The organism is Sedimentimonas flavescens (assembly GCF_019264375.1).
Lineage (GTDB): Bacteria > Pseudomonadota > Alphaproteobacteria > Rhodobacterales > Rhodobacteraceae > Rhodobacter > Rhodobacter flavescens.
In genome coordinates this window covers 165,465-275,782 of sequence record NZ_JAHVAI010000002.1, presented here as the reverse complement: position 1 = coordinate 275,782, position 110,318 = coordinate 165,465, and the positions used below count along the sequence as shown (strand labels likewise).

The window sequence follows — 110,318 nt, the reverse complement described above, 5'->3', positions numbered from 1 at the left end:
CACGAGGATCTCGGGGCTGGCGCCGACGATCTGGAAGCCGCCGAAGTTGAGGTAGAACATGAAGGGCGAGGGGTTGGTGCGCCGCAGGCTGCGGTAAAGCGCGAAGGGCGGCAGCGGGAAATCCGCCGACCAGCGCTGCGCCGGAACGACCTGGAAAATGTCGCCCGCGCGGATGTAATCCTTGGCCTTCTCGACCGCGGCCTTGTAGCCCTCGGGGGTGAAGTTCGAGCGCAGCGGGCCGACTTTGGCGATCTCGCCCATCTCGCGGGTCTGGGCAGGATTGCGGTCGAGGTCGCGCAGCGCATCCATCACGCGCTCGGCGGCCTGGGCATAGGCCGCGCGTGCCGACAGCCCCGAATCCTGGAACGCGGGCGCGCAGAGCATCACGTCGCTCTTCACGCCATCCAGCACGGCCACGACCGAGGGGCGCAGCAGCACCGCATCGGGCACGCCGATCGGGTCGGGGTTGATGTTGGGCAGATGCTCAACCAGGCGGATCGTGTCATAGCCAAGATAACCAAAGAGCCCCGCAGCTGCGGCGGGCAGATCCTCGGGCATGTCGATGCGGCTTTCGGCGATCAGGGCGCGAAGGCTTTCGAACGGGTGGCCCGGAAGCTCTTCGTAGCGATCCTCAAAACGCGCCTGTCGATTGATCCGCGCCGTCTCGCCACGGCATTCCCAGATCACGTCGGGCTTCATGCCGATGATCGAGTAGCGACCGCGAACCTCGCCGCCGGTCACCGATTCAAGCATGAACGAGTTGCGCTGCGCATCGGCCAGCTTGAGCATCAGCGACACGGGCGTATCGAGATCGGCCGCGAGACGCGCATAGACCAACTGGTTCTTGCCAGCCTTCCAGCCCGCCTCGAAGGCTTCGAACGTGGGGGAGAGGGCGACCAACTGAGCCTCCTTACTGCATCTGGGCTTGCACCGCGTTAATCGCGGTGCTGTCGATCGTCATGCCTGCTTCGGCCTGAGCGGCGCGGGCGTAGAAGTCCAGCAGGTCATTCGCCACCGACTGCGCAAGGCGCACCTCAAGCAGTTCGCGGATCTGCGCGACCTCTTCGGCGGCGCTGTCGGCAGCATGCACGCCCTCGACCTTCACCACAACGACCTTGCCGCCACCCTCGACGATCGCAGCCTTGCCGGGCGCGGTGTCGAAGGCGGTGTCCACGAGCGTCGCGGGGACGTTCTCGATGAAGCTCGAACGCTGGAGTGCGCCCACGGTGTTCACCAGCACACCCTGCGAGCCGAGCGTGGCACCGCCCTCGACCGCAGCCTTGATGGTCTCGGCACGGGCGCGCTTGAGTTTCGCCGTCTCGGCCGCGCGCCAGCTGTCGATGACCCGATCGCGCACCTCTTCGAAGGGGAACAGCGCGGCCGGGGTGATACCGTCAAGGCGCAGAGCGAACACGCCGCCATCGTCAAGCGAACCCAGTTCCGGGAAATCCTCGGCGGTCACGGTTGCGGCGGCATCGCGGAAGGCTTCGTAGCCCGCGAGGCCCTCATCGGTATCGGGTGCCAGCGAGATATGGCCGAGTTCCATATCGGTCTCATCGGCCATCTGCTCAAGCGTGGCGCCACCGGCCAGACGATCCTCAAGATCGGCACTGGCTTCGTCGATCAGGCGACGGGCGCGGTCCATGCGGGCCTCGGCCGACAGTTCCTCGCGCGCTTCCTCGAATGTCGTGTTCTGCTCTGCGATGATCGCGTTCATCGAGAAGAGCGCCGGGCCAAGGTCGGTGTCGATCGGGCCGACGACGCCGGGGGTTTCCAGCGCAAATACGGCCTCGCCCGCCGGGCCAAGGTCTTCCTGAGCGGGCTCGCCCAGATCGATATCGTCAAGCGTCAGGCCGCGCTCGGCGGCGAGATCGGCAAAGCTGACCTCGCCCGCGTCAAGGCGCGCCTTGGCGGCCGCGGCCTCTTCGGTCGTCGGGTAAACCAGCTTTTCGACCATGCGTTTTTCGGGCTGCACATAGTCGTCCTTGCGCGCCTCATAGGCAGCTTGCAGGGCGGCCTCGTCGAGCGTCACCTTCTCGGCCATCATCTCGGGCGAGAGCCAAACGTAGCTGATCTCGCGCAGCTCGGGGCGGGTGAAATCGGCTGCATGGTCCTGATGCCAGGCCCTGAGCGTCTCTTCGGTCGGCTCGGGGACGGTTTCGGTCAGATCGGCCCCGGTGACCTCCGCATAAGAGATCGTGCGCTCTTCGGTCAGGTAGGTCGCGTAGGCATCGACCACACCGGCCGGCGCCTTCACGCCCGCAGCCACTGCCGCCTGCATGATCGAGCGCGCTGCATCGGCGCGCAGTCGCTCTTCAAACTGCACCTCGGTATACCCCTCTTGGCGCAGCGCGAGGCGGTAGGTCTCGCGGTCGAACTTTCCGTCGAGGCCCTGGAAGGCGCGCGCCTGGGTGATCTGGCGGTGAATCTCGGCGTCGCCCACCGACAGGCCGATCTTGCGCGCGGCCTCACTGACGGCGGCCTGACCAAACATCCGGCCCTGCACCTGACGGTCGAGGCCCATTTGCTTGGCCTCGGCAATGGTGAAGGGGCGGCCGATCTGGGCGGTGGCGGCGTTCATCTCGTCACGCAGCGCGCGGGCGTAATCGTTGACGGGGATCTCGGTTTCGCCGACCGAACCGATCGCGGTCGTGCGCCCGCCGAAGTTGGTCATGCCGAAGCCGCCAAGGCCCAGTATCAGCATCGCCAGCAGCACCCAGACAACCACGCTCTTGCCATGGCTACGCAGCTTGTTCGACATGGGGCGTCCTCCCGCTCATTTCCGGTCGTTTTGGGGTGTTTAGGGCTTTGCGGTAAGGGCCGCAAGGCTCAGGGCGTCGCTTGGGCCAGCCGTTCCATCAATTGCGCGATCCCGGCGGCATCCACATTGGCAAAAGCGATGCGCAACTGGCGCTGTCCGGCGGGGTCGTCAGAGGGCATGAACATGGTGCCGGGCAGCAGCAACACGCCCGCCTCTTTCACCAGCCGCTGCGCGAATTCGGGCGAAGGCTGGGGCGAGGGATGTTCGACATAGGCGAAGTAGGCCCCGCAGCCAAGCGTGCGCCAGCCGGGCAGGGTGGCCAGCCCCTCGGTCATCGCCTTGCGCCGGGCAAGGATCTCGGCGCGCTCGCCCGCGACCCACTGGCGCAGGTTGCGCATCCCCCAGAGCGCCGCGATCTGGCCAAGTTGGTTGGGGCAGATCGCGACCGTGTCGAGGAACTTCTCGACTTCGGCCAGCCGGCTTTCCGAGGCGACGATGGCGCCAACGCGGTGGCCGGTCAGCCGGTAGGCCTTCGAGAAGCTGTAGAGATGGATCAGCCGCTCGTCCCAGTCCGGGTCGGCAAACAGGTCATGCGGTGCGCCGCTGCGGGCGTCAAAATCGCGGTAGGTTTCATCAAGGATCAGCGCAAGGCCGCGCGCCTGCGCCAGCTCGTAGAAGGCGCGCACAAGGGTGGCCGGATATTCGACCCCGCCCGGATTGTTTGGCGTCACCAGAACAATCGCGCGCGTGCGTGGCGTGATCAGCGCCGCCGCATGTTCGGGATCGGGCAGCAGATCGGGGCCGGTCGCCAGCGGCACGGCCTTCACCGAGCTCATATCAAGCCACATTTTATGGTTGAAATACCAAGGCGTTGGCAGAAGGACTTCATCACCCGGACCCGCCAGCGTCGCCATCACGGCGCAGAAGGCCTGGTTGCAGCCCTGGGTGATTGCCACCTGACGGCGGTGGATCGTGCCGCCGTAAGCCTCCGACCACTGATGCGCCAATTCCAGCCGCAGATCGTCGAGACCAAGAACCGGCCCGTAAAGATGCGCGGCGGGGTTGGTCAGCGCGGCCTCGGCAATCGCGCGGCGCAGCGGTTCGGGCGGCGGGTCGACCGGCGCGGCCTGGCTCACGTTGATCAGCGGGCGCTCGGGCGAGAAAACCACCCCGTCGAGCCAGCGCCGTGCCTCCATCACCGGAGGCGGGAAGGTCGCGGCCAGCGCGGGGTTGAGCGGGAAGAGGGTCATGATGCGGCTCCGAGGGGACTCGGGGCCGAGCCTAGGGTCAGCGCCCGCCGAAGGAAAGCCCCCGGCGCACACGCCATTCGTGTGAGGTCAGGGCGAGCATTAGCAGAACCACGCCCGAAGACCGCTTTGGTCCGTTGGTTTGTCTTGAACAGCCAGTGCTGGAAGGCGCCGATATGGGCGCCTATCAGGAATCCGTGCCGCGATAGGGCTGGACGTATTGCAGAGCCATGTCCCAGGGGAAGAAGATCCAGGTGTCCTGGCTGACCTCGATGATGAAGGTATCCACCTGCTCGCGGCCCTTGGGCTTGGCGTAGACCGTGGCGAAATGCGCCTTGGGATAGAGGCGGCGCACCAGTTCCAGCGTGCGCCCCGAGTCGACGAGGTCATCGACGATCAGGATGCCCTCACCATCGCCCATGAGATCCGCTTGCGGGGATTTGATCACCGCAGGCTCGCGCTGCGTCTGGTGGCTGTAGCTTTTCACCGAGATCGTATCGACCACTCGGATGTCCAACTCGCGCGCGACGATGGCGGCCGGCACCAGCCCGCCGCGGGTGATGCCCACGACTGCTTTCCACGCGCCCGCATCCGGCCCCTTGCCGTCAAGCCGCCACGCCAGCGCCCGCGCGTCGCGGTGCAATTGGTCCCAGCTTACGTGAAAACCCTTCTCATGCGGCAGACGGTCATTCATGGCAGGCTCCTACGTCAGCGCGAGCTTCACCCCGAGGGCCGCCAGAAGGCCCCCGAAGATCCGGTCGATCGTGGTTTTCAGGTTCAGATAGCCGCGCCGCGTCCGCTCAAGCGAGAAGATCCGCGCGACGATCACGTTCCAGCCCGCGTCATTCACGAAAATGATCAGCAGGATCAGGGCATAGGCCCAGATCGGCGCATGCGGCGGCACGAAGGTCAGGAAGATCGTGCCGAAAAAGACCGCGGGCTTGGGGTTGGCCAGTTGCGTCGCGATCCCCTGCCACACAAGGCCAAGGTTCGAACGGGTGGAAACCACCTCGGACATGCGATCGTCCAGCGGCTCGGGGGCGTGGCGCCACATCTTGTAGGCCAGATAGATCAGATAGGCCGCCCCTGCGAACTTCAGCGCGGTCAGCAGGGCCGGGGCCACGCGGAACAGGATCGCAAGGCCGAACAGCGCCGCGAAGGCCCAGATGCAGGCGCCAAGGCCGATGCCCACCGCCAGCCATGAGCCGCGCGCAAAGCCTTCGCGCAGGCCGGTCCGGGCCGCCAGCAGAACCGCCGGCCCGGGCGAGATCGCCGCCGCGAGATGCACGAAATAGATCGCAACAAAAGCGGCCAGCGTCATGGTTCAGTCCTTACGGCCCGTGACAACGTCGATATCGGGCGCGTCCACCGCCTTCATGCCGACGACATGGTAGCCCGCGTCCACATGCAGGTTCTCGCCCGTGGTGCCCGAACCCAGATCCGACAGCAGATAGAGCGCGGCCTTGCCAACCTCTTCCTGCGTCACGTTGCGGCGCAGGGGCGAGTTCAGCTCGTTCCACTTCATGATGTAGCGGAAATCGCCGATGCCCGAGGCGGCCAGCGTCTTGATCGGACCGGCCGAGATCGCGTTGCAGCGGATGCCGACCTTGCCGAGATCTTCGGCGATATACTTGACCGAGGCCTCCAGCGCCGCCTTGGCCACGCCCATCACGTTATAATGCGGCATGACCTGCTCGGCGCCGTAATAGGTCAGCGTCAGCAGCGAGCCGCCATTAGGCATCAGCGCCGAAGCGCGAGCGCAGACAGCGGTGAAGGAATAGACCGAAATGTCCATCGTCATGCCGAAATTGGCGCGCGAGGTGTCGACATAGCGGCCGCGCAGCTCGTTCTTGTCCGAGAAGCCGATCGCGTGGACGACGAAGTCGATCGTGCCCCAGGTTTCCTTCAGCCCCTCGAACAGAGCGTCCATGCTGGCCTCGTCGGCCACGTCGCATTCAAAGAGCAGGGGCGTGCCGAGCGAGGCGGCCAGCGGCTCCACCCGTTTTTTCAGCGCATCGCCCTGGTAGGAGAAAGCCAGCTCGGCGCCCGCATCGGCGCAGGCCTTGGCGATACCCCAGGCGATGGATTTATCGTTGGCAAGGCCCATGATAAGGCCGCGCTTGCCCGCCATCAGGTTGTTCGACATCTCGGGTTTCCCTCGCTTCCCTCTGGTAAGTGCGCCAGCATTAGGCGAAAGCTTGAGACGCATCAAGGCCGACAAGGCCGAGAGCCACTATCATGAGTACGTTACGGAAGCGGGGGCGTCATGAGCGACAGATCGGGAATTTTCGCGGGGGAAGACCCGTTTGCCATCGCGCAGGCTTGGCTGAGTGAGGCCGAGAAGAGCGAGATCAACGACCCCAATGCGATCGCTCTGGCCAGTGTCGACGCCGATGGTTTGCCCAATGTGCGCATGGTCTTGCTGAAAGAGATTGAGGCGCAGAGCGCGCCCTCGGGCGGGGCCTTCGTCTTCTATACGAACTACGGCTCGGCCAAAGGTGTCGAGATCGAGCAGGCGGGCAAGGCCGCTTTCGTGATGCATTGGAAAAGCCTGCGCCGCCAGATCCGGGTGCGCGGCCTGACCTCGCGCGAGGAGGGGCCGCAGGCGGACGCCTATTATGCGTCGCGCTCGCTCAAGTCGCGGCTCGGGGCCTGGGCGTCGGATCAAAGCCAGCCGCTGGCCTCGCGCACGGCCCTGATGGCCGAGGTCGCCAAGGTCACCGCAACGCATGGCCCGAACCCCAAGCGCCCGCCGTTCTGGGGGGGAATTCGCATCACCCCGCTTGAGATCGAGTTCTGGGCTGACGGCGCATTTCGTCTGCATGACAGGTTCCGCTGGCGCCGCCCGGACTCGAATTCTGCATGGGAAATCCTGCGGTTGAACCCCTGAATTTCACGCTTCGTGAAATGACGGCCGAGAACAATTCTAAGTTTTTTCGCTTGAATCCGGCGTGTGTCGTGTGAGAGTGGGCAGACCTGACCTGTCCAGACACATAACAAGGCGCAAAGCCGGAAGCGGATCACTGGAATGAACGAACAGCACTTCGAAACCAAGGAAGTCACCGGCAAGGTGAAATGGTTCGACCCTGTCAAAGGATTTGGCTTCATTCTGGACTCCGGCGGGGGGCCGGACATCCTGCTTCATGCCAATGTGCTGCGGAACTTCGGCCAGGGCTCGGTCGCCGACAACGCGGGGATTCGGGTGCTGGTGCAGGCGACTCCGCGCGGGGCGCAGGCCGTTGAGGTGCTGGAGATCGAACCCCCAGAGAGCGAAGAGAAACCCGCACCGATCGAGGATCTGGGCGAGACCGACCCCGCCGAGATCGCGGCGCTTCCGCTGGAACCCGCACGCGTCAAATGGTTCGATAAGGTAAAGGGATTCGGGTTTGCGAACGTCTTTGGGCGCCCCGAAGATGTATTTGTGCATATCGAGGTCCTCCGCCGCTCGGGCTTTTCCGATCTGGCTCCGGGCGAGGCGATCTGTCTGCGCGTGATCGAGGGCAAGCGTGGCCGCATGGCGGCCCAGGTGGTGTCGTGGGAAGCCGCATTGCGTCAGGGGCGCTAGGAGCGCTTATCTATCTGGCCTCGGTTGGCGGGGCACTCGCCGCGCCTTGCCGCGAGGATGTCGCCCTGTTGCGTCTGCCCGACGGGCGCGAGGCGCGCTTCTCGATCGAGATCGCCGATGATGCGGAAGAGCGCGCGCAGGGCCTGATGGGCCGCTCGAAGATGGCGGCCGGGGCAGGGATGCTCTTCGTCTATGAGGCTGAGCACGAGGTCGCCTTCTGGATGCGCAATACGCTCATTCCCCTGGACATGATCTTTATCGATGCGTCGGGGCGGGTGGTCTCGGTGCATGCCAATGCCAAGCCGCATGACGAGACACCGATTCCCTCGAAACACCCCGTCCTGATGGTGCTTGAGATCAATGGCGGGCTGGCCGCCCGGATCGGCATCGTGCCGGGGGCCGAGCTGGCCCATCCCGCGCTGGATCAGACGCGTGCTTCGTGGCGCTGCGACTAGCCTCTTTTCCTCGGGCGCATGTGCGGTTAGGAAGGGCGCGTCGGGGCGTAGCGCAGTCTGGTAGCGCGACGGTTTTGGGTACCGTAGGTCGGAGGTTCGAATCCTCTCGCCCCGACCATTTCCACTGAAAATGCGCAAATTTTGGTCAATCGGGCACCGCCCGAGCACGATGCGTGATTTCAGGGCCACAATTTTCGCTCTATCCACAAGATATTGTGTGCTGTGGATGAAGTTTATCCAGATTGTCATTTCTGCGCCGCAAAAGCGCGTGAAACAAGGGAATCCGCAGACTTGCTGCGGCGCGGCATCTTTCTGACCCCTGTGGATGAATCAAAATCGCCTTTTGGGGGCTCTTGCGCGGGAACCCGTCAACTGAAAAATCGCCTTCGAGGGAAGGAAAGATTTGTTGACCGCCCCGGCGTGCTACGTCAGTTTGTGTGAGCGGGTCGTGAAGCCACCAGATATAGTGGCGGCGGCGGGCGGGACAGAATCCTCACTTTCAGGTCGATCGGGTGCGGTCGGGCCAACTCTCTTGCGTCGGCAGAGGGGCGGGGAAGTCTTGGCTGCGGCACGGGCAGCACGGATTTTAAAAGTGTATGGGACAGGGCAGATGAAGATCGAACGCAAGTTCACGGCAGCAGAAACCGGCGCCTACGGCGAGATCGCTTTCACGACGACCGCATCGGAGATTCGTAACCCCGACGGCAAGATCGTGTTCCGAAACGAGCATGTCGAGGTTCCCGAGGGCTGGTCGCAGGTTGCCTCGGACGTTCTGGCCCAGAAATACTTCCGCAAGGCGGGTGTCCCGGCGGCGCTGAAGAAGGTCAAGGAAAAGGGCATGCCCGAATTCCTGTGGCGCTCGGTTCCCGACACCGCCGCGCTGGAAAAGCTGCCCGAGGATCAGCGCATCGTGGGAGAGACCTCGGCCAAGCAGGTTTTCGACCGTCTCGCTGGCGCCTGGACCTACTGGGGCTGGAAGGGCGGCTATTTCTCGACCGAGGAAGACGCCCGCGCCTATTACGACGAGATGCGCTACATGCTGGCCGAGCAGATGGCCGCGCCGAACAGCCCGCAGTGGTTCAACACCGGCTTGCACTGGGCCTATGGCATCGACGGCCCGTCGCAGGGGCATTTCTACGTCGATCACGAGACCGGCAAGCTGACCAAATCGGCCTCGGCCTATGAGCATCCGCAGCCCCATGCCTGCTTCATCCAGTCAGTCAAGGACGATCTGGTGGGCGAGGGCGGCATCATGGACCTCTGGGTCCGCGAGGCGCGCCTGTTCAAATACGGCTCGGGCACCGGTACCAACTTCTCCAGCCTGCGCGGCGAGGGCGAGAAGCTGTCGGGCGGCGGCAAGTCGTCGGGCCTGATGGGTTTCCTCAAGATCGGCGACCGCGCGGCGGGCGCGATCAAGTCGGGCGGTACCACGCGCCGCGCGGCCAAGATGGTGATCTGCGACATGGATCACCCCGATATCGAGCAGTTCATCAACTGGAAGGTCATCGAAGAGCAGAAGGTCGCCTCGCTGGTGGCCGGCTCGAAGATGCACGAGCGCGAGTTGAACAAGATCTTCGAGGCGATCGGTCTGTGGGATGGGGCAGTGGCCGACGCCTATGATCCGGCCAAGAACGAGGCGCTGAAGGCGGCGATCAAGTCGGCCAAGCGCATGTTGATCCCGGAGACCTATATCAACCGCGTGCTGCAGTACGCGCGGCAGGGCTATGCCTCGATCGAATTCCCGACCTATGACACCGACTGGGACTCGGAGGCCTATATCTCGGTCTCGGGCCAGAACTCGAACAACTCGGTGCGCGTGACCAATGCCTTCCTGAAGGCGGTCAAGGATGATGCCGATTGGGAATTGGTGCGCCGCACCGATGGCAAGGTCGCCAAGACCGTGAAGGCGCGCGAACTGTGGGATCAGGTTGGCCACGCCGCTTGGGCCTGCGCCGATCCGGGCATTCAGTTCCACGACACCGTCAACGAATGGCATACCTGCCCCGAGGATGGCGAGATCCGCGGCTCGAACCCGTGCTCGGAATATATGTTCCTGGACGATACGGCCTGCAACCTGGCCTCAATGAACCTGCTGACCTTCTACAAGGACGCCGTTTTCGACGCCGAGGCCTATGTGCATGCCACGCGCCTGTGGACCGTCACGCTGGAAATCTCGGTCCTGATGGCGCAGTTCCCGAGCCAGGAGATCGCGCAGCGGTCCTATGACTTCCGCACGCTTGGCTTGGGCTACGCCAACATCGGCGGGCTGCTGATGAACATGGGCTTTGGCTACGACTCGGACGAGGGCAGGGCGCTGTGCGGCGCGCTGACCGCGCTGATGACCGGCGTAAGCTACGCGACCTCGGCCGAGATGGCAGCTGAACTGGGCGCCTTCCCGGGCTATGCCAAGAACGCCCAGCATATGCTGCGTGTGATCCGCAACCACCGCGCCGCCGCCTATAGCAAGGACGCGGGCTACGAGGCGCTTGAGGTTCAGCCGGTCCCGCTCGATGCCGCAAGCTGCCCCGATCAGTCGCTGGTCGCGCTGGCCCGCAACGCCTGGGACGAGGCGCTGGTGCTGGGCGAGAAATGGGGCTTCCGCAACGCGCAGGTCTCGGTCATCGCGCCGACCGGCACCATCGGCCTTGTGATGGATTGCGACACCACCGGGATCGAGCCCGATTTCGCGCTGGTCAAGTTCAAGAAGCTCGCCGGTGGCGGCTACTTCAAGATCATCAACCGCTCGGTTCCGGCGGCGCTGGAAAAACTCGGCTACAGCTCGTCGCAGATCGAAGAGATCATCGCCTATGCGGTCGGCCATGGCACGCTTGGCAATTGCGCGGGCATCAACCACACAGCGCTGATCGGCCACGGTTTCGGCGCGCGTGAGATCGAGAAGGTTGAAGCCGCACTGCCTTCGGCCTTCGACATCCGCTTCGTGTTCAACCAGTGGACGCTCGGCGAAGACTTCTGCACCAAGACCCTCGGCATCCCCGCCGAGAAGTTGAACGACCCGACCTTTGACCTGCTGCGTCACCTGGGCTTCACCCGCGCACAGATCGAAGCCGCGAATGACCATGTCTGCGGGACGATGACGCTGGAAGGCGCGCCCTTCCTGCGCACCGAGCATTATGCCGTCTTCGACTGCGCCAATGCCTGCGGCAAGAAGGGCAAGCGGTACCTCTCGGTCGAAAGCCACATCCGCATGATGGCCGCCGCGCAGTCGTTCATCTCGGGCGCGATCTCGAAGACGATCAACATGCCGAACTCGGCCTCGATCGAGGATGTAAAGGCCGCCTACGAGCTGAGCTGGTCGCTTGGCATCAAGGCCAACGCGCTTTACCGCGACGGCTCGAAACTGTCGCAGCCGCTGGCCTCCGCGCTGGTCGAGGATGATGACGAGGCCGAGGAAATCCTCGCCAGCGGTTCGCAGCAAGAAAAAGCCGTGACTCTGGCCGAGAAGATCATCGAGAAGGTCGTCGTCAAGGAGATCGTCCGCTCGCACCGCGAAAAGCTGCCCGAGCGCCGCAAGGGCTACACGCAAAAGGCCGTGGTCGGTGGCCACAAGGTCTACCTGCGCACCGGCGAGTATCAGGACGGCCAGCTTGGCGAGATATTCATCGACATGCACAAGGAAGGCGCTGGCTTCCGCGCGATGATGAACAACTTCGCCATCGCCGTTTCGGTTGGCCTGCAATACGGCGTGCCGCTGGAAGAGTTCGTGGACGCCTTCACCTTCACCAAGTTCGAACCCGCGGGCATGGTGCAGGGCAACGACTCGATCAAGAACGCGACCTCGATCCTCGATTATGTGTTCCGCGAACTGGCCGTGTCCTATCTCGACCGCACCGATCTTGCGCATATCAAGCCGCAGGGCACGTCTTTCGACGATCTGGGCGGTGGTGTCGGCGAAGGCAAGCGCAACGTCGAGCCGGTGAGCGAGACGGCGGCCTCGAAGTCGCTTGAGGTGCTGCGTCAGATTTCCTCGACGGGCTATCTGCGCAAGCGCCTGCCGCAGGAACTCATCGTGCTGCAAGGCGGGGGCGCGGGTGCGACGGCCTTCGCGGGTGCGACCGATCCTGTGACCGCGCTGAACACGCTGGTGCCGGAAACCGCGATGGCGGTAGGCGCCTCGGCCTCGACGGCGATTTCCTCGGGCGTGGTCAGCATGGACGCGCGCACCAAAGCCAAGATGCAGGGCTATGAGGGCGACCCCTGCGGCGAGTGCGGCAACTACACGCTCGTGCGCAACGGCACCTGCATGAAATGCAACACCTGCGGGGCGACCAGCGGTTGCTCCTAAGGGGTAGGGGTTCCGGTTCGGCCGGGGCCCCGACGAAACGGCGGGGGGGATGCCCCGATGGAAAGACGGCGCATCGCAAATCTCGATGGGCCTGTGAATAGAAGGAAGTGCTCGGTGGAGCTGATCGTCGGAAACAAGCGGATTGTCCCCATGGCCACGCGGCGTATCGCGGGCGGGATCGAGGCGGAGCTGGCAGGCGAGGCGCTGACCTCGGTGCTGGATGCCACCTTCGGCGGCGGCGTCTCGATCGAGGTTCTGGGCGGCGATCTGGACCGCTGCCCGATGGACGTGGCCGATATCCGCATGCATGGCGCGGCGACCACCGTGACCTTCCTCAGCGCCGCGCAGGCGCTGCGAATGAACTGAGTTCCGGGGCGGGTGCGCTCGCCCCAGACGTCGAGAAGGCCCAGGCGAAACCAAGATACACCTCGGGCGGTGAACCAAAGAGCCTGATCGACGAAACTGGCCCCCCTCCGCAGAGAGGGGGGCCGATTTATTTGCGGATCAGGCCGAGAGCCAGCCTTCCAGCTTGGCCGGGTCGGGCAACCCGCCCGCATGGACCAACTTGCCGTCGATGCTGATGCCGGGGGTGGACATGACACCCGCGCGGGCAATGGCGGCCATGTCGGAGACCTTCTCGACGCTGACCTCGATACCCAGTTTCGCGGCGGCGGCGCGGACCATATCTTCGGTGGTGGCGCAGCGTTTGCAGCCGGGGCCGAACACTTTGATGTCCTTCATTTTTCCCTCCTTAAAACAGGGCATTGAACAGGAAGCCGACCGCGAGGATGCCGCTGGCGACAATGCCGACGAACACCGCGATCAGGCGCAATTTGAGAACCTGCTTGAGGATGATCATCTCGGGCAGGCTGAGCGCGATGACCGACATCATGAAGGCCAGAACCGTGCCAAGCGCCGCGCCCTTGCCGAGCAGGGCCTCGACGATGGGGATGACGCCCGCGGCGTTCGTATACATCGGCACACCCATCAGCACGGCCGCGGGCACCGACCACCAGGCACCGCTGCCCATCACGCGGGCCATCAGTTCTTCGGGGACATAGCCGTGGATCAGCGCACCGATCCCGATCCCGAGAATGATCCAGAGCCAGACCTTGCCGAAGATCTCGCGCACCGAATCCAGCCCGCTCCGGTAGCGGTCGGGCAGGGTGAGGGCCTCATCCTCGACCGGATCGGTCGCGCCGGCGTGGATGTCGCGTACCCAGTCCTGCAACCAGCCCTCAAGGTGCAGCCGCCCGATCACCCAGCCCGCGACGATGGCAATCGCCAGCCCGAAGCCGAGGTAGATCAGCGCCACATTCCAGCCGACCAATCCGATCAGCAGGATTAGCGCGACCTCGTTCACCATAGGCGCGGCGATCAGGAAGGAAAATGTCACCCCAAGCGGAATACCGGCCGAGACAAACCCGATGAACAGAGGCACGGCCGAGCACGAGCAGAACGGCGTCAGCACCCCAAGGCCCGCCGCCGTCACATTGGCCAGCCCCTCGCGCTTGCCCGCAAGCGCGGCGCGGGTTTTCTCGGGGCTGAAGAAGCTGCGCACGACGCCCATGGCAAAGACAATCAGCGCCAGCAGCATCATCACCTTGGGCACGTCGTAGAAGAAGAAGGCCAGCGCCTCGCCCAGGTGGCTGTGGCGCTCGACAGGCAAGCGCGCGACGAGCGCCTCGGACAGGGCGGGAAGCTGGCGATAGATGGCCCACCACAGGACGGCTGCGACGAAAACGGCTGCGCTCCAGCCCCAGGCGGGCAGGGGTTTTCGGGGGGTGTCGTGGGAAAGAACGCTCATGCCGCACTCCTTTCCGATTGCGCTGCCGCGAGAATGGCGGAAAGCGCGTTGTGCAACTCGGGCGGCAGGTCCGGGTTGATCTGGTAGCGCACCCATTGCGCGTCACGCCGGTCGGTGATCAGCCCGGCCTGCTTGAGCACCTGCATATGGCGCGAGACCCGGCTTTGCGTGGCGCCAAGGCGCTCCATCAACTCGCAGGCGCAATGCTCGCCGTGATCCCAGAGGATTTGCAGCGCCGCGAGGCGCGTGGGCTCGGCCAAGGCTGTCAGAAACTGGATCATCGCGGCCTCCTTTCCCTCATGCGTATATGCGCATAAGCGAAAAAACGAGATGACGAGGCGTCGCACCGCGTTGAAAAGCAAAACCCGCCGGAAGAGGCGGAGCGCGGGCGTTTAGCGGCGCCCGGTGCCGGACTGGCGCTCGTGGCCGAGGCTGTCCTCAAGCTTGCCACGCGCATTCTGCACCATCACGCCAAGCATCTCATCCTCGCCGGGGGTATCGATGCTTTGGGCGAGGTTTTCCTCATGATACTGGCTCAGGACCGAGTCATCCTCGGACGCCAAAGGGGTGTTGTGCCCCGCCATCGCCGCGCTGCCCAATAGAAGCGCGCCAAGCGTGAGCGGGCCGAGAAGTGAAGCGCTGCCTGATTTCATTGCTATTCCTTTGCTCGAACGACCCAACCTGATCCGGGTCTTGGGGCAAAGATTGGCGAAGGCGTCGCGTCGCGGAATGCGGCAAATCGCGCGCGGCCTGCTTACTTGCGCCCGCGCAGCGCCTGAAGGTAGGTCGCGCAGCCGGTCAGGGCCGCGTAGTCATCTTCGATGACCTGCACCGGGAATTCAGCCATCAGCACCGAGAAGCGGCCCTTGGCCCGGAATGCCTCGGCAAAGCCGAACTGCTCGAGCCAGGGGGTGAAGGCGCGGGCAACGCCGCCGCACAGGTATAGCCCGCCGAAGGGCAGGTGGATCAGCGCCAGATCGCCCACGGCCATGCCCAACATCCGCACGAAGAGCCGTCCGGTGGCCTGCGCAAGCGGGTCGCCCGCCTGCATCGCCGCCATGATCTGCGCGGCGGGAATGTCGGCGCGGGCCCCGGCCTCAGAGGTGACGAAAGCGTGGACACGTTCGAACCCACGGCCCGACAGAACGTCTTCGACGGCGGCAAAGCCATGCGCGCTATGCACGAATTCCATCAGCGCCATGTCGCGGGCATCCTGAACGGGCAGGGCTGCGTGGCCGCATTCGGAGGCGGCGACGATGCGCCCGCCCGGAGCCTCATGCACGGGGGCCGCGTTGAACCCGGTGCCAACCCCGACCACAAGGCGGCTTGCGCCTGCCTCGGCCGGGGCGCCCTCGATCAGGGTGCGCGTGGCGCCTTCGGGCAGGTGGCCCAGTGCATGGCCCTGTGCCTGAAGGTCGTTGAGGATCGCGACCGTCTCGGCGCCCGTCACGCGCGCGACCTCATCAGCCTCGATCACCCAGGACAGGTTCGTCATCTCGGCGCTGTCGCCCGCGGCCGAGACCGGCCCGGCAACGGCGATACAGGCCCCGGCAAGGTCGCGCACGCCTTCCTTGGCCATGTATTCGCTCAGGATCGGGTAGAACGAGGCGCGTCCGGCATTGGCGAAGCGCGCGATGGTCTGCGGCAGCAGGCGACCACCCTCGGCCAGCGCGACGCGCGTGTTGGTCCCGCCGATATCGGCCAGAAGCGTGTAGCGATCAGGGGTCATATCGGTCATGCGCGGGGTTCCAGTGCCTTCATCCAAGCGTGATAGGACGCCTTGGGGGTGCGCTGCAAGGTTTCGAAGTCCACATGGACGAGGCCGAAGCGTTTTTCGTAGCCAAGCGCCCATTCGTAATTGTCCATCAGCGACCAGGCGATGTAGCCCTTCAGCGGCACGCCATCGGCGATGGCGCGCCGGCAGGCCGCCAGGTGGCTTTGGAAATAGCCAAGGCGCATCTGGTCGTTGATGCTCCCGTCGCTGAGCGGGTCGGGTGAGGCCAACCCATTCTCGGTGACGTAAAGCGGCAGCGTTCCGGTGTAATCGCGCGCCAGCATGGTCAGGAAGTGATGCAGGCCGTCGGGGTAGATCTCCCATCCCATGGCGGTCTTGGGCAGAGGGCCGGGAACCTCTTGCAGCGCGGGCCAGGGGGTATCGGCGGCGGCGATGCGCTTGCAGGTGTAGTAGTTGATCCCGAACCAGTCGAGCGGCGCGCCGATCACGCCGAAATCATCTTGCCAGCCCTTCGGCATGTGTGGGCCAAGGCCCTCAAGGACCGCGTCGGGGTAGCAGCCCTTGAAAAGGCCCGAGGCGAAGCACTGGTTGTAGATCGCGTCGTAGCGTCTGGCGGCGATCTGTGCTGCCTTTGGACCATCAGCCGGATGCGCGAATTCGAAGTTGCACACCGCGCCCAGGTTCGACATGCCGAGGCCACGCATCACCTCGATCGCGCGGCCATGCGCCAGCAGGACGTGGTGCATGGCACGGGCGGTTGCCCGGATGTCGCGCAGGCCGGGGGCGTGGTGCCCCTCGAAATGGCTTAACCACGAGACGCACCAGGGCTCGTTGATCGGGGCGGCGGACCAGATCCGGTCTCCAAGGCGACGGCAGACAACCTCGGTGAAATCGGCCAGCCAGCCCGCGATGTCGCGATTGCGCCAGCCGCCCAGATCGGCCAGCGCGGCGGGCAGCTCCCAGTGATAGAGCGTCAGCGCGGGCTTCAACCCGCGCGCCAGCATCCCGTCCACGAGTCGGTCGTAGAAATCCAGCCCCTCGGCATTCACCGCGCCGCGCCCCTCGGGCATGATCCGCGCCCAGGAGGTCGAGAAGCGGTAGATGTCAAAGCCAGCTCCGGCGATCAGGTCCAGATCCTCGGGCCAGCGGTGGTAATGGTCGCAGGCGCGCGCGCTGTTCTCAGCGCGCACCACATTGCCGGGGGTCGCGGCGAAGCTATCCCAATGCGTTGGCCCCGCGCCGCCGAAGGAATGCCCCTCGATCTGATAGGACGATGTCGCTACGCCGAACAGGAAATCGGGTGGGAACTCGGCGCGTCCGGGCAGCATCGTCAGCCCTGCCGCCTGACGGGGCCGGTCGATTGCCCGACCACCAGCACCGCCTCCAGCAGTTCCGAGCGCGGGCTGGCGTCGCCCTGCGCAATCTGGTCCAGCAACATGCGCGCGCAGCGCCGCCCCGCCTCGCGCACCGAGGAGCGGGTGCAGGTGAAGATCGGCTCATCCGTGCCATTGCGCAGATAGCCCAGTTCGTCGTCATGGGTCAGGATCGAGATGTCGCGGCCCATGCGCAGCCCGGCCTCCTCGATGCCGCGCCGCGCGCCCATGGCCGACAGCAGAGAGGCGGTCAGGAAGGCGGTCGGCGGATCGGGCAGCCGCAGCATGTCTCGGGCGGTGTCATGGCCCTGTGCCTCGGTCATCTCGCCCGAGACGATCAGCTGCGGGTCCAGCGGAACATCGCGCGCCGCCAGCGCATCGGAATAGCCCCGCAACCGGCGCAATGCAAAATCCATCGTGTCGATGCCGTTGATCAGGGCAATGCGCCGATGGCCAAGATCCAGAAGGAAATCGGTCGCGCGCTGAAAGGCGCGGGCGTTGTTCACGTCCACCCATGAATAGGGCGCTTCCACCCCCGAGCAACGCCCGTGCACCACATAGGGCAGGCCGATATCGTTCAGCAGCGCGACGCGCTTGTCGCTCTCTTTCGGGCCGTGGACAATGATCCCGTCCACGTTCCCCTTGGAACGTAACTCGCGATAAGCGCGTTCCTCGTCATCGTCGGGAACGATGGTCAGCACCATGTCATACCCCGAGCGCGAATAGACCTCGCCCGCGCCTGAAATGAAATCAGCAAACACAGGGTTCACGATCTCATGCTGGGTCGAGATCGGGATGACATGGCCGATCGCCATGGCGCGCCCGGTCGCCAGCCGCTTGGCCTGCGTATTGGGGCGATAGTTATGGGTTTGTGCGGCCTCTGCCACGCGTTTGCGGGTCGCCTCGTTGACCTCTGGGTAGCCGTTGAGTGCACGGCTGACTGTCGTCGGGGAGAGGCCCAAATGGCCCGCCAGTTGCTTGAGGTTCATCGTGCACAGCTCCGTCGCGCCGCAGGAAAAAAGTTCAAAGCGGTTTGGAATTTACCGAGATTACTTGTGTGCACGTTTGACGTCAATCGGTCCATGTTAACGATAACAAATTTCTGCAGGTGAAAACCTTCCATATGTTTTATTGCACATTTGCGGCGCGCAGTTTGATTGACTTTCTTGAGCGTTTGGCCGACTGTCACGCATCCAAACCGCTTTGACAATGAGTCGGGGCAACGCGACTCTGGCGGCGGTTTCAAGGAACATTGCCGAGTCTGGGAGGGCTTAACGGTGAAATCACTTTATCTTTCCGCAGCGGTTCTGGCGCTGGCGGCCGGTGCGGCGGCTGCGCAGGATCTCAAATACGCGCCGGGCGAGGATGCGCGTTTCAACTGGGCGTCCTATGAGGCGCTGAAGTCGATGGACCTGAAGGGTCAGAAGCTGACCGTTCTGGGGCCCTGGCTCTCGGCGGACAAGGATCTGGTCGAAAGCGTGATCGCCTATTTCGAGGCCGCGACCGGGGTCGAGGTGGATTATGCCGGGTCGGACAGTTTCGAGCAGCAGATCGTGATCGACGCCGAGGCGGGCTCGCCCCCCGATGTGGCCGTGTTCCCGCAACCGGGGCTGGCGGCCGATCTGGCCAAGAAGGGGCATCTCAAGCCGCTGGCGGATGGCATCGAGCAATGGATCAAGGATAATTACGCCGCAGGCGACAGTTGGGCGGCTTACGGCAATTACACCGGTCCGGACGGGCAGGCGCATCAATATGCCTTCCCCTACAAGGCCGATGTGAAATCGCTCGTGTGGTATGTGCCTGAGAATTTCGAGGATGCGGGCTACGAAGTCCCGGCCACGATGGAGGACCTCAAGGCGCTGACCGAGCAGATCGTGGCCGATGGCGGCACGCCATGGTGCATTGGTCTGGGGTCGGGCGGCGCGACAGGCTGGCCCGCGACCGACTGGGTCGAGGACATGATGCTGCGCCTCAATGCGCCCGAGGATTACGACGCATGGGTCAAAAATGACCTCAAGTTCGACGATCCCAAGGTCGTCGCCGCGATCGACGCGTTCGGTTGGTTCGCGCGCAACGATGCCTTCGTGGCGGGCGGTGCCGGGGCGGTGGCCTCGACCGATTTCCGCGACAGTCCCAAGGGGCTCTTTGCCTCGCCGCCGCAGTGCTACATGCACCGTCAGGCCTCGTTCATCCCGTCCTTCTTCCCAGAGGGAACCGTGATCGGGCAGGATGCCGATTTCTTCTACTTCCCGGCCTATGCGGGCATGGATCTGGGTCAGCCGGTTCTGGGGGCGGGCACGATGTTTGCCAAGCTGACCGAGAACCCGGCGGCCGACGCGTTCATCACCTTCCTCGAAAGCCCCATCGCGCATGAGATCTGGATGGCGCAGACCGGCTTCGTCACGCCCTACAAGGGGGTGAATACCGATGTTTACGGGGACGAGACGCTCAAGAAGATGGGTGAGATTCTGCTGAACGCGACGACCTTCCGTTTTGACGGGTCCGACCTGATGCCGGGTGCAATCGGTGCGGGCGCGTTCTGGACCGGAATGGTCGATTACGCAGGTGGCAAGCCTGCCGGGGACGTTGCCACCTCGATCCAGGCCACCTGGGATACCCTGAAGTAAGACCAGCGCCGCCCGCCAAACGCGGGCGGCCTTTTTCTGGGGGGCGCTGTGGAACAGCTATTATTTGCAGGCGGAACCATCGTCGCGGGCGTCTTTGGCTGCGTTGCATGGTTCTGGGGGTCGAACTGGGTGCTCGACAGCCTCTACCCGCCGCGCGGCGAGGATGCGGGGCGCAACATCCTGCGCGCCAACATGATCCGCCCCTGGCTGTTCATCGGCCCGGCGGTGCTGTTTCTGGCGCTCTACCTCGTCTATCCCGTCATCAACTCGGCCTGGCGCAGCCTTATGGATGCCGACAGCCGGGATTTCGTCGGGCTCGATAACTATCGCTGGCTGATGGGCGATGCGAAGTTCCGCGAGTCGATCTTCAACAACATGCTTTGGCTGCTCGTAGTGCCTGCCGCTTCGACCTTTTTCGGGCTGCTGGCGGCGCAGGTGACCGACCGCATCCGCTGGGGTAACGCCGCGAAAAGCTTCATTTTCATGCCCATGGCGATTTCTTTCGTGGGTGCGGGCGTGATCTGGAAGTTCATCTACGACTACCGCGCCGAGGGGCAGGAACAGATCGGCCTGCTGAACGCGATCTGGACCTCGCTTGGAAACCCGCCCGAAACCTGGCTGACGCTTCTGTTCTGGAATAACTTTTTCCTGATGGCGGTGCTGATCTGGATCCAGACGGGTTTCGCCATGGTGATCCTGTCGGCCGCGCTGCGCGGCATTCCCGAAGAGACGATCGAGGCCGCGATCCTTGATGGCGCCAACCCCTGGCAGCTGTTTTTCAAGATCAAGGTGCCGCAGATATGGGGCACGATCGCCGTGGTCTGGACCACGATCACCATCGTCGTGCTCAAGGTCTTCGACATCGTTTTCGTCATGACCAACGGCCAGTGGGGCACGCAGGTGCTCGCGAACCTGATGTATGACTGGATGTTCCGCGGCGCGCCCGATTACGGCCGCGGCTCGGCGATTGCCATCGTGATCATGGCGCTGGTGACGCCGATCATGGTCTGGAACATCCGCAACGCCCGCCGGGAGATGCTGTGATGAGCGCGATTGCAGGCACCAGGGCGCGGCTGGTCTGGGCGGTCAATCTGGCGGCACTGGCGCTTGTCCTGCTTTGGACGATCCCGACCTTCGGCTTGCTGGTATCCTCGTTCCGTGACCGCGACCAGATCGCCAATTCCGGCTGGTGGCGTGCGGGCATGTCCTCGGAGGCCAGCAACTTTGTGCGTGCCGGAACCGCCGCCGATCAGGTGCAGGAGGGCGATCTGTGGGTCATCGCCGGCAATGTGCTGACCGAGGGCCAGAGCCTGAGCGCCTGGGGCACGAATTCACGCGATCCTGCGGCATATGCACCGGGTGATACGGCCGAGTTGAAGGACGGGCAGGCCCTGAGCGTGGCCGAGGACGGCAGCTACCGGCTGACCTCGCCCACCGAATTCACCGACCAACGCGGGATGCGGATCTTTCTGACCACCACCGCGCCGCCGAAATTCACGACTGAAAACTACGCCCGCGTGATCGGGGCCGAGGGGTTGGGGCAGGCGTTCCTGAATACCTTCACCGTCACGATCCCGGCCACCATCATTCCCATCCTGATCGCAGCTTTCGCGGCCTATGCGCTGGCGTGGATGGAGTTTCCGGGCCGCGCGCTGCTGATTGCCGGTGTCGTGGGCCTCTTGGTCGTGCCGCTACAACTCGCGCTGATCCCGCTGTTGAAATTCCACAATGAGATCGGCCTAGGAAAGGGCTACATGGGGATTTGGCTGGCTCATACCGGCTTTGGCCTGCCGCTCGCGATTTACCTGTTGCGCAACTACATGGTCGGCCTGCCGCGCGAAATCATCGAGAGCGCGCGCGTCGATGGCGCGACCGAGTTCCAGATCTTCCGCCGGATCATCCTGCCGCTCAGCTTCCCGGCGCTGGCCTCGTTTGCGATCTTCCAGTTTCTCTGGGTCTGGAATGACCTGCTGGTGGCCACCGTCTTCCTTGGCAACCGCAAGGAACAACTGGTGATGACGGGCGTCTTGCGAGAGCTTTTGGGCTCGCGCGGTGGCGACTGGGAGATCCTCGCCGCCTCGGCCTTCATTTCGATTGCCGTGCCGCTGATCGTCTTCTTTGCAATGCAGAAATACCTGGTGCGCGGCCTGCTGGCCGGCTCGGTGAAAGGTGGTTGATGAACGTTCTTCGGAAAGACCCGGACTGGTGGCGGGGCGCGGTGATCTACCAGATCTATCCGCGCAGCTTTCAGGACAGCAATGGCGACGGGGTGGGCGATCTGCTTGGCATCGTCCGGCGGCTGCCGCATGTGGCAAGTCTTGGTGTCGATGCAATCTGGATCTCGCCCTTCTTCACCTCGCCGATGCGGGATTTCGGCTATGACGTGTCGGACTACTGCGACGTTGATCCGATGTTTGGCTCGCTGGCCGATTTCGACCAGGTGATCGCCACGGCCCACGCGCTTGGGCTGAAGGTGATGATCGACCTGGTGCTCAGCCATACCTCGGACCAGCACCCGTGGTTCAAGGAAAGCCGGTCGAGCCGCGACAATGACAAGGCAGACTGGTATGTCTGGGCCGACCCCAAGCCCGACGGCACGGCGCCGAACAACTGGCTGTCGATCTTCGGCGGGCCCGCTTGGCATTGGGACTCGCGGCGCGAGCAGTATTACCTGCACAACTTCCTGATCCAGCAGCCCGATCTGAACTTCCACTGCACCGCCGTGCAGCAGGAATTGCTGGCGGTCGCCAAGTTCTGGCTAGAGCGCGGGGTGGATGGCTTCCGCCTCGATACGATCAATTTCTACATGCATGACGAGCAGTTGCGCGACAATCCGCCCCTGCCGGTGGCAGAACGCAACGACCAGACCGCGCCCAAGGTGAATCCCTACAATCACCAGCGCCATATCTATGACAAGAACCACCCGAAGAACGTTGAATTTCTTTGCAAATTGCGCACGCTGATGGATGGCTGCAATGCCGCTGCCGTGGGTGAGGTGGGCGATAGCCAGCGCGGGCTAGAGATCCTTGGCGAATATACCTCGGGCGAGGACCGGATGCAGATGTCCTATGCGTTCGAGCTTCTGTCCGGTCACGCACCGCTATCGGCGCAGTTCATCGCCGACACCTTCGCGCATCTTGACCGGGTGGCACCGCAGGGTTGGGCCTGTTGGGCCTATTCCAACCATGACGTGGTGCGGCACATTTCGCGTTGGGGGCTTACTCCAGCAGGCGCAAAGGCTTACGCGACGCTTTTGATGTGCCTCAAGGGGTCGGTCTGCCTCTATCAGGGCGAAGAGCTGGGCCTGCCCGAGGCCGAGATCGCCTATGAAGATCTGCAAGATCCCTACGGCAAGGAGTTCTGGCCCGAGTTCAAGGGGCGTGATGGCTGTCGCACACCGATGGCCTGGGAAAAGGACGCCGTATATGCCGGGTTCTCGACCGCGCGGCCCTGGCTGCCGGTGCCCTCGGCGCATCACCGTAGCGCCGCCGATGCGGCGGAACTTGATCCTGCCGCGCTTCTGCATCACTACCGCCGGGTCATCGCATTTCGCAAACAACACAATGCTTTGCGGGCTGGCTCTATGAAACAGATCGAGGTTCAGGGCGACGTGCTCCGCTTTGCGCGAGAAAGCGCGGGCGAGACGATCCTGTGCATCTTCAACCTCTCGGACCATCCCGTCGATACCACCGTGCCCACAGGCGACTGGATCACCATCGGCGGCGAGATCGGCTCGACCCGGCCCTTGCCCGATCACACGCTTCACCTTGGCCCTTGGCAGCCGAGCATCCTGCTTTTGAACCCCGGAGGCCGAAATGGCTGATCTTTCGCTCAAGCAAATCGCCAAGTCCTACGGCGAGGTGAATGTCCTCAAGGACATCGACCTTGAGATCGCGGCGGGGGAGCTGATCGTGTTCGTCGGTCCCTCGGGCTGCGGAAAATCGACGCTTCTGCGCATGATTGCGGGGCTTGAGCGGATCAGCGGGGGCGATCTGTTCATCGACGGCCAGCGCATGAATGATGTTCCACCCGCGCAACGCGGTATTGCGATGGTGTTTCAATCCTACGCGCTTTATCCGCATATGACGGTGCGCGAGAACATGGTCTTTGCCCTCAAGATCGCCAAGAAACCGCAGGCCGAGATCGACGCTGCGGTGGAAAAGGCCGCGCGCATCCTGCAACTGACGCCCTATCTCGACCGCCTGCCCAAGGCGCTTTCGGGCGGGCAGCGGCAGCGCGTCGCGATCGGGCGGGCCATCGTACGCGACCCCAAGGTCTATCTCTTCGATGAGCCGCTCTCGAACCTCGACGCGGCGCTGCGGGTGGCCACGCGCATCGAGATCGCGCAGCTCAAAGAGGCCATGCCCGAGCGCACGATGATCTATGTCACCCACGATCAGGTCGAGGCGATGACACTGGCCTCGCGCATCGTGGTGCTGGCCAACAAGGGTATCGCGCAGGTCGGCTCGCCGCTGGAGCTTTATGAACGCCCAAACAGCGAGTTCGTGGCGCAGTTCATCGGCTCGCCCGCAATGAACCTGCTGCCCGGCGAGGTGATCGGAACAGGCGAGGTCACCACCGTTCGCCTGAAGAACGGCGGCACCGCGCGTTCGCATGTGCCAACGCGCGACACCGACATGGGGTTACAAGTGAACATCGGCGTGCGCCCTGAGGATTTCGTGCCCGCCGAGGGCGAGGGGATCTACACCGGGACAGTCGATATCGTCGAGGCTTTGGGTGAGGTGACGCTGCTCTACTTCACCCATGCGGAGGGCGCGCCGACGATGATCGCCAAGCTTCCGGGCATCCATAGTGACCTGCGGCGGCGCAGCGTGACGCTCGGTGCCGACCCCGCCAAGGTCCACCTTTTCGCCGAGGGGCGGTCGCTTCTTTACCGCTGAGGTCGCAATCCGCGCATGGCATCCGCGCCCCTCGCGCTAAAACTGGGGAAAGGAACACGCGGAGGCCGCAATGGAAGAAACGGTTGTGCAAGCTGGTGCAGGGCGTCGGGCTCGGGGCGGTGGCGGGGCAGCGCGTCGCGCTGAACGGACCGCGCCCAAGATCGAGTTTGCGCGCTTCATCGAGCGCAACATCCCGAATATGGAGATCCTGAACGAAGAGGCGCTCCAGATCATCGAATACAACGCCGAGACGGTGCTTGAGGAAATTGGCGTCAATTTCGTCGATAACCCCGCCGCGCTGGAGCGTTGGCGCGCCGTGGGTGCCGATGTTCAGGGCGAGCGCGTGCGCCTGCCGCGCGGTCTGGCGCGCTCGCTGTGCAAGACGGCGCCGTCGAGCTTCGTCCAGCACGCCCGCAACCCCGAGCGCAACGTGACCATCGGCGGCAAGAACCTGGTTCTGGCCCCGGTCTACGGCCCGCCCTTCGTGCGTGACCGTCAGGGTGGCCGCCGCTACGCCACCATCGCCGACTTCCGCAACTTCGTGAAGCTCGGCCAGATGTCGAAATGGGTTCACCATTCGGGCGGCACCGTGTGCGAGCCGACCGATGTTGCGGTGAACAAGCGCCATCTTGATATGCTGCACGCCCATATGACGCTGTCGGACAAGCCCTATATGGGCTCGGTGACCGAGCGCTCGCGCTGTGTCGACTCGGTCGAGATGTCCAAGATCCTGTTCGGCTCGGATTTCGTCGACCAGAACACGGTCATGACGTCGCTGGTGAACATCAACTCGCCGCTGACCTTCGACCCGATCATGATGGACGCGCTCGAGGTTTATGCCGCCGCGAACCAGGCCTGCATCATCTCGCCCTTCATCGTGGGCGGTGCGATGGCGCCGGTGACGGTTGCGGGCACGCTGACGCAGGTTCTGGCCGAGGTTCTGGTGGGTGTGGCTTACAGCCAGATGATCCGCCCCGGCGCGCCGGTGATCTTCGGCGCCTTCGTGACCTCGATCGACATGAACTCGGGCGCGCCGACCTTCGGCACCCCGGAAGCGGCGCAGATCACGCTTGGTGCGGGTCAGCTGGCCCGGCGTCTGGGGCTGCCCTACCGCTCGGCCGGGTCGTTCTGCGGCTCGAAACTGCCCGACGCGCAGGCGGCCTATGAAACGGCGAACAGCCTGAATATCGGCCTTCTGTCGGGCGTGAACTTCATGCTGCACGCTTGCGGTTGGCTGGAAGGCGGTCTGGTCTCGTCCTACGAGAAATACGTGATGGACGCCGATCAGCTGGGCATCCTGCACCGCCTTGCGGCCGGTGTGGACATGAGCGAGAACGGTCAGGGCATGGATGCGCTGCGCGAAGTGGGGCCGGGTGGCCACTACCTCGGCTGCGGCCACACGCAGGCCAACTTCAAGACCGCGTTCTGGAAGACCGACCTGCTTGACTACAAGCCCTTCGAGACCTGGGAAGAGGAAGGCGCGCGCGACACCATGGCGCTGGCCGAAAAGCGGGTCGAGAAGATGCTGGGCGAGTATCAGGCCCCGGACATCGACCCCGGCACCGCCGAGGCGCTGGCCGAATATGTGGCCAGGAAGAAGGCCGCGGAGCCCGACGCCTTCATGTGATCTGAAAGGCCGGTGATCTCAGGATCGCCGGCCTTTTCGCTTAGCGGAAGGCGCGCAGGTAGTGGCGCTCGAACATGCGCTTGACCCAGTGTAGCGGCCGCAGCGCGGGCAGCACGATGTTGAGCTTGCCGCGCCGGAACACCAGCATCCCCTTGTCGAGCGAATCCATGATGCAGATCAGCTCGGCCACGAAGGTCGCATCGGGCGAGCGGCCTTGCAGCACCGCCGCGATATTCGCCGCCGCCGCCTTGGCCTGCAAATCGGCCTGGTGCGCCTGTTTGGGCATCCAGTCGGGGCCGGGGTAGCTTCCCGCATCGCCCGCAACCCAGATCGCATCGGTCCCCTCGACCCGGCAGCCAGCATCGGCGCGCACCATCCCGCCGGGCGACAGCGGCAGATCCGATTGCGCCAGCCACGCCGGGCCGGTCATGCCGGGCTGGAACAGGATCAGGTCGGCCGGGATCTCGCCGCCCTCGGTCACCACGCGGTCGGGGTCGATGCGGACCATCTTGTGGCCAAGCCGCGTCTCGATCCCGCGACGCTTCATTTCGACCAGCAACCCGTCCACCGCCTTTTCACCAAGCCGTGCGCCGGGGCGGTCCGAGGGGCTGAAGAACACCAGCTCGAAGCGGTCGCGGCGGCCCTGACGGCACAGCAGCGTGTCGAGGATGAAGAGATATTCGAACATCGGCCCGCCGCGCATCGCACCGGGTTCGTTGGGGTTCGTGGCCATGCCGATGGCGATGGTGCCGCCGTCAAGGCCCGCCAGCTTCGCGGACATCGCCTCGGCCGCCGCGATCCCCTCGCAGGGGATGATCGCGTGCTCGATCCCCGGCAGCTTGCGGATGAAGCGCCCGCCGGTGGCAATCAGGATCTGATCTGCCGTGACCGGGCCTGCGTCGGTGTCGATGCGTTTCTCGGCGGCGCTGAGGCCCGTCACCGCGGCCTTGATGAACTTGACGTTGTGACGCTCGAAGAAGCGGCGCAGCGGCAGGCGTAGGTTCTCGGCCTTGCGGACACCTGCCGGGATCCAGATGCTTGAGGGGACGTAGTGCAGCTCATCGCGTGGCGAGATCACGGTAATCTCGGCATTGCTGCCCTGGCGGCGCAACTCGCGGATGGCACTCAGGGCGGCAAAGCCCGAGCCGAGGATGACGATCTGAGACATGGTTGGCTCCGGGCTTACATTCATCGGCGTGAATGTATTTCGCAGGTCGGTCAGGGACAAGCCCCGTCAAAGTGGCAGTTCCGTGCAATAGGCAGGCGCCTGTTCTCAGCCTTGCGGCATGAGGCTATCGATGGCGTTGCGCAGGCTGGGCGAAGTGGGTTTGACGAAGGCGCCGTAGGTTCCGACGACACGCCCGTCCGGCCCGATCAGAACCTTGTTGAAGTTCCAACTGGGCGTGAAGCCTTCGGTGTCGCGCAGCCAGGCGTAAAACGGGTGAACCTCGCCCTTGGCGACGTGCAGGATGTCGGTCATCGGCAGATCAAGGCCGAAGTTCAGCGCGCAATAGCTCTTGGCTTCCTTGGCGGTGGCTAGTTCCTGATTGAAATCGTTCGAGGGTACCGTGATCACGATCAGCCCCTTCGGACCAAGCTCTTCATGCAGATCCTGAAGCGTTTCGAGCTGCGGGGCAAAGCCGCACAGCGAGGCGGTGTTCGTCACCAGAACCGTATGGCCCGCCCAATCCACCGTGTCGATCTCACCTCCATCGGCCGAGGGAAAGGTAAAGCGCGGCATCGGTTCACCCGCAAGCGCGGGCAGAGCGGCGGCAACAAGGGCGAGGCTCAGGAAGGTCCGGCGAAGCATGGCAATCCTTTGTGGCAAAAAATCAGATCAGGCGAAGGCCCGGAGTATAGGGCAAGATCTGCGCAAGGTTAAGCTGGCCCCCGCAGCGATAGAGGCAAAACACCCGGTAAAGGGGTAGAGGCACAGCCGCGCGGCAAGGGACAGGTCTTGGCGCAAATGCACGCGTGCGATCAAGATCTGTGACACGCCCGGCAGGTGTCTTGATCAGCCTCCGTGCACCGCTACGCCAGTTTGCGCGCTAACATTTTGTTGTGCCGATACACAGGGTTTGGCTTGACAGGAATTTTGACCAAGCAGTTAATCGGCGCATTCGGAGGCCGGATGAACCGGTCCGGACGCGCCCAGGGCGCGTCGCTGCTAAACAGAGAGGATACCATGCATTACAGCCGATTACTGGCAAGCGTGGCGCTTGGCGCACAGCTTGTGACCGCATCGCCCGCCTCGCTCATGGCCGAAACCCCTGCCGATACGCTCGTCCAGGCCTGGTCGATCGACGATATCATTTCGCTCGATCCCGCCGAGATATTCGAGTTCACCGCATCCGAGATCGCCGGGAACACCTATGAAACGCTGATTGGCTACGACCCGAAGGACGTGACCAACATCTTCGGCAAGGTCGCGGAAAGCTGGACCATCTCGGAGGATGGCAAGACCATCTCGTTCAAGATCAAGGAAGGGCGGACCTTCGCCTCGGGTAACCCGATCACGGCCGAGGACGCGGTATTTTCGCTGGTGCGCGCGGTCAAGCTCGACAAGTCGCCCGCCTTCATCCTGACCCAGTTCGGCCTGAACGCCGAGAACGTCGATCAGATGGTCGTCGCGACGGGCGATTACAGCTTCGACTTCAAGATGGACCAGGCCTATGCGCCGACGCTGGTGCTCTACTGCCTGACGGCGACCGTCGCATCGGTCGTGGACAAGAAGGTGGTGATGGAGCACGAGGCCAACGGCGACTTCGGCTATGAATGGCTGAAGGTCAACTATGCCGGTTCGGGGCCGTTCACGATCCGTGACTGGCGCGCCAACGAGGTGGTCGTGCTGGAGCGCAACGAGAATTACGCGGGCGACAAGCCGGCGATGGCCCGCGCGATCTACCGCCACATCCCCGAAACCGCGACGCAGCGCCTGCTGCTGGAGAAAGGCGATATCGACATCGCCCGCAACCTCGCGGCCGAGGATATCGCCGCGCTCAAGGACAATCCCGATATCAAGCTTGAGAGCGGGGCGAAGGGCTCGATCTACTATCTCGGGTTGAACCAGAAGAACGAGTATTTGTCCAAGCCGCAGGTGCGTCAGGCGATGAAACACCTGGTCGATTACCAGACCATCGCCGACACGATCATGGCGGGTAAGGTCATGGTGCACCAGGCGTTCCTGCCCGAGGGCTTCCTGGGCGCGCTGAACGACAACCCGTTCAGCCTCGATGTGGCGAAGGCCAAGGAACTGCTGGCCGAGGCCGGTGTACCCGATGGCTTCACCGTGACCATGGATACGCGCAACACGCCCGAGATCACCGCGATGGGGCAGGCGATCCAGCAGACCATGGCCGAAGCCGGCGTCAAGCTGGAGCTGATCCCGGGTGACGGCGGCCAGACGCTCACCAAGTATCGTGCGCGCAACCACGACATCTATATCGGTCGCTGGGGGCCGGACTATCAGGACCCTCACACCAATGCCGATACGTTTGCGCGTAACCCCGACAACTCGGACGAGGCAGCGTCGAAGCCGCTGGCGTGGCGTAACGCTTGGGACATCCCCGAGATGACCGGCAAGGCCGATGCGGCGATGCTTGAGGCCGACCCGGCCAAGCGCGCGCAGATGTATGTCGAGTTGCAGACCGAGAGCCAGCAGACCTCGCCCTTCGTGATCATGTTCCAGGAAATCGAGGTTTCCGGCATGCGCAAGAACGTCGATGGCTTCATCATCGGCCCGTCGTTCAACGACAACTCCTTCGCGCATCTGACGAAGTAAGACATGACGACACTCACCCAAAACAGGGGGCGCCGCGGCGCCCTCTGGCTGCGGCGGGCCGTGGGCCTGCTAGCGACTGTCGCGGCGACATTCTTCGGGCTCTTGCTCGTGACATTCCTGATCGGGCGGATCGTGCCGGTTGATCCGGTGCTGGCGGTCGTGGGCGACCGCGCGCCGCAATCGGTCTATGACAAGGTGTTCCACGAACTTGGCCTCGACCGCCCGCTATGGGAGCAGTTCTGGATGTGGCTCCAGAAAGTGGCGACCGGCGATTTCGGCACGTCCTTCCTGACCAAGAAACCGATCGTCGAGGATATCCGCCGGGTGTTTCCGGCGACGCTGGAACTGGCGACGGTGTCAATCATCATCGGTACGCTGGTGGGCGTGCCCGCCGGGGTCTGGGCTGCCGTGCGGCAGGGCCGTTGGGCAGACCAGCTTGTGCGCGTACTTGGCCTTGTGGGCTATTCGGCGCCGATCTTCTGGCTCGGGCTGCTAGGGCTTTTGATCTTCTATGCCAAGCTCGGGGTCGTGGCCGGGCCAGGGCGGATCGACATCGCCTATGAATATAGTTTCACGCCCGAGACCGGGCTTTACCTGTGGGATACGGCGCGGCAGGGCGCATGGGACGCTTTTGGCAATGCCTTCTCGCATATCATCCTGCCCGCGTCGCTTCTGGGCTATTTCTCGATGGCCTATATCTCGCGCATGACGCGCAGCTTTATGCTGGCCGAGCTGGGGCAGGAATATATCGTCACCGCACGCGTCAAGGGCGTGCCCGAGTGGCGGATTGTCTGGGTCCATGCGCTGCGTAACGCGGCGGTGCCGCTGGTGACGGTGATCGCGCTGAGCTACGCCGGTCTGCTCGAAGGCTCGGTCCTGACCGAAACGGTCTTCGCCTGGCCCGGTCTGGGCCAATACCTGACGAACTCGCTGCAAAACGCCGACATGAACGCCGTGCTTGGCGGCACGCTTGTGATCGGCGCAATCTTCGTGGGGCTGAACCTCTTGTCCGACCTTCTCTATTCGATGCTCGATGCGCGCGTGCGGAGGGGATCATGACCACCCGCGCATGGCTTTTATCCGAGCAACCCGCCTCGCGTCGGCAGGCCCGGCTGGGGCAGGCCTATCGCACCTGGCTTGCCTTTCGCGGCAACTGGCTTGCGATGGTCGGGCTGGCGATCGTGGTGGCGCTTGTTATTGTCGCGGCACTGGCCGATGTTCTGGCGCCCTACAACCCGATCCTCGGGCAGGATCTGAACACCACCCGCCTGCTGCCGCCACTGTCGCCGGGGCACCTTCTGGGCACCGACGATCTGGCGCGCGATATCCTGTCGCGGCTGATCCACGGCACGCGGCTGACGCTGATGGTCGTGGTGCTGGTTGCGCTGATCGCCACCCCCATCGGGCTGCTTGTCGGCACGACGGCGGGCTATTTCGGCGGCTGGATCGACACGGTTCTGATGCGCCTGACCGATATTGTCCTGGCCTTCCCGCGCCTTATCCTTGCGCTGGCCTTTGTGGCCGCCCTTGGGCCGGGGATCGAGAACGCGGTCATCGCCATCGCGATTACCTCATGGCCACCCTATGCGCGCCTCGCCCGGGCCGAGACGCTGACCGTGCGCAACTCGGATTTCATCGCGGCGACGCGGTTGCAGGGCGCGTCCTCGGCGCGGATCATCTGGAAACATATCGTGCCGCTGTGCATGTCCTCCGTGATCATCCGCGTCACCTTGGATATGGCGGGGATCATCCTGACTGCGGCGGGCCTGGGCTTTCTGGGCCTTGGCGCGCAGCCGCCTCAGCCCGAGTGGGGGGCGATGATCGCGGGCGGGCGGCGCTTCCTGATCGACCAGTGGTGGGTCGCGACCATGCCCGGCATCGCCATCTTCATCGTCTCGCTTGGCTTCAACCTGCTGGGGGACGGGCTGCGTGACGTGCTTGATCCGAAGGGGCGCAAATGAGCTTGCTGAATGTCGAGAACCTGCGCGTGACCTTTCCGACCCGTCAGGGCCCGGCCGAGGTCGTGCGCGGCGTCAGCTTTACCCTCGGGCGCGAGCGGTTGGGGATCGTGGGCGAATCCGGCTCGGGCAAGTCGCAGACCGGGCGCGCGATCCTTGGCCTGACGCCGCATCCGGGCACCGCCACCGCCGACCGGCTGGAGTTCGACGGGATCGACCTGCGCGGCCTCTCGTCGCGGCAGTGGCGCGGCCTGCGCGGCAAGCGAATGTCGATGGTGATGCAGGACCCGAAGTTCTCGCTCAACCCGGTGATGGCGGTGGGCAAGCAGCTGATGGAGGTTTTGCGCACCCATGGCGCTTCGCGCGCCGAGGCGCGCCGCGCCGCGCTTGAAATGCTGGAAGCGGTGCAGATCCGCGACCCCGAGCGCGTCTTCCGCGCCTATCCGCATGAGCTGTCGGGCGGCATGGGCCAGCGCGCGATGATCGCGATGATGCTGGTCTCCGCGCCCGACCTGCTGATCGCGGATGAGCCGACCTCGGCGCTGGATGTGACGATCCAGATCGAGGTGCTGCGCATCCTCGACCGGCTGGTGCAGGAACGCGGCATGGGGCTGATCTTCATCAGCCACGACCTGCGGTTGGTTTCCAGTTTCTGCGACCGGGTTCTGGTCATGTATGCGGGTCGCGTGGTCGAGGAGTTGCGCGCCTCGGATCTGTCGCAAGCGCGCCACCCCTATACGCAGGGGCTGTTGAATTGCCTGCCCGCGATTGACGGCGACCGGCGCCCCTTGCCGACGCTTGACCGCGACGCGTCCTGGGCCGAGTGAGGGTATCATGCTGGATGTCAAAGACCTCGAAGTCACCTTCACCCGCGGGGTTGAGCAGGTCCACGCGGTGCGCGGCGTCAGCTTTCGCGTCGAGAAGGGCGAAAGCTACGGTATCGTCGGCGAAAGCGGCTCGGGCAAGTCGACCGTTCTGCGCGCGATCTGCGGGCTTGCACCCACAAGCGGCGGAGAGATCTCGTTCGATGGCAACCCCTTGCCCGTGCCGCGCGACGCGGCCTTTTACCGGCGCGTCCAGATGGTGTTCCAGGATCCCTACGCCTCGCTCCATCCGCGCCACACGGTCGACTCGGTCCTGTCCGAGCCTCTGGCCATTCAGGGCTTCGACGATCGCGAACAGCGTATCGAGCGCGCTCTGGAAGAGGTCGGGTTGGGGCAGGGGTTCCGCTTTCGCTATCCGCACCAGCTTTCGGGCGGCCAGCGCCAGCGCGTGGCGGTTGCCCGCGCGCTGATCCTCGAACCCGAGATCCTGCTGCTGGACGAGCCGACCTCCGCCCTCGACGCTTCGATCCAAGCCGAGGTGCTGAACCTGCTTGACCGGCTGCGGGCTGAGCGCGGGCTGACCTATATCCTCGTGTCGCATGACCTCGCCGTCGTCTCGCATATGTGCGAGCGGCTGCTGGTCATGCAGCACGGGCAAGCGGTCGAAGAGTTGGCGCGCGACGCCCTGCGCGCCCGCGCCGCCCAGACAGATTACACCCGCCGGCTGCTGCAAGCCTCGGTCGGCTATTCACGCGAGGATGCGGCATGAGCACGCCAGTTCCGGTATTTGACGGCCACAACGATTTCCTGCTGCGTCTGTTGCGCGACCCCGCGCGGCGCGAGGCCACCTGGCTGACCGGGACCGGCGAGGGGCATCTTGACCTGCCGCGGATGCGGGCAGGGGGCTTTGTCGGTGGCTTCTTCGCGGTCTATATCCCTTCGCCGCAGGCCCATGACGATCCGGATTTCGATGCGATCATGCGCAACCCGCCGTTCAGCCTGCCGCTGCCCGACCTGATCGGGCAGGCCGAGGCGCTGCCCGTCGCCATGGCGATGGTGGGGCATCTGATGTGGATGGAGCGCACGGGGCATCTGGCGATCTGCCGCTCGGTTGCCGATATCCGCGCGGCAATGGCGGCAGGCAAGATCGCCGCGATCCTGCATTTCGAAGGGGCCGAGCCGATCGGCGCCGACCTCGATGCGCTGCATGTCTGGCACGCGATGGGGCTGCGCAGCCTTGGGCCCGTCTGGTCGCGCCCGACGGTCTTCGGCCATGGTGTGCCCTTCGCCTTCCCCTCTGGCCCCGATACGGGCGAGGGGCTGACCCCGGCGGGCAAGGCGCTTGTGCGCGAATGCAACGCGCTGCGCATCATGCTGGATCTGAGCCACCTCAATGAGAAGGGCTTTGACGATATCGCCGCGCTCTCGGATGCGCCGCTCGTCGCCACCCATTCCAACGCCCATGCCATCACGCCCTCGTCGCGCAACCTGACGGATCGGCAGCTTGCGGTGATTCGCGAAAGTGACGGCTTGGTGGGGCTGAACTACGCCTCGGGCTTCCTGCGCCCCGACGGGATCGGCGATCCCTTCACCGGGTGGGAGCCCGTCTTGCGCCACCTCGATCACCTGATCGCGCATCTCGGCGAGGATCGGGTCGGCCTTGGGTCAGATTTCGACGGGGCGACCATACCCGCCGATCTGGGCGATGCGGCGGGGCTGCCGCGCCTGATCGACGCGCTGCGCCAAAATGGCTACGGCGAAGAGCTGATAGCCAAGCTTGCGCATCGCAACTGGCTGGCGGTGCTGGAGCGCACCTGGGGCGCCTGAGTCCCCGTGATTCCCCCGCGTCAACCAAATGTGACGGGAATCGGTCACGCGATGACCGGTTTTGGCCTTAATTTCTCCTTACTTTCGCAAAGATACAACCGAAGCGGGTAAAATCGGCACATCGCGCCGATGATTTGCGCCGCATTCTTGCCTTATTCTGTACTTGGCTGCCCGGACAGACACTTGGTGGGGTGCCAGTGAACTCCCGGATCATCCGGTCATTAGGCAAAAATTGGAGACTGAAAATGAAACTGTTCAACGTGAAGAACCTGATCGCCCGCTTCCGCAACGACGAAGAAGGCGTGACCCTGGTCGAATACGCCATCGCACTGGTCCTCGCCGTCGGCGTGGGTACCGCTGCTCTGTCGACCCTTTCGACGGCGGTTCAGGGCAAGATGGATGATGCGACTGCTTGCATCGACGGAACCGGCGATGGTGATTGCACCGCACCCGCAGTTTAATTGACGCGTCGGCGTCAATCTGACACTGGCCGGCGCTTCGCTAGAAATCGGGGCGCCGGCTAAATTGTGTGGAGTTAACAGAAGCGCCACGTGATTGACGTTTCTAGATTTGAGGACGTGAGTGTAGTCCGTGTGAAATTCCAGATGAAGCGGCGCGAATTGCTGCGTTGTCTTAGTAGAAATTGAAGATCATTGTGATCGTTTCAGAGAAAGGAAGACCAAATGCGCCTCACTGCTTTGCTCACTTTTGTTGCGGGGTTGGCAGTAGCCGGTGGTTCGGCCTATCTCGCCAGCGATTTCTTTCAGAACAAGTATGAACGCGAAGCGGCCGCGGCCAAGGATCTGGCGCTGACCAATGTCATCGTCGCCTCGCAGGATATTCCCTTCGGTCAGACGATCGAAAGCCAGAAGGTGACCTCGATCAAATGGCCGGTCGAGGCGCTGCCGAAAGGCGCTTTTACCTCATTCGACAAATTGCTGCCGTCCGCCGGTCAGCAACCGCGCCGCGCGAAAGCTGCGCTTTACCAGGGCGAGCTGATGCTGGCGTCGAAAGTGTCGGAATATGGTGAGAAGGTCACTATCGTTCAGACCATCGGCCAGAACAATCGCGCCGTTTCGATCAGCGTCTCGGCTGTGACCGGTGTGGGTGGTTTCGTGACGCCCGGCGACCGAGTCGACGTGCTGCTGACGCAGGGTCGCAATGAAGAGCTGAAAACCGTCACCATTCTGCAGAACCTCCGGGTGATCGGTGTTGACCAGACCTCGAACGAGAACGCCGAGCAGGCGCAGATCGCGCGCACGGTGACGGTCGAGGTGACCCCGGAAGAGAGCCAGAAACTCGCGCTGGCGCAGCAGGCCGGAACGCTGAGCCTGGCGCTGCGGACGCTCGACTCGGACGAGGACGGGCCGCTCGAGTCGATCGGCCTCAAGGACGTTCTGCGCGAGCTGTCGCCGGTTCCGGAAGGCACGCCCCTCAAGACGATTACCGTGCGCCGTGGCATCGAAGCGACCGAGGCCGAAGTGCGCTAACGAATTGATTTCAGGAGGATTGTTATGTCTGGTTTCATCAAACGATTTCAAGCGTTTCGCTCGGATGAGGCCGGTACGATCCTGGTGTTCTGGGCGCTGTGTCTGACGGTCGTCTTCGGACTTGTCGCGCTTTCCTTCGATCTGGGTCGCTATGCGATCACGCGGACCGAGTACCAGTCCTTTGCCGACCATGTCGCTTTGGCCGCAGCCGGTGAACTGGACGGGAATGCGGGTGCGATCTCGCGCGCGACCGCGGCGGCAGCGCTTATCTCGGACCGTCAGCATTTCGGTGTCGCGGATGGGGTGCTGACGGGTGGCGAGGATTACACGCTGACCTTCTACACCACGCTGCCCGACAGCGATTTGACGGCAATGACCGCAGTCACGACCGCCGATAGCGAGGCGGCCTATGTGCGCGTTGACGTTACGCCGACCTCGGTCCTCGGCACTTTCGCGAACATTCTCCAGCCCGGTGCGAGCGGGTCTGTCACCGCATCCGCGACGGCGGGCTTTGACACTTGGGCCTGCGATGTCACGCCGCTCATGTTCTGTATGCCGGAGACCCCGCTGGTTGTGGGGAACCAGATCCTGTTGCGTTCGGGCGGGCAGGGGTCCGCTTGGGGGCCGGGCGACTTCGGGTTCCTAGACCCGAGCGACATGAAGATTGACGAGAACGGCCCCTGCGCCGAATACGTCAAGGATTGGGAAGCCGACAAGGTGAACGGGGGTGGGAAGCTTTACGCATGCATCCTGGGCGCGGTTGGCGGGCATAACGCCTGTTTCAAGAAGCGTGGCGTGGACACGCAACCCGGTCAGCGCGTTGGTCTTGGGAACGCGGCGTTCAATGTGCGCTTCGACATGTACGATTCCGTCTTGAACAATGCGAACGACGATCCGGCTTATGCGCCTGCACCGAACGTGATCAAGGGGCTCGTCGGGAACGGAAACGCGGCCTGCATTCAGGGCAAAGAGCAGCCGGCCGGCGTTGACAACCAAGGCGTGGTCAACCCCACGAAACAGTCGATCGCCCTGCCGCGGGATTCCTGCTTCAACACCGCGGGCAGCACCTGCCGTTTTGGCTCCGGTGACTGGAACCGGACGTTGTACAACGACACGAATTATGGCACAGGACCTGGTACGGCCAAGATTGGTCACCTCACCGGGATTGCGGCTGGGACTACGACGTCCGGCTCTACACGGTATGAGTATTATCTCGCAGAGATTGCACACTGGGCTGCTGCGAATAGCATTCTGCCCTCGACCAAGGAAGAGAACGGCCGTCCTACCTGCTCGAAGGCACCCCCCGCGGGCCCTGAGCGCCGTCTGATCATCGCGGCAGGTGTTGACTGCAAGACCAACCCGGTGAGCGGCAAGACCTCGAATGTGCCGGTCGAGAAGTTCGTGAAGATCTTCATCACCGAGCCGGTCGGAAGTGACGGCAGCTCTCCGCCGAGCTTCGATATTTTTGGCGAAATTGTCGATTTTGCCGACGGTTCCGGCGATCAGTCCGGCAAGGGCGGCCTTATCCGCAACATGGTCCAATTGTACAGGTGAGCCAGATGCGCATGAGTTCGAAATTCCGTGGAAAACTGAGCAGCTTTGGCAAAGGCGAAGACGGAGCACAGCTTGTGGAGTTCGCCATTGTCCTGCCGATGATGCTGTTGGTCTTCGCCGTGATCATCGAAGGTGCGCGCATGATGCGGACGTACCAGGCAGTTTCTTCGGGTGTCAGGGATGCCGCGCGTTATGTGGCGCGGGTCGCCCCTGCCAATATCTGTGTTGATACCGGGAGCGCGCAGTCGAAAATCGCGACCTACGACGCGGAGCTGAAGAACATCGTCGAAAAGTCGCAGTTCGATAACGTGCTGTTCCCGTCCGGGGCGACCATTAACACCGTTAGCTCAACGGTCACCTGCCCAACGGGAACCTTCGCAGGCTATCCGCCCGCGATCGTGCAGGTGACTGCCTCGATGACACTGACGTTTCTCTTTGATGACGTTTTCAAACTTATCGGTGGCTCTCTGGACACCTTGAACACGACCGTGGTCGATCAAAGCAGGGTGTATGGAATATGAGCGTGTTTCGCGAAAATAGCGGCTTTCGGGCATTCCTTCGGGATGAGAAGGGCGCGAGCCTTGTCGAGCTTGCGATGGTTCTCGCGCTCTTCCTGCTGATCCTCTTCGGGTTGATCGATTATGGCCGCTACGCGTTTCACTATGTCAACTCGGAGCGCGCCATTCACATCGCGGCCCGAATCGCGGCTGTCCGGCCGCCCGCCTGTGTCGGTGTTCCCGAAACCAATGTTCGGGGAACCTATCCCGGCACGAATTACAGCTATGGCGCCGACTGCAAACAGGCCTTGATCACTGGGCTCTGCGCCAACTATGGCACGATTTCCTGCGCTGGTGACACAGCGAACCCGACGGTCGCGGAAATCTGGCCGCGTCTGGACGCCGTGCTTCCGAATGGCTCGACCCCGCAGAACGTGCGTTTTGCCTACACTTTCGACGAAGAGCTTGGTTTTCTTGGTGGTCCGGCCGTCCCGATCGTCACGGTGGAGCTTCAGAACGTCAGGTTCAACTTCATCACGCCTTTGGGGAAGCTGGCCGAACTTGCAATGGGAACCGGCACTTCAAGCCTCGAGGGCGGAACCGACGATCCCGAACCCGGCATTCGGTTCCCGAGCATGAGCGTCTCGCTTCCGGCGGAAGATCTCAATCACGGTAACGAAGGTTAAATGAGGGACAAGATGGCACTCACAAGTAAATCCATTGTCCTTGTCGCAAAAGACGAAGCGCTGAGCGCCTCGCTGAGCAAGATGCTTTCGGAACTCCCCGGCGTCAGTGTCGAGCAATGCGCCGCGACGATGTCTGAGCTGAACGGGCAGGCGCAAAAGATGGCGCTTGCAAGTGATCTTATCATCTTTCGGACTCAGGACGACACGGACGAAGATCTCAAGGCGCTGAAGGTCATTCAGCAGGCTGGCGGCACCGCACGGCTGCTTGCCCTGAGCGGCGAGGACGTCACCCTTTCGAATATCCGCAAGCTGACGAATGCGGGCGTGGCCGAGGTTCTTCCCGAGAGCGTCTCGGCCGAAGAGCTCGACGATCAGGTGCGCAAGCTGACGATCGGTCGCGGGCTCGCCCTCGCTGGCCCGGCAATCCGCCAGGGCAAGGTGATCACGGTCGCCAAAGCCCGTGGCGGGATTGGCGCGACGACTCTTGCCGTGAATCTGGCCGACCAGCTGCGCGGTCAGAAGGGCCTGTTCCGCCGGCATGATCCGCATGATGTCGTCGTGGTTGATCTTGACCTGCAATTCGGCACCGTCGCCGGTTTCCTGGATGTTGAGCCGAGCCAGGCGCTCATTCAGATGGTGAAGGAAGACACCGATCCGGATGAGACCTTCATCCAGCAGGCGCTTCAGGAAACCAGCACGGGCATCTTTGTTTTTGCGGCGCCGCTTGGCTTTGCGCCGTTGAACGCGCTTCGGCCGCATCAGATCCAGGTGCTGATCGAGCGCCTGCGGTCGCGGTTTGACTATGTCATCGTCGATCTGCCGCGCGCCATGGTCGAGTGGATCTCTCCGGTCCTCGACGCGAGCGACCGGATGTACCTGGTCGCCGATACCTCTGTCCCCTGCATCCAGCAGGCCCGCCGCCTGATCGATTTCTATCGTGAAGAGAACCTCAGCCTGCCTATCGAGGTGATCATCAGCCAGGAGAAGAAGCCGATCGTCATGAACCGTCACCACGTCGAGGCTGCCAAGGCGTTGGAGCGGAAATTCCGGCACTGGCTGCCCTACGACCGTCGCACCGCGAGTGAGGCGGCCGACCGGGGTAGACCGCTATCTGCCATTTCGTCGCGTTCCGGCCTGTGCAAGGCCATCGGGCGTGTAGCTTTTGACCTCATTGCCGAGGCAGGCGCGGGAAAATCCGCCGCCACGACGAATTAACAGGGGGAAGACAATGTTCAAGAATTTCACGGATCGCGGCAAGAAATCGGCCGTTGATGACAAGATCGTCCCCTTCGCGAAAGCGGATGGCTCGGCTGCCGTTGCTGCCAAACCGGTCGAGGCATTCACTCCGGTGGTGACACCCGAGGATGCGGAACTGATCAAGTCGCTCGAACTCAAGAGCCGCCTGCATGACGCGCTTCTGGACCGGTTGAACCTGGCCGTTCTCGACAAGGTGGTTCCGGAGGAGCTGCGCCGCGAGGTTGCCGCGCTGGTGACCGAGGAGCTGCGCGACAGCAATACGCCGCTGCGCACGGATCAGTTCAAGAAGCTGGTCGATGAGCTGCTCGACGAGGTGCTCGGCCTCGGGCCGCTGGAGCCGCTGATCGCCGACCCGACGATCAACGATATTCTCGTGAACGGGCATACCAACGTCTATGTGGAACGCTACGGCGTGCTTGAAAAGGCCCCGGTCCGTTTTCGCGACGAGCGCCACCTGCTGCGGATCATCGACAAGATCGTCTCGCGCATCGGTCGCCGGGTCGATGAGAGCAACCCCTGGGTGGACGCCCGTCTGGAAGATGGCAGCCGTGTCAACGCCATCATTCGCCCCTGCGCCATCGACGGCCCGAGCGTTTCGATCCGGAAATTCTCGCGCAATCCGCTGACGCTGGAGCGTCTGGTGCAAAGCGGTGCGCTGAACGATCAGGCCGCCAAATTCCTTAAGGCATTGGTCGAAGCGCGCATGAACATCCTGATCTCGGGCGGCACGGGCTCGGGCAAGACCACGATGCTGAACGCCATTTCGGCCTTCATCGATCACAAGTCGCGCGTCGTGACGATCGAGGACGCGGCGGAACTGCAACTGATGCAGGATCACGTCGTGCGTCTCGAAACCCGTCCGCCGAACCCGAACGGGCAGGGTGCTGTTCACCAACGCGACCTCGTGCGCAACGCGCTGCGGATGCGTCCCGACCGTATCATCGTCGGCGAGGTGCGTGGCGCCGAGGCGTTCGACATGCTCCAGGCGATGAACACGGGCCATGACGGTTCGATGACCACGGTCCACGCCAACTCGGCGCGCGATGCGATCAGTCGGGTCGAGCAGATGGTGTCGATGATGGGCATGGAAATGCCGCTGAGCGCGATCCGCGCGCAGATTGCCGCCGGCCTGCACATCATCGTGCAGCTCACCCGCCTTTCGGATGGTCGCCGCCGCGTTGTCAGCATCTCGGAAATCACCGGCCTCGAAGGCGACGTGATCACGCTTCAGGACATCTTCGTGTTCCGCAAAAAGGGCAAGACTGAGGACGGCACGATCATTGGCGAGTTCATCCCCACCGGTATCCGTCCGCGCTGCGCCGACGAGCTGATCGCAGCAGGCATTCCGGTTTCGCCCTCTGACTTCATGGTCCCGAGAGGCTGATGCCATGGAAAACCTGTTCCAAAATCAGAACGCGATCTATCTGATCTACCTCGGGATCGGTGTTGGCGTCCTGCTGGTGTTCAGTGCGATGTCCAACCTGATGAGCCGGGGTGAGAACAGCACCGAGGCGCGCAGCCGTCGGATGAAGCTAGTCGCCGCAGGTCAATCGACCGAGGAGCGGCTCGCGATTCTTCGCCCGCCGCCGCGGGTGGGGTTCTTGTCAAAGGTGCCTGTGTTCGGCTCCCTTCCCCAAGATCTGCGCAGGGCCGCCATATCCATGCGCCCGGAAACCTTCCTGGTGTTGTGCCTGGGCTTGGGGTCGCTCATCGCGATATCGCTGCTGCAGTTCGTAGCACCGGTGCTCGCGGTGGTCCTCGGTATGGCAATCGGCGTGTTCATTCCCATGTTCGCGGTGCGCCTGAAGATTTCGCGGCAGGACAAGGCCCTGTTGATGCAGTTGCCCGATGCGCTCGACATGATGTCCCGCGCCTTGAAGGTGGGCCATCCGCTCAGCACCTCCATCGGGACGGTTGCGCGTCAGATGAACGACCCCATCGGGACTGAGTTCGGGATCATCCATGACCAGGTGAGCTACGGCGACGATCTTCCTGACGCCTTTCACGAATTCGCCGAGCGTGTCGATCTGGAAGACGCCTATTACCTCGCGGCGAGTATCGGTATTCAGCATGGCACCGGGGGGGATCTCGCGCGTGTGCTTGAGGTGCTGGCCTCCGTTATCCGTGGTCGGATCACCATGCGCCGCCGTATTCGGGCGATCTCGTCGGAGGGGCGGGCATCCGCCTACTTCCTGACCTGCGTTCCGATCGCGATGTACGCGTTCGTCAATATCGCAACCCCGAGCTATTACGACGGCGTGAGGGAAGATCCGATCTTTCAGCCGATGATGGGCGCGATCGTCATGCTTGTCATCCTGAACGGGCTGATTCTACGCAAGCTCGTCGATTTCAGAATCTGAGGAGGCCGCTATGTTGGAGCAGATCGAGAAATTCGCGGTACGCTACGACCTTTCTCCTGACCTGATCATTGCGCTCGGGATCGGGGTCGGGATGCTCCTCCTCATCTGGGGGGTCTACGCGATCTTTTTCCAGGACGATCATGTCTCGGAACGGTTGGCTGCGGTCGCGGGGGATCGTCGGCATGAGCGGTTCGATATGGGTTTGCTCAAGTCGGCAAACGTGGACCCCGGCGGCTTCATGCAGGCGATCATTTCCGCCGACGGCAGCAAGAAGGGGGAGCTGCAGCGTCGCCTTGAACAGGGTGGAGTCTACGGTCCTCACGCGCTTCGCAACTTCATGCTGGCGCGGGTTACGCTCGCGGTTGTCCTGCCGGGCATTCTGCTGTTGCTGATCGTTGCGTCGCGTATCCCGAATGTCAGTCTGCCTTTCAACCTGTCCCCGACCTTCAGCGGCATGACGTCGTTGAAAGTCTACCAATACATAACCTTGCTGCTCCTCGGGGGCTTCTTTGCACCGAACTACTGGCTCAATTACCGCGTAAACGCACGCCAGCGCAAAATCGAAGAGGGCTTCCCGAACGCCTTGGATTTGCTGCAGATTTCGATTGAGGCTGGCATGGGATTTGACGCGGCAATGACCCGGGTTGGCAACGAGCTGGCGCATAGCACGCCCGAGATTGCTTATGAGTTCCTTACCGTTCAGCGCCAGATTCAGGCGGGGCGCTCGCGCGAGGAGGCCATGATCGACATGGCCAATCGGGTTGGCGTGGAATCGGTCCGCTCCTTTGCGAATGTCGTGGCGCAGTCCATGCAGTTCGGCACGAGCATGGCGCAGGCATTGACGACCTATTCGGAAGACCTTCGTCAGCAGCGTGAGCTGCGTGCGCAGGAAATGGCGAACAAGCTTCCGGTGAAGATGTCCGCTGTCATGGCGTCGTTCATGCTCCCGGCGCTGATCATGCTCTCGATCGGACCGGTCGTGATTCGGTTTATCAGGAACTTCTGAGCGCGCTGAAGCGGTCAGCAGAAAGGGAGAATGCCCTCGAAAATTCCCCGCCGCGCGACGGTCACCCCTGTGGTAAGCTGACACCAGTAACCCCATTTTTTCTTTAGGTTATTCTTGGCAACAGTCTGTTTAGTTGACAGACGTTAGGCTAATGGATGACTCTGGGTGTATATTTATTGTTCAGTGTTGATTTAGCCAGTTGTTGGGAGAGGCCATGGACGCTCTTAGAGCAAGCCGTACGGGCTCAGACAAAATGCGTGTTATCGAAGCGGGCATGATTGGCGCGATTGCGCAGTGGTGCGAGTGCCTGCATGGCAAGGAACCGATTCTCAAAACGCTTGAGATTCTGGCTGTCAGCCTCGATGCCGAGGCTATTGCAATCTCGCGAAGCCCGAAAGACAGCAGCGTTGCGCCGCGTGTGATCGCGTTTGATCGCCGCGCGGCGGATGCGATGGGTGCGCGACTCGATCACTCCTACGCGCGTAGCGTGTTGCGCGACTATTTCGATCGTGCGCGGGCGGGCACCATCTGGTTCAAGTCGATGGTCGAGGACAGCATCTCGCAAGACCTGATGACCTTCCATTCCCGCCGCCATCTGAGCGAGTTGGTTGTCATCCCGCTTGAGGTCGGCGAGCGCACCATCGACACGCTTGAGATCCACTTCCTCGATCGTCCGCGCAATTACCAGCAAGCCTTGCTGAACATGCTGGGCGAGACGCTGACGCGCACCTGGCGCAACCGTGCGCGGGGCCTCTTTACCGAGGCGCTTCTGCGCGTGGAAGAGGCGCGGGCCTCGGTGCAGCCTGGGCCGCCGATCCTCAGTGTTGAGAACCCGGCGCGTCTTAGCCGGGCCGAGTATCGCGTCTGCCTGTTGCTCAGCCGCGGTCGTTCGACCGATGCCGTCAAGGAAGAGCTGCATATCAGCGACTCGACCCTGCGCACCCATCTATCAAACCTCTATGCCAAAACCGGCACGCATAATCTGGCCGAGCTGCTTTATTCGCTTGTCACGGCCGCGCCGTTCGGAGATTCTGGGTCAGGTTCCAGCAAAGTGGCCTGATGAACGCCGGATTACTGCCAATACTGCTGTTGTCGCCTGTCCTTGTTGCAGCGGGCGTCAGCGACCTTCGGATCATGCGGATTCCGAACAAGCTGGTGCTGATCGCACTGGCTTTGTTCGTCGTAACCGCGCCCTTGTTGACTTGGCATGAGATCGGGATGCGCGTCGCGGCCGCCGCGATCGTCTTTGCGATCGGCTTTGCGCTGTTTGTCGCGAAGATGTTCGGTGGGGGGGACGTCAAACTTCTGGCGGCGCTGATGCTGTTCGTGCCGTCGACCGCGCTGATACCGTTTGGCTATATCTTCAGCTTCTCGCTGCTGGTCGGGATCGTCTTTATCGTAGCCCTGCAGGCTTCACCGCTCAGCCGCAAGTTGGATTGGGTCAGCAGCCGGGCCAAGGGCAAGCTGCCGATGGGCATATCCATCGCGCTGGCGGGTATCTTGCTGCCGCTCGTCCTGATGGTCACCGCCTGACCCCGGCGTCGAGACGCCGGGCCAACGGCATTTTCAGGTGCTCAGCGCGCGTAGCACTGCGATTTCTTACCAAAGCCCGCGGGCGAGCAGATCCAGCTGCCCGAGCCGATCGGCGCATTGTAGGCGGCCAGAACCGACTTCTCGGGGCGCGGATTGCGCTTGGCAAGCCAGTCGAACTTGGCGCTGCCTTTGCCCGCAACCGATTTTGCCACGAACTTGACGGTGGGAACGGCGATCACGCCAGCCTGCTCCGCCTGAGCGGATTGGGCGGGCATGAGTGCTAACATACCAGCCGAGACCAGTGCAGCCAGGCTGGCCTGCTTCATCGATTTGATTAGCGACATTTTGCTCTGCCTATCACGAAGTTTCTAACGGCCAACGCCTTTGCCGGAGCGAGGACCAGAAGTCTTTTTCAGGTCTCCGGTTTGGGCAAAAAAAATATACCGGTCAAGCGCGGCGCTACCGGGGCCTTGGGGTGGCGAAACTGTGGCAGGGGAAAATGACAATGCGCGCGGAGGATTGTCCGCGCGCATTCAAGGGTTTAGATTCGTCGGCTCAGATCGGCAATATCTCGCCGGCTGACCCGTGCGTCATTCCAAGATGTGGTTTTTCACACGCCAGTCGGGCTGACCGAAGCCTTCGGGCCAGGGGTAAACCTCTAGCTGGTTGAAATAGACGACACCCACGAGATTCGGATACTCGGGCTTGGTCTTGCGCACCGAGTTGTCCCAGTCGTTCACGTAGCCTTCCTTGCCGACGTAACCGAGTTCCGCGACAACGACGGGCTTGCCGTATTTCGAGGCGCGCTCATAGCGCGGGGCGAAGATCTCGTCGAAGGTCTGGTCGTGGCCGATCTTGGCCTGATCCCATGCCTGAAGGCCAAAGACCGTCAGGCCGATCAGGTCGGCGTAATCGTCGCCCGGATAGTAGTCGTCCATGTCCTCATTGCCGAGCGGCGACCACATCAGGGTGATGTTGGGCGCCGAGGCCTTGCAGACATCGACCATCCGCTTGTAGGCGGCGACGTAATCCTCCGGCTTCCAGCCCGACCAGATGAACTGACCGCTTCGGTCGTCCATCTCGTGCATGAATCGCAGCGTGACCGGGCTTTTCAGCGTGCCAAGCACATCGCAGACTGCCTTCATGTTGGGATCGTATTCACCCGCGAAAATCCCGCGCCGCAGATATTGCGCGGTGTTGCGCTCGCTGCGCGACCAGGTCCAGGGCTCCAGCGTCACCAGAAGCGCGCGATTGCGTTCGAGCGCATAGGCATCCGCATCGTTGAGCGAGGGCAGATAGACGTCTTCCCAGGGCAGGAAAAGCTCCTCGATCACGACCTGCTTGTCGTCGATGAAATCGCCATCCGGGTCATAGACCCCGAAAGGCACGTCGCCGGGCGGGGCAGCGTGAACGGCTGCCGCCGTAAATACGGCACCCAGCACTGTCGCGAGTGCCGATGCCACGCCTTTGCGTAAGCCGCCGCTATGTCCTCTGAGTTCCATGTTTCACCTCCACTGGCCGAACTGGCCAATTGCCTCCCACAGTTCCGGGTTGAATCGGAACCGAACCTCGCCCGGCTTGCCCATGCCCGCGCCGGACACAACGTATTCTGCTTGCGTGACGCCCACCGGCGACAAACCATAGATGAGCGCTTGCAGGCTCTCTTCGCCGCGCATCCACAGCGCGGTTCCGGTCAGCAGGGCGATTGCCGTCAATGTCCCGGTCTGGGCCATGATCGCCCGACGTTGCTGGCGCCAGTCGATCCGGTTTTCGATCAGGTGGCGGACAATCGTGACCGCTACAAGACTCAAGTATAACATAGTGTTGACGAGAGAGAGCAAATAGAAGCCGCGCGCTTCTGTCACACCTCCGACAGCGATCACCGGAACAAGTGCGCCAAGCGCCAGAAGTGCATAGACGGCCACGATTTTCCCGGGTAGCCGGGCCGAGGCCGCTGTGCCCTTTGGGGTAATCCGAAAATCGACGAAACGGCCGGTGAGCCGGTCGCGCACCGCCATCACGCAGCCCCAGACCACCCAGGGCCATTGCAGGGTCACGAACAGCGCCTTTTCCCAGGCGATCACCTTGGCCTCGCGCGGGCGGAAGAACCCGTCGCGGCGCATCGAATAGGCGAAAACGATCATCGCCAGCACAGCTGGCAGCGAGTGCCCCAGAAACGCCGGGTAGGTCACATCCGCGATGCGGATGTCGAAGGTCACCGCGATGATCGGCACCAGATACATCATCGCCATGCTGATCGCGAAGAACACATACCACGTCTGGCACAGCAAGAAGAGCAGCTTCAGCCGTAGCGGCATGGTGCGCAGGTATCGCGGCGTGTAGCGCAGCAGCAGGCTGAGCAGGCTGCGCGACCACTGAAACTCCTGCGTAACCAGATCGGGCAGGTTCGCCGGGCCGTCGCCCATGGCAATCGCGTCGATCGCATGAACGCCGCGCCAGCCGCCCGAGGCCATCAGCATCGTGGTCGAGTGATCCTCGGCCAGTTCCGGGCCAAGGCCACCGACCTGTTTCAGCGCCGCCGTGCGCACCGCGTAATGCGAGCCGATGCACATGGGCGTCAGAACGCCCGTATAGCCCGCCTGAAAGACGCCGTGAAACGCGGCCTCGGAGTAAAGCCGCGTGCGCGCCGACCAGCTTTGCGCAGCATTCGCGCCGCAGATCGAGGGCGCCGAGACATACCCCACCGCAGGGTCGGCGAAGGGGCGCAGCATCGCGCGCAGGTAGCCCGGCTGGGGGACGTGATCGGCGTCAAGCTGGCTGACGATGTCGTAATCGCGATACCCCCATGTGTCGTAGAAGTAGGCTAGATTGCCTTCCTTGCAGCGGGTGCGGCGGGGCCACTCGGCGCGGTGATAGGCCTCGATCCCCTTGCGCGACGAGATCTTGACGCCATGCGTCGCGCACCAGGCGATGGTTTCCGAGGCCGGGTCCTCGTCGGCCAGCCAGGTGTCATGCGGGTAGTCCTGCGCCAGCATGGCCTCAAGCGTGCGGCGTACCACCTCGAAGGGCTCGGCCGGGGTCTTGGTGACGATCATCGCGACGCGCCACTGGCCGGGCTGCGGGTTGGGGGCGACGCTGCGGCGGGCCTGCAGGAAGATCAGCACGAAATAAAGCTGCATCCCGTAGATCCAGGCCATCGCGCCGGTCACGATGGCAAAACGCCATACGCCGATCACATGATCGGGGCGCAGCCACCATGCCCAGAACCACCCCGCCGCGATCAGCCACCCCCCCGCGATCAGGTGATACTTGAACGCGCGCCATCCCGTTGTCAGCGGGGCAAGAAAGGGACGCTCCTGCGTGGGCGTCTGATGCGAGGGCAGGGGCTGGTGTTTCATCTCAGCCGTCCCTGGAGTGGCCAAACCACGGGGCCGCATGGGCGGCGATCTCCTCCAGATCACGATATTGCGCGGTGAATCCCAACACTTCGGCGGCGCGTGCGGGGTCGGCGGTCAGCTCGGCCGGGTCGCCCGCGCGGCGCGGGGCTTCGGTCAGCGGCACCTTGCGGCCCGTCGCGCGTTCAACCGCTGCCACGACCTGGCGGACCGATGCGCCAATGCCTGTCCCGAGGTTCAGCGCGAGGTTCTCGCCTCCGCGCGCCAGATGCTCCAGCGCCAGCAGATGCGCGCGCGCCAGATCGGTGACGTGGATGTAGTCGCGGATGCAGGTGCCGTCTTCGGTCGGGTAATCGGTGCCAAAGACCTGCAAGGGCGGGGCCTGGCCGGAGGCTGCCATCAGCGCCAGCGGCAGAACGTGGGTCTCGGGGTCGTGGCGCTCGCCGATCTCGCCCTCGGGGTCGGCGCCGGCCGCGTTGAAATAGCGCAGCGCGGCAAAGCGCAGCCCATGCGCCGCGGCGGCATCGCGCAGCAACCATTCGCAGATCAGCTTGGTGCGCCCGTAGGGGTTGATCGGGCGCTGCGGCGCATCCTCTCGGATCGGCAGGGTGTCGGGCGTGCCATAGGTCGCGCAGCTGGACGAAAAGACGATCTGCCCGACGCCCGCCTGCCGCATGGCATTCACAAGCGCGATCATCCCGCCCACGTTGTTGCTGTAATAGGCTTCCGGCGCCGTGACACTCTCGCCGACATAGGCGAGGGCGGCGAAATGGATCACCGCCTCGATCCGATGCTCGCGCAGGGTCTGCGTCAGCAATGCCTCGTCGCGCATGTCGCCCGCGACCAGCGGCCCCCATCGCACCGCATCCGCATGGCCGCGCGACAGGTTGTCATAGACAACGGACGTGCGCCCCGCCTGATGCAGCGCCTTGCAGCAGTGAGAGCCGATATAGCCTGCGCCGCCGGTGACAAGGATTCGCCCTGGTAGGCCGTCGCTCAAGCAGATCGCTCCTTCGTGCGGGCGCTGCGCAGGATCTCCTCGCGGAAATAGGCCAGCGTGGGCACAAGCCCCTCGCGCAGCGAGACCTTGGGCGCCCAACCCAGCAACCGGATGGCCCGCCCGATGTCGGGGCAGCGCTGATGCGGATCGTCGCGCGGCAGGTCGCGATAGGTGATGCTCGCGGGCGAACCGCTCATCTCAAGGATCATATCGGCGATTTCCAGCACCGTATATTCGCCGGGGTTGCCCAGATTGACCGGGTCGGGGCCTGCGGTGTCGGTGTTCATCAGGGCAATCAGCCCGTCCAGCATGTCGTCGATATAGCATAGCGAGCGCGTCTGCTTGCCGTCGCCGTAAACCGTCAGCGGCAGCCCCGAAAGCGCCTGAACCGAGAAGTTCGAGATCACGCGGCCATCCTCGGGGTCCATGCGTGGCCCGTAAGTGTTGAAGATGCGCGCGATCCGGACGTCGGTGTTCCGGCGCAGGTGGAAGTCGTGAAACAGCGTCTCGCTGGCGCGCTTACCCTCATCGTAGCACGAGCGCGGGCCGACGGTGTTCACCAGGCCGCGGTAATCCTCGCGCTGCGGGCTGATGTCGGGGTCGCCGTAAACCTCGGAGGTTGAGGATTGCAGGATGCGCGCACCCTTGCGCCCGGCAAGCTCAAGCAGGTTGATCGCCCCGATTACCGAGGTCTTGAAGGTGTGCACCGGGTGCAACTGATATTTCGGCGGCGAGGCCGCGCAGGCGAGATTGTAGATCTGCGCCACCGGTCCCTTCACGTCGAAGGGCTGCACGATGTCGTGCAGAAAAAAACTGAACCCGGGGCGACCGATCAGATGGGCGATATTTTCCATCCGTCCGGTCTCGAGATTGTCGATGCAGACAACACATTCGCCCGATTTGACCAGCCGTTCGCAAAGATTGGAACCAATGAATCCCGCGCCACCTGTGACAAGAATGTGGCCGCGCCCAGCAATGGCGCCGGGTCCAGGATTGAAGGTTGGAAGATTATTCATGACTACCCTCTCAACCGAAGCCTCTGCGCGGCGGCACTCTGTCAAAGCCGGGTGACGTCCGAAAAAGCCTCTATTTCAAAAGCATATACAACTTTCCTCAGTATCGCTTTGAGACTGCGCAAGTTATTCATATAACGTCGATAAATATTATGGAATGCTTGGTAAAATATGCGCTGGAATGTGCGAAGACCTATCCAAAAGGATAGTATTTGCTTCGCGCGCGCGTAAGGGTTGGTGAAAAATACGGCGATTTGATGGCGCAAAAATGGGCAGCGGTTATTACCGATTCTTGCGACTCAGGGGCGTAGCTCGGAGCTGGCTGCACGCATTTGCAGGATCTGCCGCAGCGCCTCCTGCGGGGGGATGGTGGCGAAAATGTCGGCCATCATCCTCAGGTCGGCGCTGATCCCGGCACGCCAGCCGCGCTTGGAATGCTTCATCGGGCTGGCAACCTCCGGCCAGCGCACCACGCGCAGGCGCAGCCGGTGATGCAGCCACAGCCGGTTCATGAATACCTCAAGTCCGAAGCGGGGCAGTTCCGTCAGAGCCTGTAGCTGTGCCGCAAGTATGTGGCGCGGCAGCACCCTCTCGCCCGAGATGTAATCGAGCCCGATCAGCCGCCAGGGTGCAGGAGCGTTCCCGCGCAGGCTGATCGTGGCCTGAACCGCGCCGCTGCACACGGGCTCGATCAACGCGCTCAGGGCGTCTGGCGTCAGGCCAAGCAGATCGGCGTCGAGCAGCAACAGATGGCTGCCGCGCGCGGCGGCGATGCCGGCCACCACGGCGCGGGTCTTGCCGCCATTGGGCGACTGGGTCAGCACCCGGACCCCAAAGCCAGCGGCGATCTTGGCCGTGTCATCCGAGGAGCCATCGTCGATCACGATGACCTCGTCGATCAGCGGATGGTTCGCGACGGCTGCCAGAACCTGCGCAATGCGCGGCCCTTCGTTATAGGCGGGGATCAGACAGCTCAGCGTGAAGGGATCGTGGGTCATGCAGGTCTCTTGCGGGCGCATTGGCGGCTGAGCCAGATCGCGCCGATCAGTAAGGTGGCGACAAGCAGGGCGAGCGAGCCGCGGAAGATCCAGCCCTCGATCTGGCCGTAGGCGGAGCCGAAACCGTAGCCCAGGGCGACGAAGAACAGGCTCTTCGGGATCGAGGCCATCAGATTCACCCAGAGGAACCGCCAAGTGTTCATCCGGGCCACGCCAGCCGCGATCAGGATGGCGGCCCCCGCGCTATGGGTCCATTTCCCGAAGATCAGGATGCGTGCGCCCTTCTTGCGGAATTGCCCCGCCAGCAGTTCCAGCCGGGCAGGGCGCAGCCCGAGACGGCGCAGAACGCCCTGCGGCAGATGTGCAAGGCCCCATCGCCCGAGCGCATACCAGATCAGATCACCGATCAGATCGGCCAGAACCACGACCAGCGTGACGCGCCACAGATCCAGCAGGTGCTGGCTGGCCAGCCAGGCCGCGATGACGGTAACGATTGGCCCCTCGATCACGGCAATCGGCGCGACAAGCGTCAGCCCGTGCTTCGAGATCAGCGCGATAACGGTCTCAAGTCCGATCATAGCGGGTGTTCGCTCGGCACCATCTTGGTCCCGCGCCAGTCGAAATTGCGCGACCGCCAGGTGACGACCCAAAGCGCGGGCAGCATCGCGTCGCGGATGACGAATGCCAGCAGATCGCGCGCGCGCGAGGGCCAGCCCGCCACGCGCGCCAAGAGCCACTCGGTGCCATACCAGATCAGCGGCAGCACGGCGGGCACCCAGCCGGGCAACGCGCCCGTCAGCCACAGCGCGAGGCTTAGCGCCAGCGGCAAAAGCGGGCCTTGCAGGATCTCGGCGGCGAAAAGCAGGACAAAGCCATCGCGGCGCACCTTGGACCAGCGCAGCTGGCGCTGCCAGATCGTGCTGGCCGTGCGCTTGCCGATGGGTTGGGCGAAAAGCGCGCGGGGCAATCGCACTCGCAGCCCCTGTTCGCGGATGAATTTCGTAGCGGCCACGTCCTCGGCCATGTTGCGGCCAAGGGCCTCCAGCCCGCCGCCCCGGATCAGGATGTCGCGGCGCCAGAACAGTGTCTTGCCCTGCGCGAACCCGAGCCCCACGGCGTCGGCCGCAAGTTGCCAGCGCGCCTGGCAGGTGTTCAGGAAGGCACACTCGACCGCGCCCCAAAGGTTCTCGGGGCGGATGCCGGCCGGGGGCGCGCTGACAAGGCCGGTGTCTTCCTGCCAGGCGGCCACGAGGTCGCGCAGATAGGTGCGCGGCAGCAGAAGGTTCGAGTCGGCCATCGCCAGCCAGTCATGGCGCGCGGCGGCGATGCTCTTTTGCAGGTTATTCAGCTTGGGGTTCGCGGTGATGCGATCCTCGCCGATCAGAAGGCGCGCCTCGGTGCCCGGATGCGCGGCAATCAGGTCTCGCACCAGTTGCACGGCGGGGTCATCTTCATGCGCGGCGCAAAAGATCACCTCATAGGCCGGGTAATCGAGCCCGAAGGACGAGGCCAGTGTCTCGGCATCGAAAGGGTCAAGGCCGCAGACCGGGCGGATCAGCGTGATCGGCGGCAGGAGCGGAGGCGCCTCGGGGGGCGCGGGGCGGCGGTAGCGCTGCCCTGCCAGCAGCGCGGTCAGCAGGTGCAGGCCGAGGGTGAGTGCCAGACCGAATGCCAGAAGATAGGTCATGCCAGTTGCTCCCGCAGGTCGCTTGCCGGGATCGCCTCGGGCGACCATTCCAGCAGTTGCAGGCGGCCGTCTTCGCCCTCGATCAGGGCGGTCATGCTGTCTACCCAATCGCCGCAGTTGGCGTAGATCACGCCGTCTTCCTCGCGCAGGGCGGGCTTGTGGGAATGGCCGCAGATGATGCCGTCGTGGCTGGCCGCGCGTGCCAGGGCGCGCAGGCGGCCCTCGAACCCGTCGCCCATGGCCAGCAGGTGATTGATGCCGGCAAGCGCGATCTGGATCAGGCTGCGCTCGCCCTCGGACAGGTTGCGGCGACGGCGCAGCCACTGGTCGATCCGCCGCAAGAGCGCATCGCAGCGGCTGCCGATCCGCGTCATCAGGTGCCAGCGCAGGATGCGCATGTCGCATTGATCGCCATGCAGCACGAGGTAGCGCCGCCCGTCGGCGGCCTCGTGGGTCACGCGTTCTGCCACAGTCAGAGCGGGCAGCGGGCGGGGGAAGTTCACCCGCATCTCGCGGTCGTGGTTGCCGTAGAGATAGATCACCTCGCGCCCGGCGGCGACCTGCGCGCCGAACCAGTCGATGATCGCGTCATGCGTCTCGCTCCAGAGCACGGCGGCGGGGTGCCAGATGTCGAGGATATCGCCGACAAGGTAGATCCGCTGCGCCTCGACGCCCTGCAGGAACTCGAGGATGCTGGCCGCGCGGGAGCCGCGTGCCCCCAGATGCAGATCCGATATGAACAGGCTGCGTGCGCTGAGCTTGGGGGAGGCGGCGTGCTGCATGGCGAGGCTCCGTCTGATTCAGCCTCAGCTATCGCAACTTGCTGTATCGGGAATGTGACGCACCCCCCAGATCGGGTTATTTGCCGTCCATGACCTTATAATAGTGGTAGGCCATGATCAGCGCGAGCCGCCGCGCGGGCCCAAGCTCAAACCGCTTGGGCGGGGTGCGGTAGAAATCGGGCAGGGCGGTTTCGCGCCCAAGCGCAAGATCGGCCATCTGCGCGCCGCACCAGGTTCCCATTGCAACCCCGTTGCCGTGATAGGCGAACGATGCAAACGCGCGCGGCCAGTCACCGATCTGGCCCACGAAAGGCACCAGATCGCGCGCGAGGTTCGCCAGACCCGACCAGAACCAAGGCGCCTCGACCGCGCGCCAGGCGGGAAACATGGTGTCGAAGTCGCGACGGATCTCGCGCCGGATCGCGGCGTGGTCGGCGGGCGTCCAGCGCACGCCGCCGCGCATCCCGAACAGCATCTGGCGGTTCGGCATCAGGCGGAAGTAGTGCAGTAGGTTGCGCGAGTCATAGGCCATCAGGTCGCTCGACCAGCCCTGCGCGGCGATCTCATCGTCGCTCAGCGGCCGCGTGACGATGACCGAGCTTTGCACCGGCAGATAGCGCGCGCGCATCCAGTCTGGCAGGTTGTCCGAGGAATATCCGTTCGTTGCCAGAAGGATATGTCGCGCCCTTAATGTGCCGCCCGAGGTGCGCAGGACATAGTCTTCGCCCGCGCGGGTGATCTGTTCCACCGTGCTATGGGCATGGATACGCCCGCCAAGCCGGGTGACGGCCTCGGCCAGGCCAAGGACGTATTTGCGGGGGTTGAGGCCGAAGCCAAGCCGTACATGCAGCGCGCCGTGCATTCCCTGCGCGGCCAGCCCTTCGGCGGCCAGCTCGGTCGGGCCGATCAGGCGCGTCTCGCAGCCCAGTTCGCGCGCAAGCGTCGCAGCCTCGGCGCGCATCTCCTCGAAGGCGGCGGGGCGGTGGGCCAGTTGCACCTCGCCTTCGGAATGACGGTCCAGCTCGATCCCGTAGCGCGCGGCAATATCGGCGACCGTCTCGATCGAGGAGACCTCGGCGGCGCGGTGGCGCGCAAGTTCGTCGGCGCCGTAGCGGCGCAGCAGCGTCGCACCGCTGGCCTTGGAGCCGCCCATGCAGCAAAACCCGCCATTGCGCCCCGACGCGCCCCAGCCTGGCGCATGCATGTCAAGCACCGCCACATCCACACCCGCCTCGGCCAGACGCAAAGCGGCGGAAAGGCCGGTGAAGCCGCCGCCGATCACGGCAAATTCGACCCGCGCCTCGCCTGCAAGCGGCGCGTAGTCAGGCGCTTGCGGGGCGGTCGAGACCCAGTAGCAGCCGTCAAGCGACTGCGCCGCATAGGCAGCCGGTTCGTAGATGTGCTTCAGCATGAGATCACGCAGAGAAAGGGTGGGGCGGCGCGCACGCCGCCCGCATCACTGTTTGGTGCCTTCCAGCTCTTCCTGACGCTGGCGGCGGATCGCGTTCTTCGAGATCAGCGAGGTGGTGATCACCCCGGTTGCCACGATCCCGATCATGATGGTCGAGAGCGCGTTGATCTCGGGCGAGACCCCAAGGCGCACCGCCGAGAAGATCTTGATCGGAAGCGTGGTCGAGGACGGGCCAGACGCGAAGGAGGCGATCACCAGATCGTCGAGCGAGAGCGTGAAGGCCAGCAGCCAGCCCGAGATCACCGCCGGGGTGATGATCGGCAGGGTGACCGATTTGAACGCGTCGAAGGGCGAGCAGCCCAGATCCAGCGCCGCCTCTTCGAGCGAGCGGTCAAACGTCATCAGGCGCGACGACACGACCACCGAGACGTAGCACATCGAGAAGGTCGTATGTGCCAGCACGATGGTGAAGATGCCACGATCGAGGCCAATGGCGATGAACAGCAGCAAGAGCGACAGACCGGTGATCACCTCGGGCATCACCAGCGGCGCGTAGATCATGCCCGAGAACAGCGTCCGGCCAAAGAAGCGCCCGCCGCGCACCATCACATAGGCGGCCATCGTGCCCAGTACCGTCGCCGCGGTCGAGGACATCACGCCAACGCGCAGCGTCACCCAAGCGGCGTCGAGGAACTGCTGGTTGTGCAGCAACTCGCCATACCACTTGGTCGAGAACCCGGCCCAGACCGTCACCAGCTTCGAGGAGTTGAAGCTGTAGATGATCAGGATCAGCATCGGCAGGTAGAGGAAGGCAAACCCCAACGTCAGCGAGGTGACGTTGAACCAACTCATGCGACGGTTCATCGGCCGGCCTCCTCTTGTCTTTCCTGGTTGCGCTGGAACAGCATGATCGGGATCACGAGGATCATCAGCAGCACAACCGCCACCGCAGCGGCCACCGGCCAGTCACGGTTCGAGAAGAACTCTTCCCACAGCACCTTGCCGATCATCAGCGTCTGCGAGCCGCCCAGAAGCGAGGGGATCACGAATTCGCCAAGCGCCGGGATGAACACAAGGAAGCATCCGGCGATCATGCCCGGGCGCGACAGCGGCAGGGTGACCAGCCAGAAGGCTTTCCCGCGCGAGCAGCCCAGATCGACCGCGGCCTCGATCAGCGAGCCGTCCATCTTCTCAAGCGTGGCGTAGATCGGCAGGATCATGAAGGGCAGGTAGGTGTAGACGATACCGATATAGACCGCCGTCGGGGTGTTCATGATCTGCAGCGGTTCCGAAATCAGTCCGGTCCAGAGCAGGAACTGGTTCAGCAGCCCTTCGTTGGCGATGATCCCCACCCAGGAATAGACGCGGATCAGGAACGAGGTCCAGAACGGCAAGATCACCAGCATCATCAGCGTGGGGCGCCATTCATCCGGCGCCTGCGCCATAGCATAGGCAATCGGGTAGCCCACCAGCAGCGTCAGGAAGGTCGAGATCGACGCAATCTGGAGCGAGCTGAGATAGGACTTCCAGTAAAGGCTGTCCTCGGTCAGGAAGACGAAGTTCTCGAAGTCCAGCTCCGAGAAGAACTCCTTGATCCCGGTCCAGCCGGCCGAAAGGTCCAGCACCGGCCAGTAAGGCGGGATCGCGATGGCCGTATCCGAGAGCGCGATTTTCACCACGATCAGGAAGGGCACCAGGAAGAACCCCATGAGCCACAGGTAGGGGACAAGGATCAGGGTGAGGCGACGCAGGTTCATGGCTTACCTCGTCAATACGACGCCGGCAGTGTCGGTCCAGCTCAGCCAGACCTCGTCCTCCCAGGTGAAGTCACGGCGCGACAGGCGACGCGCGTTGGTCATCTGCGCCGAGATCATCTGCCCGGTCTCCAGCTCGACACGGTAGGTCGAGATGTTCCCCAGATAGGCGATGTCATGGACCTTGCCGCGGATCCGGTTGGCGCGCGTCGGATCGGGCTCGCGGCCGACGTGAATTTTCTCGGGGCGGATCGCGAAGAAGACCTTCTGGCCCGCAGTGACCGGCTCGCCGATGGTGGCGTGGATCGGCTCGACGCCCTCCGCGAAGGCGATGTCCACCTTGCCGTCCCCCATGGGCGCTGCCGCACCCTCGATAATGTTCACCTCGCCGATGAAATCCGCGACATAGACCGAGTTCGGCGTCTCGTAGATACCGGCCGGAGTGGCGACCTGCACGAGCTTGCCGTGATCCATGACGGCCACGCGGGTCGCGACCGTCATCGCCTCTTCCTGGTCGTGGGTCACGATCACGAAGGTAGTGCCGGTCTTTTCCTGAATGTCCATCAGTTCGAACTGCGTCTCCTGGCGCAGCTTCTTGTCGAGCGCCCCGAGCGGCTCATCGAGCAGCAGCAGCTTCGGCGCCTTGGCCAGCGAGCGTGCCAACGCCACGCGCTGACGCTGACCGCCCGATATCTGGTGCGGTTTGCGCTTGGCGAATTGCTCCAGCCGGGTCAGACGCAGCATCGCTTGGACGCGATCGCCGATCTGCTCCTGGGGCATGTCCGACCGCTTGAGGCCGAACGCGATGTTGTCCCAGACCGTCAGATGCGGAAACAGCGCATAGCTTTGGAACATCATGTTGACGGGCCGCTTGTTCGGCGGGATCGGCGCGACATCCACATCGTCCAGCCAGATATTGCCCATCGTAGGGTCTTCGAAGCCCGCCAGCATCCGCATCAGCGTGGTCTTGCCGCAGCCCGATGGGCCAAGCAGCGCAAAGAACTCGCCACGATAGATATCAAGATTGAGGTTGTCCACGGCGGTGAAGGTGCCGAATTTCTTCGTCACGCCCTCGAAACGGATCAACGGTGCCTGATTGGGATCTTCCCAAGGGGCAAAGACTTTCTGGGGATTGGCTTCGGCCATCACGCCCTCGACTGGCTACGGAGAGGTTTGAGAAAACGAGAACCGCGCCCGGGCAGTGCCAGGGCGCGGTCTTGTCGGGTCTGACTCAGGTGCCCGACTTGATCTTGGTCCAAAGGCGGGTGACGGTGCGCTGCACCTTCGGATCGGGGGCGGTGGTGGTGTAGAGGTTCTCCATCGTCGCCTCGTCCGGGTAGATCGCCGGATCGCCGATCACGTCCTCGACCAGGAAGTCCTGCGAGGCCTTGTTGCCGTTCGCGTAGTAGACGTAGTTCGAGGCAGCGGCCATGTTCTCCGCGTCCATGATGAAGTTCAGGAACTTCAGCGCGCCTTCGGGGTTCGGCGCATCGGCGGGAATGGCCATCTGGTCGAACCACATCAGGGCGCCCTCTTTCGGCGCGTTATAGGCGATCTCGACGCCGTTATCGGCCTCAGCGGCGCGATCGCGCGCCTGCAAGATGTCACCCGACCAGCCGAAGGCCACGCAGATCTCGCCGTTGGCGAGCGCGTTGATGTATTCCGAGCTGTGGAACTTCGAGATGTAGGGTTGCACGGCGACCAGCAGCGGCTCGACCTTGGCAATGGCTTCGGGATCCTTGCTGTCCGGGTCTTCGCCGATGTATTTCAGCGCCGCCGGGAGGATCTCGGCCGGAGCATCAAGGAACATGACGCCGCAGGACGCCAGCTTTTCCATGTTCTCGGGTTTGAAGACCAGATCGAGCGAGTTGATCGGTGCATCCTCGCCCAGCACTTCCTTGACCTTGCCGACGTTCACGCCAAGGCCGGTGGTGCCCCACATGTAGTTGATCGAATATTCGTTGCCGGGGTCGTATTTTGCGGTACGGTCCTTGATCAGGTCCCACAGGTTCGCCGAGTTCGGCATTTTCGAGAAGTCGAGTTTCTGGAACACGCCAGCCTGGATCTGGCGCTCAAGGAAGGAGCCGGTCGGAACGACGACGTCATAGCCCGAGCCACCCGCGAGCAGCTTCGTCTCAAGAACCTCGTTCGAGTCGAACACGTCGTAAATCAGATCGATGCCGGTCTCGGCCTCGAATTTTTCAAGCAGCGCCTCGTCGATGTAGTCGGACCAGTTGTAGACCCGCACCTCCTCGGCCAGGGCCGAACCACCCGCGAGGGTCAGGGCGGCAAGCGGAAGCCAGATAGTCTTCATGTCAGAGTTTCCCTATTGGATTTCGGTTGCGTTTGTTGTTTTCTCTAGTTTGATCAAATTGTGTGCGGCGGCGCAACGAATTTTTTTTTTCCTTGGCATGGCCGCAAGCCAAGGGCATCCTTCTGGCAACGTCAAGGAGTAATGAAATTTTGAACGCCGAGCTGCAAAAACAGCCAGCGCATGAAAGCGTTTATCGCGGAATGCGGACTATGATCCTCGGCGGCGATTTCGCTCCGGGGCAAGCCGTCACGATCCAGGGACTCGTCGAGTTGCTCGGCGCTGGCATGACACCGGTGCGCGAGGCGATCCGGCGTTTGATCTCGGAAGGGGCGTTACAGTTCCAGGGGAATCGGCGCGTTTCGGTGCCCGAACTGACCCTGTCGCAGATAGATGAGATCCTCTATGCCCGGACCGCGCTTGAGCCGGAACTGGCCCGACGCGCCGCGCAGAAGATAACGGCGGCACATATACATGAGTTGCGCAGCATCGACGACGCGTTGAATGCGGCCATCGCGCGGGGGGATGTGAAGGCGTACCTACTGCAAAACTATCGCTTCCATATGACGCTTTATTCGGTCGCCGAGGCCGGTGTTCTGCTGCCCCTCGTGCAGGCGCTCTGGCTGCGCTCGGCGCCGTCGTTGCGGGTAATGTGCGGGCGGTTCGGAACCCAGAACCTGCCCGACATGCATATCGAGGCGCTTGACGCGCTGAGGGCCGGCGACGGCGAGGCCGCGGCGGAGGCGATCCGTCAGGATATCGCGCAGGGTCTTGAGAACGTACGCGCCGTTCTGGTCGGTGACTGAGGCGAAATCCAAAATATGATCAAATCGTCTTGACGGCTTAAATTTTGATCATATTGTGAATTGCAGGCGCTGTGACATGCCCCGCTTTTCGTCCGGGTCGGGGCCGAGTCGCAGCACAGATCCCATCGCGCCCAGCCGAGAGATACTCACATGATCGAAAATCACCTGCCGACTGCCGAACTTCAGGCGCTTGACGCTGCCCACCACATGCACCCGTTCACCGATGGCGATGCGCTCAACAAGAAGGGCGCGCGGATCATTACCCGCGCCAAGGGTGTCTGGCTGACCGATTCCGAGGGGAACGAGATCCTTGACGGCATGGCCGGCCTGTGGTGCATGAATATTGGCTATGGCCGCGAAGAGCTGGCCGAGGTGGCCGCGCGCCAGATGCGCCAACTGCCTTTCTACAATACGTTTTTCCAGACCTCGCATATCCCTGCGATCGCGCTGGCCAAGAAGCTGGCGGAACTCGCGCCGGGCAATCTGAATCACGTGTTCTTCAACGGCTCGGGCTCGGATTCGAACGACACCAACATCCGCATGGTGCGCCACTACTGGAACGTGAAAGAGCAGCCCGAGCGCACGGTCATCATCTCGCGCTGGAACGGTTATCACGGCTCGACCATCGGCGCGGCTTCGCTTGGCGGGATGAAGGGGATGCACAAGCAGGGTGGCCTGCCGATCCCGGATATCGTCCATATCGACCAGCCCGACTGGTGGAGCGAGGGCGGCGACATGACGCCCGAGGAATTCGGCCTCGCCCGCGCGCAGGAGCTTGAGGCGAAGATCCTCGAAGTCGGGCCCGAAAAGGTCGCGGCCTTCATCGGCGAGCCGATCCAGGGTGCGGGCGGCGTGATCGTGGCCCCCGAGACCTACTGGCCCGAAATCCAGCGCATCGTGAAGAAATACGGCATCCTGTTGATCGCCGACGAGGTGATCTGCGGGTTCGGCCGCACCGGCAACTGGTTTGGTTGCCAGACCCTCGGGATCGAGCCCGACATCATGACCGTCGCGAAGGGCCTGACCTCGGGCTACATCCCAATGGGTGCGTCGATCGTCTCGGACGAGGTGGCCAAGGTCATCAACGCGGGTGACGAATTCGCGCATGGCTACACCTATTCGGGCCACCCGGTCGCCGCCGCCGTTGCGCTGGAGAACCTGCGCATCCTCGAAGAGGACGGCGTCATCGACCGCGTTCGCTCGGAAATCGCGCCCTATCTGAAGGCCAAGTGGGAAAGCCTGTCCGACCACCCGATGGTGGGCGAGGCCAAGATCGTCGGCATGATGGGCTCGATCGCGCTGACGCCGAACAAGGCCAAGCGCGCGGCTTTCGCCGCCAAGTCGGGCACCATCGGCCTGATCACGCGCGAACGCTGCTTTGCCAACAACCTGGTGATGCGCCACGTCGGCGACCGGATGATCATTTCGCCGCCGCTGACCATCACCAAGGCCGAGATTGACGAGCTGATGGTGCGGGCGCGCAAATCGCTCGACGAGGCCTACGAGAAGATCAAGGCCGAGGGCCTGTGGCAGGAACAGGCTGCAGAGTGATCGACTTGACAGGGGCGCCTTCGGGCGCCCTTCTCATGTCAGACCGGAGGTACACATGACCCAATTCAACGCTGCGCTCGAAGAGCGGCTTATCCGCTATGCGGCCGTGGACACCCAAAGCGACGAGTCGAGCAGCACGTCGCCCTCGACCGCGATCCAGCTGGATCTGGCGCGGATGCTTGAGGCCGAACTGATCCGGATCGGGGCTCAGGATGTGCGCATCACCGAGTATGGCGCGGTGCTGGCCAGCATTCCCGGCACGGTCGGGGGTGGTCCGGTGATCGGCCTGCTGGCCCATATGGATACCGCGCCCGCCTATAATGCGACGGGTGTGAAGCCGCGCGTGATTCGCGGCTATAACGGCGGCGAGATCACCTTTCCCGACGCGCCCAATCTGCGCCTGACGCCCGAGGCCGCGCCCTATCTGGCCGAGAAGGTGGGGCATGACATCATCACCGCCTCGGGCACCACGCTTCTTGGCGCCGATGACAAGGCGGGCATCGCCATCCTGATGACCATGGCCGAGCAGTTGCTCGCGGATGCCTCGATCCCACATGGCACGCTGCGCATCGCCTTCACGCCCGACGAGGAAATCGGTCATGGCGTCGATGCGCGGATGCCCGCCGATCTTGGGGCGGACTTTGCCTATACGCTCGATGGCGGCGCGGTCGGCGAGATCGAATACGAGACCTTCTCGGCCGATGGTGCCAAGGTGAAGGTCGTGGGCGTCTCGACCCATCCGGGGACGGCCAAGGGCAAGATGGTCAACGCGTTGCACCTGGCGGCAAAGATTATCGAGATGCTGCCGCAGGCTACCGAAACCCCCGAGGTCACCGACGGGCGCGACGGTTTTTGGCACATCACCAACATGGGCGGCACGGCTGCGGAATGCGAAATGTCGATCATCTTGCGCGATTTCGAGCGCGACGGGCTGGCCGCGCGCGGCGAGATGTTGCGCAAGGTCTGCGAGGCCGTCGCCGCGACCGAGCCCCGCGCCACGATCACCTGTGAGATCAAGCCTCAATACCGCAACATGCGCTACTGGCTGGAAAACGACATGACCCCCGTCGAGCTGGCCCGTGCCGCCTGCCGCGCGGAGGGGATCGAGCCGCTCTCGGTTCCGATCCGCGGCGGCACCGATGGTTCGCGCCTGACGGAGATGGGCGTGCCATGCCCCAACATCTTCACCGGGATGCAGGAGATCCACGGGCCGCTCGAATGGATCTCGGTGCAGGACATGGCGGTCGCGACCCGCGTCTGCCTGCGTCTTGTGCGCGATGCGGTGCGGCAGGGCTAAGGCGGGCCGCGACACTCTGATGTGAGCGGAATGCCCTGTAACTTGAAGGCTATTTGGATGCTGATTCTTCCGATGGTGTCTTGAACAAGGCGCCGGGCCAGCATGGCTGAGGCTGTTCTATAAGCCTTTGAGCGGCGGTCCGGGCGGCCGCCGTACTCTGTCTGCGGACATGCAACTGCGCGATCCTCCTGCCAGCGCCGGGACGCAACCGTATGCGGCCGCCCGTCCTGAGCCCATGTGCGCGGGGCGCGGGCTGATGAGCGATTTCCCCGGAGCACATTGGCGCGGGCAGAGGGGGGCTTGCAGCCGCCCCAAGGCTTGCCCATGATCCGGGCCGAACGGGGGCGGCATGAGCTTGGATGAGGACAGCGAGAGCGGTGGGCAGACCAGCCCCGAGCGTGCCTATCTTCAGGCCAGCACGAAAGCCCATCGCAGGCGTTTCGCTCAGGTGCTGACCCCGCCCGATTGCGCCGCCGCGATGGCCGATTGGGTCGGCGGAAAAGATCCAAAAACCCTTTTAGATCCGGCATTTGGGACAGGTATCCTTGCGCGCGCCGTGGTCGCCCGGCAGCCCGGCATTGCCGTCACGGGCTATGAGCTCGACGCGCAGATCGCTGCCGCTGGCCGGTCAGCTTGCGCAGGCATGAACCTGACGCTGCACGAAGCCAGCTTTTTCGAGGCACCGCTCGACGAGCGCTTTGACGCGATTATCGCCAACCCGCCTTTTCTGCGCCCCGGCGCCGGAACCGCCCTGCGCGCGCAGGTGCGCGCAACGGCCGAGCACTTCGGAATTGCGCTGTCGGGGCTGACGAATGCCTATGTTCTTTTCCTGTTCGAGGCGCTTGCGCGGCTGGCGCCGGGCGGACGGGCGGCGTTTCTGCTGCCCGCAGAATGGGCCAATGCCAATACCTCTGGGCAGCTTAAAGAACATCTCGTAAGGGGCGGATACCTAAGAGAAATCATTCAGTTCTGTGCCTATCGTCCGGTGTTCGAGAAAACCCTGACTACGGCGTCTTTGGTGCTGCTGGAGGCGCCAGCGCACGTCGAACCGATCCCGGCGGAAATCCGTGCGACCTTCGTGCCCGCCGATGCCCGGCTGCCTTCGCGCGCTGGCCCTTTGCCGCCCGGCGTCACGCAGCGGTGGGTTACGCCAGAGGCGCTGCTGGCCGCCCCGAAATGGGACGAGTTGATCCGCGACGATGAAGCGCCGATCCCGCCGGGGTTCGTGCCGCTCTCGGCGCTGGCTACCACGCGGCGCGGGATCGCCACCGGGGCCAACGGTTTCTTTCATCTGAGCCGCGAACGCGCGACGGAGATTGGGTTGCGTGCGAGCCAATGCCTGCCCTGTGTCGCGAAATCGGCGGATGTGCCATCGCTTATATTCGGGCCTGCGGAATTCAAATCGCTTATCAGGGCCGGTCGCCCGACCCAGTTCTTCGCGCCAACCAAATCCTTGACCGAGGCCGAGGCCTCCTATGTCGCGCAGGGTGAGGCCGAGGGGTTGCACAACCGCTTTCTGACGCGCAACCGCAGGCCTTGGTATGCGCCCGAGCGGCTCTACCGTGCGCCGATCTGGGCCGCGACCTTCGGGCGCGGGCAGATGCGCTTCATCCTGAACACCGCGGAGGTCTGGCAGTTGACCGCATTCCACGGCATCTTCCCTTTGCAGGACGATCCGGCCCGCTCCAAGGCGCTTGTGGCCTGCCTCAACAGCGCGCCGGTGCAGGCGCTGATGCGTGGAAGGATGCGGATTTACGCGCGCGGATTGCAAAAGGTCGAGCCGCGCGATCTGTTGGAGATCCCGGTGCCCGACCTGCGTGCGGTCTCTGCGGCGCGGATCGCGGCACTCGGGGCGGCGCTGGAGGCGCTGAACGACGGAAAAAGCGGGGCGGACGACGCTCTGACCCGGTTGGTGATGGAGGCCGCGCAGGACGCGGCAAGCGGAGGAGCGAGCGATGAAACTGTTGCGTTGGGGTGAGGCCGGGGCCGAAAAGCCAGGGATGCTGGATGAGGCCGGGGCGATGCGCGATCTGTCCTCGGTCGTGGGGGATATTTCGGGCGATGTGTTGTCCGACAAGGGGCTGGCGGCGCTGCGCGCGCTCGATCCCGCGACGCTGCCGAAGGTGCCCGAGGGCGCCCGGATCGGGGCGCCGGTTGCGGGCGTGGGCAAGATGATCGCCATTGGCCTCAACTACGCCGATCACGCCGCCGAAGCCGGGATGCAGGCTCCGCCCGAGCCCGTGGTCTTCATGAAGGCCACCAGCGCGATCTGCGGGCCCAATGACGCGACCGAAAAGCCGCGCGGGTCGGAAAAGCTCGACTGGGAGGTGGAGCTGGCCTTCGTCATCGGCAAGCGCGCGAAATATGTGACAAAGGACGAGGCGCTAGATCATGTTGCGGGCTACATGTTGTGCAATGATGTGTCCGAGCGCGGGTTCCAGACCGAGCGTTCGGGCCAATGGGTGAAGGGCAAGAGCCATGACACTTTCGCGCCGATCGGCCCCTGGCTGGTGACGCGCGACCAGGTGGCCGACCCGCAGGCGCTGCCGATGTGGCTGAGCGTGAACGGGCAGGGGATGCAGAAGGGCTCGACCGCGACGATGGTTTACGGTGTCGCTTACCTCGTCAGCTATCTCAGCCAGTTTATGACGCTAGAGCCCGGCGACATCATCACCACCGGCACCCCGCCCGGCGTGGGCATGGGGCTGAAGCCGCCGCGTTTCCTGAATGTCGGCGATGTGGTCGAACTTGGCATCGAGGGGCTTGGCGCGCAGCGGCAGGAGATTGTCGCGGCCTGACACAAGGGGCGCGCCCATCCGCCATCGCCAGATGTTCTCCCCGCGAGCGTTTCGCTGGCGGCTATGCGGCCATGACCGGAGCGGGTAGCGCACCCCTTGCCGCGTCCTCCGAAATCGCCCAAACCGGGGCCAAAGGAAAGGGTTCGGTATGAGCGAGACGCAGGCGCAACCGGGGATCGGGTTCAAGGGCTATGCCTCGCTGGTGCTGCCGCCGCTGTTCTGGGCGGGGAATTTCATCGTCGCGCGGGCCTCGCGCGGGGAGTTGCCGCCGATGGGCCTTTCGTTCGGGCGGTGGGCGATTGCGCTTTTGTGCCTGCTGCCCTTCGCATGGCCCTATATGCGGCGTGACTTCGCGCTTTACCGTCAGCACTGGCTGCGGATCGTGGGGCTGGCGGTGCCGGGGGTCGTGGCGTTCAACGCGCTCGTCTATCTGGGGCTGCAATCGACCACGGCGACGAACGGGATGCTGCTCAATTCTACGATCCCGCTGTTGATCCTGGCGCTCGGCGCGCTGTTCTGGGGGCAGCATTTGCGCGGCGCACAGATTGCGGGTCTGGTGATCTCGACGCTCGGGGTGGCGAGCATCGTTCTGCATGGCGACTGGTCTCGGCTGATCGCGCTTGAGTTTTCGCGCGGGGATCTGATCATCTTCACGGCGATGGTGTGCTGGGCGGTCTATACACTGATGCTGAAATCCTTCCCGCCCGAGGTGAACCGGCTTGGCCTGCTGGCGGTGCAGATCGCCATCGCGCTGGTCTTTCTTGCGCCGCTCTGGGGGTGGGAGCTGTCGCAGGGCCGCGCGCCGGTCTGGACGGGGGCCTCGGTTTTCGCGCTGATCTATGTGGGCGTGGTGCCCTCGGTGCTGGCCTATATCCTTTACATGCGCGCGGTGGTGATCGCGGGGCCAGCGCGGGCAGGGCAGGCGATCCACCTGCTGCCGCTTTACGGTGCGGTGCTGTCCACGATTTTCCTGGGCGAGCAGCTGCACATGTATCACGCCATCGGTTTCGGCGCGATCCTTGCGGGGATCCTGGTCGCAAGCCGGGGTTAAGGGCGGCTTAGTTCGCGTAGATCAGGAAGGCGATCCCCAACACCGCGATCAGGCTGGCCACGCGGAGCCAGGCCGGAAAACTGCCGCGGGCAAGGTAGCCCGGCAGCCACAGAAGCGCGCAGGCAAGGACGGCGTAACGCAGCAGCGGCAGCCACACCGAGGCCAACTCGCGCCGCAGCGGGGCGCCCGCCCAGATGTCGCCAATCGCGCCGGTCAGCACGATGCCAACCGCGATACCGATGACGAAGACCATCCCCTCGGCCAACACGTCGGTGATCTGCACGAAGATCGGGTTGCGCGGCAGGCCAAGCGCCAGCAGGCACCACAGGCCCGCGAAGGCGGCCAGAAGCTCGGTTCCGAGCATCGCGCGGGGCAGCTCGATCCAGGCGCGGGCCGAGCCGGGCGCGCCATGGCCGGTGACCAGCGGCAGCGCATCGGCGGCAAAAAGCGTCAGCAGATAGGCCGCGATACCGGCCAGAACGATCAGCCCGGCCTGGGAGACGACCTCTTGCAAAAGGATCAGGAAGCGTGCCATCGGTGTCCTCGGTCTGTTTCAACCTGCTTAGGCCAGAGCGGCGGGCAGGGCAATTCGCCTCGGCACAAACGAGCCCTTGCATCGCCCGCCCAATCGCCTATAACGCGCGGACTTCCGTATTCGTATGAACCGGCGGAGCCTCTCGTGGTGGGTCGCGGAAGTTTCAGACCCCACCTATGAAGCCGCCTGAGCAAAACAGGAGCACACATGCCGCTTTACGAGCATGTCCTCATCGCGCGTCAGGACCTGTCCAACGCGCAGGCCGAAGGCCTTGTCGAACACTTCTCGACCGTCCTCGCGGACAACGGCGGTAAAGTCGTTGAGAGCGAGTACTGGGGCGTGAAGACCATGGCCTACAAGATCAACAAGAACCGCAAGGGCCACTACGCCTACCTGCGCACCAACGCCCCGTCGGCGGCCGTGCAGGAAATGGAGCGTCTGGCCCGCCTGCACGACGACGTCATGCGCGTTCTGACCGTCAAGGTCGAAGCGCACGAGGAAGGCCCCTCGGTGCAGATGCAGAAGCGCGACGACCGTGAAGGCCGTCCCGAGCGCGGCGAACGCCGCGAGCGCCGTTGATCCGAGGAGCATAACCCATGGCGAACAAACCGTTTTTCCGTCGTCGCAAGGTGTGCCCGTTCTCGGGTGAAAACGCGCCGAAAATCGACTACAAAGATGTGCGTCTGCTGCAGCGCTACATCTCCGAGCGTGGCAAGATCGTGCCCGCCCGCATCACCGCCGTTTCGGCCAAGAAGCAGCGTGAACTCGCCCGTGCCATCAAGCGCGCGCGTTTCCTCGCCCTGCTGCCCTACGCCGTGAAGTAAGGAGCCAGACCCATGCAAGTCATCCTTCTGGAACGTGTGGCCAAGCTTGGCCAGATGGGCGAGGTCGTGAACGTCAAGGACGGCTACGCCCGCAACTTCCTGCTGCCGCAGGGCAAGGCGCTGCGCGCCAACGAAGCCAACATCGCTTCGTTCGAGACCCGCAAGGCCCAGCTCGAAGCCCGCAACCTGGAAACCAAGAAAGAGGCCGACGCTCTGGCCGCGAAACTTGGTGGCCAGCAGTTCATCGTGATTCGCTCGGCTTCGGACGCCGGCGCGCTCTACGGCTCGGTCACCCCGCGTGACGCCGCCGAGGCCGCCACCGCCGCCGGCTTCTCGGTGGACAAGAAGCAGGTTGCTCTCAAAGCTCCGATCAAGGACCTCGGCCTGCACGAAGTGCACGTTGTCCTGCACCCGGAAGTCGACGTGACCATCGTTCTGAACGTTGCGCGTTCGGCCGAAGAAGCCGAGCTGCAAGCTTCGGGCAAGTCGATCCAGGAACTCGCTGCCGAGGCCGAAGCCGAAGCCGAATTCGAGATCGCGGAACTCTTCGACGAAGTCGGCGCTGCCGCTGGCGACGAAGAATAATCAACCTTACAGCGCAAGCTGCGAGCCGCGCCCCATCGGGGCGCGGTTTTCGTTTGTGTCAGCCTTGGCTGTGATGGTCGCAGGTGACGTTCGGATTGAACGGCGTCAGCGTCCCGGCCGGGTTCTCGCGGAACAACCAGACGTGCTGGTCGTAATGCGGCATGAAGCCATGCGCCTCGTCGCCCGCCGTGTCGGCATTGTCGGCCATGTGATCCCACATGCGGCCGTTGATCATCGGCGGACCGTCATGCCCCGCTGCTTTCCAGGCCGCCTCGAAGACTAGGTTCTCGATGCCAACCAGCTCGAGACTGCCGTCGGCCTGCGGCTCATAAAGCAGGATCGCCGGTTTCATGAAGTCGGTATGGGTGCTCATGCCGTCAACGCGCGGCTCGGCCCCGGTGATCTGCAGGGCCGCCGGATTGAGATAGTGGATCCCCATTCCGCCCCATTCGGCAGGCAGCCCCTCGGCCGCAGCCGAAACGCAATGGCCCGAAGGGTCGGGGATGAAGCCCTCGGCGAGGGCTACGTTCACATCCTTGTATTTCTCGGTCGCGGCCCTGAGCGCGTCGAGATCGTAGTCATCTGCCAAAGCAGAGAATGGCGTGGCCAGCACAATGGCCAGAACGGTACTGGTGATCCTGTTCGCAGACATCAGAATATCCTCCCTCTCCCGGGCGGCGTTTCGTGCCGCCATGCCGATCAGTCTGCGCCTTTGGCCGAGTCGCGGCAATGCCGTGGGGAACAGCAGGTTAGGCCCTGCCACAAATGAAAAAACCGCCCCGAAGGGCGGTTCTTCCGTTTCCCGGTGGGGAAATCTTACATCTCGTCCAGGGCTTCGATGGCCTTCTGGAGGTCTTCTTTCGAGACTTCCTTGTCGGCCACTTCGGCGCCGCTGACGACGTAGTCGACAACCTTGTCTTCGAAGATCGGCGCGCGCAGCTGCTGTTGCATCTGCGGGTTCTGTTGCACGAACTCGAAGAAGGCGCGTTCCTGGCCCGGATACTGGCGCGCCTGGTTCAGCACGGCCTGGGTGAACTCGGCGTCGGTGACCTCGATCTCCTGCTTGCGGCCAAGTTCGGCCAGCAGCAGACCCAGGCGCACGCGGCGCTCGGCCAGTTTCTTGTGCTCATCGGTCGGTTCGATCGAGCCGTGGTTGTGGTCGTGAACCTCGGGGTTCTCTTCGTGCCACAGCTGGTGCGCGATCGAGGCGGCCTCGGCATCGACCAGCGACGGGGGCAGGTCGAACTTGACGGCGGCGTCGAGCTGGTCGAGCAGACCGCGCTTGAGAACCGCGCGGGCGGCGCCGACATACTCAGCCTCGAGACGCTCGGCGATCTGGCCTTTCAGCGCAGCGAGATCCTCGGCGCCGAATTTCTTGGCCAGCTCGTCGTCGATCTCGGCCTCTTTCGGGCCGCGGACTTCCTTGACGGTGCACTTGAACAGGGCTTCCTTGCCAGCGAGATGCGCCGCGCCGTACTGCTCGGGGAAGCTCACCTTGACTTCGACGGCTTCCTCTTCCTTGGCGCCGACGAGTTGATCCTCGAAGCCGGGGATGAACGAGCCCGAGCCGAGCACGAGCGGGTAGTCCTCGCCCTTGCCGCCTTCGAAGGCCTCACCGTCCACGAAACCTTCGAAGTCGATCACGACCTGATCGCCGTCCTTGGCTTTCGAGCCCTTGCGGCGCTTTTCGAAGTTCTGCGCGGTCTTGGCGAGGTTCGCCAGCGCCTCGGTCACGGCGTCGTCGCCGGCCTTGACGACCATGCGCTCAAGCTTGATGCCCGACAGATCGACCTCCGGGATCGCCGGCAGGGCTTCGTAGGCCACGGTCACGACGACGTCGTTGCCCGGCTTCCAGCTATCGCCGCCTTCCATTTCGATCTTCGGCTGCATCGCGGGGCGATCGCCGGACTTCTCGAAATGCTCCGACATCGCGCCATCGACGGCTTCCTGCATCGCGTCGCCCAGAACGCGGTCGCCGAAGGTCTTGCGCAGCATCGCCAGCGGAACCTTGCCCTTGCGGAAGCCCTTCATCTCGACTTCGGGTTGGGCTTCGAGAAGCTTCGCGGTGACTTTCTCGTCGAGTTCAGCAGCGGTGATGGTGATCGTGTAGCCGCGCTTGAGGCCTTCGTTGAGGGTCTCGGTGACCTGCATGGGGTTTCCTCTGTGTCTAAGGCCGCGCGTTGGCGCGGCCATGTCCGTCAATTTCAGCCGCCCTTCTATTGATCGCGGGCCTTGGTGGCAAGGTGAAAAGGCGCGATCCGGCACCCATTGCGCGAGGCGGCTGTGCCTGCAAGGGCACAGCGGCGGATTGCCACGCGTGCAAGGGGATGATCCCTCTCGATTTGCGCTCCGATGCCTTTAAGAATAGCGAGCAGACAGGCGCGTTTCGTCAATTCGGAGTGCAGATTGGAACCGACCACCGCCGCCGGGCTTTTCGGCGAGATCACCGTTTCGGCGTTCACCCTTTGGCAAGTCCTGCTGCTGCTTGGCCTGACCCCGCCTCTGGCAATCTGGGCGGGGCATACGCTTGGGCGTCGGCGGCGCACGCGGTTGCTGGCCGAGGGTATGGGCGTCGAGCCGTTCCTCAGCGATGCCACGCTTGGCGCCTTCATGGCGCTGCTTGGTTTGCTGCTGGCATTCACCTTCGGCAATGCGCTGACGGTGGCCCAGTCGATCAAGGGTTCGATCACCGATGAGGCCGCCGTGATCGGCACGGCCTTCTTGCGCGCGGATTACCTTGAAGAGCCCGTTCGCACCGAGTTGCAGGTGGCGCTGCTGGAGTATGGGCGCTCGCGCGTTGTGCCGAAGGGCACTTCGACCACCAAGATCGCCGACGTTCATGCCTTCGTCGATCGCAGCCTTCAGGCGCAGGCGAAGCTATGGCCGCTGACGCTAAAAGGCACGCAAGACCCGTTCCCGGCGCCGCTGAAGGGCTTCGTGGCGGGGGCGGTCAACGATGTGCTTGATGCGCATCTTTATCGGATGGCGACGCTGTCGGTGCCGCTTGCCAGCTTCATGCAGCTGGTCGTCTATCTGTCGATCATGGTGTCGCTGTTCCTGTTGGGAAACAACGTGGGCATGGTCGGCAACCCGATGACATGGCGGTTGTTCTCGCTCGCGCTGTTCATGGCCACGACAATGTATTGCGTGATCGACATCCGGCGCGGCAACGAGGGGCTTTTGCGCGTGGATGACGCGCCGCTGCGTGCGACTGTCTTCGACATGGAACAGGCCCTGAAGGGCCGGATCTGACGCGCATCGCGCGGAAAGATGTCGGGATTGCAAAGTGGTGCGGGTGAAGGGACTCGAACCCCCACGCCAAAGGCGCCAGAACCTAAATCTGGTGCGTCTACCAGTTCCGCCACACCCGCAACGCGCGCCTTTTAGCAAGACCGCGCGGCGCAGGGTAGGGGCCTTGCGAAAAATCTTTTGCGCCGCTCAGAGACCCAGATCGCGGAAGACTTGCGGCAGCATTTCTGGGAGATCTTCGGCGATCAGCCCTGGGCCGAAGGCGCGCGCGGCGGCGGCGTGAAGCCAGGCGCCGCTCGCCGCAGCCTCGAACGGCGCAAAGCCCCGCGCCATCAGCCCTGCGATGATTCCGGCCAGCACATCGCCCGAGCCCGCCGTGGCAAGCCAGGGCGCTGCATTCGCTCCGGTGGCCGCGTGCAGCGCCGCGCGACCGCTTGGGTCGGCGATGACGGTATCGGGGCCCTTGAGCAGCACCACGCAGCCCGCGCGGGCTGCGGCCGTGCGCGCCGCCTCGATCTTGGAATAGGCGGGCGCATGTAGCCGCTCCACCAGATCGGGGAAGAGGCGGCGGAATTCGCCCATATGCGGGGTCAGGACGACCTTGTCATGCAACTGCCCGAACAGCAGGGGCGGGTCTTCGGCAAATGCGCTGAGGGCATCGGCGTCAAGCACGGTGGCGCGGCGGCCCCACAGGGCGGCGGGCACCAGATCCTGCGCGCGCGATTGGCCAAGGCCGGGGCCGAGGCAGAGCGCATTCAGGCGCGCGTCCTGCAAGAGGCCGCGCAGGCTGTAGCCGTCGGGCAGGGCGGTCAGCATGATCGCATTGAGCTGCGCGGCGTGCTCGGCGATGGCGGGTTGCGGCGCGGCGATGGTGACGAGCCCGGTGCCCACGCGCAGCGCGGCCCGCGCCGCCAGACGCGCGGCGCCGCCCTTGCCTGCGCCACCCGAGAGCACAAGCGCATGGCCATGGCCGTATTTATGCCTCTGCGCGCTCTTGCCAAGAAAGACCGCCGGGCGCGCGACAAGCTGAACCGAGTCCGGCGCGGGATCTTGCGGCAGGCCTATGTCCACGACGGCGACCTGCCCGCAGCAGGCCGCGCGCCCCTCAGGCAAGCCTGCGGGTTCAAGGTAGTGCCCCCATTTCGCGCGATGGAACGAAACGCTCAGGTCGGCCCAGAACGCGCCCCCGAGATTGGCGCCGGAATCCGCGCTGATGCCGCTTGGGATATCGACGGCGACGACGCGTGGGCGGGCGGAGGGCGTGCGATGCCGAAGGGTGTCGAGGGCACGCGATGTGTGTGTCGTCTCGGGCGGCATGGGGCGGGTCAGGCCGGTGCCGAATACGCCATCCACCACAAGGCCCGAGGTCATCGCGCCAAGCCTATCCCCGATCTGCCGATCGTCCCAGGGATGCACCGGGCCTGTCTTTAGCCAGCGGTCATGATTGGTGCGCGCGTCGGGGGGCAGGCGGGCGGGATCGCCCAGAAGGTAAAGCGCGATTGCCCATCCGCGCTGATGCAGCAGGCGTGCAATGACGAAACCGTCCCCGCCATTGTTGCCCGGCCCGCACAGGATCACCGCCGTTGAGGGGCTCAGATCAGGGAAGGCGGTGGCGATCTGCGCAACAACGCCAGCCCCGGCGCGTTCCATAAGCTCAAGACCGGTGACGGCGCCGCTGGCGATGGCTTGCTGCTCGATGCCGCGCATTTGGGCGCTGCTCAGAATTTCACTCATGCGATCGCTCTAATTGTTTTCATTCTGCTGCAACTTCACGCTAACTGCACAAAAATTGGGCAATGCATGCCGAATTCCCGACCCTCGGGACACCCCGCCAAGCTAGCCGATTGCGGGCCCTTGTGGAAAGTGGTCAGAGGGTCTCGGCAAGACCTGATGGGGGGAGTCGACTACATGAAAAAGGTTGAAGCGATCATCAAGCCCTTCAAGCTGGATGAGGTGAAAGAAGCACTTCAGGAAGCGGGGATCCAGGGGCTTTCTGTGATCGAGGTGAAGGGCTTCGGCCGTCAGAAGGGCCATACCGAGCTCTACCGTGGCGCCGAATATGTCGTGGACTTTCTGCCCAAAGTGAAAATCGAGATGGTCCTGCCCGATGAGCTGGTCGATGCAGCTATCGAGGCCATCGTCTCGGCCGCCCGGACCGAGAAAATCGGCGACGGCAAGATCTTCATTTCGCCTGTCGAACAGGCCATCCGCATCCGCACCGGCGAAACCGGCGACGACGCGGTCTGAGAATTCATACGAATACGGGCCTGCCGGGGCCCGGTAAACCCATGCTCAACGAAAGGGTAAGTAGCAATGAGCGCAGTTAAAAAAGCTCTCGACCTGATGAAGGCGGAAGACGTTGAATACGTCGACGTCCGCTTCACCGACCCGCGCGGCAAACTGCAGCACGTGACGCTGATCGCCGACCTGGTCGACGAAGACTTCTTCGAAGAAGGCTTCATGTTCGACGGTTCGTCGATCGCTGGCTGGAAATCGATCGACCAGTCCGACATGAAGCTGATCCCGGATGCCTCGTCGGTCTATATCGACCCCTTCTACGCCGAAAAGACCCTGTGCGTGCACTGCGTCGTCGTCGAGCCGGATACCGGCGAGGCCTATGACCGCTGCCCGCGTCAGGTCGCCCTCAAGGCTGAGGCCTACCTGAAGTCCTCGGGTATCGGTGACACCGCCTATTTCGGGCCGGAAGCTGAATTCTTCATCTTCGACGACGTGCGCTACTCGGTCACCCCGGCCAAAGTGTCGTACCAGATCGACGCGGAAGCCGCCGCCTGGAACACCGACGCCGCTATCGAGATGGGCAACCTTGCTCACCGTGCCGGCCACAAGGGCGGCTACTTCCCGGTGAACCCGGTCGACGAAGCCCAGGACCTGCGTGGCGAGATGCTCTCGACCATGAAGCGCATGGGCATCAAGGTCGACAAGCACCACCACGAAGTGGCGACCTGTCAGCACGAACTCGGCATGATCTTCGGTGGTCTGGTCGAGCAGGCCGACAACATCCAGAAGTACAAGTACGTGATCCACAACGTGGCCCACGCCTACGGCAAGACCGTGACCTTCATGCCGAAGCCCATGAAGGGCGACAACGGCTCGGGTATGCACGTGAACATGTCGATCTGGAAAGACGGCAAGCCGCTGTTCGCGGGTGACAAGTATGCTGACCTGTCGCAGGAAGCGCTGTGGTTCATCGGTGGCATTCTCAAGCACGCCAAGACCCTGAACGCCTTCAGCAACCCCTCGACCAACTCGTACAAGCGACTGATCCCGGGCTTCGAAGCCCCGGTTCTGCGCGCCTACTCGGCCCGCAACCGCTCGGGTTGCGTCCGTATTCCGTGGACCGAGTCGCCGAAGGCCAAGCGCGTCGAAGCCCGTTTCCCCGATCCGGCTGCGAACCCCTATCTGTGCTTTGCGGCACTGATGATGGCTGGTCTCGACGGCATCAAGAACAAGATCGATCCGGGCCCGGCTTCGGACAAGGACCTCTACGACCTGCCGCCGGAAGAACTGGCCGCGATCCCGACCGTCTGCGGCTCGCTGCGTGAAGCGCTCGAGTCGCTGGAAGCGGATCACGACTTCCTGCTCGCGGGCGACGTGTTCACCAAAGGCCTCATCGAGGGCTACATGTCGCTGAAGTGGGAAGAAGTTTACGCTTACGAGCACACCCCCCACCCGGTCGAGTACCAGATGTACTACTCCTGCTAAGGGGCTGGAAAATCAACGGAAAGGGCGCCCGGACGGGCGCCCTTTTTGCTTTCTGCGGGTCGGTCTGGCGCGAACGTGATCTGCGTCTGCGCACAGACTCTGTGGGGGCGTGTGGAATTGAGACGGGGGCCTGTGGTGGGCATCTTCACCGCTGAAATCGCCATGACAGGAGTACCCCCCGCGATGAAATCCGTTCTGCTTGCCGCCGGCCTTGCCTTTGGTCTTGCCTCCGCCGTCGCTGCGGCACCCGCGACCTACACCCTCGACCCGAGCCACAGCCAGATCGTGTTCGACTACACGCACCTGGGGTTCTCGACCACGACGGGCATGTTCTCGGGCTTTGAAGGCACGATCCAGTTCGATGCGGAAGACCCGGCGGCCTCGTCGGTTGAAGTGAGCTTCCCGACCGCCTCGCTCTTCACCGGCTGGGATGCGCGCACGCAGCACTTCCTGACCGAGGACTTCTTCGGCGCCGAAGCGAGCCCGGAGATCTCGTTCAAATCGACCGGAATCGAGGTGACCGGCGAGAAGACCGGCAAGATCACCGGCGATCTGACCATCAACGGCGTGACCAAGCCGGTCGTGCTGGATGCCGAGATGACCCAGATGGGCGAGCACCCGATGGAAAAGAAGCCGTGGGTCGGCTTCAACGCCACCACCGAGATCAAGCGCTCGGACTTCGACATGGGCATGTTTGCGCCCTACGTCTCGGATGAGGTTCAGATCGCGATCTCGATCGAGGCCATGAAGGTGGAATAAGCCCCGCCCATTAAATCGAAACGGCCGCCGGATCGCTCCGGCGGCCGTTATTCTTTATGAAGGCGTGGCGTCAGGCGTCGAGAGCTGCCGAAGCAGGCTGGCGTGTAGCGCTAAGCGTGACCTGCACGGTGACGCTAAAGCCCACGGTGCTTTCGTCGGGATAGCTTTCGCCCATGCCGAAGGCGCGGCGGTCAAGCACGGCCTCACCGGTCATGGTGGCCTGATCGCCTGCGATGCTCAGCGCAAAGGGCAGGGTGAGCGGAACCGAGGCGCCGCGCAGGGTCAGGGTGCCGGTGGCCTCATGTGCGTTGCCCTGGACGCGCTTCAGATCGGCTGTGAAGGCGGCAATGGGGAAGGTGGCGGTGTCGAAGAACTCCGCCCCCTTGGCCTGATCGGTGACCGCGCCGAGGGTGAGTTGCGTCGTGTCGATCTGCACGGTGACGCTGCCGGCGCCGCTGGCCTCGTCATAGTCGATCTGCGCGGTCCAGGCGGGCAGGGAGCCACTGACCGCCGCGCCCATCTGCTGAACGGTGAAGTCAAGCGTGCCCTCGCTGACTTTCCAGTTCCCGGGGGGCTGGTTTTGTGCGACGGGGGCGGGGGCCTCGGGGCGTTCAGGTCCGGCGGGAAGGGGCAACGCGCCGCCGATCACGGCTGCCCAAATGGCCAACGCGGCCAAGGGCGCGCCTGCGCCATGTGTCACGCGGCCTTCGCCCGCCGGGGTGCCGCGCGTCATCCGTGCCATGGTTGCGTCGCGGTCGATGATCACATGCTTAAGCGCGCCCAATACGTGCAGGCCGATTGCGGCGTAAAGGACAAGGGCCGAGAGCTTGTGAATTCCCTCGAACAGATGGGCGACATCGGTCGATTGTGGCACGAAGGGCAGGGTCTGGCCGAAGGGCCACAGGATCGGGGCAAAGCCCGCCTGCGCTGCGTGGCCGATCCAGCCCGAGAGCGGCATGATCAGCATCGCGCCGTAAAGCGCCCAGTGGATCAGCTCGGCCGCGAAGGTCTCGGCCCGGCGCTCGGGGTGCAGCGGCGCGGGTTTGGGCTGTGCAAGCGACCAGAGAATGCGGGCAAGCGCGGTGAAGAAGGCGGCAACGCCGATGGTCTTGTGCGCGGAATAAATCGTGACAAGCGTGGCGACGGCGGCGTCGGTATCGCGTGGCAGGTCCTCGGCATATAGCCCTAGGCCGATCGCGGACAGGATCAGAAGCGCGGTGAGCCAGTGGAAGATCCGGGCAACCGAGCCGTAGCTGTGGGAGGTGTTGGTCAGCATGGGGGCCTCGTGTGAACTTTCCCCAGACCATAGGTCTGCGCGCGCGCATGAACCACGCGGACAGGCGCACAGACTCTGTGCGCAGGTTGTTGTCAGTGCCCTCGGGTCACGCTAGACCGAGGCAAGCACAATGTGGAGGAAGCCATGAGCCGAGCATTCGTATTCCCCGGACAGGGCGCGCAGACCATCGGTATGGGCAAGGCGTTGGCCGAAGCCTATCCCGCCGCCAAGGCGGTCTTTGATGAGGTGGACGCCGCCCTGGGCGAGAGCCTGTCGAGCCTGATCTGGGAAGGCGAGATCGAAACGCTGACCCTGACGGCCAATGCGCAGCCCGCGCTGATGGCCACCTCGATCGCGGCGCTGCGCGCGCTGGAGGCCGAGGGCTTCTCGGTCAAGGACGCGGCATTCGTGGCGGGGCATTCGCTCGGGGAGTACTCGGCGCTTTGCGCGGCGGGCGCACTGAGCGTGACCGACACGGCCAAGCTGCTGCGGATCCGTGGCGAGGCGATGCAATCTGCGGTTCCGGTGGGTGTAGGCGCGATGGCCGCGCTGCTGGGTCTGGATTTCGAGACCGCGACGCGGATCGCGGGCGAAGCCGCGGCCGCTGGCACGGGGCAGGAGGTCTGTCAGGCTGCCAACGATAACGATCCCGCGCAGGTTGTGGTCTCGGGCCATAAGGCTGCGGTTGAGCGCGCGGTCGAGATTGCCAAGGCGGCCGGTGCCAAGCGCGCACTGATGCTGCCAGTCTCGGCACCGTTCCATTGCGCGCTGATGCAGCCCGCCGCCGACAAGATGGCCGAGGCGCTGGCCTCGGTGCAGATTGCGGCGCCTGCCGTGCCGGTCGTGGCCAACGTGCGCGCCGAGGCGGTGAGCGACCCCGAGGTGATCCGCCAACTGCTGATCGAGCAGGTCACCGGCTCGGTCCGCTGGCGCGAGAGCGTGCTGTGGATGGTGGGTCAGGGCGTGACCGAGTTCTGGGAGATCGGCGCGGGCAAGGCGCTGTCGGGCATGGTCAAGCGCATTGCCAAGGAAACCGTGCAAAAGAACGTGGGCGCGCCCGAGGATATCGCCGCGCTCAAGGGCTGAGGCCCGATCAAATGACGGCAGGGCGGGGCTTCGGCCCCGCCTTTTTCATGCGCTGACGATGCGCGGCTGAGCGGGGCGCACGGGCAGGGCGGTCATCTCGGCCAGACGCAGGCGGACTAGGGCCTCGTCTGCCTCGGGGGGCAGGTCGATCAGCTTGAGGCCCGCCTTGGCCAGCGCATCGCGCTTGGCTTGACTGCGCGAGATCTGGAAGTCGCTCGGAACCTCGGTGGTCGCGTGGCATTCGATCGCGGCCACGACAAAGCCGCGCCGGTCGAGCAGGGCGAGGTCGAGATGCTCGCCCGCCAGCGCCTTGTTGGCGTCTGAGAACGTGTCCTCGGTGCCATCGGGGGAGACGGCATGAACCACCTGCGACAGCGCGACTTGCGCCAGAACGCGGTGGCCATCGCCCATTTCACGCGCGATCTTTTCGAGCATCGGCAACACCCGCGCCTCAAGCCGGTTCAGAAGCGGCACGACGCGGTAGCCGTTGTTCACGACAAGGCGTTGCGGGTCGGGCTGCATCGCGGCCAGCTTGGCCAGCGTCTCATGCCCGTAGTCGCGTTCTTGATAAGAACTTTTCGATCGGTTCGTCAGCATCTTGAACAGAAGCGGCAAGGCGGCCAGCGCGACCAGCGTCAGCGGGATCTGCGCGGAACTCATGAGGTTCTCGATCACCGCGGCGAACGGGTCCATCGGGATTTCAGTCTGTGCGAGGATGTCGGTGTTCGCCATGGTTTTCGGTCGCTTGCCTGTTCGCACTTCAATAGGCGGCCAAGGTGGCGAATTTATGGCCGGGCGCGGAAAGATGCGCCCGGTGGCTGGCAGGAAGGCCGGATCGCTGCTATTGAGGCGCAAAGTTAACCTGAGGGACGACCATGTTTGATCTGACTGGGAAATCGGCGCTGGTGACCGGCGCTTCGGGTGGTATCGGCGCCGAGATCGCCAAGGCGCTGCATGCCGCAGGCGCCAAGGTCGCGCTGTCGGGCACGCGGGTCGAGCCGCTGGAGGCGCTGGCCGCCGAGCTGGGCGAGCGCGCCTTTGTCGTGCCCGCGAACCTGAGCGACGCGGCCTCGGTCGAGGCGCTGCCCAAGGCCGCCATCGAGGCGATGGGCGGGCTGGACATTCTGGTCAACAACGCAGGCATCACGCGCGACAACCTGTTCATGCGCATGTCGGACGAGGAATGGCAGTCGGTTCTGGACGTCAACCTGACCTCGTCCTTCCGGCTGATGCGTGGCGTGCTGCGCGGCATGATGAAGGCGCGTTGGGGCCGTATCATCAACATCACCTCGGTCGTGGGCGCGACGGGCAACCCCGGTCAGGGCAACTACGCTGCCGCCAAGGCGGGCATGGTGGGCATGTCGAAATCGCTGGCCTATGAAGTCGCAAGCCGGGGCATCACCGTGAACTGCGTGGCGCCCGGTTTCATCGCCACCGCGATGACTGACAAGCTCAACGACGACCAGAAATCCAAGATCCTGACGCAGATCCCGGCAGGCCGCATGGGCGCGCCCGAGGAAATCGCGGCAGCGGTTCTCTATCTGGCCAGCCCTGAGGCGGGCTATATGACCGGTGCCACTTTGCACGTCAACGGCGGCATGGCCATGGTGTGACCAGATGCCCCGAGGCTGCAAAACGGCTTGCCTTGCGGGAAGACTGTAGATATTAGCGGCTAGGACGGGCCGGGGGCTGACCCAGCCTTTCGGCTGCCTCGCTATGCGGGGCGCATCAAGCCGCTCGAACGAGCTAGAACTAGGGACGGGCAGAGGCCCTCAAACTGAGGAAATGACATGAGCGACATCGCTGATCGCGTGAAGAAGATCGTCGTGGAGCACCTGGGCGTTGAAGAGGACAAGGTCACCGAGACCGCCTCGTTCATCGACGATCTGGGCGCCGACAGCCTCGACACCGTCGAGCTGGTTATGGCCTTCGAAGAAGAGTTCGGCATCGAGATCCCGGACGACGCTGCTGAGACCATCCAGACCTTTGGCGACGCGGTGAAGTTCATCACCGAAGCCGCCTGATCCGATTTCGGATAGGTTTTCGACGGCGCCCCCTTGTGGGCGCCGTTTTGCATTCCGGGGGGTAAATGCGGGCTTTCGTGGCGATTCCGATGCCGGAAGAGGCGGTGGCGCCTATTGTCGCGCTGCAAACCCTGTTGGGCTGCGGCCGGGCGGTGGCCGAGGAGAACCTGCACCTGACGCTGGCATTTCTGGGCGAGATCAGTCTGGCCGAGGCGCAGGCGCTGGATGAGGAACTGGCCGCCATTCCCACGCAGCCTCTGGTGCTCGAACTGGCGGGCGCCGATGTGATGGATCGCGCGCGCCCCGATCTGGTCTTTGTCGGTCTGCGCAAGAACCCGCCGCTTGAGGCCCTACAGCGCCATGTGGCGGCGGCGGCGCGTGCCGTCGGGATCGATCTGGCACGGCGGCGGTTTCGCCCGCATGTGACCCTTGCGCGCTTTGGTCGCGCCTATGGTCCGGCCGAGGAATTGCGGCTTGGACGCTTCCTGGAGGCCTCGGCCGATTTCACATTGCCGGGATTCGCAGTGGGGGAATTCGTGCTTTATCACTCGACGCTCGATCCCCATGGGCCGCGTTATGACCGTCTGGCAGAATACCCCATTGGCGATCTGCCCGGGTCGGATTGGGCGGAGGAATAATCGGGAGCAATGCCGATCCGTTAAAACGCGAGGCTCCTTGACGTTGCACCCCCCGTTTTGGCCGTGTATCAGAACGGGATCGGAGGATTAACCAAAGAGGTCGAGGATGCGTCGTGTAGTCGTCACGGGTCTGGGGCTGGTCACGCCGTTGGCTTGCGGGGTCGAAGAGACCTGGGCGCGGCTCATTGCCGGGGAGTCCGGCGCCGGTCCGATCACAAGGTTCGACGCGTCGAACGTCACCACGAAATATGCCTGCGAAGTGCCGCGGGGTGATGGCTCAAACGGCACGTTCAATCCTGATGACTGGATGGAGCCGAAAGAGCAGCGCAAGGTCGATGAATTCATCCTTTACGGGATCGCTGCGGCGGTTCAGGCCGTGCAGGATTCGGGCTGGATGCCCGAGGAAGAGGAAGACCGCCTGCGCACCGGCGTAATGATCGGTTCGGGCATCGGCGGGCTTTCGACGATTGCCGAGACCGCCCTGTTGATCAGGGAAAAAGGCCCCAAGCGGGTGAGCCCGTTCTTCATCCCGGCCTCGCTGATCAACCTGATCTCGGGTCAGGTGTCGATCCGCTTCGGTTTCAAGGGTCCGAACCATGCGGTGGTCACGGCCTGCTCGACCGGCGCACATGCGATTGGTGACGCGGCCCGACTGATCATGCTGGGCGATGCCGATGTCATGGTCGCCGGTGGCGCGGAAAGCCCGATCTCGGAGATCGGGATCGCGGGCTTCAACGCCTGCAAGGCGCTTTCGACCAAGCGCGGCGATGAGCCGACCAAGGCCAGCCGTCCCTATGACGCCGACCGCGATGGCTTCGTCATGGGCGAGGGCGCGGGCGTCGTGGTGCTGGAAGAATACGAGCACGCCAAGGCGCGTGGCGCCAAGATCTATGCCGAGGTTCTGGGCTACGGTCTGTCGGGCGACGCCTATCACATCACCGCCCCGGCCGAGGATGGCGATGGTGGCTTCCGTTCCATGAAGGCTGCGATTGAGCGTGCGGGCCTGACCCCGGATGCGATCGACTACATCAACGCGCATGGCACCTCGACCATGGCCGATACGATCGAACTGGGCGCGGTGGAGCGCCTGATGGGCAATGCCGCCGCCAAGGCCACCATGAGCTCGACCAAGTCGTCCATCGGGCACCTTCTGGGGGCTGCGGGCGCGGTTGAGGCGATTTTCTGCATCCTCGCGCTGCGTGACCAGATCGCGCCGCCGACGCTGAACCTCGACAACCCGGCGGTAGAGCCCAAGCTTGACCTGGCGCCGAACAAGGCCGTCAAACGCGAGATCAACGTGGCCCTGTCGAACAGCTTCGGCTTTGGCGGTACCAATGCGAGCCTCGTGCTGGGCAAGGTCGCCAGCTGATGTGGCGCAATATTGTCTCGAACTTTCTGACCCTGCTGATCGTCGTGTTGGTGGGGGTTGCCGGGCTGGTTGCCTGGGCCAAGCAGCAATATGAGGGGTCGGGGCCATTGACGCAGGGCGTATGCCTGCGCGTTGAGCAGAACGCGACCTTCGGCCGCGTGTCTCAGGATCTGCTGGCGCAGGGGGCGATCGCGTCGGGCTATATCTTCCGGGCGGGCGCGGATTATGAAGGCAAGAGCGGGTCGCTCAAGTTCGGGTCGTATCTGATCGAGCCGGGCTCATCGATGCAGGACATCATCGAGCAGATCACCGCCGGCGGACCGTCGACCTGCGGGACCGAGTTGAACCTGCGCATCGGCGTGAACGCGCAGCAACTGATCCTGCGCGAGCTGGACGCGGCCTCGGGGCAATATGTCGAGAAGGCCAAGTTCGACCCGGTGGCCGAGGCGAAGCCCGAAGGATTCGACGAGGCGGCAAGCAAGGCCGACGTGCGACTGCGCATCACGCTGGCTGAGGGTGTGACCAGCTGGCAGGTGGTCGAGGCGCTCAAGTCTGCGGATTTCCTCAAGGGTGAGGTTGGCAAAGTTCCTGCCGAGGGCACGCTGGCGCCGGACAGCTATGAGGTGCGCCGTGGTGCTGATCGCGCCGGGCTGCTCGATGAGATGGCCAAGCGCCAGTCCGCCATTCTGGCCGCCGCATGGGAGAACCGGGCCTCGGGGCTGCCTTACGAGACGCCGGAAGAGGCGTTGGTGATGGCTTCGATTGTTGAGAAGGAAACCGGTGTGCCGGAAGAGCGGCGTCAGGTGGCGAGTGTCTTCGTTAACCGCCTCGATCAGGGGATGAAGCTGCAAACCGACCCGACCGTGATCTATGGCGTGACCGAGGGGAAGGGCGTGCTGGGCCGTGGTCTGCGCCAGTCCGAACTGAATCGCGAGACGCCCTATAACACCTATGTGGTGGCGGGGCTGCCTCCGGGACCGATCTGCAACCCCGGCCGGGCGGCGATTGAAGCTGCACTGAACCCGGATTCGACTCGGTATCTGTTCTTCGTGGCCGATGGCACCGGCGGGCATGCCTTTGCCGAGACGCTGGATGAGCATAACCGCAACGTCGCACGCTGGCGCGAGATCGAGCGTCAGCAGAAATCGCAAGGCTCAGGAAACTGATATTGCAGATAAAAACGGGCCTGCCGAGTTCTTGGCGGGCCTTTTTCCTGGGGTTCGAGAGCAACCATAGATTTAGTGCTTGACTTACAGAACGCCCTACGATAGAGATATGTCATGCTAGGAGAAGTGGGCAAGCGCCGCGGGTAACCGTCGGCGCTTTTTCATTTCGCTCGTGCGGAACAGGCATGAGGAGCGGGTTCTGTAGCACATGGATATGACTTTCTCGGGTGGGGAAGGCCCTTCAGTGGATCTGCTGAAGGAAACGGAAACTCTTTATCGGGAAGTGGCCGAAGAGCTGGCGCTGGCGATGCGGGGGGTTCGCCAGGGCGAGGTGTCGGATGCCAAGGCCGCCATGCAGGCGGTCAAGGATCTTCGCATCGCCTTCCAGATGGTAATGGATGAAAGGACACGGGTTGAAAAACTCCGCAAACAGGTTGCCGGGGTCGTCCGAGATCATGCGCTCGACTTCGACGCAGCCCGATCTGAGATCGGGCGCCGCCTGGCTCGCCTCCGCGACGCCGGAGGATGTTGACGCGTTTCTGGACGGGCTGGAGGACAACGCGCTTCTGGCCCTGCCATGGATGTTCGAGTTCTGGGCGCTGCCGCATCAGTTGCCGCCGCAGGGGGCCTGGAAAAGCTGGGTCATCATGGGCGGGCGCGGTGCGGGCAAGACGCGGGCCGGGGCCGAGTGGGTGCGCGCGCAGGTGGAAGGCGCGTGCCCGCTCGACCCCGGCAGGGCGCATCGCGTGGCGCTGGTGGGGGAAACCTTCGATCAGGTGCGCGACGTGATGATCTTCGGCGACAGCGGGATCATGGCGTGCTCGCCCCCCGACCGGCGGCCCGAGTGGGAGGCGACGCGGCGGCGCCTCGTCTGGCCCAATGGCGCGACCGCGCAGGCGTTCTCGGCGCATGAGCCCGAGGCGCTGCGAGGCCCGCAGTTCGACGCGGCCTGGGCGGACGAGCTGGCCAAGTGGAAGAAGGCCGAGGAGACGTGGGACATGCTGCAATTCGCGCTGCGGCTCGGCGATCATCCCCAGCAGGTCGTCACGACGACGCCTCGCAATGTCGGCGTGTTGAAGGCGATCCTGAACAACCCCTCGACCGTGGTGACCCATGCCCCGACCGAGGCGAACCGGGCCTATCTGGCGGCCTCGTTCCTTGAGGAGGTGCAGGCGCGCTATGCGGGCACCCGGCTCGGTCGGCAGGAGTTGGAGGGCGTGCTGCTCGACGATGTCGAGGGGGCGCTTTGGACAACGGCAGGCCTGGAGGGGGCGCGGATCGCCTCGGCCCCCGAGATGGACCGGATCGTGGTGGCGCTGGACCCTTCGGTGACGGGGGGAAGCGCATCAGACGAATGTGGGATCGTGGTCGTCGGCGCGGTGACGCGCGGGCCGGTGCAGGACTGGCGCGCGGTGGTGCTTGAGGATTGCTCGGTCCAAGGCAAGCCGACCGACTGGGCGCGGGCCGCGATCCACGCGATGGAGAAATACGGGGCCGAGCGGCTGGTGGCCGAGGTCAACCAGGGCGGCGACATGGTGGAAAGCGTGATCCGGCAGATCGACCCGCTGGTGCCGTTCAAGGCGCTGCGTGCGGCGCGGGGCAAGGCGGCGCGGGCCGAACCGGTCGCGGCGCTGTATGAGCAGGGGCGGGTGCGCCACCTTCGAAGCGGCCATCTGGGTGCGTTGGAGGATCAGATGTGCCGCATGACCACGCGCGGCTATGAGGGGCGCGGCTCGCCCGACCGGGTGGATGCGCTGGTCTGGGCGCTGACCGAGCTGATCATCGAGCCCTCGGCGCACTGGCGCCGGCCGCAGGTCAGGGGCCTCTGAGCAGGGCAGACAATCATTCGCAAGGGCCGGGATTTCCCGGCCCTTTTCTTTGGCCGGGCCCTTAGGGCCGGGCCGCGACGAGGAGAACGGGATGGGTTTGAATTTCTTTCGCAAGGCCGAGCCGGAGGGCGCGCCCGAGCAGAAGGCCTCGGTCACAGGGCGGATCGTGGCCATGGCATCGGGGGCGGGCCGGGTGGTCTGGTCGCCGCGCGATGCCGTCAGCCTGACCCGCAGCGGCTTTACCGGCAATCCGGTGGGGTTTCGCTGCGTGAAGCTGATCGCCGAGGCGGCCGCCGCTGTGCCGCTCGTTTGCCAGGACAGCGAGCGCCGCTATGAGATGCACCCGCTGATCGACCTGATCCGGCGACCGAACGCGGGACAGGGCCGGGCCGAGTTATTCGAGGCGCTTTTTGGTCAGATGCTGCTAACCGGCAACGGCTATCTGGAGGCTGTCGCCTCGGAAACCGGCCTGCCGCGCGAGCTGCACGTGCTGCGATCCGACCGGATGTCAGTCGTGCCCGGCGCGGATGGCTGGCCGGTGGCCTATGAATATGCCGTGGGCGCGCGCAAGCATCGTTTCGACATGACCGGGCACCCCGATCCGATCTGCCATATCAAGAGCTTCCATCCGCAGGACGACCATTACGGCCTGTCGCCGATGCAGGCGGCAGCGACGGCTATGGACGTTCACAACTCGGCCAGCGCATGGTCGAAGGCGCTGCTGGATAATGCCGCGCGGCCCTCGGGGGCGATCGTCTACAAGGGTTCGGACGGGCAGGGCACGCTGAGCCCCGAGCAATATGATCGGCTGGTCTTCGAGATGGAGACGCATCATCAGGGCGCACGCAATGCGGGGCGGCCGATGCTGCTGGAAGGTGGGCTCGACTGGAAACCGATGGGGTTCAGCCCCTCGGACATGGAGTTCCACGAGACCAAGTCCGCCGCAGCGCGCGAGATCGCCGTGGCCTTCGGTGTGCCGCCGATGCTGCTCGGGATACCCGGTGATGCGACCTACGCGAATTATGCCGAGGCGCACCGGGCGTTCTATCGCCTGACGGTGCTGCCGCTTGCGACGCGGGTCAGTGCGGCGGTGGCGTGGTGGCTCTCGGGTTTCATGGGCGAGGTGGTCGAGCTGAAGCCCGACCTTGACCAGATCCCGGCGCTGGCGACCGAACGCGATGCGCAGTGGAAGCGCATCGGCGAGGCCGCGTTCCTGACGGCGGCTGAAAAACGCGCGCTGCTTGGCCTGCCACCGGTCTCGGAGGAGTGAGATGGCGGCAGGCGGGTCGCGTTTTCTCAAGGAGCCGTTCGAGGTTCACGAGCAGCGCTTCGAGGCGACCGAGCGGATCATGGAGTTGCAGTTCACCCAGGTGGATCGGCGGTTGGAGCGCATCGAGGCGATGATCGAGGGGTTGGAGAGGCGGCTGTGGATGACGGTTTACGGGGTCGTGGCCGTGATCCTGACGCAGGCGGTGCAGGGCGTTCTGGAATATGCCCCGAAATAGGGAAGTGCACATGAAGACAAGTGATTATGGGCTTGAGTTAAAGTTCTCTCAGGCGGGCGAGGCGGTGCAGGTTACCGATGGTACGGTGATCGAGGGCTATGCCTCTCTTTACGGCGTTCCCGATCAGGGCGGCGATGTCGTGCAGCCCGGCGCCTATGCCCGAAGCCTTGAGCGGCTGCGGGCGCGCGGCGGCTCGGTCAAGATGCTCTGGCAGCACGATCCCGCCCAGCCGATCGGCGTGTGGGACGAGATCCGCGAGGACGCGCGTGGGCTTTATGTCAAAGGGCGGCTCTTGCTGGATGTGGAGCGTGCGCGCGAGGCGGCGGCATTGATCGGCGCGGGGGCGATTGACGGGCTGTCGATCGGCTATCGCACGGTCAGCGCCCAGAAGGACGCAAAGGGCCAGCGGCTGCTTGCGGAACTGGAGCTTTGGGAGGTCTCGCTGGTGACCTTCCCGATGCTTCGCGAAGCGCGGGTTGCGGCGAAGGGCGACAGCCCCGACCCCGAGACCTGGCGCGAGATGGTCGAGGCGCTGAACGGCGCTGCGGCGGAACTGGCCCGGCGATAAGCCCGGCTCATACCCATGGAGATCGAGTGACGATGAAGACCGAGTGCAAGGCTCGGGCCGGGACGGGTCTGTCCGACGGCCCCGCCCCGGCGACCGAGGTGAAGACCGCGCTGGCCGGTTTCCTGAAAGAGATCAAAAGCTTTCAGGATGAAGTGAAGACGAAGATGCAACAACAGGATGAGCGTTTGACCATGCTGCAGACCAAGACTTTCGCCGGGCGTCCCGCCCTTTCTGTCGCCGCCACCGAAGAGGCGCCGCATCAGAAGGCCTTCGCGGCCTATCTGCGCTCGGGCGACGATGATGCGCTGCGTGGCCTTGTGATGGAAGGCAAGGCGCTGAACACCTCGGTTTCGGCTGAGGGCGGTTACCTCGTGGACCCGCAGACCTCCGAGACGATCCGCGGTGTGCTGAAGGCCACCGCCTCGATCCGTCAGATCGCGAATGTGGTCAATGTCGAGGCGACCTCGTTCGACGTGCTGGTCGATCATACCGAGATGGGCTCGGGTTGGGCGACCGAGACCGCGACGCTGACCGAGACGGGCACGCCGCAGATCGACCGGATCTCGATCCCGCTGCATGAGCTGTCGGCGATGCCGAAGGCCTCGCAGCGGCTGCTCGACGACAGTGCCTTCGATATCGAAAGCTGGCTGGCGGGGCGCATTGCGGACAAGTTCGCCCGTGCCGAGGCAGCGGCGTTCGTCAATGGCAACGGTGTGGACAAGCCCACCGGCTTCCTCAACCATGCGTCGGTCGCGAATGATGCCTGGGCCTGGGGTTCGCTTGGCTATGTGGCGACCGGCGCCGATGGCGACTTCGCCGCGCTGAACGCCTCGGACGCGATCGTGGACCTCGTCTATGCGCTCGACGCCGAATACCGCGCCAATGCGACCTTCGTGATGAACTCGAAAACCGCCGGTGCGGTGCGCAAGATGAAGGACGCCGATGGCCGCTTTCTGTGGTCGGACGGCCTGCAGGCGGGCGAGCCGGCGCGCCTCATGGGTTATCCGGTGCTGATCGCCGAGGACATGCCGGACATCGCCTCGGGTGCTCAAGCAATTGCCTTCGGCGATTTCAAGAATGGCTACACCATCGCCGAGCGCCCCGATCTGCGCGTTCTGCGCGATCCCTTCTCGGCCAAGCCGCATGTGCTGTTCTACGCCTCGAAGCGTGTCGGCGGCGATGTGAGCGACTTCGCAGCGATCAAGCTGCTGAAATTCGCCGCCTCGTAAGGGGCGCGAAGCTGGGTGCGCGGGAGACCGGGCACCCCTGAGCCGAGAAACCGGCTTCGGGCGGGCGCGGGTTTGACCGTCGTCGCCTAGCTGCTCCCTCCGTCCGAGCGGCGGCGGGAGGGCCTGCGTCCGATCCCCGTGGCCGCGCGCCGCGGGGGCCCATGCGACTTTCGGAGTATTTTCATGATGTTGAAAGAAGTGACGGTGGTGGCCGCGGCGACACTGCCGATGGCCGCGTTTCGCGACCATCTACAACTGGGGAGCGGGTTTTCCGATCTCGAGGCGGAGGATGCCGCGCTGGAGGCCTATCTACGGGCGGCTATCGCGGCGATCGAAGGGCGGATCGCGAAGGCGCTTCTGACCCGCGATTTCGTGCTGACGCTCTCGGACTGGCGGGATGGCATCAGCCAGCCGCTGCCCGTCGCGCCGGTTGGGGCGCTGCATTCGGTGCATTTGGTCGATACCGAAGGCGCGGTTGTCGAGGTTTCGACCGCGTGCCGTCTGGTGCCCGATATGGGGCGCCCCAGGCTAGAGGCGGTCGCGAGCAGCCTGCCGCCGATCCCACGTGGGGGCGTGGTCGAGATCTGTTTTGCCGCAGGGTTCGGCGCGGGGTGGGATGAGCTTCCGGCCGATCTGATGCAGGCGGTCATGCTGCTGGCGGCGCAGTATTTCGAGCGCCGCCATGATACCGGCGCCGGGGGGGACGCGATGCCGTTTGGTGTCGCTTCGTTGATCGAGCGCTGGCGCACCGTGAGGGTTCTGGGAGGGCGCGCATGACCCCGTTTCTCAATCGCAAGCTGGTTCTGGAAGAGGCGCAGCGTAGCCCGGATGGCGGCGGAGGGCATCGCCTTGACTGGGTGCGCCTTGGCGATCTCTGGGCGCAGGTGACGGCTGGAACGGGCAATGAGCGCTCCGGTGAGGCGGTCACACTGGCCTCGGTGCCCTATCGGATCGTGGTACGCGCCGCGCCAGTAACCAGTCCGCGCCGACCGCGCCCGGATCAGCGGTTTCGCGAGGGCGCGCGGGTGTTTCGTATCCTGTCCGTGGCCGATGCCGACCCGGCGCAACGCTATCTGGTCTGTTTCGCCCGCGAGGAGGTGGTCGCATGAGCTACGCAATCTCCGCAGCGCTTCAGGCCGCGATCTATCAGCGCCTGCTGGCCGATCCCGGCGTGTCGGCCCTGGTCGGCGGTGCGGTCTATGACGCTGTGCCACCCGGCGAAGCGCCGATGACCTATGTCACGCTTGGCCCCGAGGATGTGCAGGATGCCTCGGACATGACCGGCGCGGGCGCCACGCATGATTTTGTCGTGTCGGTCGTGACCGGCGAGGCCGGGTTTCATGGAGCCAAGGAGATCGCGGCGGCGATCTCGGACGCGCTGAGCGATGCGGCGCTGGTTCTTGAGCGCGGCGCGCTGGTGGCCTTGTGGTTCGTCCGGGCCAAAGCCCGGCGCGTCGAGAAGGGTAACACGCGGCGCATCGATCTGACCTTCCGCGCGCGGGTCGAGGGCTGAGGCCCGCCGTCCCGCCTTCGGATTTGCCCCGAACGGGCAGCATTATTCACGTTATCTAGGAGACTTCGGCCATGGTGGCGCAGAACGGCAAGGACCTTCTGATCAAGCTTGACCTCAACGGAGGCGGGCAATTCGAGACCATCGCGGGGCTGCGCGCCACGCGCATCAGCTTCAATGCGGAAACGGTGGATGTGACCTCGCTGGAAAGCCAGGGCGGCTGGCGCGAATTGCTAGGCGGGGCAGGGGTGCGATCGGCTTCGATCTCAGGCTCGGGCGTGTTCAAGGATGCGGCGACTGATGAGCGCGCGCGGCAGATCTTTTTCGACGGCGAGGTGCCGAATTTTCAGGTCATCATCCCGGATTTCGGCATCGTGCAGGGGCCGTTCATGATCACCTCGGTGGAATACGCGGGCGCGCATAACGGTGAGGCCAGCTACGAGCTGAGCATGGCTTCGGCTGGCGTGCTCAGCTTCACGGCACTCTGAGGTAGCTATGGCAAACCCGTGGGCGGGAGAGGTCGAGGTTATGCTCGACGGTGAGCGGCATGTGGCGAAGCTGACGCTTTGCACATTGGCCGAACTGGAGGCCGAACTAGGGGAGGGCAGCCTGCTCGACCTGGTTCGGCGCTTCGAGAGCGGTGCTTTCTCGACGCGCGACGTTTTTGCCCTGCTGGTTGCGGGGCTGCGAGGCGGCGGCTGGCGCGGCGGCGCCGAGGATCTGCGCGCGGTGGATATCGCGGGCGGCCCGATCGAGGCCGCCCGCACTGCCGCGCAACTGCTGGCCCGCGCCTTCACGGTGCCGGGTAGCGCATGAGCGGGCTTGATTGGCCCGGTCTGATGCGGGTTGGCATGCGGGGGCTTGGCTTGCGACCGCAGGAGTTCTGGGCGCTGACCCCCGCGGAATTGGCGTTGATGCTCGGGGAGACCTCTGGGTCGCCGCCACTGACCCGCGCGCGTTTTGATGAACTGGTGGCGCGGTGGCCCGACAAGGCCGCCGCGGGCGACAGGAAAGGAACAGGCGATGGTTGAAGTCGATGGGTTGGATGGGCTGAGCGTGCAGGCCGCCCTGCTGGAGCGCAATCTTGCAGGCGCCGAGGCGATTGCCGGGGCGTTCAACGACGAGTTGGGGCGAATGCGTGAGGGAATGTTGTTTACCGGGCGCGAGGTGAACTCGCTGACCAACAGCATCGGTCGCGGGCTGCGTCGGGCGTTCGATGGGCTCATTTTCGACGGGATGAAGCTTTCGGATGCGCTGCGCTCGGTCGCGCAGACCATGGCAGACAGCGTCTATTCGCTGGCGATGCGACCGGTGCAAAACGCGCTTGGCGGCGCTGTCGCGCAGGGGATGAGCAGCGCGCTCGGCGGACTCATGCCGTTTGCGCAGGGCGGGGCATTCAGCCAGGGGCGCGTCATGCCCTTTGCCAAGGGCGGTGTGGTGAGTTCGCCGGTCGCGTTTCCGATGCGCGGCGCGACGGGTCTGATGGGCGAGGCCGGACCCGAGGCGATCATGCCGCTGACCCGAGGCGCCGATGGTCGCCTGGGCGTGCAGACAAGCCGGGGCGGGCGCGCCATCAACGTGGTGATGAACGTCTCGACACCCGATGTCGGCGGTTTTGCCCGCAGTCAGGCGCAGATCGCCGCGCAGATCAACCGCGCCCTCGCGCGCGGGCATCGTAACAGCTGAGGAAGACTACGATGGCTTTTCACGAAGTCCGGTTTCCGGCAAATCTGAGTTTCGGCTCTGTTGGTGGCCCCGAGCGGCGGACCGAGATTGTCACGCTGACCAACGGCTATGAAGAGCGCAACACGCCCTGGGCGCATTCGCGGCGGCATTACGATGCGGGCGTTGGGTTGCGATCGCTTGATGATGTCGAGCGGCTGATCGCGTTCTTCGAGGCCCGCCAAGGGCAGATGCATGCGTTTCGCTGGAAGGACTGGGCGGATTTCAAGTCTTGCCCGGCGTCGCAAAGCCCCGGCTTCGAGGATCAGTTGATCGGGATTGGCGATGGTCAGGCGACCCGTTTTCAACTCTGTAAGACCTATGCTTCCGGCGAGGCGAGTTACGTCCGCCCCATTGCAAAGCCCGTGCAGGGCACGGTTGTGGTCGGCGTTCAGGGTGATCAGCAGGTGGAGACGGTCCACTTCTCGGTCGGCCTTGAGGATGGGTGGATCACGTTCGTGGACGCGCCGGCAGAGGGCGCGCGGATCACGGCGGGGTTTGAGTTTGACGTGCCTGTCCGCTTCGACACCGACCGCATTCAGGTTTCGGTGCAGTCGTTCCAGGCGGGTGACTTGCCGCAGGTTCCCGTGGTGGAGGTGCGCCTCAGATGAGCAACGTCAATGAGTTGAACAATCACCTCGCCTCTGGCTGCACGACGGTTGCCCGTGCCTGGGCGGTTGAGCGGACGGATGGCCTGGTGCTCGGTTTTACCGATCACGACCGGGCTCTGCACTTCGATGGGATCGAGTTCAAACCTGAAAGCGGGATGACCGCCAAGGCGGTCGTGCAAAGCACGGGGCTGTCGGTGGATAACTCCGAAAGCTATGGCGCGCTAAGCTCGGATGCGATCACGGAGGAGGACATTCTAGCCGGTCGCTACGACCGCGCTCAGGTGCGGGTCTGGATTGTGAACTGGGCCGCGCCGGACCAGCGGCAGATGATCTTCCGCGGTCATATCGGTGAGATTTCCCGCTCTTCGGGCGGGTTCACCGCCGAGTTGCGCGGCCTCTCTGAGGCGCTCGGGCAGGAATATGGGCGCATCTACCACCCGCGCTGCTCCGCGGTCCTGGGAGATCGCTCCTGCCGTTTTAATCTGGACCGCGAGGGGTATTCGGTTGAACTGACCGTCGAGACTGTCGAAGGCGATGCGAGGTTCCGTTTCTCGCAGCTATCGGGGTATCAGGCGCGCTGGTTCGAAAAGGGGTGTCTTCGTGTTCTGAGCGGAAAGGCCGAAGGGCTGTTCGGCGTGATCAAGAACGACCGCATACTGGCGAGCGGAGAGCGGTCCGTTGAACTTTGGCAGCGGATCTGTGCCGCGATCCGCCCTGGGGACATGGTGCGCCTGGAGGCCGGTTGTGACCGGCGCGCGGAGACCTGTCGCTTGAAGTTCAATAACTTCCTGAATTTTCGCGGCTTTCCGCACATTCCGGGCGAGGATTGGCTTATGAGCTATCCTGTTCGCGGCGGTGCAAACGACGGTGGTAGCCTGTTCAGATGACCGAGGTCCGAATTGGTGTGAAGCGCGACATGGCGTTGCAATGCGCGCGTGAATGGATCGGGACGCCCTATCAGCATCAGGCCTCTGTCAAAGGCGCGGGCACGGACTGTCTGGGGTTGCTGCGCGGGATTTGGCGCGCGCTCTACGGATGTGAACCCGAGGCGATCCCGGCCTATACGCCGGATTGGTCCGAACCATCGCGCGACGAGCGCATCCTGATATCGGCGCGAACGCACATGATCGAGGGGCGCGGGGCGATGGTCCCGGGGCAGGTGCTGGTCTTTCGGATGCGCGACGGCGCGGTTGCCAAGCACGTTGGCCTAATGAGCGCTGGCGGCGAGCGCGCGGCGTTCATTCACGCCTACACCGGGCATGGCGTCATCGAGAGCCCGTTTTCGACACCATGGCGTCGCCGTGTGGTCGCACATTTTGACTTTCCTTGAGGAGCCGACGATATGGCTACGATTTTGCTTTCCGCAGCCGGGGCTGCGATCGGTGGTGCTTTTGGGGGAGCCGTCCTTGGCCTTTCCGGGGCGGTGATCGGTCGCGCGATCGGTGCAACGCTCGGCCGGGCGGTGGACCAGCGCCTGCTCGGGGTCGGTTCGCAGGCCGTCGAGATGGGCAAGGTTGACCGGCTCCGGCTGACCAGCGCAAGCGAGGGCGAAGCGGTCGGCAAGCTTTGGGGACGTATGCGTGTCTCGGGTCAGGTGATCTGGGCCACGCGCTTTTTCGAGACCAAGAAAGTCAAGAAAAGCGGGAAGGGTGGCCCGCGGGTTACTACGACGACCTATAGCTATTCGGTCAGCGTTGCTCTTGCGATCTGCGAGGGCGAGATCCTGCGCATTGGTCGGGTTTGGGCAGACGGTGCCGAGATCGACAAGGCGGCGCTGAACATGCGGGTTTATAGCGGCTCGGAAAGCCAGTTGCCGGATCCCAAGATCGCCGCTGTGGAGGGCGCTGATGTTGCCCCCGCATATCGCGGCATCGCCTATGTCGTGTTCGAGGATCTGGCGCTTGCAGAGTATGGCAATCGCATTCCGCAGTTCTCGTTTGAGGTTGTGCGTCCCGCGCAAGGGCCGCAGATTGACGACCTGCCCGATCTGGTGCGCAGTGTGAATGCTGTTGCGCTGATCCCAGGCACCGGTGAATACGCTTTGGCGACCCAGCCCGCATATTTCATCACCCGCTCGAAAGGGAAGAAAAGAACCACGGTTGCGAACCAGAACGCTTCTGACAGCAAGACAGATTTCGTGTTGGCGCTTGAGGCGCTTGATGAAGAGCTGCCCGAATGCGCGGCGGTCTCTCTTGTCGTGAGCTGGTTTGGCGACGATCTGCGGTGCGGCGCATGCAAGCTCCAGCCCAAGGTCGAGAAGGCCGTCGGTGATGCGAAGGGAATGCCTTGGCGCGTCTCGGGGGTGACGCGTTACGAGGCTGCGCGGGTTCCGTTACTGGACGGAAAGCCGGTCTATGGCGGCACTCCGAACGATGCTTCGGTGATCGAGGCGATCACAGCACTGCGGGAGTCCGGAAAGTCGGTGACATTCTATCCGTTCATCCTGATGGATCAGTTGGCGGATAACGGCTTGTCGGACCCGTGGTCTGATGCGGAGGATCAACAGGCATTGCCCTGGCGTGGCCGAGTGACATTGGCTGAGGCGCCGGGCCGCCCGGGATCGGCGGATCGGTCGGCGGAAGCCCAAGCGCAGGTGCGCGCGTTCTTCGGGAACGTGGCGATCAATCACTTCGTGATCGAAAGCCAGGAAGTCTCGTACACAGGCCCGGATGAGTGGTCGATGCGCCGCTTCATCCTGCACTACGCGCATCTTTGTGCCGCGGCGGGCGGTGTGGATGCGTTCTGTATCGGCTCGGAAATGGTCGCGCTGACCCAGATCCGGGGCGCGGGCGACAGCTTTCCCGCCGTAGAAGAACTGAGGCGTCTCGCGGCCGATGTGCGCAAAATATTGGGGCCGGATTGCAAGATTGGCTACGCGGCCGACTGGTCCGAATACTGGGGATATCAGCCTGGCGACGGCTCGCGTTACTTCCATCTCGATCCGCTCTGGGCCGACGACAATATCGATTTCATCGGGATCGATAACTACATGCCTGTCTCGGACTGGCGCGATGGCGACAATCATGCCGATCAGGCCTGGGGGTCGATCTATAATATAGACTATCTCCAAGCGAATATCGAAGGCGGGGAGGGGTTCGATTGGTTTTACGAGAGCGTCTCTGATCGCGAGCGGCAAATCCGGACTCCGATCCGCGATGGCGCGCATGGTGAGGATTGGATCTGGCGCTACAAGGATATCCGCGCGTGGTGGGAAAACCCGCACCACGAACGCATTAGCGGCGTTCGCGCGGCCGAGCAGACGGATTGGGTGCCACGTTCGAAACCGATCTGGTTTACCGAACTCGGCAGCGCGGCCGTGAACAAGGCGACAAACCAGCCCAACAAGTTCGTGGACCCCAAAAGCTCGGAGAGTGCCCTTCCCTATTTCTCGGACGGTGGGCGCGATGAGTTCATTCAGATGCAGTATCTGCGCGCGGTGCTCGATTATTGGAAGAACCCGGACAAGAACCCCGTATCCGAGGTCTTTGGTGGCCCGATGGTCGATACATCGCGTGCGCATGTCTGGGCCTGGGATGCGCGCCCCTATCCGCAGTTTCCGTCCAATCTTTCGCTTTGGGCGGATGGTGAGAACTATGCGAGGGGGCACTGGATCTCCGGCCGTTCTTCGGCGCAGCCGCTGGCGAATGTCGTTGCAGAGGTTTGTAGCGATGCCGGGGTGCGGGAGATCGACACCTCCGGGCTTTACGGGGTTGTGCGGGGTTATGTGACCTCGGGCGGTGTCACCGGGCGTGGTGCGCTGCAGGGCCTTGGCTTGGCTTATGGTTTTGACGCGGTAGAACGTGATGGCGAGCTGGCGTTCGTAATGCGGGACGGCAAGGCAAGCGCGGTGTTGAGCGAAGACGATCTGGTTGAAGGGGCAGATCACGGCGGCGTCGAGGCCACGCGTGCGCCAGAGGCGGAACTCGCTGGCCGCATCCGGTTGACTTATGTCGAGGCGGATGGAGATTTCGAGGTTCGCGCCGTCGAGGCGGTGTTCCCCGATGAGCGCGCGGGGGCAGCCTCCGTGACGGAGTTACCGATCGCACTGTCGCGTTCTCAGGCCGTGGGCGTGTCGGAGCGGTGGCTTTCCGAAGCACGGGTGGCACGGGATGGCGTGCGGCTGGCGGTGGCGCCCTCGCGCAATGACCTGAAGACCGGAGACGTTTTCGATTTGCTCCAAGATGGTGAATCGCGCCTCTATCGCGCGGACCGGATTGAACGCGCAGAGGCGCTGCAGATCGAGGCAACGCGCATCGAGGCCTCGGTCTACTTGCCGTCGGATGAGGTGGAGGAGAATACGACGCTCAAGCCCTTCACGGCTTTGACTCCCGCGACGGCAGTGTTCCTCGATCTGCCTTTGCTGACCGGGCAGGAAAACCCCTACGCTCCGCATCTCGCTGTGTCTGCCGAGCCTTGGCCGGGTGAGGTTGCGGTCTATTCCGCAAGCGACGACTATGGATACGGCTTGAACATACTGGTTGAGGGCCACGCGGCTATTGGCGAAACGCTTTCGCCGCTCGCGGCTGCGCAACCCGGCGTCTGGGATCGAGGAGCACCACTGCGCATCGCCCTTGCTTCGGGTGAGTTGGAATCCGCCGACGTCGCGCGGGTCTTCAACGGAGCCAACCTGATTGCCATTGGCGATGGTTCGTCCACGAATTGGGAGTTGTTCCAGTTCGCGCAGGCGACGCTTGTCGAGTCCGATGTCTGGGAAGTCAGTCTGCGTCTGCGTGGCCAGCTTGGTACGGATACGAATATGCCGGAAGTCTGGCCGGTCGGCAGCACGGTCGTCCTGATCGACGAGGCACCCAAGCAGATCGAAGCCATTGCCTCGGCCCGAAACCTGGCGCGTCACTATCGGATTGGCCCTGCAAGTAGACCCTATGATGACCCCTCTTACGAGCATGTCGTTTCGGCATTCCCGGGTATTGGTCTGAGACCGCTCAGCCCTGTGCATCTCAAGTCAAATCGAACGGCGAGTGGCCTTACGTTCGAATGGACCCGCCGTACCCGGATTGATGGTGATAGTTGGGAAGGGGTGGATGTCTCGCTTGGCGAAAGCATCGAGCAATATTGTGTCCGAGTGCTCGTGATTGGCGCCATCCGTCGAGAAGATGTCACCGCCGTCCCGATGTGGACCTATTCGGACACGATGCGGGAAAGTGATGGGATCTCAGATGATTTCGAGATACACGTCGCCCAGATTTCCGAGGTCTTCGGGGCCGGATCCTGGGCGAAGTTGTCGGTGTCTGTGGGGTGAGCAGAAGACCTAACGCGCCGAATGCGGGCTTTTATCTCTCTCAGACTTCCCCTATTCCGCAATCAGCCTATGTGATAGGCTCGTTACAGGAAGAAGGAGCCTCAAAATGGCTGAAACACGCGCGAAATTCGCAACGGTCGATCCGGTCTGGTCGCGTATTTGCGATGAGGCGCGTGCGGCCGTTCAGGACGAGCCGCTGCTTGGAGCTCTGATCCATGCGGGTCTTTTGCATCATTCGACAATGGAGCGGGCTCTGGCCTATCGGTTTTCGCTCAAGCTCGCTTCGGGCGAAATGAGCGAACAGATCTTGCGTGAGATCGCGGATGAGGCCTATGGCGAGGATGCTGACTTGGGCCAGTCGGCCCGCGCCGACCTTGTCGCCGTGTTCGACCGGGATCCCGCTTGCCATCGCTTCTTGCAGCCGATGCTCTTTTTCAAAGGGTATCAAGCGCTTCAGTCCTATCGCATTGCGCATTGGTTGTGGCGTCAGGGGCGTCGCGATATGGCCTATTTCGTGCAGATGCGAACCTCCGAGATCTTTGGCGTCGATATTCATCCCGCGGCCCGGATCGGGAAGGGCGTGATGATCGACCACGCGCACTCGATCGTCATCGGTGAGACCGCGGTCGTGGGCGACAACGTGTCGATGCTGCATTCGGTGACCCTTGGCGGGACCGGTAAGGAAGAGGAAGACCGTCATCCCAAGATCGGCGATGGCGTCCTTATTGGTGCGGGAGCGAAGGTTCTGGGGAATATCAAGGTTGGGGCAAACAGCCGCATTGCCGCAGGTTCGGTGGTGCTGGAGGAAGTGCCCTGCTGCAAAACCGTCGCCGGTGTGCCCGCGAGGATCGTGGGCGAGGCGGGCTGCGATCAGCCATCGGTCAAGATGGATCACCGTCTGAAAGACTGCGAAGACTAATTGAAAAGGCCGGGGCATCGCTCCGGCCTTTTTTGTTTTCTGGCTCAGGCGAGCATCGCAACGGGGTTCTCGAGGTTCTCGACAATCGCCGACAGCAGTTGCGCACCAAGAGCACCGTCGATCACGCGGTGGTCGACAGACAGCGTCATCGACATCATTGTCGCGACTTCGATCTCGCCCGCACCGTTGACGATCGGCTTCTTTACACCGGTCCCGACTGCAAGGATCGCGCCATGCGGAGGATTGATCACGGCGTCGAAGTTTTCGATGCCGAACATCCCCAGGTTCGAGATCGCAAAGCTGCCGCCCTGATACTCATGCGGAGCGAGCTTGCGGTCACGGGCGCGCTTGGCAAGATCCTTCATCTCGGAAGAAAGCTTGGAGAGCGACTTGCCTTCTGCATCCTGAAGAACCGGCGTGAACAGCCCGCCTTCGATCGCAACGGCTACGGCCACATCCGAAGCTTTCATCTTCAGCACACGATCACCCGCCCAGACAGCATTCGCGTCCGGCACGGCCTGAAGCGCAAGCGCGCAGGCCTTGATGATGAAGTCGTTGACCGACAGCTTCACGCCACGGCTTTCCAGCTTACGGTTCAGATCGCCACGGAACGCCATCAGCGCATCCAGTCGAACTTCGCGACGCAGATAGAAGTGCGGAATGGTCTGCTTGGCCTCGGTCAGGCGCGCCGCGATGGTCTTGCGCATCCCGTCGAGCGACACTTCCGTGTAGCTGCGACCGTCATAAAGTTTGGTGATGGCCGAGGCCGACACTGCGGGCGCAGCCGGAGCAGCAGCGGCAGCGGCGGGGGCAGGTGCAGCCGGGGCTGCAGCGGCCTTCGGCGCGACACTCGCACCCTCCACATCCGCCTTGACGATCCGGCCGTGCGGGCCAGTGCCTTTGACGGTCGCCAGATCAAGGCCCTTCTCCGCGGCGATGCGACGGGCAAGGGGCGAGGCGAACACGCGCTGGCCGTCGGCCTTCGGTGCTGCCGGGGCAGGGGCCGGCGCCGCTGCGACCGCCGCAGGAGCCGTGGCGGCGGCCGGAGCCGCAGCTGCTTCCGGCGCGGGGGCCGCAGCCGCCGGGGCGGCGGCGCTGGCATCTTCGCCTTCCTCGACGAGAATAGCGATGGGCGTGTTCACCTTCACGCCGGCGGTGCCCGCAGCGATCAGGATCTTGCCGACGATACCTTCGTCCACGGCCTCGAATTCCATCGTGGCCTTGTCAGTTTCGATCTCGGCCATGATGTCGCCGGCCGAGACGGTATCACCCTCTTTCACCAGCCATTTCGCGAGCGTCCCTTCCTCCATCGTCGGGGACAGTGCGGGCATCAGGATTTCGGTTGCCATTGTTCTTCCCCCTCAGCGATAGGTGACCTGTTTCACGGCGGCGACGATTTCGTCGGGCGTGATCAGGGCCAGTTTTTCAAGGTTGGCAGCATAGGGCATCGGAACGTCCTTGCCCGTGCAGTTGATGACCGGAGCGTCGAGGAAATCGAACGCGCGCTCCATGATCGTGGCGCTCAGGTGGTTGCCAATCGAGGCGACCGGCCAGCCCTCTTCGACGGTCACGCAGCGGTTGGTCTTCATGACCGAGGCAAGCACGGTGTCATAGTCGATCGGGCGCAGCGTGCGCAGGTCGATCACCTCTGCCGAGATGCCCATCTCCGCCAGCTTGTCCGCCGCTTCGAGCGTATGAGCCATACCGATCCCGAACGAAACCAGCGTCACATCGGTGCCTTCGCGCCAGATGCGGGCCTTGCCGAACGGAATGGTGAAGTCGTCCAGCACCGGAACCTCGAACGACCGGCCGTAGAGGATCTCGTTTTCGAGGAAGATGACCGGGTTCGGGTCGCGGATCGCCTGCTTGAGCAGACCCTTCGCGTCCGATGCCGAATAGGGCATCACCACCTTGAGGCCGGGGATCTGCGCATACCACGCCGCGAAGTCCTGCGAGTGCTGCGCGCCGACCCGAGCCGCCGCGCCGTTAGCGCCACGGAACACGATCGGACAGCCCATCTGCCCGCCCGACATATACAGCGTCTTGGCGGCCGAGTTGATAATGTGATCAACGGCTTGCAGGGCGAAGTTGAACGTCATGAACTCGACGATCGGGCGCAGGCCACCGAAGGCCGAGCCGACCGCGATACCGGTAAAGCCGTATTCGGTGATCGGCGTGTCGATCACGCGCTTGGCGCCGAACTCGTCCAGCAGACCCTGGCTGATCTTATAGGCGCCCTGGTATTCTCCGACTTCTTCACCCATCAGGTAAACCGTCGGATCGGCGCGCATTTCCTCGGCCATGGCCTCGCGCAGCGCTTCGCGCACGGTCATCGTCTTCATCGGCGTGCCTTCCGGCCAGTCCGGCGAGGCTTTCGAGACGACCTCGACCGGGGCTGCCGCCACGGCAGCAACCGGAGCGGCCGCATCCGCGACAGGCGCGGCGACGGGGGCCGCGGCTGCGGCAGGGGCCGCATCGGCGCTTTCGCCTTCTTCGACCAGGATGGCGATCGGCGTATTGACCTTCACGCCGGCCGTGCCTTCGGCCACAAGGATCTTGCCGACGATACCTTCATCGACGGCTTCGAACTCCATCGTCGCCTTGTCGGTCTCGATCTCGGCGATGATCTGGCCGGATTTGACCTCGTCGCCTTCCTTGACCAGCCATTTCGCAAGCGTCCCTTCCTCCATCGTGGGGGAGAGCGCGGGCATCAGAATTTCGGTTGCCATGATATCACTCCCTCACGCGTAGATGTCGGTCCAAAGCTCCTCGAGCGCGGGCTCAGGGCTTTCTTTCGAGAATTCGGCGGCTTCGTTGACGATGACCTTGATTTCCTTGTCGATCGCCTTGAGGTCGTCGTCGGTCGCATGTCCACCGCTGAGAAGCAGATCGCGCACGTGCTCAATGGCATCGCGCTCTTCGCGGATCTTCTGCACTTCCTCGCGCGAGCGGTATTTCGCCGGGTCCGACATCGAGTGACCGCGGTAACGGTAGGTCTTGACCTCGAGGATGTAGGGGCCTTCGCCCGAGCGGCAGTGCGCGATGGCCTTCTCGCTCGCGGCTTTCACCGCCAGAACGTCCATGCCGTCCACCGGTTCGCCGGGGATGCCGAAGGCCTGGCCGCGGGTGTACAGTTCCGGAGTCGAGGTCGAGCGCCGCTGTGCGGTGCCCATGGCGTATTGGTTGTTCTCGATCACGAAGATCACGGGCAGCTTCCAGAGCGCCGCCATGTTGAACGTCTCGTAGATCTGGCCCTGGTTGGCCGCGCCGTCGCCGAAGTAGGCAAAGGTCACGCCGCCGTTTTCCAGGTATTTGTCCGCAAAGGCGAGGCCCGCGCCAAGCGGCACCTGCGCGCCGACGATGCCGTGGCCACCGTAGAAATGCTTCTCTTTCGAGAACATGTGCATCGAGCCGCCCTTGCCGCGCGACAGGCCGCCCTCGCGGCCGGTCAGTTCGGCCATCACGCCCTTGGGGTCGAGCCCGCAAGCGAGCATGTGCCCGTGGTCGCGATACGAGGTGATGCGCTTGTCGCCCTCGCGGGTCGCGGCCTCAAGGCCCACGACAACCGCTTCCTGGCCGATATAGAGGTGGCAGAAGCCGCCGATCAGACCCATCCCATAAAGCTGGCCCGCCTTCTCCTCGAAGCGGCGGATCAGTAGCATTTCACGGTAGTACTTGAGCAGTTCGTCCTTCGAGACGTTGGCGCCGGGGGCGCTTTTCGTCTCGGGATTCTTGCGTGTTGCCATCGGGCATCCTCCCCCAGAACAGAATAGTTCAACGTTAAACTAGTTTCTAGCGTAGCTTGAATCGAAACGCAACGCTTGTGTGGGCTGAATGTGACCCAAGGGCAATTTTATGCGGAAAAACGCCGAAAGCCCCGCTGACGGGGTGTTTCAAAGCGATTTGAGGTGGCTTAGCGGATGACGATCTCGTCCGTGCGGATGGTGCCAAGCACCTCTCGCGCGCGTTCATCCAGCAAATCGAGGTCAAGATACTCGTCTGACAGGCGCTTGGTTAGGTTCGCCATGCGCTGTACTTCGGCACGCAGGATGTCGCGCTCGGCGCTTCGGTCGGCGATCTCCGATTCCAGTTGTACGCGGCGAAACACCCCACTGGGCCCCTGCACGGCGGCAAAGGTGAAATAGGCCCCAAGCACGAAGCAGATCGAGAAGAAGATCAGAGGGCCGATGGCCCGGCGCTTTTGCATGATGGGTGCTCTGCCTGTTGTGCCTCTTATCGGGCGTGGGATGAAGGATGCCATATCCACTTTGGCTTGTGAATCCCTTGGCGGTGCTTTCATCAGAAAAATCGCACGATACAAGCGGGCAGGGGGCTGGAATGAAAACAGGGGCCCGAAGGCCCCTGTGTTCTGTCTTTGATCGGCCGATCAGCCGGCGATCGAGGCTGCGTAGATCGAGTCGATCGCACCGCCCAACATGGCGTCGAACTCTGCGTCGGTCTGCTGAGCGCTCAGCCCTTCGGTCAGCGCGCGCGAGAACGAGGCGATCATGCCGGTGTTCTGCGCCAGCATCGCGTTCGCGTCATCGCGCGAGTAGCCGCCCGACAGCGCCACGACCTTGAGCACGCGCGGGTGATCGACCAGCGGCTTGTAGAAGTTCGGCACGCTCGGCAGCGACAGTTTCAGTATGACCTGCTTGCCCTCGGGCAGAGCGTCCAGTTGCGCAAGGATTTCGGCGCGCAGGATTTCTTCGGCCTCAGCCTTGTCTGCGATCGTGATGGTCACTTCCGGCTCGATGATCGGCATCAGGCCATGGGCGATGACCTGGTTGCCCAGTTCGAACTGCTGCGCAACGACAGCCTTGATGCCCTCGGCATTGGCGGCCGAAATGACCGAACGCTCCTTGGTGCCGAAGATGCCGGCCTTGACCGCGCGGGCCAGCAGATCGTCGAGACCCGGGATCGGCTTGAGCATCTGGCAGCCGCTCACCTCGGCCTCAAGACCCTTGTCGATCTTGAGGAAGGGCACAACGCCGCGCTTTTCCCACAGGTAGGTGGCGGTCGGGATGCCGTCGACGGCGCGGTCCATGGTCTGTTCGAACAGGATGGCGCCGACGACCTTCTCGCCGGTGAAGGCGGGCGATTTGATGATCCGGGCGCGCATCGCGTGGATCAGGTCGAACATCTCGGTCTCGTTCGAATAGGCGTCCTCGTTCACGCCATAAAGACGCAGCGCCTTGGGCGTGGACCCGCCCGACTGGTCGAGCGCGGCGATGAAGCCCGCCCCCTTCTTCATCTGTTCGGTCTGCTTGGCGTTCGACATGATGCTCCCCCGGGACTGTCTGGGTGAAAGGTGATGGGCGCGGGTGCCCCTGTGGCTGCGATACCGCCTTGCTGGCGCGCGCGCAATTATGAGAACGCTAACACGCGGGCGGGAAAGAAAAGGCGACCCGAAGGCCGCCTTGGGTTCAGTTCATCAGTGCCGCGACGCCGGGCAGTTCCTTGCCTTCCATCCACTCAAGGAAGGCGCCGCCCGCGGTCGAGATATAGCTGAAATCGCCCGCGACCCCGGCCTTGTTGAGCGCGGCAACCGTATCGCCACCACCGGCAACTGAAATCAGGCTACCGGCCTTGGTCAGGCGCGCGGCGGTCTGTGCCGCGGCATTGGTTGCCGTATCGAAGGGCGCGATCTCGAAGGCGCCGAGCGGGCCGTTCCAGATCAGCGTGTTCGAGGCTTCAAAAACGCGACCGATCATGTCGACAGCTTTCGGCCCCGCATCGAGGATCATCGCATCCGCGGGGCAGGCATTGGCTGCGACGGTCTCATTCTCGGCCCCGGCCTTGAACTCTCGGGCGACAACGACATCCTCGGGTAGGACGATCCGGCAACCGGCGCTTGCGGCCTTTTCCATGATGTCGCGGGCGGTTTTGGCCATCTCGTGCTCGGCGAGCGATTTGCCAACGTCGATTCCCTTGGCGACCAGGAAGGTGTTGGCCATGCCGCCACCGATCACCAGGTTGTCCACCTTGGCCACAAGGTTCGAGAGTAGCTCGATCTTGGTCGAAACCTTGGCGCCGCCCACGACCGCCGTCACCGGGCGGGTCGGGTTGCCAAGGGCAGCCTCGAGCGCCTTGAGCTCAGCCTCCATCAGGCGACCAGCCGCCGAGGGCAGGATATGCGCCACGCCTTCGGTCGAGCTATGCGCCCGGTGCGCGGCCGAGAAGGCGTCATTCACGTAAACCTCGCCCAGGGCTGCCATGCCCGCCGACAGCTCGGGGTCGTTCTTTTCTTCGCCCGCGTGGAAGCGGGTGTTTTCGAGCAGCAGAACCTCGCCTGCGGCAAGCGCGGCGACGGCCTTCTTGGCCGGGCCACCCACGCAATCCTCGGCGAAGTTCACCTTGCAGCCCAGCTTCTCGGCCAGAACCGGAACCAGCGGGCGCAGGCTCATCTCGGGGACGACCTTGCCCTTGGGGCGGCCGAAATGCGCCAGCAGGACCGGCTTGCCACCTTTGGCCATGATGTCCTTGATCGTCGGCACGATCTTCTCAATCCGCGTCGCATCGGTGACGACACCGTTCTCCACCGGCACGTTGATATCCACACGCACCAAGACCACCTTGCTCGCAAGACCCATCTCGTCGAGCGTTTTCCAAGCCATTCTCGTCACTCCCGATTTTGCGCGCGGCGGGCTCTGGCCCCTCTCGCGCGGTTCACGCAAACTTGCCCCGATGTGCAGGCATCGTCAACGCCATGCGGCGCTTTCGCCTTCCGAATCCCGCGCCGCTTCCTTACAGTCGCCCCAAATTTCGAGGAGGACCATTCATGGCCGAGATCAAAGACCCCGAGAACACCATCATCATCGAGCTGAAGGACGGCCCCGTCGTCATCGAACTGCTCAGCGACATTGCTCCGCAGCACAGCGCGCGGATGAAGCAACTGGCCCGTGACGGCGCCTATGACAACGTGGCGTTCCACCGCGTGATCGACGGCTTCATGGCGCAGACCGGCGATGTCGAGAACGCCAACATGGAAAAAGACTACAACCCCCGCCGCGCTGGCACGGGCGGTTCGCAGTACCCCGACCTTCCGGCCGAATTCTCGCGCATTCCGCATGATCGCGGCACCCTTGGCGCGGCGCGTTCGTCGAATCCGAACTCGGCGAATTCGCAGTTCTTCATCAATTTCAACGACAACCACTTCCTGAATGGTCAGTACACGGTCTATGGCCGCGTGATCTCGGGGATGGAAAACGTGGACAAGATCGTCCGCGGCGAGCCGCCGGCGAACCCCGACCGCATGATCTCGGTCAAGGTGGCTGCCGATGCGTAAGATCCTGCTTGCGACGGCGCTGGCCTTTGCGGCCACCGGCGCTTGGGCCGAGGGCTCGGGCGTGCCGGATACGGACGGCCCGAACCTGACGCTGGAGATCGGCGGCTCGGTCAGCGGCAATGTGGTCATCGACCTGCTGCCCGACGTGGCCCCCAAGCATGTCGAGCAGATCGTCGCGCTGGCCAAGGAAGGCGCCTATGACGACGTGATCTTCCATCGCGTGATCGAGGGCTTCATGGCGCAGACCGGCGACGTGCAGTTCGGCAAGCGCGGCGGCGATACCCGTATGGCGGGCGTAGGCGGGTCCGAACGCCCGGACCTTCCGGCGGAGTTCTCGAACCGCTCGTTTACGCGCGGCATGGTGGGGATGGCACGTTCGGCCGATCCGAACTCGGCCAATTCGCAGTTCTTCATCATGTTCCAGGCCTCGCCGCATCTTGATGGCCAGTACACGATCGTGGGGCATGTGGTCGAAGGTTTGGAGATCGTCGATCAGATCCAGAAGGGCGACATGCGCCAGAACGGGCTGGTAGATCAGCCCGACTACATCGTCCACGCCACGGTCGAATAAGACCCGCGCGACAGAATCGAAAACGGGCGCCCGAAGATCGCGGCGCCCGTTTTCTTTTGTCTGTTGCGTCTTAGCTCAGTTGCACCAGCGCGTGGCGCTTCTTGCCCGCGCTAAGCTTCACCGGCTCGGCCAGATCGCCCGCGTGGAACATCCGCCCCGCATCGGCGCAGATGTCGTCGTCCACGCGCAGGCCACCCTCGGCGATCAGGCGCTTGCCGTCTTTGCCAGTCTTGGCCAGACCCGAGCGCACCACAAGCTGCGCAAGGCTGATGCCCTCGGCAACGTCCTCGGCGCTTAGGTGCAGGGTCGGCAGGTCATCGCCCACGCCGCCTTTCTCGAAGACCTCGCGCGCGGTGGCCTCGGCCGCCACGGCGGCCTCTTCGCCGTGCAGCAGCTTCGTGACCTCATTGGCCAGAATGATCTTGGCCTGGTTGATCTCGGAGCCTTCCAGCGAGCCAAGACGGTCGCACTCTTCCACCGGCAGATCGGTGTAGAGCTTGAGGAACCGGCCCACGTCCGCGTCGGTCGTGTTGCGCCAGAACTGCCAGAACTCGTAGGGGCTGAGCATCTCGCCGTTCAGCCAGATCGCGCCGCCCTGGCTTTTGCCCATCTTGCGCCCGTCCGAGGTGGTCAGCAGCGGCGTCGTCAGGCCGAAGATCTCGCGGTCGAGCACCCGGCGCGTCAGGTCGATGCCGTTGATGATGTTGCCCCACTGGTCCGAGCCGCCCATTTGCAGCAGGCAGCCGTACCGGCGGTTCAGCTCCAGGAAGTCATAGGCCTGGAGGATCATGTAGTTGAACTCAAGGAAGCTCAGCGACTGCTCGCGGTCGAGGCGCGATTTCACGCTTTCGAACGACAGCATCCGGTTGACCGAGAAATGCCGACCGATGTCGCGCAGGAACTCGAGGTAATTCAAATCGTCCAGCCACTCGGCGTTGTTGCGCATCAGCGCGCCGTTGCCGTCCTCGCGGTAGTCGAGGTAGCGCGCAAAGACCCTCTGCATCCCGTCGATATTGGCGTCGATGGCCTCGGGGGTCAGCAGGGGGCGTTCCTCGCTGCGGAACGAGGGGTCGCCGACCTTGGTCGTGCCGCCGCCCATCAGCGTGATCGGCTTGTTGCCGGTTTTCTGGAACCAGCGCAGCAGCATGATGTTCAGCAGATGCCCGACATGCAGCGAGGCCGCCGTCGCATCATAGCCGATATAGCAGGTGACCATCCCCTTGATGAGAGCTTCGTCCAGCTCTTGCAGATCGGTGCAATCCGCAAGGAATCCGCGCTCGATAATGATGCGCAGAAAATCCGATTTGGGATGGTAGGTCATCACACTTGTTCCTTTGCTAGCGCCATGCGTATATCGGGTGGGCAGCCGAAGGGGAAGCCATGTTGAAACCGGGTCCGGCCTGGGCGGTTGGGGCGATGTCGGGAACCTCGCTTGACGGCGTGGATGCGGCGCTGGTCTTGACGGATGGCGAGCGGATACTGGACTTCGGCCGCACCGATTACCGCGCCTATTCCGATGAAGAACGCAGCGCCCTGCGCGCGGCTCTTGGCTGCTGGCCGGGCGATCCGGGCGTGGATGAGGCCGCCGAGGTGGTCGAGACCGCGCATGCCGAGCTTCTCTCATCGCTGCTGGATGCTGCACTTGTAGGTTTTCACGGCCAAACGCTTGCGCATGATCCGGACGGGCGCATGGGGCCCCGGCGCACGCATCAGGCCGGCTCGGGCGAGGTTCTGGCTGAGGTTCTGGGCCGTCCTGTCGTCTGGGATTTTCGTTCGACGGATGTCGAGATGGGCGGGCAGGGCGCGCCGCTGGCGCCGTTCTTTCATTTCGCCTGCGCGAAATGGGCGGGGCTGAGTGCGCCGGTGGCTTTTCTCAACCTTGGCGGTGTGGGAAACGTGACCTGGGTCGATCCGCGCCAACCGGGCCCCGAGGCCGTGGGCGCGGTTCTCGCCTTCGACACCGGGCCCGCGAATGCACCGATCAACGACCTCGTGCGGGCGCGACTTGGCATGGATTGCGACGAGGGCGGCGCATTGGCGGCCTCGGGCACCGCCGATGAACAGATCGTCGAGCATTTCCTGTCGCATCGCTTCTTTCACCGCATTCCGCCGAAATCGCTGGACCGGAATGATTTTCACGATCTGCTGGAGGCGGTGCGAGATCTGAGCGACGCCGACGCAGCGGCAACGCTGACCGCCTGCGCCGCCGCCGCCGTCGCGCGCGGGTTTGAGCATTTTCCCGATTATCCGCGTGCGCTCTACGTCACCGGCGGCGGGCGGCTGAACGAGGCGCTGATGGTTGCTCTGACGCGTCGCCTCAACTGCCCTGTCGCGCCGATCGAGGATATCGGCCTTGATGGCGACATGCTTGAGGCGCAGGCGTTCGCCTATCTTGCCGTCCGAGTGGCGCGGGGCTTGCCGACCTCGGGCCCGACGACGACGGGCGTTGCCGGTCTGATTGGCGGCGGGCGCATCAGCTACCCGGACTGAGCGCTGGTGCCGGGGCAGGGCGATGCCGGAAGGGGGTGCAGCGCGACGCGCAACCCGAACCATTCGTGTCTCGCCCGCGCACATGATCGCCTGCCCGCCTTTGCCTCCAGACCAGATCCGCCGAGGTAATCTCGACCCATTCAGGCGCGACCGAGCGCGCGATCATTTGGGATGTGGGCGCTCTTGTTCGCCTTCCGGATCAGCGTGGGGATTGCCAGCGCGATAGATAGAACGACGCTACGCAGCTTTCTTATCCGCCAGCTTCCCTTGTGAAGGCACGCAGCATAACTTGCGCTGTGGGCAGGGAAAATGGCCGTATCACATTTGACGCCGGTCATGGCGGTGTGGTCGAATTGGGGGCATCCTTAGGGTGTTTCGTGCAAGGAGGTGGCCATGTTCGATTCTGTTTCTCATGCGATGCCAAGGCCGCGCTTTTCGATGCGGGCGGCGGCGGTGTTCCTTGTCGGTCTCAACTTCCTGTTGATGCTGGTCTCGGGGCTGGTGGTGATGATCGCCCCCTCCGGGCGCGTCGCCGGACAGATCGAGTGGACGATGCTCGGCTTGGGTCGACCGCAATGGGAGTTGCTGCACCT

At 63.7% G+C, this 110,318-nt stretch carries 112 protein-coding genes and 2 tRNA genes (2 of these 114 cut by a window edge); 71 read left to right on the top strand and 43 right to left on the bottom strand.

Features of this window, described 5'->3' with window-relative positions; translation table 11 throughout:
* The 6 genes from trpE to fabI all read right to left on the bottom strand — a co-directional run.
* On the bottom strand, nucleotides 1-900 hold the 5' portion of the coding sequence (gene trpE, locus KTQ37_RS04445) for an anthranilate synthase component I (protein ID WP_218629264.1). It extends 609 nt beyond the left edge of the window; only the first 900 of its 1,509 coding nucleotides appear in the window; the start codon lies at nucleotides 898-900; its stop codon lies off the left edge, out of view.
* Nucleotides 901-910: 10 nt separating this feature from the next.
* The gene (locus KTQ37_RS04440; RefSeq protein WP_218629263.1) at nucleotides 911-2,761 is read right to left on the bottom strand and encodes a peptidylprolyl isomerase; all 1,851 of its coding nucleotides are present in this window, start codon (nucleotides 2,759-2,761) and stop codon (nucleotides 911-913) included.
* Nucleotides 2,762-2,829: 68 nt separating this feature from the next.
* Nucleotides 2,830-4,011: an aminotransferase gene (locus tag KTQ37_RS04435; RefSeq protein WP_218629262.1), complete on the bottom strand. Its 1,182-nt coding sequence runs from the start codon at nucleotides 4,009-4,011 to the stop codon at nucleotides 2,830-2,832.
* Between the two features lie 184 nt (nucleotides 4,012-4,195).
* Entirely contained in the window at nucleotides 4,196-4,702 is a 507-nt protein-coding gene (gpt, locus tag KTQ37_RS04430) for a xanthine phosphoribosyltransferase (protein WP_218629261.1), read from the bottom strand.
* 9 nt (nucleotides 4,703-4,711) lie between these two features.
* Nucleotides 4,712-5,329, bottom strand: a complete 618-nt coding sequence (locus KTQ37_RS04425; RefSeq protein ID WP_218629260.1) for a LysE family translocator — start codon at nucleotides 5,327-5,329, stop codon at nucleotides 4,712-4,714.
* A 3-nt stretch (nucleotides 5,330-5,332) separates the two neighbouring features.
* The gene (fabI, locus tag KTQ37_RS04420; protein ID WP_218629259.1) at nucleotides 5,333-6,154 is read right to left on the bottom strand and encodes an enoyl-ACP reductase FabI; all 822 of its coding nucleotides are present in this window, start codon (nucleotides 6,152-6,154) and stop codon (nucleotides 5,333-5,335) included.
* Nucleotides 6,155-6,274: 120 nt separating this feature from the next.
* On the opposite strand from fabI, the gene pdxH reads away from it, so the two are divergent.
* The 6 genes from pdxH to KTQ37_RS04390 all read left to right on the top strand — a co-directional run bounded on the left by pdxH (nucleotide 6,275) and on the right by KTQ37_RS04390 (nucleotide 12,697).
* Nucleotides 6,275-6,898 carry a pyridoxamine 5'-phosphate oxidase gene (pdxH, locus tag KTQ37_RS04415; RefSeq protein WP_218629258.1) on the top strand — a complete coding sequence of 208 codons (624 nt, stop codon included), beginning with the start codon at nucleotides 6,275-6,277 and terminating at the stop codon, nucleotides 6,896-6,898.
* A gap of 138 nt (nucleotides 6,899-7,036) precedes the next feature.
* Nucleotides 7,037-7,573, top strand: a complete 537-nt coding sequence (locus tag KTQ37_RS04410; RefSeq protein WP_218629257.1) for a cold-shock protein — start codon at nucleotides 7,037-7,039, stop codon at nucleotides 7,571-7,573.
* Nucleotides 7,543-8,028: a DUF192 domain-containing protein gene (locus KTQ37_RS04405; RefSeq protein ID WP_218629256.1), complete on the top strand. Its 486-nt coding sequence runs from the start codon at nucleotides 7,543-7,545 to the stop codon at nucleotides 8,026-8,028. Before KTQ37_RS04410 ends, KTQ37_RS04405 begins: the two co-directional genes overlap by 31 nt.
* 41 nt (nucleotides 8,029-8,069) lie before the next feature.
* Nucleotides 8,070-8,146 (top strand) — tRNA-Pro (locus tag KTQ37_RS04400).
* A 492-nt stretch (nucleotides 8,147-8,638) separates the two neighbouring features.
* A complete protein-coding gene (locus KTQ37_RS04395; RefSeq protein WP_218629255.1) occupies nucleotides 8,639-12,331 on the top strand; it encodes a vitamin B12-dependent ribonucleotide reductase in 3,693 nt (1,230 codons plus the stop codon).
* 114 nt (nucleotides 12,332-12,445) lie between these two features.
* Nucleotides 12,446-12,697 (top strand): hypothetical protein, encoded by a 252-nt coding sequence (locus KTQ37_RS04390; protein ID WP_218629254.1) that lies wholly within the window; start codon nucleotides 12,446-12,448, stop codon nucleotides 12,695-12,697.
* 138 nt (nucleotides 12,698-12,835) lie between these two features.
* On the opposite strand, the gene KTQ37_RS04385 is transcribed toward KTQ37_RS04390, so the two are convergent.
* The 7 genes from KTQ37_RS04385 to KTQ37_RS04355 all read right to left on the bottom strand — a co-directional run bounded on the left by KTQ37_RS04385 (nucleotide 12,836) and on the right by KTQ37_RS04355 (nucleotide 18,235).
* A complete protein-coding gene (locus KTQ37_RS04385; RefSeq protein ID WP_218629253.1) occupies nucleotides 12,836-13,072 on the bottom strand; it encodes a thioredoxin family protein in 237 nt (78 codons plus the stop codon).
* Nucleotides 13,073-13,082: 10 nt separating this feature from the next.
* Nucleotides 13,083-14,138, bottom strand: coding sequence for a permease (locus KTQ37_RS04380; RefSeq protein ID WP_218629252.1), 1,056 nt, complete (start codon nucleotides 14,136-14,138; stop codon nucleotides 13,083-13,085).
* Nucleotides 14,135-14,419, bottom strand: coding sequence for an ArsR/SmtB family transcription factor (locus KTQ37_RS04375; protein WP_218629251.1), 285 nt, complete (start codon nucleotides 14,417-14,419; stop codon nucleotides 14,135-14,137). The genes KTQ37_RS04380 and KTQ37_RS04375 overlap by 4 nt, the downstream gene beginning before the upstream one ends.
* Nucleotides 14,420-14,530: 111 nt before the next feature.
* Complete coding sequence (locus KTQ37_RS04370; RefSeq protein ID WP_218629250.1) at nucleotides 14,531-14,791, bottom strand: hypothetical protein; 261 nt, start codon at nucleotides 14,789-14,791, stop codon at nucleotides 14,531-14,533.
* Nucleotides 14,792-14,892: 101 nt separating this feature from the next.
* Complete coding sequence (locus KTQ37_RS04365; protein ID WP_218629249.1) at nucleotides 14,893-15,876, bottom strand: glucokinase; 984 nt, start codon at nucleotides 15,874-15,876, stop codon at nucleotides 14,893-14,895.
* Entirely contained in the window at nucleotides 15,873-17,201 is a 1,329-nt protein-coding gene (locus tag KTQ37_RS04360) for a GH1 family beta-glucosidase (RefSeq protein ID WP_218629248.1), read from the bottom strand. Before KTQ37_RS04360 ends, KTQ37_RS04365 begins: the two co-directional genes overlap by 4 nt.
* 2 nt (nucleotides 17,202-17,203) lie before the next feature.
* Nucleotides 17,204-18,235, bottom strand: a complete 1,032-nt coding sequence (locus KTQ37_RS04355; RefSeq protein ID WP_218629247.1) for a LacI family DNA-binding transcriptional regulator — start codon at nucleotides 18,233-18,235, stop codon at nucleotides 17,204-17,206.
* A 288-nt stretch (nucleotides 18,236-18,523) separates the two neighbouring features.
* On the opposite strand from KTQ37_RS04355, the gene KTQ37_RS04350 reads away from it, so the two are divergent.
* From KTQ37_RS04350 to KTQ37_RS04325, 6 genes are all read left to right on the top strand, one after another.
* A complete protein-coding gene (locus KTQ37_RS04350) occupies nucleotides 18,524-19,873 on the top strand; it encodes an ABC transporter substrate-binding protein (RefSeq protein ID WP_218629246.1) in 1,350 nt (449 codons plus the stop codon).
* Nucleotides 19,874-19,921: 48 nt separating this feature from the next.
* Nucleotides 19,922-20,917 carry a carbohydrate ABC transporter permease gene (locus KTQ37_RS04345; protein ID WP_218629245.1) on the top strand — a complete coding sequence of 332 codons (996 nt, stop codon included), beginning with the start codon at nucleotides 19,922-19,924 and terminating at the stop codon, nucleotides 20,915-20,917.
* Nucleotides 20,917-22,050, top strand: coding sequence for a carbohydrate ABC transporter permease (locus tag KTQ37_RS04340; protein WP_218629244.1), 1,134 nt, complete (start codon nucleotides 20,917-20,919; stop codon nucleotides 22,048-22,050). The genes KTQ37_RS04345 and KTQ37_RS04340 overlap by 1 nt, the downstream gene beginning before the upstream one ends.
* Nucleotides 22,050-23,696 carry an alpha-glucosidase gene (locus KTQ37_RS04335; RefSeq protein WP_218629243.1) on the top strand — a complete coding sequence of 549 codons (1,647 nt, stop codon included), beginning with the start codon at nucleotides 22,050-22,052 and terminating at the stop codon, nucleotides 23,694-23,696. Before KTQ37_RS04340 ends, KTQ37_RS04335 begins: the two co-directional genes overlap by 1 nt.
* Nucleotides 23,689-24,774, top strand: a complete 1,086-nt coding sequence (locus KTQ37_RS04330; RefSeq protein WP_218629242.1) for an ABC transporter ATP-binding protein — start codon at nucleotides 23,689-23,691, stop codon at nucleotides 24,772-24,774. The genes KTQ37_RS04335 and KTQ37_RS04330 overlap by 8 nt, the downstream gene beginning before the upstream one ends.
* A gap of 70 nt (nucleotides 24,775-24,844) precedes the next feature.
* Nucleotides 24,845-26,401, top strand: coding sequence for a trimethylamine methyltransferase family protein (locus tag KTQ37_RS04325; protein WP_218629241.1), 1,557 nt, complete (start codon nucleotides 24,845-24,847; stop codon nucleotides 26,399-26,401).
* A 40-nt stretch (nucleotides 26,402-26,441) separates the two neighbouring features.
* On the opposite strand, the gene KTQ37_RS04320 is transcribed toward KTQ37_RS04325, so the two are convergent.
* Entirely contained in the window at nucleotides 26,442-27,569 is a 1,128-nt protein-coding gene (locus KTQ37_RS04320) for an NAD(P)/FAD-dependent oxidoreductase (RefSeq protein WP_218629240.1), read from the bottom strand.
* Between the two features lie 105 nt (nucleotides 27,570-27,674).
* The gene (locus KTQ37_RS04315) at nucleotides 27,675-28,211 is read right to left on the bottom strand and encodes a glutathione peroxidase (RefSeq protein ID WP_218629239.1); all 537 of its coding nucleotides are present in this window, start codon (nucleotides 28,209-28,211) and stop codon (nucleotides 27,675-27,677) included.
* 375 nt (nucleotides 28,212-28,586) lie between these two features.
* Here KTQ37_RS04315 and KTQ37_RS04310 point away from each other — a divergent pair, with 375 nt between their 5' ends.
* The 17 genes from KTQ37_RS04310 to KTQ37_RS04230 all read left to right on the top strand — a co-directional run bounded on the left by KTQ37_RS04310 (nucleotide 28,587) and on the right by KTQ37_RS04230 (nucleotide 45,174).
* Nucleotides 28,587-30,182, top strand: a complete 1,596-nt coding sequence (locus KTQ37_RS04310) for an ABC transporter substrate-binding protein (RefSeq protein ID WP_218629238.1) — start codon at nucleotides 28,587-28,589, stop codon at nucleotides 30,180-30,182.
* 3 nt (nucleotides 30,183-30,185) lie between these two features.
* Nucleotides 30,186-31,241, top strand: a complete 1,056-nt coding sequence (locus tag KTQ37_RS04305; RefSeq protein ID WP_218629237.1) for an ABC transporter permease — start codon at nucleotides 30,186-30,188, stop codon at nucleotides 31,239-31,241.
* Nucleotides 31,238-32,143, top strand: coding sequence for an ABC transporter permease (locus tag KTQ37_RS04300; RefSeq protein ID WP_218629236.1), 906 nt, complete (start codon nucleotides 31,238-31,240; stop codon nucleotides 32,141-32,143). Before KTQ37_RS04305 ends, KTQ37_RS04300 begins: the two co-directional genes overlap by 4 nt.
* Nucleotides 32,140-32,967, top strand: a complete 828-nt coding sequence (locus KTQ37_RS04295) for an ABC transporter ATP-binding protein (protein WP_218629235.1) — start codon at nucleotides 32,140-32,142, stop codon at nucleotides 32,965-32,967. The genes KTQ37_RS04300 and KTQ37_RS04295 overlap by 4 nt, the downstream gene beginning before the upstream one ends.
* 7 nt (nucleotides 32,968-32,974) lie before the next feature.
* Nucleotides 32,975-33,733, top strand: a complete 759-nt coding sequence (locus KTQ37_RS04290) for an ABC transporter ATP-binding protein (protein WP_218629234.1) — start codon at nucleotides 32,975-32,977, stop codon at nucleotides 33,731-33,733.
* The gene (locus KTQ37_RS04285; protein ID WP_218629233.1) at nucleotides 33,730-34,791 is read left to right on the top strand and encodes a dipeptidase; all 1,062 of its coding nucleotides are present in this window, start codon (nucleotides 33,730-33,732) and stop codon (nucleotides 34,789-34,791) included. Before KTQ37_RS04290 ends, KTQ37_RS04285 begins: the two co-directional genes overlap by 4 nt.
* Before the next feature lie 245 nt (nucleotides 34,792-35,036).
* Complete coding sequence (locus KTQ37_RS04280) at nucleotides 35,037-35,252, top strand: Flp family type IVb pilin (RefSeq protein WP_218629232.1); 216 nt, start codon at nucleotides 35,037-35,039, stop codon at nucleotides 35,250-35,252.
* Nucleotides 35,253-35,474: 222 nt separating this feature from the next.
* On the top strand, nucleotides 35,475-36,281 hold the full coding sequence (gene cpaB / locus KTQ37_RS04275; protein WP_218629231.1) for a Flp pilus assembly protein CpaB: 807 nt from the start codon (nucleotides 35,475-35,477) through the stop codon (nucleotides 36,279-36,281).
* Nucleotides 36,282-36,305: 24 nt separating this feature from the next.
* Entirely contained in the window at nucleotides 36,306-37,835 is a 1,530-nt protein-coding gene (locus tag KTQ37_RS04270) for a Tad domain-containing protein (protein ID WP_218629230.1), read from the top strand.
* Nucleotides 37,836-37,846: 11 nt separating this feature from the next.
* A complete protein-coding gene (locus tag KTQ37_RS04265; protein WP_236021065.1) occupies nucleotides 37,847-38,356 on the top strand; it encodes a TadE/TadG family type IV pilus assembly protein in 510 nt (169 codons plus the stop codon).
* Nucleotides 38,353-39,018, top strand: coding sequence for a TadE/TadG family type IV pilus assembly protein (locus tag KTQ37_RS04260; RefSeq protein WP_218629228.1), 666 nt, complete (start codon nucleotides 38,353-38,355; stop codon nucleotides 39,016-39,018). Before KTQ37_RS04265 ends, KTQ37_RS04260 begins: the two co-directional genes overlap by 4 nt.
* A 12-nt stretch (nucleotides 39,019-39,030) precedes the next feature.
* Complete coding sequence (locus KTQ37_RS04255) at nucleotides 39,031-40,233, top strand: AAA family ATPase (RefSeq protein ID WP_218629227.1); 1,203 nt, start codon at nucleotides 39,031-39,033, stop codon at nucleotides 40,231-40,233.
* Nucleotides 40,234-40,246: 13 nt separating this feature from the next.
* Nucleotides 40,247-41,659 carry a CpaF family protein gene (locus KTQ37_RS04250; RefSeq protein ID WP_218629226.1) on the top strand — a complete coding sequence of 471 codons (1,413 nt, stop codon included), beginning with the start codon at nucleotides 40,247-40,249 and terminating at the stop codon, nucleotides 41,657-41,659.
* 4 nt (nucleotides 41,660-41,663) lie between these two features.
* Nucleotides 41,664-42,635 (top strand): type II secretion system F family protein, encoded by a 972-nt coding sequence (locus KTQ37_RS04245; RefSeq protein WP_218629225.1) that lies wholly within the window; start codon nucleotides 41,664-41,666, stop codon nucleotides 42,633-42,635.
* A gap of 10 nt (nucleotides 42,636-42,645) precedes the next feature.
* Nucleotides 42,646-43,641 (top strand): type II secretion system F family protein, encoded by a 996-nt coding sequence (locus KTQ37_RS04240; RefSeq protein WP_218629224.1) that lies wholly within the window; start codon nucleotides 42,646-42,648, stop codon nucleotides 43,639-43,641.
* A gap of 253 nt (nucleotides 43,642-43,894) precedes the next feature.
* Entirely contained in the window at nucleotides 43,895-44,701 is an 807-nt protein-coding gene (locus KTQ37_RS04235) for a helix-turn-helix transcriptional regulator (RefSeq protein ID WP_218629223.1), read from the top strand.
* Nucleotides 44,701-45,174, top strand: a complete 474-nt coding sequence (locus KTQ37_RS04230; protein ID WP_218629222.1) for an A24 family peptidase — start codon at nucleotides 44,701-44,703, stop codon at nucleotides 45,172-45,174. Before KTQ37_RS04235 ends, KTQ37_RS04230 begins: the two co-directional genes overlap by 1 nt.
* A 41-nt stretch (nucleotides 45,175-45,215) precedes the next feature.
* Here KTQ37_RS04230 and KTQ37_RS04225 read toward each other — a convergent pair whose 3' ends face one another.
* The 5 genes from KTQ37_RS04225 to KTQ37_RS04205 all read right to left on the bottom strand — a co-directional run bounded on the left by KTQ37_RS04225 (nucleotide 45,216) and on the right by KTQ37_RS04205 (nucleotide 50,438).
* Entirely contained in the window at nucleotides 45,216-45,518 is a 303-nt protein-coding gene (locus KTQ37_RS04225) for a hypothetical protein (protein WP_218629221.1), read from the bottom strand.
* A 246-nt stretch (nucleotides 45,519-45,764) separates the two neighbouring features.
* Entirely contained in the window at nucleotides 45,765-46,676 is a 912-nt protein-coding gene (locus KTQ37_RS04220) for a glycoside hydrolase family 26 protein (protein WP_218629220.1), read from the bottom strand.
* A gap of 3 nt (nucleotides 46,677-46,679) precedes the next feature.
* Nucleotides 46,680-48,533, bottom strand: coding sequence for a glycosyltransferase family 2 protein (locus tag KTQ37_RS04215; protein WP_218629219.1), 1,854 nt, complete (start codon nucleotides 48,531-48,533; stop codon nucleotides 46,680-46,682).
* 1 nt (nucleotide 48,534) lies between these two features.
* Nucleotides 48,535-49,530, bottom strand: a complete 996-nt coding sequence (gene galE / locus KTQ37_RS04210) for a UDP-glucose 4-epimerase GalE (RefSeq protein ID WP_218629218.1) — start codon at nucleotides 49,528-49,530, stop codon at nucleotides 48,535-48,537.
* Nucleotides 49,527-50,438: a GDP-mannose 4,6-dehydratase gene (locus KTQ37_RS04205; protein ID WP_311201862.1), complete on the bottom strand. Its 912-nt coding sequence runs from the start codon at nucleotides 50,436-50,438 to the stop codon at nucleotides 49,527-49,529. Before KTQ37_RS04205 ends, galE begins: the two co-directional genes overlap by 4 nt.
* On the opposite strand from KTQ37_RS04205, the gene KTQ37_RS16925 reads away from it, so the two are divergent.
* Nucleotides 50,367-50,681, top strand: a complete 315-nt coding sequence (locus KTQ37_RS16925; protein ID WP_328799696.1) for a hypothetical protein — start codon at nucleotides 50,367-50,369, stop codon at nucleotides 50,679-50,681. The genes KTQ37_RS04205 and KTQ37_RS16925 overlap by 72 nt on opposite strands.
* 161 nt (nucleotides 50,682-50,842) lie before the next feature.
* Here KTQ37_RS16925 and KTQ37_RS04200 read toward each other — a convergent pair whose 3' ends face one another.
* The 9 genes from KTQ37_RS04200 to KTQ37_RS04160 form a co-directional block, all read right to left on the bottom strand.
* Nucleotides 50,843-51,541, bottom strand: coding sequence for a glycosyltransferase family 2 protein (locus tag KTQ37_RS04200; protein WP_218629216.1), 699 nt, complete (start codon nucleotides 51,539-51,541; stop codon nucleotides 50,843-50,845).
* A complete protein-coding gene (locus tag KTQ37_RS04195; protein WP_218629215.1) occupies nucleotides 51,538-52,119 on the bottom strand; it encodes a DedA family protein in 582 nt (193 codons plus the stop codon). The genes KTQ37_RS04200 and KTQ37_RS04195 overlap by 4 nt, the downstream gene beginning before the upstream one ends.
* The gene (locus KTQ37_RS04190; protein ID WP_218629214.1) at nucleotides 52,116-53,228 is read right to left on the bottom strand and encodes a ceramide glucosyltransferase; all 1,113 of its coding nucleotides are present in this window, start codon (nucleotides 53,226-53,228) and stop codon (nucleotides 52,116-52,118) included. Before KTQ37_RS04190 ends, KTQ37_RS04195 begins: the two co-directional genes overlap by 4 nt.
* Entirely contained in the window at nucleotides 53,225-54,010 is a 786-nt protein-coding gene (locus KTQ37_RS04185; protein WP_218629213.1) for a UDP-2,3-diacylglucosamine diphosphatase, read from the bottom strand. The genes KTQ37_RS04190 and KTQ37_RS04185 overlap by 4 nt, the downstream gene beginning before the upstream one ends.
* Before the next feature lie 76 nt (nucleotides 54,011-54,086).
* Nucleotides 54,087-55,421, bottom strand: coding sequence for an NAD(P)/FAD-dependent oxidoreductase (locus tag KTQ37_RS04180; protein WP_236021064.1), 1,335 nt, complete (start codon nucleotides 55,419-55,421; stop codon nucleotides 54,087-54,089).
* Nucleotides 55,422-55,466: 45 nt separating this feature from the next.
* Nucleotides 55,467-56,285 (bottom strand): ABC transporter permease, encoded by an 819-nt coding sequence (locus KTQ37_RS04175; RefSeq protein WP_218629212.1) that lies wholly within the window; start codon nucleotides 56,283-56,285, stop codon nucleotides 55,467-55,469.
* A complete protein-coding gene (locus KTQ37_RS04170) occupies nucleotides 56,282-57,172 on the bottom strand; it encodes an ABC transporter permease subunit (protein ID WP_218629433.1) in 891 nt (296 codons plus the stop codon). The genes KTQ37_RS04175 and KTQ37_RS04170 overlap by 4 nt, the downstream gene beginning before the upstream one ends.
* Nucleotides 57,173-57,181: 9 nt before the next feature.
* Nucleotides 57,182-58,321, bottom strand: a complete 1,140-nt coding sequence (locus KTQ37_RS04165) for an ABC transporter ATP-binding protein (RefSeq protein ID WP_218629211.1) — start codon at nucleotides 58,319-58,321, stop codon at nucleotides 57,182-57,184.
* An 85-nt stretch (nucleotides 58,322-58,406) separates the two neighbouring features.
* Nucleotides 58,407-59,489 (bottom strand): polyamine ABC transporter substrate-binding protein, encoded by a 1,083-nt coding sequence (locus tag KTQ37_RS04160; protein ID WP_218629210.1) that lies wholly within the window; start codon nucleotides 59,487-59,489, stop codon nucleotides 58,407-58,409.
* 62 nt (nucleotides 59,490-59,551) lie between these two features.
* On the opposite strand from KTQ37_RS04160, the gene KTQ37_RS04155 reads away from it, so the two are divergent.
* The 6 genes from KTQ37_RS04155 to KTQ37_RS04130 all read left to right on the top strand — a co-directional run bounded on the left by KTQ37_RS04155 (nucleotide 59,552) and on the right by KTQ37_RS04130 (nucleotide 66,989).
* Nucleotides 59,552-60,292 (top strand): GntR family transcriptional regulator, encoded by a 741-nt coding sequence (locus tag KTQ37_RS04155; RefSeq protein WP_328799688.1) that lies wholly within the window; start codon nucleotides 59,552-59,554, stop codon nucleotides 60,290-60,292.
* Between the two features lie 150 nt (nucleotides 60,293-60,442).
* Entirely contained in the window at nucleotides 60,443-61,843 is a 1,401-nt protein-coding gene (locus tag KTQ37_RS04150; protein WP_218629209.1) for an aspartate aminotransferase family protein, read from the top strand.
* A 55-nt stretch (nucleotides 61,844-61,898) separates the two neighbouring features.
* Nucleotides 61,899-63,140 carry a peptidase T gene (pepT, locus tag KTQ37_RS04145; RefSeq protein ID WP_218629208.1) on the top strand — a complete coding sequence of 414 codons (1,242 nt, stop codon included), beginning with the start codon at nucleotides 61,899-61,901 and terminating at the stop codon, nucleotides 63,138-63,140.
* Nucleotides 63,141-63,489: 349 nt separating this feature from the next.
* Nucleotides 63,490-65,118 (top strand): Eco57I restriction-modification methylase domain-containing protein, encoded by a 1,629-nt coding sequence (locus tag KTQ37_RS04140; protein WP_218629207.1) that lies wholly within the window; start codon nucleotides 63,490-63,492, stop codon nucleotides 65,116-65,118.
* Nucleotides 65,096-65,938, top strand: a complete 843-nt coding sequence (locus KTQ37_RS04135) for a fumarylacetoacetate hydrolase family protein (protein WP_218629206.1) — start codon at nucleotides 65,096-65,098, stop codon at nucleotides 65,936-65,938. The genes KTQ37_RS04140 and KTQ37_RS04135 overlap by 23 nt, the downstream gene beginning before the upstream one ends.
* A gap of 148 nt (nucleotides 65,939-66,086) precedes the next feature.
* Nucleotides 66,087-66,989, top strand: coding sequence for a DMT family transporter (locus KTQ37_RS04130; RefSeq protein WP_218629205.1), 903 nt, complete (start codon nucleotides 66,087-66,089; stop codon nucleotides 66,987-66,989).
* Nucleotides 66,990-66,996: 7 nt separating this feature from the next.
* Here the strand turns inward: KTQ37_RS04130 and KTQ37_RS04125 are convergent, their stop codons facing one another.
* Nucleotides 66,997-67,524 (bottom strand): hypothetical protein, encoded by a 528-nt coding sequence (locus KTQ37_RS04125; RefSeq protein WP_218629204.1) that lies wholly within the window; start codon nucleotides 67,522-67,524, stop codon nucleotides 66,997-66,999.
* A gap of 207 nt (nucleotides 67,525-67,731) precedes the next feature.
* Here KTQ37_RS04125 and rpsF point away from each other — a divergent pair, with 207 nt between their 5' ends.
* Genes rpsF through rplI form a run of 3 tightly spaced genes read left to right on the top strand, consistent with a single transcriptional unit; the run spans nucleotide 67,732 to nucleotide 68,933 of the window.
* Nucleotides 67,732-68,103, top strand: a complete 372-nt coding sequence (gene rpsF, locus KTQ37_RS04120) for a 30S ribosomal protein S6 (RefSeq protein ID WP_218629203.1) — start codon at nucleotides 67,732-67,734, stop codon at nucleotides 68,101-68,103.
* A 17-nt stretch (nucleotides 68,104-68,120) separates the two neighbouring features.
* The gene (gene rpsR, locus KTQ37_RS04115; RefSeq protein ID WP_068765176.1) at nucleotides 68,121-68,348 is read left to right on the top strand and encodes a 30S ribosomal protein S18; all 228 of its coding nucleotides are present in this window, start codon (nucleotides 68,121-68,123) and stop codon (nucleotides 68,346-68,348) included.
* 12 nt (nucleotides 68,349-68,360) lie between these two features.
* Nucleotides 68,361-68,933 (top strand): 50S ribosomal protein L9, encoded by a 573-nt coding sequence (gene rplI / locus KTQ37_RS04110; RefSeq protein ID WP_218629202.1) that lies wholly within the window; start codon nucleotides 68,361-68,363, stop codon nucleotides 68,931-68,933.
* Nucleotides 68,934-68,991: 58 nt separating this feature from the next.
* Here the strand turns inward: rplI and KTQ37_RS04105 are convergent, their stop codons facing one another.
* Nucleotides 68,992-69,585 (bottom strand): hypothetical protein, encoded by a 594-nt coding sequence (locus KTQ37_RS04105; protein WP_236021062.1) that lies wholly within the window; start codon nucleotides 69,583-69,585, stop codon nucleotides 68,992-68,994.
* Nucleotides 69,586-69,749: 164 nt separating this feature from the next.
* On the bottom strand, nucleotides 69,750-71,084 hold the full coding sequence (gene tig / locus KTQ37_RS04100) for a trigger factor (RefSeq protein ID WP_218629201.1): 1,335 nt from the start codon (nucleotides 71,082-71,084) through the stop codon (nucleotides 69,750-69,752).
* A gap of 255 nt (nucleotides 71,085-71,339) precedes the next feature.
* On the opposite strand from tig, the gene KTQ37_RS04095 reads away from it, so the two are divergent.
* Nucleotides 71,340-72,185 (top strand): hypothetical protein, encoded by an 846-nt coding sequence (locus tag KTQ37_RS04095; protein ID WP_218629200.1) that lies wholly within the window; start codon nucleotides 71,340-71,342, stop codon nucleotides 72,183-72,185.
* Between the two features lie 35 nt (nucleotides 72,186-72,220).
* Here the strand turns inward: KTQ37_RS04095 and KTQ37_RS04090 are convergent.
* Nucleotides 72,221-72,304, bottom strand: a tRNA-Leu gene (locus KTQ37_RS04090).
* Nucleotides 72,305-72,371: 67 nt separating this feature from the next.
* Entirely contained in the window at nucleotides 72,372-73,916 is a 1,545-nt protein-coding gene (locus KTQ37_RS04085) for an NAD(P)H-hydrate dehydratase (protein WP_218629199.1), read from the bottom strand.
* Nucleotides 73,917-74,090: 174 nt separating this feature from the next.
* On the opposite strand from KTQ37_RS04085, the gene KTQ37_RS04080 reads away from it, so the two are divergent.
* The 3 genes from KTQ37_RS04080 (at nucleotide 74,091) to KTQ37_RS04070 (ending at nucleotide 76,664) form a co-directional block, all read left to right on the top strand.
* The gene (locus KTQ37_RS04080; RefSeq protein WP_218629198.1) at nucleotides 74,091-74,429 is read left to right on the top strand and encodes a P-II family nitrogen regulator; all 339 of its coding nucleotides are present in this window, start codon (nucleotides 74,091-74,093) and stop codon (nucleotides 74,427-74,429) included.
* Between the two features lie 66 nt (nucleotides 74,430-74,495).
* Entirely contained in the window at nucleotides 74,496-75,905 is a 1,410-nt protein-coding gene (gene glnA, locus KTQ37_RS04075) for a type I glutamate--ammonia ligase (protein WP_218629197.1), read from the top strand.
* A gap of 183 nt (nucleotides 75,906-76,088) precedes the next feature.
* Nucleotides 76,089-76,664 (top strand): YceI family protein, encoded by a 576-nt coding sequence (locus KTQ37_RS04070; RefSeq protein WP_218629430.1) that lies wholly within the window; start codon nucleotides 76,089-76,091, stop codon nucleotides 76,662-76,664.
* Nucleotides 76,665-76,734: 70 nt separating this feature from the next.
* Here the strand turns inward: KTQ37_RS04070 and KTQ37_RS04065 are convergent, their stop codons facing one another.
* Entirely contained in the window at nucleotides 76,735-77,940 is a 1,206-nt protein-coding gene (locus KTQ37_RS04065) for a cytochrome b/b6 domain-containing protein (protein ID WP_218629196.1), read from the bottom strand.
* A gap of 144 nt (nucleotides 77,941-78,084) precedes the next feature.
* Here KTQ37_RS04065 and fabD point away from each other — a divergent pair, with 144 nt between their 5' ends.
* On the top strand, nucleotides 78,085-79,026 hold the full coding sequence (gene fabD, locus KTQ37_RS04060) for an ACP S-malonyltransferase (protein WP_218629195.1): 942 nt from the start codon (nucleotides 78,085-78,087) through the stop codon (nucleotides 79,024-79,026).
* Between the two features lie 45 nt (nucleotides 79,027-79,071).
* Here fabD and KTQ37_RS04055 read toward each other — a convergent pair whose 3' ends face one another.
* Nucleotides 79,072-79,758, bottom strand: a complete 687-nt coding sequence (locus KTQ37_RS04055) for a DUF2726 domain-containing protein (RefSeq protein ID WP_218629194.1) — start codon at nucleotides 79,756-79,758, stop codon at nucleotides 79,072-79,074.
* 143 nt (nucleotides 79,759-79,901) lie between these two features.
* Between KTQ37_RS04055 and fabG the strand changes: the two genes are divergently transcribed.
* From fabG to cysE, 23 genes are all read left to right on the top strand, one after another.
* A complete protein-coding gene (fabG, locus tag KTQ37_RS04050; protein WP_218629193.1) occupies nucleotides 79,902-80,639 on the top strand; it encodes a 3-oxoacyl-ACP reductase FabG in 738 nt (245 codons plus the stop codon).
* Between the two features lie 177 nt (nucleotides 80,640-80,816).
* Nucleotides 80,817-81,050, top strand: coding sequence for an acyl carrier protein (locus tag KTQ37_RS04045; RefSeq protein ID WP_013067402.1), 234 nt, complete (start codon nucleotides 80,817-80,819; stop codon nucleotides 81,048-81,050).
* A gap of 65 nt (nucleotides 81,051-81,115) precedes the next feature.
* Nucleotides 81,116-81,688 (top strand): RNA 2',3'-cyclic phosphodiesterase, encoded by a 573-nt coding sequence (thpR, locus tag KTQ37_RS04040; RefSeq protein WP_218629192.1) that lies wholly within the window; start codon nucleotides 81,116-81,118, stop codon nucleotides 81,686-81,688.
* A 106-nt stretch (nucleotides 81,689-81,794) separates the two neighbouring features.
* On the top strand, nucleotides 81,795-83,057 hold the full coding sequence (gene fabF, locus KTQ37_RS04035; RefSeq protein WP_218629191.1) for a beta-ketoacyl-ACP synthase II: 1,263 nt from the start codon (nucleotides 81,795-81,797) through the stop codon (nucleotides 83,055-83,057).
* Entirely contained in the window at nucleotides 83,057-84,223 is a 1,167-nt protein-coding gene (gene mltG / locus KTQ37_RS04030; protein WP_218629190.1) for an endolytic transglycosylase MltG, read from the top strand. Before fabF ends, mltG begins: the two co-directional genes overlap by 1 nt.
* Nucleotides 84,224-84,431: 208 nt before the next feature.
* Entirely contained in the window at nucleotides 84,432-84,755 is a 324-nt protein-coding gene (locus KTQ37_RS04025) for a hypothetical protein (protein ID WP_218629189.1), read from the top strand.
* The gene (locus KTQ37_RS04020) at nucleotides 84,679-86,052 is read left to right on the top strand and encodes a DNA-packaging protein (protein ID WP_218629188.1); all 1,374 of its coding nucleotides are present in this window, start codon (nucleotides 84,679-84,681) and stop codon (nucleotides 86,050-86,052) included. The genes KTQ37_RS04025 and KTQ37_RS04020 overlap by 77 nt, the downstream gene beginning before the upstream one ends.
* Before the next feature lie 91 nt (nucleotides 86,053-86,143).
* The gene (locus KTQ37_RS04015; RefSeq protein ID WP_218629187.1) at nucleotides 86,144-87,322 is read left to right on the top strand and encodes a phage portal protein; all 1,179 of its coding nucleotides are present in this window, start codon (nucleotides 86,144-86,146) and stop codon (nucleotides 87,320-87,322) included.
* Nucleotide 87,323: 1 nt separating this feature from the next.
* Nucleotides 87,324-87,557, top strand: coding sequence for a GTA head formation protein, RCAP_rcc01685 family (locus KTQ37_RS04010; RefSeq protein WP_218629186.1), 234 nt, complete (start codon nucleotides 87,324-87,326; stop codon nucleotides 87,555-87,557).
* Between the two features lie 10 nt (nucleotides 87,558-87,567).
* Nucleotides 87,568-88,125: an HK97 family phage prohead protease gene (locus KTQ37_RS04005; protein WP_218629185.1), complete on the top strand. Its 558-nt coding sequence runs from the start codon at nucleotides 87,568-87,570 to the stop codon at nucleotides 88,123-88,125.
* A gap of 32 nt (nucleotides 88,126-88,157) precedes the next feature.
* Nucleotides 88,158-89,354 (top strand): phage major capsid protein, encoded by a 1,197-nt coding sequence (locus tag KTQ37_RS04000; RefSeq protein WP_218629429.1) that lies wholly within the window; start codon nucleotides 88,158-88,160, stop codon nucleotides 89,352-89,354.
* 183 nt (nucleotides 89,355-89,537) lie between these two features.
* A complete protein-coding gene (locus KTQ37_RS03995) occupies nucleotides 89,538-90,131 on the top strand; it encodes a head-tail connector protein (RefSeq protein WP_218629184.1) in 594 nt (197 codons plus the stop codon).
* Nucleotides 90,128-90,463, top strand: coding sequence for a head-tail adaptor protein (locus KTQ37_RS03990; protein WP_218629183.1), 336 nt, complete (start codon nucleotides 90,128-90,130; stop codon nucleotides 90,461-90,463). Before KTQ37_RS03995 ends, KTQ37_RS03990 begins: the two co-directional genes overlap by 4 nt.
* The gene (locus KTQ37_RS03985) at nucleotides 90,460-90,867 is read left to right on the top strand and encodes a DUF3168 domain-containing protein (RefSeq protein ID WP_218629182.1); all 408 of its coding nucleotides are present in this window, start codon (nucleotides 90,460-90,462) and stop codon (nucleotides 90,865-90,867) included. The genes KTQ37_RS03990 and KTQ37_RS03985 overlap by 4 nt, the downstream gene beginning before the upstream one ends.
* Nucleotides 90,868-90,938: 71 nt before the next feature.
* Nucleotides 90,939-91,352 carry a phage major tail protein, TP901-1 family gene (locus KTQ37_RS03980; RefSeq protein WP_218629181.1) on the top strand — a complete coding sequence of 138 codons (414 nt, stop codon included), beginning with the start codon at nucleotides 90,939-90,941 and terminating at the stop codon, nucleotides 91,350-91,352.
* A 7-nt stretch (nucleotides 91,353-91,359) separates the two neighbouring features.
* Nucleotides 91,360-91,680 carry a gene transfer agent family protein gene (locus tag KTQ37_RS03975; RefSeq protein WP_218629180.1) on the top strand — a complete coding sequence of 107 codons (321 nt, stop codon included), beginning with the start codon at nucleotides 91,360-91,362 and terminating at the stop codon, nucleotides 91,678-91,680.
* Complete coding sequence (locus tag KTQ37_RS03970) at nucleotides 91,677-91,895, top strand: rcc01693 family protein (protein WP_218629179.1); 219 nt, start codon at nucleotides 91,677-91,679, stop codon at nucleotides 91,893-91,895. The genes KTQ37_RS03975 and KTQ37_RS03970 overlap by 4 nt, the downstream gene beginning before the upstream one ends.
* Nucleotides 91,888-92,550, top strand: a complete 663-nt coding sequence (locus KTQ37_RS03965; RefSeq protein ID WP_218629178.1) for a phage tail tape measure protein — start codon at nucleotides 91,888-91,890, stop codon at nucleotides 92,548-92,550. The genes KTQ37_RS03970 and KTQ37_RS03965 overlap by 8 nt, the downstream gene beginning before the upstream one ends.
* An 11-nt stretch (nucleotides 92,551-92,561) precedes the next feature.
* Nucleotides 92,562-93,197 (top strand): DUF2460 domain-containing protein, encoded by a 636-nt coding sequence (locus KTQ37_RS03960; protein ID WP_218629177.1) that lies wholly within the window; start codon nucleotides 92,562-92,564, stop codon nucleotides 93,195-93,197.
* Nucleotides 93,194-94,084: a DUF2163 domain-containing protein gene (locus tag KTQ37_RS03955; protein ID WP_218629176.1), complete on the top strand. Its 891-nt coding sequence runs from the start codon at nucleotides 93,194-93,196 to the stop codon at nucleotides 94,082-94,084. Before KTQ37_RS03960 ends, KTQ37_RS03955 begins: the two co-directional genes overlap by 4 nt.
* Nucleotides 94,081-94,527: a C40 family peptidase gene (locus KTQ37_RS03950; protein ID WP_236021061.1), complete on the top strand. Its 447-nt coding sequence runs from the start codon at nucleotides 94,081-94,083 to the stop codon at nucleotides 94,525-94,527. The genes KTQ37_RS03955 and KTQ37_RS03950 overlap by 4 nt, the downstream gene beginning before the upstream one ends.
* 12 nt (nucleotides 94,528-94,539) lie before the next feature.
* Nucleotides 94,540-98,457 (top strand): baseplate multidomain protein megatron, encoded by a 3,918-nt coding sequence (locus KTQ37_RS03945; protein ID WP_218629175.1) that lies wholly within the window; start codon nucleotides 94,540-94,542, stop codon nucleotides 98,455-98,457.
* A gap of 106 nt (nucleotides 98,458-98,563) precedes the next feature.
* A complete protein-coding gene (cysE, locus tag KTQ37_RS03940) occupies nucleotides 98,564-99,376 on the top strand; it encodes a serine O-acetyltransferase (protein ID WP_218629174.1) in 813 nt (270 codons plus the stop codon).
* Between the two features lie 44 nt (nucleotides 99,377-99,420).
* Here cysE and KTQ37_RS03935 read toward each other — a convergent pair whose 3' ends face one another.
* The 6 genes from KTQ37_RS03935 to KTQ37_RS03910 all read right to left on the bottom strand — a co-directional run bounded on the left by KTQ37_RS03935 (nucleotide 99,421) and on the right by KTQ37_RS03910 (nucleotide 105,993).
* Entirely contained in the window at nucleotides 99,421-100,725 is a 1,305-nt protein-coding gene (locus tag KTQ37_RS03935; RefSeq protein ID WP_218629173.1) for a pyruvate dehydrogenase complex dihydrolipoamide acetyltransferase, read from the bottom strand.
* A 12-nt stretch (nucleotides 100,726-100,737) separates the two neighbouring features.
* Nucleotides 100,738-102,105: a pyruvate dehydrogenase complex E1 component subunit beta gene (locus KTQ37_RS03930; protein ID WP_218629172.1), complete on the bottom strand. Its 1,368-nt coding sequence runs from the start codon at nucleotides 102,103-102,105 to the stop codon at nucleotides 100,738-100,740.
* A 12-nt stretch (nucleotides 102,106-102,117) separates the two neighbouring features.
* Nucleotides 102,118-103,122, bottom strand: a complete 1,005-nt coding sequence (gene pdhA / locus KTQ37_RS03925; RefSeq protein WP_218629171.1) for a pyruvate dehydrogenase (acetyl-transferring) E1 component subunit alpha — start codon at nucleotides 103,120-103,122, stop codon at nucleotides 102,118-102,120.
* A 167-nt stretch (nucleotides 103,123-103,289) separates the two neighbouring features.
* Complete coding sequence (locus KTQ37_RS03920; RefSeq protein WP_218629170.1) at nucleotides 103,290-103,583, bottom strand: FtsB family cell division protein; 294 nt, start codon at nucleotides 103,581-103,583, stop codon at nucleotides 103,290-103,292.
* Between the two features lie 180 nt (nucleotides 103,584-103,763).
* The gene (locus KTQ37_RS03915) at nucleotides 103,764-104,657 is read right to left on the bottom strand and encodes a fructose bisphosphate aldolase (RefSeq protein WP_218629169.1); all 894 of its coding nucleotides are present in this window, start codon (nucleotides 104,655-104,657) and stop codon (nucleotides 103,764-103,766) included.
* Nucleotides 104,658-104,802: 145 nt separating this feature from the next.
* The gene (locus tag KTQ37_RS03910; RefSeq protein WP_218629168.1) at nucleotides 104,803-105,993 is read right to left on the bottom strand and encodes a phosphoglycerate kinase; all 1,191 of its coding nucleotides are present in this window, start codon (nucleotides 105,991-105,993) and stop codon (nucleotides 104,803-104,805) included.
* Between the two features lie 164 nt (nucleotides 105,994-106,157).
* On the opposite strand from KTQ37_RS03910, the gene KTQ37_RS03905 reads away from it, so the two are divergent.
* Nucleotides 106,158-106,664: a peptidylprolyl isomerase gene (locus tag KTQ37_RS03905; protein ID WP_218629167.1), complete on the top strand. Its 507-nt coding sequence runs from the start codon at nucleotides 106,158-106,160 to the stop codon at nucleotides 106,662-106,664.
* Complete coding sequence (locus KTQ37_RS03900) at nucleotides 106,657-107,235, top strand: peptidylprolyl isomerase (protein WP_218629166.1); 579 nt, start codon at nucleotides 106,657-106,659, stop codon at nucleotides 107,233-107,235. Before KTQ37_RS03905 ends, KTQ37_RS03900 begins: the two co-directional genes overlap by 8 nt.
* A 70-nt stretch (nucleotides 107,236-107,305) precedes the next feature.
* Here the strand turns inward: KTQ37_RS03900 and tyrS are convergent, their stop codons facing one another.
* Entirely contained in the window at nucleotides 107,306-108,556 is a 1,251-nt protein-coding gene (gene tyrS, locus KTQ37_RS03895; RefSeq protein ID WP_218629165.1) for a tyrosine--tRNA ligase, read from the bottom strand.
* A gap of 59 nt (nucleotides 108,557-108,615) precedes the next feature.
* Between tyrS and KTQ37_RS03890 the strand changes: the two genes are divergently transcribed.
* Together KTQ37_RS03890 and KTQ37_RS03885 are read left to right on the top strand one after the other, a co-directional pair.
* Nucleotides 108,616-109,725 carry an anhydro-N-acetylmuramic acid kinase gene (locus KTQ37_RS03890; RefSeq protein WP_218629164.1) on the top strand — a complete coding sequence of 370 codons (1,110 nt, stop codon included), beginning with the start codon at nucleotides 108,616-108,618 and terminating at the stop codon, nucleotides 109,723-109,725.
* A gap of 393 nt (nucleotides 109,726-110,118) precedes the next feature.
* Nucleotides 110,119-110,318 carry the 5' portion of a DUF4405 domain-containing protein gene (locus KTQ37_RS03885; protein WP_236021060.1) on the top strand. Its footprint extends 229 nt past the window's final position, so the window shows 200 of its 429 coding nt (coding positions 1-200); it begins with the start codon at nucleotides 110,119-110,121; the stop codon falls past the right edge of the window.

Bases quoted from the DNA above. Each gene is read 5' to 3' on its own strand.
- KTQ37_RS04080 (WP_218629198.1), top strand. From the start codon at position 74,091: ATGAAAAAGGTTGAAGCGATCATCAAGCCCTTCAAGCTGGATGAGGTG.
- KTQ37_RS04150 (WP_218629209.1), top strand. From the start codon at position 60,443: ATGATCGAAAATCACCTGCCGACTGCCGAACTTCAGGCGCTTGACGCT.
- KTQ37_RS04395 (WP_218629255.1), top strand. From the start codon at position 8,639: ATGAAGATCGAACGCAAGTTCACGGCAGCAGAAACCGGCGCCTACGGC.
- KTQ37_RS03945 (WP_218629175.1), top strand. From the start codon at position 94,540: ATGGCTACGATTTTGCTTTCCGCAGCCGGGGCTGCGATCGGTGGTGCT.
- KTQ37_RS04255 (WP_218629227.1), top strand. From the start codon at position 39,031: ATGGCACTCACAAGTAAATCCATTGTCCTTGTCGCAAAAGACGAAGCG.
- KTQ37_RS03920 (WP_218629170.1), bottom strand. From the start codon at position 103,583: ATGCAAAAGCGCCGGGCCATCGGCCCTCTGATCTTCTTCTCGATCTGC.
- KTQ37_RS03975 (WP_218629180.1), top strand. From the start codon at position 91,360: ATGGCAAACCCGTGGGCGGGAGAGGTCGAGGTTATGCTCGACGGTGAG.
- KTQ37_RS04260 (WP_218629228.1), top strand. From the start codon at position 38,353: ATGAGCGTGTTTCGCGAAAATAGCGGCTTTCGGGCATTCCTTCGGGAT.
- KTQ37_RS04125 (WP_218629204.1), bottom strand. From the start codon at position 67,524: ATGGCACGCTTCCTGATCCTTTTGCAAGAGGTCGTCTCCCAGGCCGGG.
- KTQ37_RS04320 (WP_218629240.1), bottom strand. From the start codon at position 27,569: ATGTCTCAGATCGTCATCCTCGGCTCGGGCTTTGCCGCCCTGAGTGCC.
- KTQ37_RS04245 (WP_218629225.1), top strand. From the start codon at position 41,664: ATGGAAAACCTGTTCCAAAATCAGAACGCGATCTATCTGATCTACCTC.
- KTQ37_RS04365 (WP_218629249.1), bottom strand. From the start codon at position 15,876: ATGACCGATATGACCCCTGATCGCTACACGCTTCTGGCCGATATCGGC.
- rplI (WP_218629202.1), top strand. From the start codon at position 68,361: ATGCAAGTCATCCTTCTGGAACGTGTGGCCAAGCTTGGCCAGATGGGC.
- KTQ37_RS04250 (WP_218629226.1), top strand. From the start codon at position 40,247: ATGTTCAAGAATTTCACGGATCGCGGCAAGAAATCGGCCGTTGATGAC.
- KTQ37_RS03950 (WP_236021061.1), top strand. From the start codon at position 94,081: ATGACCGAGGTCCGAATTGGTGTGAAGCGCGACATGGCGTTGCAATGC.
- KTQ37_RS04285 (WP_218629233.1), top strand. From the start codon at position 33,730: ATGAGCACGCCAGTTCCGGTATTTGACGGCCACAACGATTTCCTGCTG.
- glnA (WP_218629197.1), top strand. From the start codon at position 74,496: ATGAGCGCAGTTAAAAAAGCTCTCGACCTGATGAAGGCGGAAGACGTT.
- KTQ37_RS04220 (WP_218629220.1), bottom strand. From the start codon at position 46,676: ATGGAACTCAGAGGACATAGCGGCGGCTTACGCAAAGGCGTGGCATCG.
- KTQ37_RS04015 (WP_218629187.1), top strand. From the start codon at position 86,144: ATGGGTTTGAATTTCTTTCGCAAGGCCGAGCCGGAGGGCGCGCCCGAG.
- KTQ37_RS04000 (WP_218629429.1), top strand. From the start codon at position 88,158: ATGAAGACCGAGTGCAAGGCTCGGGCCGGGACGGGTCTGTCCGACGGC.
- KTQ37_RS03960 (WP_218629177.1), top strand. From the start codon at position 92,562: ATGGCTTTTCACGAAGTCCGGTTTCCGGCAAATCTGAGTTTCGGCTCT.
- KTQ37_RS04240 (WP_218629224.1), top strand. From the start codon at position 42,646: ATGTTGGAGCAGATCGAGAAATTCGCGGTACGCTACGACCTTTCTCCT.
- KTQ37_RS04195 (WP_218629215.1), bottom strand. From the start codon at position 52,119: ATGATCGGACTTGAGACCGTTATCGCGCTGATCTCGAAGCACGGGCTG.
- KTQ37_RS04305 (WP_218629237.1), top strand. From the start codon at position 30,186: ATGACGACACTCACCCAAAACAGGGGGCGCCGCGGCGCCCTCTGGCTG.
- KTQ37_RS04380 (WP_218629252.1), bottom strand. From the start codon at position 14,138: ATGAGCGTTCTTTCCCACGACACCCCCCGAAAACCCCTGCCCGCCTGG.
- KTQ37_RS04175 (WP_218629212.1), bottom strand. From the start codon at position 56,285: ATGAACCGTCGCATGAGTTGGTTCAACGTCACCTCGCTGACGTTGGGG.
- KTQ37_RS04325 (WP_218629241.1), top strand. From the start codon at position 24,845: ATGGAAGAAACGGTTGTGCAAGCTGGTGCAGGGCGTCGGGCTCGGGGC.
- mltG (WP_218629190.1), top strand. From the start codon at position 83,057: ATGTGGCGCAATATTGTCTCGAACTTTCTGACCCTGCTGATCGTCGTG.
- KTQ37_RS03970 (WP_218629179.1), top strand. From the start codon at position 91,677: ATGAGCGGGCTTGATTGGCCCGGTCTGATGCGGGTTGGCATGCGGGGG.
- KTQ37_RS03930 (WP_218629172.1), bottom strand. From the start codon at position 102,105: ATGGCAACCGAAATTCTGATGCCCGCGCTCTCCCCCACGATGGAGGAA.
- KTQ37_RS04440 (WP_218629263.1), bottom strand. From the start codon at position 2,761: ATGTCGAACAAGCTGCGTAGCCATGGCAAGAGCGTGGTTGTCTGGGTG.
- KTQ37_RS03990 (WP_218629183.1), top strand. From the start codon at position 90,128: ATGACCCCGTTTCTCAATCGCAAGCTGGTTCTGGAAGAGGCGCAGCGT.
- gpt (WP_218629261.1), bottom strand. From the start codon at position 4,702: ATGAATGACCGTCTGCCGCATGAGAAGGGTTTTCACGTAAGCTGGGAC.
- KTQ37_RS04315 (WP_218629239.1), bottom strand. From the start codon at position 28,211: ATGCTTCGCCGGACCTTCCTGAGCCTCGCCCTTGTTGCCGCCGCTCTG.
- KTQ37_RS03965 (WP_218629178.1), top strand. From the start codon at position 91,888: ATGGTTGAAGTCGATGGGTTGGATGGGCTGAGCGTGCAGGCCGCCCTG.
- KTQ37_RS04065 (WP_218629196.1), bottom strand. From the start codon at position 77,940: ATGCTGACCAACACCTCCCACAGCTACGGCTCGGTTGCCCGGATCTTC.
- KTQ37_RS04010 (WP_218629186.1), top strand. From the start codon at position 87,324: ATGGCGGCAGGCGGGTCGCGTTTTCTCAAGGAGCCGTTCGAGGTTCAC.
- KTQ37_RS04435 (WP_218629262.1), bottom strand. From the start codon at position 4,011: ATGACCCTCTTCCCGCTCAACCCCGCGCTGGCCGCGACCTTCCCGCCT.
- KTQ37_RS16925 (WP_328799696.1), top strand. From the start codon at position 50,367: ATGGGCGATATTTTCCATCCGTCCGGTCTCGAGATTGTCGATGCAGAC.
- KTQ37_RS04135 (WP_218629206.1), top strand. From the start codon at position 65,096: ATGAAACTGTTGCGTTGGGGTGAGGCCGGGGCCGAAAAGCCAGGGATG.
- KTQ37_RS04025 (WP_218629189.1), top strand. From the start codon at position 84,432: ATGGATATGACTTTCTCGGGTGGGGAAGGCCCTTCAGTGGATCTGCTG.
- KTQ37_RS03890 (WP_218629164.1), top strand. From the start codon at position 108,616: ATGTTGAAACCGGGTCCGGCCTGGGCGGTTGGGGCGATGTCGGGAACC.
- KTQ37_RS04190 (WP_218629214.1), bottom strand. From the start codon at position 53,228: ATGACCTATCTTCTGGCATTCGGTCTGGCACTCACCCTCGGCCTGCAC.
- KTQ37_RS04130 (WP_218629205.1), top strand. From the start codon at position 66,087: ATGAGCGAGACGCAGGCGCAACCGGGGATCGGGTTCAAGGGCTATGCC.
- KTQ37_RS04020 (WP_218629188.1), top strand. From the start codon at position 84,679: ATGCGCTCGACTTCGACGCAGCCCGATCTGAGATCGGGCGCCGCCTGG.
- pepT (WP_218629208.1), top strand. From the start codon at position 61,899: ATGACCCAATTCAACGCTGCGCTCGAAGAGCGGCTTATCCGCTATGCG.
- KTQ37_RS03980 (WP_218629181.1), top strand. From the start codon at position 90,939: ATGGTGGCGCAGAACGGCAAGGACCTTCTGATCAAGCTTGACCTCAAC.
- fabI (WP_218629259.1), bottom strand. From the start codon at position 6,154: ATGTCGAACAACCTGATGGCGGGCAAGCGCGGCCTTATCATGGGCCTT.
- KTQ37_RS04270 (WP_218629230.1), top strand. From the start codon at position 36,306: ATGTCTGGTTTCATCAAACGATTTCAAGCGTTTCGCTCGGATGAGGCC.
- KTQ37_RS04410 (WP_218629257.1), top strand. From the start codon at position 7,037: ATGAACGAACAGCACTTCGAAACCAAGGAAGTCACCGGCAAGGTGAAA.
- pdhA (WP_218629171.1), bottom strand. From the start codon at position 103,122: ATGGCAACACGCAAGAATCCCGAGACGAAAAGCGCCCCCGGCGCCAAC.
- KTQ37_RS04230 (WP_218629222.1), top strand. From the start codon at position 44,701: ATGAACGCCGGATTACTGCCAATACTGCTGTTGTCGCCTGTCCTTGTT.
- KTQ37_RS04165 (WP_218629211.1), bottom strand. From the start codon at position 58,321: ATGGCCGAAGCCAATCCCCAGAAAGTCTTTGCCCCTTGGGAAGATCCC.
- KTQ37_RS04355 (WP_218629247.1), bottom strand. From the start codon at position 18,235: ATGAACCTCAAGCAACTGGCGGGCCATTTGGGCCTCTCCCCGACGACA.
- KTQ37_RS03910 (WP_218629168.1), bottom strand. From the start codon at position 105,993: ATGGCTTGGAAAACGCTCGACGAGATGGGTCTTGCGAGCAAGGTGGTC.
- KTQ37_RS04310 (WP_218629238.1), top strand. From the start codon at position 28,587: ATGCATTACAGCCGATTACTGGCAAGCGTGGCGCTTGGCGCACAGCTT.
- KTQ37_RS04340 (WP_218629244.1), top strand. From the start codon at position 20,917: ATGAGCGCGATTGCAGGCACCAGGGCGCGGCTGGTCTGGGCGGTCAAT.
- KTQ37_RS04160 (WP_218629210.1), bottom strand. From the start codon at position 59,489: ATGAAGACTATCTGGCTTCCGCTTGCCGCCCTGACCCTCGCGGGTGGT.
- KTQ37_RS04215 (WP_218629219.1), bottom strand. From the start codon at position 48,533: ATGAAACACCAGCCCCTGCCCTCGCATCAGACGCCCACGCAGGAGCGT.
- KTQ37_RS03900 (WP_218629166.1), top strand. From the start codon at position 106,657: ATGCGTAAGATCCTGCTTGCGACGGCGCTGGCCTTTGCGGCCACCGGC.
- KTQ37_RS03905 (WP_218629167.1), top strand. From the start codon at position 106,158: ATGGCCGAGATCAAAGACCCCGAGAACACCATCATCATCGAGCTGAAG.
- rpsF (WP_218629203.1), top strand. From the start codon at position 67,732: ATGCCGCTTTACGAGCATGTCCTCATCGCGCGTCAGGACCTGTCCAAC.
- tyrS (WP_218629165.1), bottom strand. From the start codon at position 108,556: ATGACCTACCATCCCAAATCGGATTTTCTGCGCATCATTATCGAGCGC.
- fabF (WP_218629191.1), top strand. From the start codon at position 81,795: ATGCGTCGTGTAGTCGTCACGGGTCTGGGGCTGGTCACGCCGTTGGCT.
- KTQ37_RS04140 (WP_218629207.1), top strand. From the start codon at position 63,490: ATGAGCTTGGATGAGGACAGCGAGAGCGGTGGGCAGACCAGCCCCGAG.
- thpR (WP_218629192.1), top strand. From the start codon at position 81,116: ATGCGGGCTTTCGTGGCGATTCCGATGCCGGAAGAGGCGGTGGCGCCT.
- KTQ37_RS04070 (WP_218629430.1), top strand. From the start codon at position 76,089: ATGAAATCCGTTCTGCTTGCCGCCGGCCTTGCCTTTGGTCTTGCCTCC.
- KTQ37_RS04280 (WP_218629232.1), top strand. From the start codon at position 35,037: ATGAAACTGTTCAACGTGAAGAACCTGATCGCCCGCTTCCGCAACGAC.
- KTQ37_RS04225 (WP_218629221.1), bottom strand. From the start codon at position 45,518: ATGTCGCTAATCAAATCGATGAAGCAGGCCAGCCTGGCTGCACTGGTC.
- KTQ37_RS04290 (WP_218629234.1), top strand. From the start codon at position 32,975: ATGCTGGATGTCAAAGACCTCGAAGTCACCTTCACCCGCGGGGTTGAG.
- fabG (WP_218629193.1), top strand. From the start codon at position 79,902: ATGTTTGATCTGACTGGGAAATCGGCGCTGGTGACCGGCGCTTCGGGT.
- KTQ37_RS03955 (WP_218629176.1), top strand. From the start codon at position 93,194: ATGAGCAACGTCAATGAGTTGAACAATCACCTCGCCTCTGGCTGCACG.
- KTQ37_RS04185 (WP_218629213.1), bottom strand. From the start codon at position 54,010: ATGCAGCACGCCGCCTCCCCCAAGCTCAGCGCACGCAGCCTGTTCATA.
- KTQ37_RS04265 (WP_236021065.1), top strand. From the start codon at position 37,847: ATGAGTTCGAAATTCCGTGGAAAACTGAGCAGCTTTGGCAAAGGCGAA.
- cysE (WP_218629174.1), top strand. From the start codon at position 98,564: ATGGCTGAAACACGCGCGAAATTCGCAACGGTCGATCCGGTCTGGTCG.
- fabD (WP_218629195.1), top strand. From the start codon at position 78,085: ATGAGCCGAGCATTCGTATTCCCCGGACAGGGCGCGCAGACCATCGGT.
- KTQ37_RS04200 (WP_218629216.1), bottom strand. From the start codon at position 51,541: ATGACCCACGATCCCTTCACGCTGAGCTGTCTGATCCCCGCCTATAAC.
- KTQ37_RS04360 (WP_218629248.1), bottom strand. From the start codon at position 17,201: ATGCTGCCCGGACGCGCCGAGTTCCCACCCGATTTCCTGTTCGGCGTA.
- KTQ37_RS03995 (WP_218629184.1), top strand. From the start codon at position 89,538: ATGATGTTGAAAGAAGTGACGGTGGTGGCCGCGGCGACACTGCCGATG.
- KTQ37_RS04330 (WP_218629242.1), top strand. From the start codon at position 23,689: ATGGCTGATCTTTCGCTCAAGCAAATCGCCAAGTCCTACGGCGAGGTG.
- KTQ37_RS04180 (WP_236021064.1), bottom strand. From the start codon at position 55,421: ATGCTGAAGCACATCTACGAACCGGCTGCCTATGCGGCGCAGTCGCTT.
- KTQ37_RS04005 (WP_218629185.1), top strand. From the start codon at position 87,568: ATGAAGACAAGTGATTATGGGCTTGAGTTAAAGTTCTCTCAGGCGGGC.
- KTQ37_RS04105 (WP_236021062.1), bottom strand. From the start codon at position 69,585: ATGTCTGCGAACAGGATCACCAGTACCGTTCTGGCCATTGTGCTGGCC.
- KTQ37_RS04425 (WP_218629260.1), bottom strand. From the start codon at position 5,329: ATGACGCTGGCCGCTTTTGTTGCGATCTATTTCGTGCATCTCGCGGCG.
- cpaB (WP_218629231.1), top strand. From the start codon at position 35,475: ATGCGCCTCACTGCTTTGCTCACTTTTGTTGCGGGGTTGGCAGTAGCC.
- KTQ37_RS04085 (WP_218629199.1), bottom strand. From the start codon at position 73,916: ATGAGTGAAATTCTGAGCAGCGCCCAAATGCGCGGCATCGAGCAGCAA.
- KTQ37_RS03935 (WP_218629173.1), bottom strand. From the start codon at position 100,725: ATGGCAACCGAAATCCTGATGCCCGCACTGTCCCCGACGATGGAGGAA.
- KTQ37_RS03915 (WP_218629169.1), bottom strand. From the start codon at position 104,657: ATGTCGAACGCCAAGCAGACCGAACAGATGAAGAAGGGGGCGGGCTTC.
- KTQ37_RS04385 (WP_218629253.1), bottom strand. From the start codon at position 13,072: ATGAAGGACATCAAAGTGTTCGGCCCCGGCTGCAAACGCTGCGCCACC.
- KTQ37_RS04375 (WP_218629251.1), bottom strand. From the start codon at position 14,419: ATGATCCAGTTTCTGACAGCCTTGGCCGAGCCCACGCGCCTCGCGGCG.
- rpsR (WP_068765176.1), top strand. From the start codon at position 68,121: ATGGCGAACAAACCGTTTTTCCGTCGTCGCAAGGTGTGCCCGTTCTCG.
- tig (WP_218629201.1), bottom strand. From the start codon at position 71,084: ATGCAGGTCACCGAGACCCTCAACGAAGGCCTCAAGCGCGGCTACACG.
- KTQ37_RS04235 (WP_218629223.1), top strand. From the start codon at position 43,895: ATGCGTGTTATCGAAGCGGGCATGATTGGCGCGATTGCGCAGTGGTGC.
- KTQ37_RS04295 (WP_218629235.1), top strand. From the start codon at position 32,140: ATGAGCTTGCTGAATGTCGAGAACCTGCGCGTGACCTTTCCGACCCGT.
- KTQ37_RS04300 (WP_218629236.1), top strand. From the start codon at position 31,238: ATGACCACCCGCGCATGGCTTTTATCCGAGCAACCCGCCTCGCGTCGG.
- KTQ37_RS04055 (WP_218629194.1), bottom strand. From the start codon at position 79,758: ATGGCGAACACCGACATCCTCGCACAGACTGAAATCCCGATGGACCCG.
- KTQ37_RS04045 (WP_013067402.1), top strand. From the start codon at position 80,817: ATGAGCGACATCGCTGATCGCGTGAAGAAGATCGTCGTGGAGCACCTG.
- KTQ37_RS04370 (WP_218629250.1), bottom strand. From the start codon at position 14,791: ATGAAATCAGGCAGCGCTTCACTTCTCGGCCCGCTCACGCTTGGCGCG.
- KTQ37_RS04335 (WP_218629243.1), top strand. From the start codon at position 22,050: ATGAACGTTCTTCGGAAAGACCCGGACTGGTGGCGGGGCGCGGTGATC.
- KTQ37_RS03985 (WP_218629182.1), top strand. From the start codon at position 90,460: ATGAGCTACGCAATCTCCGCAGCGCTTCAGGCCGCGATCTATCAGCGC.
- pdxH (WP_218629258.1), top strand. From the start codon at position 6,275: ATGAGCGACAGATCGGGAATTTTCGCGGGGGAAGACCCGTTTGCCATC.